This window comes from Vibrio sp. 10N.222.49.C9, assembly GCF_041474985.1.
Classification (GTDB): Bacteria; Pseudomonadota; Gammaproteobacteria; order Enterobacterales; family Vibrionaceae; genus Vibrio; species Vibrio crassostreae_C.
The window spans coordinates 15192-130534 of sequence record NZ_JBFRVD010000030.1 but is presented as its reverse complement, the minus strand read 5'-3'; the positions used below and the strand labels follow the sequence as shown (position 1 = coordinate 130534).

Sequence of the window (115343 nt, the reverse complement as noted above, 5' to 3'; positions counted from 1 at the left end):
CATTGGATGAAGGTGAAAGCTTAACGACACCTTGGTTATATGCCAGTTTCAGTTCGGAAGGCTTAAATGGAATGAGCCATCAGTTCCACTCCCATGTGCGTTGTTCCATCTTGCCGGAGTCTTTCGCACAAAAGCCTCGACCTATCCATCTTAATACTTGGGAAGGCATCTATTTTGACCATGATCCTGATTATATTATGTCGATGGCTAGCCAAGCCGCGGATATGGGAGTAGAGCGTTTTATCATTGACGATGGCTGGTTCAAAGGGCGCTGCGGAGACAAGGCTGCGCTAGGGGATTGGTTCTTAGATGAAGAAAAATACCCAAATGGTTTAGATTCGATAGTTGAGCACGTTAATCAGTTGGGTATGGAGTTTGGATTGTGGTTCGAACCTGAGATGATCAATAAGGATTCTGACTTATACCGAGCCCATCCAGACTGGTTGCTTGCGGTTGACGGCTATGACCAACCAACGGGTCGTAATCAATATGTTATCGATCTTCAGAATCAACAAGCATTCGACTTTTTGTTTGAGCGTCTTGACCACTTCTTAAGTCAGTACAACATTGCTTACATTAAGTGGGATATGAACCGAGAAGTTGTACAACCTGCGCATCTAGGCAGGGCTGCGGCTCATCAACAAACCGCTCGTTATTATGAGTTGGTCGATAAAGTCCGAGAGAAGCACCCAATGGTTGATATTGAATCGTGTGCGGCTGGTGGTGGTCGTATCGATTTTGAGGTTCTTAAGCGTACGCAACGTTTTTGGGCGTCTGATAACAATGACGCGCTGGAAAGACAAACGATTCAGCGTGGGATGAGTTACTTCTTCCCCCCTGAGGTAATGGGAAGCCATATTGGTGCGAGCCACTGCCACAGCACTCGTCGTCGTCATAGTATTGAGTTTCGTGGTCTAACAGCACTGTTTGGTCATATGGGGATTGAATTAGATCCTGTGAAAGAAGTGCAAGAAGAGAAGCAGGGCTTTGAACACTACATCAAGCTACATAAGATGCTGCGCCCGTTACTGCATAGCGGGAGAACTTGGCGAGTTCCAACGGACGATAGTGCCCATCAAATCCATGCGGTCGTCTCCGAAGATGTGTCAGTAGCTGTGGTGATGATTGCACAGCTTGCGATGCCAACCAATTCATTGAGTGGTCATTTGCGTATACCTGGGCTAGATCCACAAAGTTTATACAAGGTATCTGTGATTGATAAACCGTCAAATTACGATGATATTGTGAATTATCAACCGCCATGGACAGAGTCTTGCTGTGAATTATCAGGTGCTTGGTGTGCCGAGGTGGGGCTGACGATGCCAATACTTGACGCAGAAACAGCGATGCTGATTAAGTTTGAACGTATCGAGTAAGTTTTAGCATAGGCTTTATATTTGATGAACCGCGTAGGTGAAATTACGCGGTTTTTTATTGCCTTTAATAAGCCGTCATGAACTATCAAATCAATTTGATGTGCCCGTATAGATTGGAGAACTGTAGGTATTCCCAGCGTGATACTGTACTTATGTAATCGTTCTCATGCGTTACTTCACACAATGAACTGTTTTGAGCACTTTAATTAGCGATATTCTCTATCAATTCGAGGGTTTTATTGTTCGATCTCTCACTTTGGATATTTGACTGAAAACGTTTCCATGGAGTGGTTGTTGATCACAGTATCTGTTCGTTGGAATGGTTACATTAGCGTCGGACTTGATACTTGAGTGTTTTAAGAAGCGACCACAGAGTGGCTCTAAAACAGAACTTGAGTGGATAAATTATTATAAATAAAAGGTAAGCGTTTCAGCGTCTGTTAGGAGATGAAGTTACGCGCCTGAAGGAAATACTATGTCTGATCAAATTACTCTACAAACCAAATTATCGTATGGACTTGGGGCTTTAGGTAAAGACTTTGCCTGTGCTCCAATCTACATCTTTTTAATGTTTTACTTCACTGATGTTGCTGGGCTGTCAGCGGCATTTGTGGGTACTATCTTTTTGGCCGCGCGCATTGTCGACGCGGTGACCGACCCAATGATGGGCGTTATCGTTGATAACACACGCTCTAAGTTTGGTAAATTCCGTCCTTGGATAGTGATTGGAACCCTGTTAAATGCTGTAGTGCTTGTTGGTCTTTTTAGTACGCATATGTTTGAAGGCACTACGTTATACATTTATGCAGCGGCTGCTTATATTCTGTGGGGCCTTACGTACACTATTATGGACATTCCATATTGGTCTTTGATTCCTGCACTATCGAGCTCTCGTCAAGAACGTGAAAAGCTGGTTGTTTGGCCACGATTATTTGCTAGCTTGGCGTGGTTTATTACGGGTACTTACGGGCTACATATTGTCGGTAAACTGGGTGACGGCGACCAAGGACAAGGTTTCTTCAACGTTGCTATGTTGATTGCTGTGCTGTTCGTGATGAGTGCATTCTTGATTGCTCGCAACGTAAAAGAAAAATCGGCACCAGCAAATGCGAAACCAGCTGAGCGTTTCAGCTTTAAAGATGTAATGGTTATCATTGGTAAGAATGACCAACTAAAAGCACTTATTGGTACCGTATTGTCGTTCCAAATAGCAAACTTGTTGGTGGGTGGTTTTGCGATTTACTACTTCTCTTACGCTTTAGGCAACGCTGACTTGTTCCCCGTTTATATGATGGTGGCAGGTATCGCTGAAGTTGCAGGCGTATTCTTGTTCCCTCGTATTGCATCAGTGTTACCACGCAAACACCTATGGGTTATCGCTTGTGGCTTCCCAGTGCTGTCTTGTACCACTCTACTTATCATGGGCTTTATCGCTCCAGGTAACGCGATTCTAATCGGTATCGCAGGTGCTGCTATCAAGTTTGGTGTGGGTATCGCTAACGCACTGCAAACTGTAATGCTTGCCGATGTTGTTGATTACGGTGAACACAAAACGGGTCGTCGCAGTGAGAGTGTTATCTTCTCTGTTCAAACGATGCTTGTTAAGTTTGCAGGCGCGGCTGGTGGTTTTATTGTTGGTATGGGCTTGTCTGTGGTGGGTTATGTACCAAACGTGGAACAGTCTGACAGCACTATCATGGGACTGCAGTTTATGATGGTAGGTTTACCAGCGATTCTAATGACGGTAAGTGCTCTTGTTTATAAGCGCTACTACCACCTGCATGAAGGATTTGATCAAGACCAAGCCGGTAAAGAGACTCAGACTCATGTTGTTACAGCAGAAGCATAACCGCTAAAACGACGTCTCATCTAGAATAACGCTCAGTTTAGTCACTAAGCCCAAACGCCTCCTTGTGAGGCGTTTTTTATGGATGTTAGCTAATCAAAGCTGTGCCTGTAGAGCTTTTGTTTCGACTAAAACGCAAAAAGCCGCATCGAGTGATGCGGCTTCTTTAAATTTGGCCCCCTTGTCGAGACTTGAACGCGGGCGGCTAGGTTTGTGACATTAACTTGGAACAAGTTAGTCGCAGTTATATACGAAAAAAGCCCAATCTTTCGATTGAGCTTTTTTCTGAATTTGGCTCCCCTTGCAAGACTTGAACTTGCGACATACGGATTAACAGTCCGCCGTTCTACCAACTGAACTAAAGGGGAATTGCTTGTTAGCGACGCGAATTCTAATAATTGTCCGGATTTCTGTCAATAAAAAATATCAGAAAAAAGTAAGATAAAAAACTTTACTTTCTTGAACGCCTTATAGGATTTAGCTTTGCTTTAGTTATCCACCAAAATTGTGGATAAGTGTGTGTGTGAAACTTTAACAACAATAATCGGGATAAATCGAAAAATGTAAAAACCTTATCTAACGTAATGTATTTAAAAGATTTATAGCAAAATGTCGCAATTGTATAACTTTTGTAGATTATAAAACGAACAGTAAAACAAGCGGTATTTTTAGGTTTTTTGGGGAAAAGTAGTGGATTAAAATTCGAGTAATTTAGCTGGGGAAACTTTGCAGGGCACGGATAATACCAAGTTCTAAAAATAAAAGCTATAACTGATCTCTGATCTTAAGATGCATTTCTCTAGATAATTGTTGCAACGACACTCCTCCTAGAGTGACAATGACCTGATTAAAAAAACAGTATGGAAATGGCGACCTATGAGTAAACTCTTTGACTTGGTATCGGACTACAGCCCGTCCGGTGATCAGCCGACAGCGATAACCAAATTACTAGACGGATTAGATTCTGGTTTGGCACATCAAACTCTACTAGGGGTAACGGGCTCAGGTAAAACCTTTACCCTTGCCAACGTCATTTCCCAATCTCAAAGACCTGCGATTCTGTTAGCGCCTAACAAGACATTGGCGGCTCAACTTTACGGTGAGATGAAATCTTTCTTTCCAAACAATGCCGTTGAGTATTTCGTTTCTTACTACGATTACTACCAACCTGAAGCCTACGTTCCAACCACGGACACGTTCATCGAGAAAGATGCGTCTGTGAACGCTCATATCGAACAAATGAGGCTTTCGGCAACCAAAGCCTTATTAGAACGAAAAGACGCCATCATTGTGGCTTCTGTGTCGGCTATCTACGGTCTGGGTGATCCTAAGTCTTATTTGAAGATGATGCTTCATTTGAGTCGTGGCGAGGTGATGGATCAGCGAGACATCCTGCGTCGATTGGCTGAGCTGCAATATTCAAGAAACGATGTCGCCTTTGAACGTGGTCAGTTCCGTGTTCGTGGTGAGGTGATTGATATCTTTCCGGCTGAATCTGACCAAGATGCGGTTCGAATTGAGATGTTCGATGACGAAGTGGACTGCATTAGTATTTTTGATCCTCTGACTGGTGCGGTGAAACAAAGAGACTTGCCGCGCTTTACGGTTTATCCAAAAACTCACTATGTAACGCCAAGAGAAAAAATCCTTGAGGCGATTGAGAACATCAAGGACGAACTGCGCGATCGTGCTCAATACTTAAAAGACAACAATAAGCTTTTGGAAGAGCAGCGTATCTCTCAAAGAACTCAGTTTGATATTGAGATGATGACTGAGCTTGGCTTCTGTTCCGGTATCGAAAACTATTCACGATACTTGAGCGGCCGTGCGGAAGGGGAAGCGCCGCCAACGTTATTTGACTACCTGCCTGATGATGGTTTGCTGATCATCGATGAGTCACACGTGACTGTGCCGCAAATTGGTGCGATGTATAAAGGTGACCGTTCTCGTAAAGAAACCTTGGTCGAGTTTGGTTTTAGACTGCCTTCTGCATTGGATAACCGTCCAATGAAGTTTGAAGAATTTGAGTCTATAGCCCCACAAACGATTTTTGTGTCGGCAACACCAGGTAATTACGAGATTGAAAAATCAGATGGCGAGATTGCTGATCAAGTGGTACGTCCTACTGGTCTGTTAGACCCAATCATCGAAGTAAGACCTGTCGCGACGCAGGTGGATGACTTGCTGTCTGAAATCAGAATCCGTTCAGTGAAAGAAGAGCGTGTTTTGGTTACCACGTTGACCAAGAGAATGGCAGAAGACTTAACCGAATACCTAAGTGAGCACGGCGTTAAAGTGCGTTACTTGCACTCGGATATCGATACCGTTGAGCGTGTAGAGATCATCCGAGACCTACGTTTGGGCAAGTTCGATGTGTTAGTGGGCATTAACTTACTTCGTGAAGGTTTGGATATGCCTGAAGTGTCGCTGGTGGCGATTCTTGATGCAGATAAAGAGGGCTTCTTGCGTTCTGAGCGTTCTCTGATTCAAACCATTGGTCGTGCTGCTCGTAACTTGGAAGGTCGAGCAATCCTTTATGGTGATTCGATTACTAAGTCGATGAGAAAAGCGATTGATGAAACCGATCGTCGTCGCGAGAAACAGCAAGCCTACAACGAAGAGCAAGGCATCACTCCGCAAGCGTTGAAACGCAATATCAAAGACATTATGGAACTGGGTGATCTAACCAAGTCGAAGCAGCAGCGCCAATCGAAACAAGTTCCACTATCTAAGGTGGCAGAGCCTTCTGAAAGTTATGCAGTACTTACGCCGCAACAGCTTGATAAAGAGATCAGCAAGCTAGAATCTGCGATGTATCAGCATGCTCAGAATCTGGAATTTGAATTGGCCGCACAGAAGCGTGATGAAATTGATCAGTTAAGAAAGCAGTTTATTACCAACAGCTAATATCACTTTTCGCTCGAGAATTGATCCCCCTCAACACAAGAATTGAGAGTGTTTCAGACAAAAAAACAGCCAGTAGTAAATGTTCTACTGGCTTACGTTTGTGAACAATCGGTCCACTAACAACGTCAGTTGGCTAGGTGACCCGAAGGTCATTTATACCGTTGCATCGTTCGTGCCAGATAGATAAAACATTGATTGTTTGAAGCAAGTAAAAAAACACACTACAAATACTGTGGCTAATTTGCATAATGCAAAGCGGAATGCGACTATAATAAGAAATGCAAATTATAAATGGCTAGGATATGCAATCAAAAACGCTAGATAACAAATCGAAGTATTTGTTGATGGTAGAGGATACCGCTTCGGTAGCAGCTTTATATCGCTCGTATCTTACACCGCTCGAAATTGATATCAACATTGTTGGCACTGGCCGCGATGCAATCGAGAGTTTGAATCATCGAATCCCAGACCTTATTTTATTAGATCTACGTCTACCTGATATGACGGGTATGGACGTGCTATTTGCTGTAAAACAGAAGTACCCTGAAGTTCCGGTTATCTTCATGACGGCTCATGGCTCTATCGATACCGCCGTAGAAGCGATGCGTCATGGTTCTCAAGATTTCCTTATCAAACCGTGTGAAGCCGACCGACTCCGTATTACGGTGAATAATGCGATCCGCAAAGCCACCAAGCTTAAAAATAGCTCGGAACACCCAGGAAACCAAAATTACCAAGGCTTTATCGGCAGTAGCCAAACCATGCAGCAGGTTTACCGAACGATTGATTCTGCTGCATCGAGTAAGGCGAGCATTTTCATTACTGGTGAAAGTGGTACCGGTAAAGAGGTATGTGCAGAAGCCATTCATGCGGCGAGTAAGCGTGGCGATAAGCCTTTCATCGCGATTAACTGTGCCGCTATCCCTAAAGATCTGATTGAAAGTGAATTGTTTGGTCACGTTAAAGGTGCCTTTACCGGTGCGGCGACCGATCGCCAAGGTGCTGCTGAGCTTGCTGATGGTGGAACACTGTTTCTTGATGAACTGTGCGAAATGGACTTAGAGCTGCAAACCAAGCTGCTGCGCTTTATCCAAACCGGTACTTTCCAAAAAGTCGGCTCTTCGAAGATGAAGAGTGTCGACGTTCGTTTTGTGTGTGCGACCAACCGTGACCCTTGGAAAGAAGTACAAGAAGGTCGCTTTAGAGAAGATTTATACTATCGTTTATACGTGATTCCATTGCACTTGCCGCCATTGCGTGAGCGTGGTGAAGATGTCATCGAGATCGCGTATTCTCTGCTAGGCTATATGTCGGTCGAGGAGGGGAAGGCGTTTGTACGTTTTGCTCAGGAAGTACTTGATCGCTTTAATCAATATGAGTGGCCGGGTAACGTTCGTCAGCTACAAAACGTGTTGCGGAACGTGGTGGTTTTGAATAACGGCAAAGAGATTACTCTCAACATGCTTCCACCACCGTTGAACCAACCGATTGAAAACAGTCTGCGATTGAAAGAGAAGCAGAATGAAGACATCACGGTAAAAGATATTTTCCCATTGTGGATCACTGAGAAAACGGCTATCGAGCAGGCCATTAAAGCGTGTGATGGCAACATCCCTCGTGCGGCAGGTTTCTTAGATGTCAGTCCATCGACGATATACCGTAAGTTGCAAACGTGGAATGCGAAGCAGTAATCAACAAACAATAAGAAAATAATAATGACGAAAGTATTAAATCAGCAAAAAGTTGATGAGCTTGCCGGCGAAATAGGCCAAGAGAATGTCCCGGTTTTACTGGAAATCTTTTTAGGTGAGTTGAAAGGCTACTACGAACACCTAGAGATAAATAAAGAGTCGGATACCTCTAAGTACTTGGCTGATATCAGTCATGCGCTTAAGAGCAGCGCAGCAAGCTTTGGTGCGGATTCTTTGTGTAGTTTTGCGATTAGCTTAGACGCAAAAGTGAAGCAAGCGTTGCCTGTAACCGAGATTGATTTTCAAGATATGCAAGACCTCCTGTTATCGACGTACACTGAATATCAGCAGTTGATGACGGACCTTTAAAACAGCGAGTTATTACTGAGATTAAAAAAGGAGCAGCATGCTCCTTTTTTGTTGTTTGTCGCTTGAACCTATGGCTACGCCAACTGGGCTTCAATGGCTTGTTGAAGCTTCACACGGTCGTGTCGCCAATCTCGGTTTGCCGATGCAAGATCTGTGGTCACACAATTCCATTGCACTTCTAGTTCCGGGTGAGGTTCATTGCCTAACACGATGTCTATTTTCCTTGCCTTACAGGTACGTTCACACCACTCCAATTGCTCTTGAAGCGTCATTTTCCCTGCGGGACCGTGCTCTGGTGAAAGGTTTTCAACGAAGATAACTTTTGCCTTGGTGTTCTCAGAGATTGCTTTGCCAATCTCTGGAAGGAGAAGAGGGGGCATCACACTGGTTAAAAAGCTTCCAGGGCCAAGGACAATGCAGTCTGCTTGCTCAACGGCAGCAACGGCTTCTTTGGTTGCTGGCACTTCTGGAGACAAGTCCATCATGCGCAGCTTTTCCGTCATGTCATCAACGTTGGTTTCGCCGGTAACCCAGCGGCCGTCCATTGATAGAGCCGTGAGGTCTGAAGGATGCTCAGTCATCGGCACGATATTGACATCGACCTTGAGCATATTTCGAATCAGGTTAATTGCTTCCAATGGGCGAACGGAAAGGTTGTCTAACGCCGTCAGCATTAGGTTACCCAAGTTATGACCGTCTAGCTCACCTTGACCACGAAAGCGGTATTCGAACATCATCGAACTGATTGAAGGCTCTGTGATTAATTGGTTGATACAGTTGCGTGTATCTCCCCATGCGATGCCACCTTGGCAATCTCTAATACGTCCGGTGGAACCGCCGTTATCTGTCGTTGCAACAATGCCAGTTGCGTTGTTACCAAAGTCTTTTAATGCAGCTAACATGCGACCTAAGCCATGGCCACCGCCGATTGCTACGACTTTCTTTGAAGAGTAAATATTCATTTATTGTTCTTGTTAGGTTATTACCAACTATAATTTAGGTTAAATGCTTCTCGCTATATACTCAACAAGAGTTATTTTGAGCGTTTGATACGTTTTTTTTGCCGATGTGACCCGTTTTTTACCATCAGAGCTAGATTCACGTACAAATATTAAGTATTTTATTACTCAGCTACTGCGCGTGTGAATATAACGCTCAGTTGCCATAACTCCGAGCTCTCGCATGCTAAGTCGCACAGTGGTATTTGCTGTACCGATACGCATCAAGAGCCAGTGACATGTTGTCACAAGGGCTTAATTGGAAATGATTATGCCTCCCGTGTTTGGAAAGGTGTTCCGTGGCGCAACAATTCGAAGATAGATTCCATCGCAAGTTTTATTACTTGCGCTTGTCGGTTACAGACGTCTGTAACTTTAAATGTACTTACTGCTTACCAGATGGTTACAAACCGTCAGGGCAAAAAAACTCGTCTTTTTTAAGTGTTCCCGAGATCAAACGCGTTGTTAAAGCGTTTGCAGATTGTGGTACCTCAAAGATCCGCATTACAGGCGGAGAGCCGAGTCTGCGTAAAGACTTTCCTGAAATCATACATACCGTTGCTTCTACTCCAGGCATCGAAAAAGTAGCCACCACAACGAATGGCTACCGCATGGAGAAACAAGTAGGGCAATGGCGTGATGCTGGTTTAACCCATATAAACGTGAGCGTGGATAGTTTAGATTCGCGCATGTTCCATCAGATCACTGGTGAGAATAAGTTTACTGAGGTTATGCGAGGCATTGATAAAGCGTTTGAGGTTGGCTTTGAACAAGTCAAAGTCAACGTCGTATTAATGAAAGACCTCAATAGTCAGGAATTACCAGCCTTCCTTAATTGGATCAAAGACAAACCTATTCAATTACGTTTTATCGAGCTGATGAAAACCGGCGAGATGGACGAGTTGTTCGATAAACATCATGTGTCTGGCGTTGCGATTCGCAACCAGCTTATTGCTAATGGTTGGCTGTTAAAAGTCAAAGCCGTTAACGATGGCCCGGCGCAAGTGTTTGTCCACCCAGACTACAACGGTGAAATCGGTTTGATCATGCCTTACGAGAAAGACTTTTGTGAGAGTTGTAACCGACTGCGCGTTTCTGCGACCGGTAAACTTCACTTATGTCTGTTTGGCGACCATGGTGTTGAACTGAGAGATCTGATTCAAGAAGATCAACAAGAGCAAGAACTCATTGATCGAATTCAGGCTCAGCTTCAAACCAAGTCCGTTAGCCACTTCTTACACGATGGCAACAGCGGCATGACTCCAAACTTGGCGTCAATCGGCGGTTAACCCGCTACACACTCTAAAGCATTTTATCGCTCAGCTTCTTCAGGCTGGGCGAATCAGTCTAATGAAAAATTTATATAGGTGAACAAATGGGTCACGCAGAAAGCAAATTCCAAGCAGCAAACATCGCAGTACTAACGGTTTCAGATACTCGTACAGAAGAAAACGACACTTCAGGCGGTTACCTAGCAGAGCATGCTAAAGAAGCGGGTCACAACGTGGTTGATAAGCAAATCGTTATTGATGACATGTACAAGATCCGTGCGATCGTATCTAAATGGATCGCTGATGAAAGCGTACAAGCTATCATGATCACGGGTGGTACTGGTTTCACTTCTCGTGACAGCACGCCTGAAGCGCTTAAGCCACTGTTCGACAAAGAAGTAGAAGGCTTTGGTGAGCTATTCCGTCAAGTATCTTACGAAGAGATCGGTACTTCGACAATTCAATCTCGTGCGATTGCGGGTTTTGCTAACCACACGGTTATCTTTGCGATGCCAGGTTCTACAGGCGCTTGCCGCACCGGTTGGACTAAGATCATCAAGCAACAGATGGATGCTAGCCACCGTCCTTGTAACTTCATGCCACACCTTTCTGTATAAGGCGGTTTGAGTATGAGCCAATTTACACACATTAACGCGTCTGGCGAAGCAAACATGGTCGATGTATCGGCTAAAGCGGAAACAGTACGTGAAGCGAGAGCGGAAGCCTTCGTTCAAATGTCGGCAGAAACGCTAGAGCTGATTGTCTCTGGTAGCCACCATAAAGGTGATGTTTTCGCAACGGCACGTATTGCGGGTATTCAAGCGGCGAAGAAGACGTGGGATCTGATTCCCCTGTGTCACCCTCTGCTATTAACTAAAGTAGAAGTGCAGCTTGAAGCTATCGAGTCTGAAAACAAGGTTCGCATCGAATCTGTTTGTAAGCTTGCGGGTAAGACGGGCGTAGAGATGGAAGCGCTAACGGCTGCTTCTGTGGCTGCGTTAACGATTTACGATATGTGTAAAGCTGTTCAGAAAGACATTGTTATCGAAAACGTGCGCCTGCTAGAGAAGACAGGTGGTAAATCTGGTCACTTTAAGGTGGAGTCATGATTACAGTACTTTTCTTTGCTCAAACTCGTGAACTTGTTGGTGTGGACAGCGTTGAAGTTGATGCACAATTTAAGACGATTGAAGCGATTCGTAGTCATCTTGTGACACAAGAAGGCAAATGGGATATCGCATTGGAAGAGGGGAAGCTTCTGGCTGCACTTAACCAATCAATCGTACCTCTGACAGCTGAAGTGAAAGACGGCGACGAAGTGGCTTTCTTCCCACCAGTGACTGGAGGCTAAGCATGGATCCAAGAGTATTAGTGACAGCTGAGGACTTCTCGGTAGGCGACGAATACGACTACTTGGCTCAAGGTACAGCTGCCGGAGCGATTGTGACGTTCGTTGGTAAAGTTCGCGACATGAACCTTGGCGACAATGTGATTGGTTTGTCTCTGGAGCACTATCCGGGTATGACAGAAAAATCACTGAACGAGATCTGTGACCAAGCTGAGGCTCGCTGGCCTATTCAGAAGATGCGTGTTATCCACCGTGTAGGTGACTTAGATATCGGCGACCAGATTGTTTACGTTGGTGTATCCAGTGCACACCGTGGTGCTGCATTTGAAGCCTGTGAATTCGTTATGGACTTCCTGAAAACCAAGGCTCCCTTTTGGAAAAAGGAACGCACGACCGAAACGACGCGTTGGGTTGATTCTCGTGATTCAGACACGAAAGCAGCGGAACGCTGGGAGAAGTAATTTCTCTTAAAGTGATGTTGCTTCAGCATTTACTCATTTGTATATGAGACAGTCAAAAACCGACCACTTAGGTCGGTTTTTTTGTACCTGCTATAAATCTATTTATAGATAATCATTGATTTGACAAATGATAATTCATTGTGGTTGCATATAAATTCAGCGCGTAATTTTGTCTTAATTGGTGCATTGGATAACCCGGTTTGGTGCAGAGCATTATGCTGTCTTGTATAAAGTGATTATCCTCACAAATAGTGTAGACGGTTTAGGTGATATGTGATGTGCAATTAGATTTCATGTGGCATTAATGTTAATTTGCGCTCAGTGTTCTAGCATAAGATGCTAAAAAAAAGTATCAACACAGATACATCAACACTAAAGGCTGTTTTTTAATTAATCCCTCTACGCAAGTCACTACTGATTTGGGGTTTTTTAGATATTTACACTGATACCTTAAGTATTTCGGAGAATTATCCGATTTTTTGCGACTTGTTTGTGGCAAATTACTTCAATGGTTGATAGTGTGTGCCTCAATCTTTGTAAGGTTTTAGATTTTTATGCTTAAATTTTGAGCTAAATAAATCTAAATCACTGCCGTTCAGTGAACCAAGCAAAGAAGTCATGGATGCAATACGGAAAACTTGGAGTTTATTAAATGTACAAGAATAAAATCACTCAGGCCCTTCTTCTAGGTGCTGGTTTGGCAGTGGCTGCCACTTCTACTCTTTCTATCGCTGCTGAAGTTCCAGCAGGCACAGAACTGGCAAAAGTTCAGGAACTTGTTCGCGGTAACGGTACTGAAGTTGCAACTATCGACCCACACAAATCTCAAGGTGTACCAGAATCTCACGTAATTCGTGATCTTCTAGAAGGTCTAGTGAACCAAGACGGCGACGGCAACACTATCCCTGGTGTTGCGGAAAGCTGGGATACGACAGACAACAAAACATTCACTTTCCACCTACGCAAAGACGCAAAATGGTCTAATGGCGATCCTGTAACAGCTCAAGATTTTGTATACAGCTGGCAACGTGCAGTTGATCCTGCAACGGCTTCTCCATACGCTTGGTACATGGAATACACCAAGATGGCGAATGCGAAAGATATCGTAGCGGGTAAGAAAGACAAGAGTGAACTAGGCGTTAAAGCAGTGGATGCAAACACTCTAGTTGTTGAATTAGAAACAGCGGTACCATACTTCGTAATGATGATGGGCCACACAACAATGAAGCCAGTACACAAGGCTACTGTTGAAGAATTCGGTGATCAATGGACTAAGCCTGACCACTTCGTTGGTAACGGTGCATTCTCTGTTGATAAATGGGTTGTTAACGAGCGTTTAGTTCTAAAACGTAACGACCAATACTGGAACAACGATAAGACGGTTCTAAATAAAGTAACCTTCCTACCAATCGAGAACCAAGTCGCGGAAATGAACCGCTTCCTATCTGGCGAAATCGATTTCACAAACGAACTGCCAACTGAGCACTTCAAGCGTCTTCAAAAAGAGTACGCGGAAGATGTATCTGTAGCGGGTAACCTATGTACTTACTACTACATCTTCAACACGAAGAAAGCACCATTTGATGATGTTCGTGTTCGCCAAGCAATCTCTTACGCAATCGACCGTGATATCGTAACAGGTGCTATCCTAGCGCAAGGTCAAAAACCTGCGTACTTCCTAACGCCTGAAATCACAGCTGGCTTCGATCCTGAGCTACCAGCTTACGGTAAGATGTCTCAAAAAGAGCGTAACGCAGAAGCAGAACGTCTTCTTGAAGAAGCAGGTTACGGTAAAGATAACCCACTTAAATTCAACCTACTTTACAACACTTCAGAGAACCACAAGAAGATTGCTGTAGCGCTAGGTTCGATGTGGAAGAAAACACTGGGTCTTTCTGTAACACTTGAGAACCAAGAGTGGAAAACGTACCTATCTTCTAAAGATTCTGGTGACTTCGAAGTAGCACGTGCTGGTTGGTGTGGTGACTACAACGAAGCGTCTTCGTTCCTGACGCTAATGAAGAGTAACAACACTACCGGTGGTGTTCACTACGACAGCGCGGCTTACGATAAGATCATCGATAAAGCACTTAACTCAACTTCAGAAGAAGAGCGCAAAGCACTTTACCTAGAAGCTGAGGCGCTAATGGCAAACGACATGCCAATTGCTCCTATCTACCAATACGTGAAATCTCGTCTACTTAACCCGCATGTTGGTGGTTTCCCAATCAACAACGCGGAAGACAAGATCTTCTCGAAAGACCTATACATCAAAGCTCAATAATAAGCTTCGATTCTAAAAAGTTAATATAACTATAACGATACAGGCACTACATGCGCAGGGCGCGCATGTAGCGTCTTTCTAATTTTAATTGTCACAGACTGAAAGAGTGAGTTTATGCTTAAATTCATTATGAAACGGATATTTGAAGCGATTCCAACCATGTTGGTGTTGATCACTATATCTTTCTTTCTTATGCGTTTCGCACCGGGTAACCCGTTTTCAAGCGAGCGTCCATTACCGCCAGAAGTTATGGCTAACATCGAAGCTAAATACGGCTTGGATAAACCAGTATTTGAACAATACACCACGTATTTGACAAATATCTTACAAGGTGACTTCGGTCCCTCTTTTAAATACCAAGATTACACAGTAAATGAGCTGATCGCGGTTGCACTTCCAGTATCTGCGAAGGTAGGTTTCGTTGCCTTTATCTTCACACTATTGATGGGGGTCACCGTCGGGACGATTGCCGCCTTGAAGCACAATACCTGGGTCGACTACACCATAATGTCGACCGCCATGCTCGGGGTGGTGATGCCATCCTTCGTGTTGGCACCGGCGCTTATTTACCTTTTCTCCCTGCACTGGAACATATTCCCAGCAGGTGGTTGGCATGGCGGTACATTTATGTACATCGTGCTGCCTGTTATCGCGATGTCTCTTCTTTACGTAGCAACCTTTGCTCGTATTACTCGCGGTAGCATGATTGAAACGCTAAACAGTAACTTTATCCGAACTGCGCGTGCAAAAGGTCTAAGCTACCGTTATATCATTCTAAAACATGCACTTAAGCCAGCAATGCTACCTGTTGTTTCTTACATGGGACCTGCGTTCGTAGGTATCATCACAGGTTCAGTTGTTGTTGAAACCATCTTCGGCCTACCAGGTATCGGTAAGCTGTTTGTTAACGCCGCGTTTAACCGTGACTACTCGCTAGTAATGGGTGTAACCATCTTGATTGGTTTCCTATTCATCTTGTTCAACGCAATCGTTGATATTTTGCTAGCGCTTATTGACCCGAAAATTCGCTACTAACAGGGACGCATGGTTATGTTGAAGAAAAAAGAAAATTTAGAAGCGATCGAAAAGTTCTCTGAGAGCTTAGAGATTGAAGGTCGTAGTTTGTGGCAGGACGCGCGCATTCGTTTCATGCGAAACAAAGCTGCGATGGTGAGTCTGTTCATTCTTACGCTTATGGTACTGGCAGTTATCTTCTTACCAATGCTGGCTCAGTACACTTATGATGATACTGACTGGTACGCAATGCACGTTGGTCCGAATGCGGATCACTGGTTTGGTACCGATAGCTTAGGTCGTGATTTGTACGTTCGTACTCTTGTCGGTGGCCGCATCTCATTGATGGTTGGTGTGATGGGTGCCTTCGTAGCGGTACTGATTGGTACGCTTTACGGTGCAGCTTCAGGCTTCATCGGCGGTCGTACTGACCGAGTGATGATGCGTATCCTAGAGATCTTGTACGCAGTGCCATTCATGTTCCTAGTAATCGTACTGGTAACGTTCTTTGGTCGTAACATCGTCCTAATCTTCGTTGCTATTGGTGCGATTGCTTGGCTAGATATGGCGCGTATTGTACGTGGTCAAACGTTGAGCCTACGTAGTAAAGAGTTCATTGAAGCTGCACACGTATGTGGTGTAAGCAAATGGAAGATCATTACACGTCACATCGTACCGAACGTACTGGGTATCGTAGCGGTTTACTCTACGTTGCTTATTCCAAGCATGATCCTTACAGAATCATTCTTATCTTTCCTTGGTCTTGGTGTTCAAGAGCCTATGACAAGCTGGGGCGCATTGCTTCAAGAAGGTTCGCAAACAATGGAAGTTGCAATCTGGCAATTGACATTCCCTGCGGCATTCATGGTAGTTACGCTGTTCTGCTTTAACTACGTAGGTGATGGTCTGCGCGACGCGCTTGATCCAAAAGACAGATAACGAAATAGCAATTAAAAGCTATAAAAGATTAAGGAAGCAATAATGAGCTTATTAGATGTCAAAGATCTGCGCGTCGAATTTACCACACAAGATGGTATCGTAACCGCAGTAAACGACTTGAACTTCTCACTTAACCAAGGCGAAACGCTGGGTATTGTTGGTGAGTCGGGTTCAGGTAAATCACAAACGGTATTTGCACTGATGGGGCTGCTGGCTAAGAACGGCATCATCTCAGGCAGTGCAAAGTTTGAAGGCAATGAAATTCTCAACCTGCCTGAAAAAGCACTGAACAAGGTTCGTGCTGAACAGATCGCGATGATCTTCCAAGATCCAATGACCTCACTGAACCCTTACATGAAAGTAAGTGATCAGCTGATGGAAGTACTTATGCTGCATAAAGGCATGGGTAAAGCAGAAGCGTTTGAAGAATCAGTACGCATGCTTGAAGCGGTGAAAATCCCTGAAGCACGCAAGCGTATCACTATGTACCCGCACGAGTTTTCGGGCGGTATGCGTCAGCGTGTGATGATCGCAATGGCACTGCTGTGTCGTCCTAAATTGCTTATCGCTGATGAACCAACAACGGCACTGGATGTAACCATTCAAGCGCAAATCATGGAATTGCTGAACGAACTAAAAGATGAGTTCAATACAGCAATCATTATGATCACCCATGACTTGGGTGTTGTTGCTGGTTCTTGTGACAAAGTACTTGTGATGTACGCGGGTCGTACAATGGAGTACGGCACGGTTGATGAAATCTTCTACGAGCCAAGCCACCCATATGCGGAAGGCCTGCTTAAAGCGATTCCTCGTTTGGATACCGAAGGTGAAATTCTACCGACGATTCCAGGTAACCCACCTAACTTACTTCGCCTACCAACAGGTTGTCCTTACCAAGACCGTTGTCACCGTGTAATGGACCGTTGTAAGCAAGAAGCACCGATTTTGCAGCCATTTGCTAAAGACCGTCAGCGTGCTTGTTTTTCTGATTGGGAGACTTGGACAAAATGAGTAAAGAATTACTATTAGATATTAAAGACCTGAAAGTTCACTTTAGCATTGCAGCTAAGTCTGCTTGGCCTTGGGCAAAACCATCAAACCTTAAAGCGGTTGATGGTGTTGATGTTCACCTTTACGAAGGCGAAACGCTCGGCGTAGTAGGTGAGTCTGGCTGTGGTAAGTCAACTTTTGCCCGCGCGATTATCGGCTTGGTTGAAGCGACCGAAGGTCAAGTGATGTGGTTAGGTCAAGACCTAACTAAGATGCAGGAAGTGAAGCGTCGTGAGACTCGTAAAGAGATTCAGATGATCTTCCAAGACCCGCTAGCGTCGCTTAACCCCCGTATGTCAGTAGGCGATATCATTGCTGAGCCTCTAGAGACTTTCTTCCCTGAACTTTCTAAACAAGAAGTAAAGGACAGAGTTAAAGAGATGATGGCAAAGGTTGGTCTACTACCAAACGTAATCAACCGTTACCCACATGAATTCTCTGGTGGTCAGTGTCAGCGTATTGGTATTGCACGTGCGCTTATCTTGAAACCTAAGATGATCATCTGTGATGAACCTGTTTCTGCACTGGATGTATCTATCCAAGCTCAAGTAGTTAACCTTCTGAAAGAGCTACAGAAAGAACTTGGTTTGTCTTTGGTATTCATCGCGCACGATTTGTCAGTGGTTAAACACATCTCTGACCGTGTATTGGTGATGTACCTAGGTAACGCGGTAGAGCTTGGTGAATCAGATGCATTGTTCTCTGATCCTAAGCACCCATACACCAAAGCGTTGATGTCTGCAGTTCCAATTCCAGACCCACGCTTAGAGCGCAGCAAAACCATTCAGATGTTGGAAGGTGATCTCCCATCGCCAATCAATCCGCCATCAGGTTGTGTGTTCCGTACTCGTTGCCCACAAGCAACAGAGGCGTGTGCGCAAACTAAGCCAACTATCCAAGGCGATGACGTACACGCAGTATCTTGCTTGCACGTGCAAGTCTAGAGCCTATTTAAACCGGTTCAGCCTGTGACAGGCTTAAGCGCAACTTGTTTATGAGTTGCGCTTTTTTTGTATCTAAAGATCCATATTAAATAAGCTTCATCAAATAATTCGAACAACTAAGCCAACTTCTTCTAGTTTTGAAAAAGTTGGCTTTTTTTATACTAAAGAAAAGCTTGGATGACAGAGGTTTGGATATGGGTAAGTTAGTTGAAGGTGTTTGGCACGATGTGTGGTACGACACCAAAGAAAGCGGTGGTAAGTTCGTTCGTGAAGATGCGGGCTTTCGTCACTGGGTAGAGAATAAACCGGGCGCGCAGTTTGAGCCGGAAAGCGGCCGTTACCATCTATACGTATCGTTAGCTTGCCCTTGGGCGCACAGAACCCTTATCTTCCGCGAGCTGAAAGACCTAACCGATCACATTGACGTGACAGTCGTTTGCCCAGACATGATGAGTGAAGGTTGGCAAATGGGGTTACCTGAACCTCTGTTTGGTCATACCCGAATGCACCAAATCTACACTCAAGCCAAACCGGACTATTCAGGTCGAGTAACGGTGCCTGTGTTGTGGGATAAGAAAACCAACACCATTGTGAGTAACGAGTCGTCTGAAATCATTCGCATGTTTAACTCAGAGTTTAATGAGCTAACGGGTAACACCGATGATTACTACCCGTGGGAGTTGTCCAAGAAGATTGATGAGTGGAATGATTATATCTACCCAAACATCAACAACGGCGTTTATCGTACTGGCTTTGCGACAACACAAGAAGCCTACGAAGAAGCTTATGACGCCTTGTTTGAAGCCCTAGACAAAGTAGACGCTCATCTTAGCGAACATCGCTATTTAGCGGGTAACGAGATTACAGAAGCGGATTGGCGCTTGTTCACTACTCTGGTTCGATTTGACGCGGTTTATGTTGGGCACTTTAAGTGTAATAAGCAGCGAATTGCTGACTACCCACATATTCAAGGTTACTTAAAAGAGTTGTACCAAATAAAGGGTATTAAAGAGACGACCGATTTCTATCATATCAAGCGTCACTACTACTACAGTCACACTGGTATCAATCCGACTCAAGTTGTACCCAAAGGACCAGAGCTAGACTTAGAATCACCACATGGTCGAGGCTAGGCTTACCAAGTAGTTCCTTTACTCCAGACATAAAAAAACCCTAGATAAACATCTAGGGTTTTTGCTTTTTACAAAAGAAAAATTAGTTAATTACTTTTTCTTCAGCTTGTGCAGCTTGGTCTGCTTGGATAGCCGTTAGAGCTACTGTGTAAACGATATCGTCTACTAGAGCGCCACGAGACAAGTCATTTACTGGCTTGCGCATACCTTGAAGCATTGGACCGATAGATACTAGATCTGCTGAACGCTGTACAGCTTTGTAAGTCGTGTTACCCGTGTTTAAGTCTGGGAATACGAATACTGTCGCTTTACCTGCAACTGGAGAGTTAGGCGCTTTAGAAGCGGCTACGTTTTCCATGATTGCTGCATCGTACTGTAGAGGACCGTCGATCACTAGATCAGGACGCTTCTCTTGAGCAAGTTTCGTTGCTTCACGTACTTTATCTACGTCTGCACCCTTACCAGATTCACCAGTAGAGTAAGAGATCATAGCAACGCGTGGGTCGATACCGAATGCCGCAGCAGAATCTGCAGATTGGATAGCGATTTCAGCAAGCTGTTCAGCTGTTGGATCTGGGTTGATCGCACAGTCACCGTATACAAGAACTTGATCAGGCAGAAGCATGAAGAAGATCGAAGATACGATAGAAGCATCAGGAGCAGTCTTGATGATCTGGAACGGAGGAACGATAGTGTTCGCCGTTGTGTGAACAGCACCAGAAACTAGGCCGTCAACTTCGCCAGCTTCAAGCATCATAGTACCTAGGAATACTGAATCTTCTAGCTTCTCACGAGCAACAACTTCAGTCATACCTTTAGCGCCACGAAGTTCTACTAGACGAGCTACGTAGTTTTCGCGAACTGATGCAGAATCGATGATCTCAACGCCAGCGCCAAGCTCAACACCTTGCTGCGCTGCAACGCGACGGATTTCTTCAGGGTTACCTAGAAGTACACACGTTGCGATACCGCGCTCAGCACAGATAGCCGCAGCTTTAACTGTACGTGGCTCATCACCTTCAGGAAGAACGATGCGCTTAGCCGCTTTACGAGCAAATTCAGTTAGCTGGTAACGGAATGCTGGTGGGCTTAGACGACGGATGCCTTGAGTACCTTCAGATAGAGAATCAATCCAAGGGCCATCAATGTGGCTTGCAACGTGATCGTTAACGAACTCGATACGCTCTTTATCGTCTGCAGGAACTTCTAGGTTGAAGCTCTGTAGGTTTAGAGATGTCTGCCAAGTGTTACCTTGAGCCTTGAAGATCGGTAGACCTGAAGCGAATGCTGGTGCACAAAGGTTAGCAATGCTTTCTGGAATGTCGTAACCGCCAGTAAGCAGGATTGCGCCAATCTCAACACCGTTTTTCGCAGCAAGAGCCGCAGCAACGATAACGTCAGGACGGTCTGCAGAAGTTACTAGCAGTGAGCCTGGTTTGAAGTGCTCAATCATGTGCGGTAGAGAACGTGCACAGAAAGTGATGCTCTTAATACGACGAGTTGAGATTTCACCTTCGTTAACGATTTCAGCGTTAAGGTGCTTAGCCATATCAACCGCACGAGTTGCGATTAGATCGATGCTCCATGGCACGCAGCCAAGAACACGGATAGGGCTAGAGTTGAAGATTTGCATTACTTCAAGGTTCGCTTGCTGAGCGCTGTCTGCATCATCAAAGATTTCAGATAGGTCAGGGCGAGTACGGCCAGCCTCATCAACAGGAGCGTTAAGCTTGTTGATGATTACGCCTTTGATGTTTTTGTTCTTAGTACCGCCGAAGTTAGAACATGCTACTTCTATACGCTCTTTAAGCTGCGTAGGGTTGTCAGTACCAGGAGTCGCAACGAATACGATCTCCGCGCCAAGTGTTTTTGCGATTTCCGCGTTCACTTGGTTAGCAAATGGGTGCTTACGAGTAGGTACTAGACCTTCGATTAGCGTAACTTCTGCGTCTTTGTTGATCTTGTTGTATTGCTCAACAACAGACTCAAGAAGCTCGTCCATTTTTTCGCTACCGATCAAAGCTTCAGCTTTAGTCATTGCGATTGGCTCACCAATCTTAATGTCGCTGTTTGCGCTGATGATAGTAGACGTTAGATCTGGTTGGTTACCACCGCTGCGAGGCTGAGCGATTGGCTTGTAGAAAGAAACACTTACGCCCTTACGCTCCATAGCGCGAAGAACACCCATGCTAACACTAGTAAGACCAACACCAGCGCTTGTAGGGATAAGCATAATAGTACGTGACATTGACGAACACCTTTGACTATTGGAAATAAAAAAAGCTCAACTGCTATTCCCACCGATATTTAAATTGGGGTAGGAATAGAAGTTGAGCCCCATTTTCTTGATATGAAAAACTGACTAGCTTCGAATGAAGCTAGTCAGGAAAATCAATTAAAGACCTGCTAGTTTCGCAGTGTCTTCAGCAATTACTAGCTCTTCGTTAGTAGAGATAACCATTGCAGGGATACGGCTGTTAGCTGTAGTGATAGTACCTTCGCCGCCGAAACGAGCTTTAAGGTTAGCTTCACCGTCAACTTCGATACCGAAGATGCCTAGGCGGTTAAGAACCATTTCACGGATTGGGCCTGAGTTCTCGCCGATGCCGCCAGTGAAAGTGATTGCGTCTAGACGACCTTCTAGAGTTGCAGTGTAACCAGCTACGTACTTAGCTAGACGGTGACAGAACACGTCCATTGCACGAGTTGCTTCTTCTTTCTCACCGTAGTTGTCTTCAACGAAACGACAGTCAGAAGTCACTTCAGTTAGACCAGCAAGACCAGACTCTTTAGTTAGCATGTTGTTGATTTCTTCAACAGAGTAACCAAGTGCGTCGTGTAGGTGGAAGATGATTGCAGGGTCTAGGTCACCACAACGAGTACCCATTACAAGACCTTCAAGAGGAGTAAGACCCATAGAAGTGTCTACAGATTTACCGTTCTTGATTGCACATACAGAAGCGCCGTTACCTAGGTGACAGTTGATGATGTTAACTTCTTCAACTGGCTTGTTTAGTAGGCCTGCAACTTCACGAGTGATGAATAGGTGAGAAGTACCGTGCATGCCGTAACGACGGATGCCGTGCTCTTTGTACAGGTTGTACGGTAGAGCGTATAGGTAAGACTCAGAAGGCATTGTTTGGTGGAACGCAGTGTCAAAAACAGCAACGTTTTGTAGACCAGGGAAGTTCTGTTGAGCCGCTTCGATACCGATAAGGTGAGCAGGGTTGTGAAGAGGTGCGAAAGTCGCAGCGTCTTGAATACCCTTAAGAACTTCATCAGTGATAAGTGCAGAAGAAGTGAACTGCTCGCCACCGTGTACGATACGGTGACCGATAGCGCCAAGGTTAGCTTTAAGCTCAGGCTTAGAAGCAAGAATAGTTTCTACCATGAAAGATAGTGCTTCTACGTGAGCTGCGCCCGCGCCTAGTTGTGCTTCATGCTTGCCATCAAGTTTCCACTTCATACGAGCTTCTGGAAGACCTAGACACTCAGCAAGACCAGTTAGGTGCTCTGCACCTGTTTCTGCATCAACAACAGCGAATTTAAGAGAAGAACTACCACAGTTTAAAACTAAAACTAGCTTAGACATTAATGACTACCTGTTTATTTTTCTGATCGAAATCAGTTAAGGATGAAAATTAATCTCAAGAATAGTCGAAGCACATAGGCTTGCGTACTAACCTTGGTCAAAAAAACGTTAATTTCCGTATAAAGTGAAAGCGCTCTTTATCAAAAAGAGGCTTGTGCATTCCTTGCAGAAGTCTTCTCAAAGTTGCTTAAATTGTAAATAAGGGCAACAATGAGATTGAGGTCTGCAAATAATAGCGATATTGTGCAAATATAACAAAAAAATTTGAAAGAATATTATTTCTCGTCAAATTTTTGTGTTTTTAGTTGATGATTTCAACTTTTTTTTAATGGGAGACTCATATGAGCAATAGAGTTGGTTTAGCTAGTAGTTTAAAAGATGGCCAAAAGTACATGGATCTCTGGCCCGTCCGAAAAGAGTTAAACGCGATCTTCCCAGAACAACGCATTATTAAAGCGACCCGTTTTGGCGTGAAAGTGATGCCTGCGATTGCCGCTATCAGTGTTCTTACACAAATGGTCTTTAATAATTACCAAGCGATGCCACAGGCTGTGGTTATGGCTTTGTTTGCGATCAGCTTGCCGCTACAAGGTATGTGGTGGTTGGGCAATCGCTCAAATACACAACTTCCGCCGGCGCTAGTATCGTGGTACCGCGAACTGCATGAAAAGATCACTGAAACGGGTTTTGCGTTAGAGCCTATGAAGCCGCGCCCTCGCTATAAAGAATTGGCAATCATTTTAAATCGTGCCTTTCGTCAGTTAGATAAATCCTCAATGGAGCGTTGGTTCTAAAGAATCCCAGCTCTCCCTCTTGTCTGAGAACAACTATTCATCTTCTATAGCTTGTTCTCAGATTTGCTCCTCTTTTTGTTACCTCGCTTACTTTCCGTTTAGCTTACCTGTCCTTATTCACTTGGTTTCTTACCTTCCTCCGAAGTCAATATAGCCTTTCTCACATAACTCGAGCCTTGTTGTATTTTTGTTAAATATCACTTCAAGTTATCAATGGTTACTGGTAATAATGTCAATAGTGATTTTGATGTTGTTCTCTTTGAGCGAGTAATGACGGGTAGAGCTTGATTCAGGGAGCGATAATGAGTTCTGTAAGAAAGGTATTGGCAGCGGTTTTAAGTTGCTTGATGTTGCTATGGACTGGCAATGCAATGGCAAACGTTGCCAAAGTGTCGGTTTCACAAGTTGTTGACCATCCAGATCTGAATGCGACACGTTTAGGGCTTCTTGAAGGATTGAGAGCCAATGGTTATGAACCCGGTAAGAACTTAGAATTCTCCTATGAAATGGCGAATGGTAACCCGGCTCAGGCAGCCAAGATTGCCAGAGAGCTCGTCAGTGAAAATCCACATGTACTTGTTGGTATCGCGACACCGACTTCACAAGCCTTAGTGTCGGCGACTCGCTCGATTCCTATCGTGTTTACCGCGGTTACGGATCCTATCGGCGCTAGGCTCGTTAAACAATTAGAAAAGCCGGGGCGTAATGTCACGGGGCTTTCTGACTTATCTCCGATCACTCAGCATGTGTCATTAATCAAAGAACTACTCCCTGAAGCTAATTCAATCGGTGTAGTTTACAACCCAGCAGAAGCAAATGCCGTTGCGTTAGTTGGGTTATTGAGAAAGGCAACTCGAGATTTCGGTTATACACTTCACACCGAAAAAGCGCTGACTGTTGACGATGTCGAAGCAAAAGCAGAATCCATTGCTAAGAAGTCCGATGTTATCTATGCCTTGACCGATAATACGGTTGCAAGCGGCATGGAGGGTCTTATCAAAGCGGCTAACCATGCAGATACGCCAGTCGTCGCAGGCGCCACATCTTATGTCGGAAAGGGAGCGATTGCTGGTTTAGGTCTAGATTATTATGATGTTGGGGTTCAGACCGCGGATTATGTCGCAGCCATTCTGGAAGGACAGAAGCCCGGGAAGTTGAGTGTCAAAACTGCGCAGAGCTCTCAGCTGGTGGTCAACCTAGATGCTGCTCGTGAGCTTGGCGTGACAGTGCCTCAATCTGTGATTGAGCGTGCGGTCATTAGCCGGTGAATTGAGTTTGGTGTTAGGTGAGCTAATAGGCCATAAGTCATATTATTAACAGCATTGAAATGGGCTCAGATAACAAACTCACCTGCTCTATATGTTGGCGCTTCTCTATTTTATTCATTTGTAAGCGGTTATTTGACCGTTAGGTGTGTCGTTAATATCAATTTACATTATTTTACGTCGAGCGAATTGCCGATTAATGTAATAATATTAATGGGGAAAATGAAAATAGCTGAACGCTAAGAGCACATTATATGAAAGTAAATAGGCACTTTAGCCTAACCTTTGTTTTCGGGTTTCCCGCTGTGATCGCCGCGATGTTACTTGGCCTAATAGGAAAGAATCATTTTGACGCGGTAGAAAAAGATATCAGTAGTGAGTTTCATCGTATTGAAGATGTGTTCAAAAGAACCACAAAAGTGGCGACAGCCCTAGACTACAGCTTCTCCAACTATTATAAATCAGGAAACCCTCTCTTTCTTGATCACAACAAACATGTTGTGGATGGTCTTTGCCAAATCTGGCCTATTGATGTATTGCTACTTGCCGACGGTAAAACCTCAGACATTCCCTCTGTCGATATCGACTATATGCTAATCGGTCAAGAGTCTCTTTGTTCTGAAAGCAGTGATAGTTATAAGAGCGCGTCAGAAAAAATAGCGTTAGCTCCTATTCTTTCATTTTTATCCCAGCTTGATGAATACCATGCCGGCGTGCACTTTATTGATACGAGCGGCTATGTGATCTCTTCACCTGAAGGTTTTGCCAAAGGGCTGAGCAAAGAGTTACTCTCGACCATAAAGAGTCGTCCTTATTGGCAGAAAACAGCCAACAACCCTGACCAACTCACCCTTTCAGGCCCTGGTTATCGTTTTGATTCCCTTGACCGTATAATCAGTATGACGATCCCTGTATTCCATAAAGGCGTTCACCAAGGGATGCTGTCGGTGGATATTAATGCTGACAAGCTGCTCGCAAACTCGAATGAGCATCTTGCAGGTCGGATCGATATCATTGATACCACTTTAGCGACTCCGGTAGATTCTGCTGCTTTTTATCACGAGATCAAACTGGATGGTGTCTCGTCTCACCATGCGATGTATTACAAATTAGACATCGCGAAAGAGGTTGAGCACTTTTTCGTCTACGAGAAAGACAGCCTTATTGTTGCCATCATTGTGTATCTGTTCTCAGTAACCATCTTCTTCTACGTCAATTCCAATATTGAACGTGGTTACTTCAAAGATCTCGCAGCCAAAGACCCTATGACAGGGTTATTGAATCGTCGTGGCTTAGAAGCGTTCTGGCGCAGTGTAGAGCACGATCAACTGTTTGCATTAACCGTCTTCGATATTGATGATTTTAAGTCAATTAACGACACCTACGGCCACGATAAGGGGGATGATGTGATTCGTTATATGTCGCGTCAGATCAGCAACAGTATTCGAAGCAGTGACGTTGCAGCACGGTTTGGCGGTGAAGAGTTTGTCGTTTATATGAAAGGCGAAGATCGTGAAACTTTGATGAGAACATTAGAGCGAGTGAAGAATGCGATTTGTTCCACTTCAGCCGACATTATTCCAAATGGATTTACGGTGTCTGGCGGTGTCTGCATTGTTGAAACTGAGCAAAGTAAACTTAACTTCGATGAGATATTTAAGTACGCCGATGAAAAGCTGTACGTGGCTAAGACGACGGGTAAAGACCGTCTTGAATTTTAACCACGTTATTGAATCGATGCTTTGTATGAAAATGAAAATGAAAATGAAAATGAAAATGAAAATGAAAATGAAAATGAAAGAGGGAAGAGCGAACGTGTCTACCAAGCAAAGCTTATTTGCACCGGTAAACACGTTTGTAGCGTTGGGTATTTAACCCTAAACATAATCTTAAACAGGTTGGCGGCGTTCTTCTTGATAACGCTGAAGGCGTTCTACAATCGGTGGCGCCTTTTTGAAAGTACGAATTTCTTTAAACAGTTCGTTCGCTTCAGGGTAGCCTTTACTTAGATAAACAAACCACTGCTTCACTCTATTGGGGTAGTACATGCCTTTGTCCCCTTTAATTTGAAACTCTGAATAGCGCAGCAAAAGTTCAATGACTTTATCCCACGGCATTTTCTGGTGGTTGTGCTTAACGACGTTACCAAGGTTTGGAATATTGAAAGCACCACGGCAGACCATTAATGAATCGACGCCTGTTGCTTCTATGCAATCTTGACCATCTTGATAGTTCCAGATCTCCCCATTAGCAATCAACGGCAGAGATGTTTTTTCTCTTATTTGATTGATGAAGTCCCATTTGATTTCGCTGGCTTTATAGCCGCCAACTTTGGTTCTTGCATGCACGGTGAGTTCGTCAGCTTTGGCTTGTTCGATGGCATCGACGATTTCAAAGCACTCTTCCGGATGCTCCCAACCTAATCGAATCTTTGCGGACACAGGAATGTGTGCCGGTACCGCTTCTCGACAGGCGTTCACCACTTGATAGATGAGCTCTGGCTCTTTTAGCAATGAAGCGCCACCATTACTTTTGTTGACCGCTTTTGCTGGGCAACCAAAATTAAGATCGATCCCTTTCGCGCCTAAGCTAGCAGCTTGAAAAGCATTCTCGGCCATCCAATTTGGGTGTTGCCCTAGAAGTTGGAGATGGATTGGCACACCAGCCATGGTCTGAGAGCCTTGATGTAGCTCAGGGCAAATACGGTGGAACACATGCGGGGGAAGAAGTTGATCTACGACGCGCACAAACTCTGTCACACAGAGATCGTAATCATTAATCTCTGTGAGAATTTCACGCATTAGGTGGTCTAGAACGCCCTCCATAGGGCCAAGTATTACGCGCATGTTGCTTTACCAAAACTGAATGAACCGAAAAATTCGAGGCGTGATTGTACGGTGTGCTTACAGAATTGTCACTATGAGTGTGGTGCATGTCTTAATGATGGTTTCGTCTCTTAATAGCGACATCTTTGGGAGGATGGCGTTATAATATCGAAAATGCCCAATATCCAGAGCTTTCATGACATATCAATTATTAAGCCTACCAGAATCAATCACTGACATTACTCCGCAGTTTATGGAAGGTGCAATCCTTGCCTCTAACTTAGCGACCAAACCACTCGATCCAGAAGAGTGGCTGGTTATCGTTGCGCCTGAAGCGGGTAAAGAGCTGGTAACAACGGTGACAGAACAGATTAATCGTCAGCACAACCTGATTCAGCGTAATGAATACCTATTAACAGACGTACTGGCTGAAGGTGACTTTAACGAACAGTTCGCTGATTTTTCTGAAGGCTTCATGATGGTTTGGCCAACAGTGGAAGAGCAGTGGCAGAGCGTGACAGTCGCGGATGGTACTCTGCGCATGTTGCAAGCGCTCTTAACCACCTTGATGCTTGCGATTGATGAAGAGCAAACTCAACAACAAATGATCGCTGCAGGGCTTACTAACCCACCATCGCTTGCCGATTTAGTGGGTCAAGTCGATCTGATGATCTCAGAAGTGGCAATGGCAGCGGATGAAGCTATGTTGGGCAATAAGTCCCAGAGCGTGAACCCGTTTAAAGACATTGGTCGAAACGACCTTTGCCCTTGTGAAAGCGGCAAGAAGTTTAAACAATGCTGCGGTAAAAGCAGCTAATCACGGCTTGTTGAGCAACTTAGTTTGTGTGAATAACAGACTCTCTTAATATGTTCAAAAGCTTAAGTAATAAAAAAGTCGACCTCGTGGTCGACTTTTTTGTTGTCCAAGTGTCAACGGCTTACTGCAAGTCCTTTTTCGACTTCACAAATTGAGAAATAACCACAATACCGAAAGCAACCAAGTTACCTGCAAAGATAATTACTAGCCACTGAGGCATAGAAAGATCGAAGAACTGCCACACAACCTTGCTACAATCGCCGTAAGCCTCAAACATCCACGGAGCCCATTGGTTTAAAGGCGCCCAGCTAGGGAAGGTTACGAATAAGTCGCAGGTTGCGAAAGGGGACGGATTGAACTGGTAATCGACGTGCTCTAAAGCAAGCATCAAACCTTTGTATGCGCCAAATCCCCAGCTAGCAAGGCCTAACCAGCGTGATATTGGGTTATTCGGGGCAATCGCACCAATCATGGCGGCAACACCGATAGCGAGCATAGCAACGCGCTCATAGATACACATCACGCAAGGACCAAGCATCATCACGTGTTGGAAGAAGAGAGCGCACGCTTCAAAAAAGACAATAAAAGCCAGCAGTAAAAGCCAAGATAAACGTCCCTTAGAGAAGTCTTTGATCATTGCTAAAAAGTTCACGAATTGAATCCTGTCTATAAAATAAAAAAGCCCTGATTACTCAGAGCTTTTTATCTTGGATAAGTTTCCTAATCAACTAATATTTTTGATTAGCTAGGGCGTGTTGACCTTTCGCGATTAAATTTTGTTCGAGATAAAAGCGTTTTAATCGCGGCGAGGGGGAAGTAGCCTAGTCATTCTAAGCAAATCCCCCTCAACAAAGAGTAAAACGCTTTTTGCGGGGGCGCCCAGCTCGAACCCTTCGGGCAGTGTTTGCTGGTCATTTCTACTACGTTATCGGCTTCTCATGTAGGCTAGCTACACATCAAAGCCTCTGCCTTGTATAAATACCCAGCAACTCGCTGCAAAAATCAGCTCGAAAGGTCAACACGCCCTCGACACACTTATTGTGGTTTGCGACACAATGTTTAGCTTAATGACCACCAGAGATAACTGGAGCAACGACTTCACCAGTGCGTTGAATGATCCAACCTGCATCATAGAACCATGCTGTTATTGGCTCTACGAAGAACACAATGCCTGCTAGGCCAACCAGTGCCAATACGATGGTGTATGGCAACGCCATGATAACCATGCGACCGTAAGACAATCTAATTAACGGAGCAAGTGCTGATGTTAATAGGAATAGGAATGCAGCCTGGCCGTTTGGCGTTGCAACAGAAGGTAGGTTAGTACCAGTGTTGATAGCAACAGCAAGTAGGTCGAACTGATCACGAGTGATGATGCCTTCAACCAGTGCAGTTTTCACTTCGTTAATGTAAACCGTACCGACGAACACGTTATCTGAAACCATCGATAAAATACCGTTGGCAATATAGAAGAGTGCGAGCTGTGCGCCTTTATCTTCAACGTGAAGTACTGCATCGATGACTGGCTTAAATAGAGCTTGGTCGATGATCACAGCAACAACAGCGAAGAAAACGGCAAGAAGTGCAGTAAATGGCAGCGCTTCTTCAAAGGCTTTACCCATAGAGTGTTCTTCAATAACACCCGTAAATGCTGTAGCTAAGATGATCACAGACAGGCCAATCAAACCTACTTCAGCAACGTGAAGTGCAAGGCCGACGATAAGCCAAACTGCGATTGCACTTTGAACCCATAGTTTTGCTACGTCTTGCTTTGTGCGGTTTGCACGTTCTTTGTTGTCAAACTCAACTAAGATTTGGCGAACATTCATTGGTAGTTGAGCACCGTAACCAAACACTTTGAATTTCTCGACAAGTGCACAAGTTAAAATACCGCAGAAGAAAACAGGTAGTGTTACTGGCAGCATACGGATGATAAATTCACCGAACTCCCAACCTGCTTGCTTAGCAATTACCAAGTTTTGTGGTTCACCTACCATGGTCATTACACCACCCAGTGCTGTACCCACACCAGCGTGCATTAGCAGTGAACGTAGGAAAGCACGGTAGTTTTCTAGGTCATCACGAGTTAGCTCTGAGATCTCTTCATCATGAGTATGATCGTGCGAAGACGTTGTGCCCTTGCCTGATGCAACCTTGTGGTAGATAGAGTAGAAGCCGACCGCAACGCTAATAACTACGGCGATTACTGTTAGTGCATCTAGGAATGCTGATAAGAAAGCGGCAGCAACACAGAAGGCAACGGAGAGTAAAATTTTAGATTGGATGCCAAGCAAGATCTTCGTGAAAATGAACAAAAGCAGTTCTTTCATGAAGTAAATGCCAGCAACCATGAATACGAGCAAGAGTAATACAGGAAGGTTTGCTTGCAGCTCGTGATAAACCATTTCTGGTTTGGTCATGCCAATGGCGACTGCTTGAATAGCTAATAGACCACCCGGTTGAAGTGGGTAGCATTTGAGAGCCATAGCTAGAGTGAAAATAAACTCAACCACCAATAGCCAGCCCGCAACAAATGGGTCAACTAGGAAGAAAACAAACGGGTTGATGATTAAAAAGGAAATGATGGCAAGTTTATACCAATCAGGAGCTTTACCAAGGAAGTTCTTGATAAAAGCGTTTCCGAGAGACATCGGCATGTTAATACTCTTTTATGTTGATTATGAATAGACAAGCAATACAACATTTTGAGAATCGAGCTATAGAAATTGTTAAAAACTATGACTAACAGTGACTTAGAAAAACTACATTCCATGTAATGTTCTGTGGTCTTGCCAAGTCACTCCCTTAGAAACTCAAGCACTGCTTATTTTTGAGCGCAACTTTACTCTTAGATAACATTTAGTCAACAGGAAAAGCCCTGTAGCCCTAAAAATACCTCTTTTTTGTTGAGAAACGCGATCAAAGTAGCGCAAGCATACCACTTAAAATGTGATAAAAACCGACTAGAATCAATATTTCAGCGAAATGATTGAAAACTACAGAATAACGACGGCTTATATATGATTATTACAACTTAATATTGCAAATTAATAGCTTTAAAAATATGACCAATACCATTGATTTTAAAGAAAAATTGTTGTGTTAACGGTTTGTTTAAATGGTGGTTTAGAGTCGCTTGCTTTACAAACCTGAGGTGCAAACGTGTGCTGAACTTTAGAGTTATAACTCTAACGGTGTTTAGGGTGAGTAAAATTTTTGAGGGTGTTTCCGCTAGGTGTGAACTAGTGGTATGATGAGTAAATTAGAACAGAATAATTAAATTGGATTGAAGTGTAGATGGTCATTAAGGCGAAGAGCCCGGCAGGATTTGCAGAGAAGTATATCATTGAAAGTATTTGGAATGGCCGTTTCCCTCCAGGTTCTATCTTGCCCGCAGAGCGTGAGCTTTCTGAGCTGATTGGTGTTACACGTACTACGCTTCGTGAAGTACTACAACGTCTTGCTCGTGATGGTTGGTTGACAATCCAACATGGCAAACCAACTAAAGTTAACCAGTTTATGGAAACCTCAGGTCTTCATATCCTTGATACGCTAATGACGTTGGACGTTGATAACGCAAGCAAAATGGTAGAAGACCTGCTTGCTGCTCGTACTAATATCAGCCCGATCTTTATGCGTTATGCATTCAAAGCAAACAAAGAAGCTTCAGAGCGTACTATCAGTAACGTGATTGAATCTTGTGAAGCGCTACTTGCGGCACCAACTTGGGATGAGTTCCTAGAATCGTCGCCATACGCTGACAAGATCAAACAAGCGGTAAAAGAAGATTCAGAAAAAGATGAAGCGAAACGTCAGACGATCTTAATCGCGAAGACTTTCAACTTCTATGATTACATGCTTTTCCAACGTTTGGCATTCCACTCAGGCAACCAGATTTACGGCCTGATCTTTAACGGTGTGCGTAAACTTTATGACCGTATCGGTAGCTACTACTTCTCTAACCCAGAAGCACGACGTTTAGCGATGGACTTTTATAAAGAGTTGTTCATTATCTGTGAAAGTGGCGAGCGCGAAACTTTGCCATTAGTGATTCGTAACTACGGTATCGCAAGTGCACAAGTTTGGAATGAAATGAAAACGACATTGCCGACGAACTTCACTGAAGACGACAGCTAAGCCATAGGTTTACTATTGTTGTTCCTGTTTAGTCAGTGACGTAAAGAAAACGAAAAAGCGGCGAGATAATTCAATTATCTCGCCGCTTTTTATTTATCTGTCGTTACTAGAAAATTATCAGTGGGTCAGTTACTTACCTATGACGAGTAATTTATCTATGTGTAGCAACTTAAAATTTATCTAGGAGTAGTAACTTAACCCGTAAACTCTTCTGAGTCTGGACGGTTGGTAAATTGCACACCGTTTAGAAAATCGCAAAGTAGTTGGTCTTCACACACTTTGTAGTTTTTGTTTTCTGGCTTGCGGAAGTAAGCGCCGATTTCGTACTTGCTCAAGCTAATGCCAACCACTTCTAGTACGTCCAAAACATCTTCTACTTTCATGTTCAATGCGATACGAAGCTTCATGAAGATCATGTTGTTCGTCAGTGCAACTTCAGGTTTAGGTTGCTCGCCTTCTTTTTTGCCACGCTTAAGGTTGATGAAACCATTTAGGAATACCGCTAACTCTTTATCTTTCATCTTAGAGCATGACTTGTCGTTGTCATCTTTTAGCCAGTTAATCACTTGGTCATGAGCAACAGTCACATCAGCTTGTTCGATAGCTTTGATGATTTGTGCATTTTTAAGGTTTAGTGCGTGTTGAATACGACGCAAGATTTCGTTGTTAGTCACTGGGGATTCCTAAAAAGGGTTTTAGAGTAAAGAGGTGTTGGTTTAGCCTATTTTTGTCGACGAACCAATTTCTACTCTACATAGCATAGTTGACGGCGACTCTAACAGAGAACGCTAATTTTCGGTAGATATAAAAAATCCCCAATGCTGATTAACTCTTTCAAGTCAAAAATGCATTAGGGATTTAGTGATGGGTGCTTGTTATCTGACTGGAGTCAGAATTACATTACACGCATACCAGGTTGAGCACCTTCGTGTGGCTCAAGGATCCATAGGTCGCTGCCGCCAGGGCCCGCTGCTAGGATCATGCCTTCAGACATACCAAACTTCATCTTACGAGGTTTTAGGTTTGCTACCATTACAGTTAGCTTGCCTTCTAGCTCTTCAGGTTTGTATGCTGATTTGATACCAGAGAATACTTGGCGAGTCTCACCACCGATGTCTAGTTGGAACTTCAGTAGTTTGTTCGCTTTTGGTACTTCTTCACAAGAGATGATACGAGCGATACGCATGTCTACTGCTGCAAAGGCATCGAACTCAATCTCGTCTGCGATTGGCTCTTTGTCTAGCTCAGTTTGGCTTGCTTGCTCTTTTTCAGCTTCTGCTTTTTCTTTCGCTGCTGCTTCAGCGGCTGCATCTTCTTTAGAAGACTCAACCATTGCTTCCACTTTCTTAGGGTCAATGCGGTTGAATAGCGCTTTGAACTTAGTGATCTCGTGATCAGTTAGCGGAGTAGCAATCGCTTCCCACGTTAGCTCTTCGTTTAGGAAAGCTTCAGTGCGAGCTGCAAGCTCTGGCATCACTGGTTTCAGGTAAGCCATCAGTACGCGGAATAGGTTAATACCTACAGAAGAAACTTGTTGAAGCTCAGCTTCTTTGCCTTCTTCTTTTGCAAGAACCCAAGGTGCTTTTTCGTCGATGTACTGGTTAGCTTTATCCGCTAGTGCAGTGATTTCACGGATAGCACGGCTGAATTCACGAGTTTCGTATAGCTCACCGATACGCTCAGCAGCAGCAACGAATTCGTTGTATAGCTCAGGCTCTGCAAATTCAGCAGCTAGCTTGCCTTCAAAACGCTTAGTAATGAAGCCAGCGTTACGAGAAGCTAGGTTAACAATCTTGTTTACTACGTCAGCGTTTACACGTTGAGTGAAGTCTTCAAGGTTAAGATCTAAGTCATCGATGCGGCTGTTTAGTTTCGCAGCGTAGTAGTAACGTAGACACTCAGGGTCTAGGTGGTTTAGGTACGTGCTTGCTTTGATGAATGTGCCTTTCGACTTAGACATCTTCGCACCGTTCACTGTTACGTAGCCGTGTACGAATACGTTGTTTGGCTTACGGAAACCTGCGCCGTCTAGCATTGCTGGCCAGAATAGGCTGTGGAAGTAAACAATGTCTTTACCGATGAAGTGGTAAAGCTCAGTTGTGCTGTCTTTCTTCCAGTATTCATCGAAGTTTAGATCGTCACGTTTGTCACATAGGTTCTTGAAAGAAGCCATGTAGCCAACAGGTGCGTCTAGCCATACGTAGAAGAACTTGTCTTTTTCGCCTGGGATTTCAAAGCCGAAGTAAGGTGCATCACGTGAGATATCCCACTGTTGCAGACCAGACTCAAACCATTCCTGCATTTTGTTTGCAGTTTCATTCTGTAGAGAGCCAGAACGAGTCCACTCTTTAAGCATGCTTTCGAACTGAGGTAGGTCGAAGAAGAAGTGCTCAGAGTCTTTCATTACTGGAGTTGCGCCAGAAACCGCTGATTTAGGGTTAATTAGCTCAGTTGGGCTGTATGTCTCACCACAGTTATCACAGTTATCACCATACTGGTCTTCTGACTTACACTTAGGGCAAGTACCTTTTACGAAGCGGTCTGGTAGGAACATCTCTTTCTCAGGATCGAAAAGCTGAGAAATAGTGCGGCTAGAAATGAAGCCGTTCTTTTTAAGTTCTAAGTAGATGTGAGAAGCCAGTTCACGGTTCTCTTCGCTGTGTGTGCTGTGGTAGTTATCAAAGCTGATATCAAAGCCAGCGAAGTCTTTTTGGTGCTCTTCACTAACAGCAGCGATCATCTCTTCTGGCGTGATACCCATCTGTTGAGCTTTAAGCATAATTGGCGTGCCGTGAGCATCGTCAGCACAGATGAAGTTTACAGTGTTGCCACGTAGACGCTGGTATCGAACCCAGATATCAGCTTGGATATGCTCAAGCATATGGCCAAGGTGAATAGAGCCGTTAGCGTACGGAAGCGCACAAGTTACCAAAAGTTGTCTTGGATCAGTTGCCATACTTAATAATTCGCTTTTTTGATAGGTATAAATTTGAGAGGTAATACTACTTTATAACGTGTGATACGCCAAGGTATCAGACTAAGGATTCCCCTAGTTTTTTAGGGGTTCAGTCTTCATCTCGTGGGTGATAGCATAAATAAAAAAAGGAGTCCCAATGCGTAACTTTACTTCTAAGCAAGATTTCTGTTCATGGTTGAATGAGTTCGAGTCACCAATCCTCATCCCAGAGTGGGCGCTACACCAAAATATTGTATCGGTTGATCCGCGTGGATCATTTGTTATCACCTTACCTTTTGCCGCTAATCAGCTTGCGGTTGAATTGGAACAGTGGATTCACTCTCAGATTGAACAACAGCTTGTTAGCGCTTTTCAGTTTGAAGTGAAGGTGAAGCCGTCTGCGTTAGAAACCACGGTTGCGACACCATTGAAGGGGGTGAAGAACATCATCGCCGTGACATCTGCAAAGGGTGGGGTGGGTAAATCGACCACTTCAGTCAACCTTGCTTTGGCTTTATCTAAGTCTGGTTCAAAAGTGGGTTTGTTGGATGCGGATATCTATGGTCCTTCTGTACCTATGATGCTTGGCCAATTAGATGCGAAACCAGAAGTCCAGAATAACAAGTGGATGATGCCAATCGAAGCGCACGGTATTTTCACTCACTCTATCGGTTATCTTGTGTCGAAAGATGACGCTGCGATTTGGCGCGGTCCAATGGCGGCCAAGGCTTTAGGTCAGCTTGTTAACGAAACCGTATGGCCAGAGTTGGATTATCTAGTTATTGATATGCCACCGGGCACGGGCGATATTCAGCTGACGTTATCGCAACAGATCCCAGTGACCGGGGCTGTAGTGGTGACCACTCCTCAAGATTTGGCGCTAGCGGATGCACGTAAAGGCGTAGCGATGTTTGATAAGGTGAGTGTGCCAGTCGCAGGCTTAGTTGAAAACATGAGCTATCATATTTGTAGTCACTGTGGTGAGAAAGAGCATATCTTTGGTGTTGGTGGTGCCGAAGCTATGTCAGAAGAGTTTTACCTCGATATTTTGGCACAGATCCCTCTTCATATTGATGTGCGAGAAGATATCGATGCAGGTTGCCCGACGGTGATTCGTCGTCCAGATAGTGAACATACACGTCACTACTTAGAGCTTGCAGAGAATGTGGCTGCGAAGATGTTCTGGACCGGCAAGGCGAGACCAGAAGCGATTAACTTCTCTATGGTTGAATAACGAATCTATGGTTGAATAGCGCAAGTTAATCACAAAGTCGTTTAAATATAGTTTGGATTAGATAAACAGCGGTGGATTTAAGTCAATATCCATTGGGCTTGTGCAAATAGTTGTAGGCAAGTTATTTGAAAGCAAACGATTGCATTCATTAAATGCATTGATATCATCAATTTGACTGCAATTAGCTAAAATGGCGACTAGAATCTATGTGCTTTAGCCCCTATAATCAGGCGGTTTATCTCTTCCCACCACCAAACCATATCGGGTGCAAAATTAATGTCTGATAATAATCAATGTGTCATCGTAGGTATCGCTGGCGCTTCAGCTTCAGGAAAAAGTCTGATTGCTAGTACAATTTATAATGAATTGCGCGAAAAAGTAGGCGACCATCAAATTGGTGTTATCACGGAAGATTGCTATTACAGCGACCAAAGCCACTTGAGTATGGAAGAGCGTGTTAAAACTAACTACGATCACCCAAATGCACTAGATCATGATCTTTTATGTGAACATCTACAGCAGCTAATGAGTGGCAACGCCGTAGAAGTTCCTGAATACAGCTACACAGAGCACACACGTACTTCTGAAACGACTACACTTACTCCAAAGAAAGTGATCATTTTAGAGGGTATTCTGCTTCTAACAGACCCGCGTCTTCGTAAACTAATGCACGCAAGTGTGTTTATGGATACACCATTAGACATCTGTCTATTACGCCGTGTTAAGCGTGATGTAGAAGAGCGTGGTCGTACAATGGACACTGTACTTAAGCAATACCAAGAAACAGTACGTCCAATGTTCATGCAGTTTATCGAGCCTTCAAAACAACATGCAGACATCATCGTTCCTCGTGGTGGTAAAAACCGTATTGCGATTGATGTGCTAAAAGCGCACATTGCGAAGTTGTTGAAGTCTTAATCGAATAAAATTTTGCCTAAGTGACTCACTTAGCTTTATTTTTTACCGAATCAGTGGCACTTTTATAGTGCCACTTTCTTTTGGAATCTAAGCAAGGAATATGCGGATGAAGAAACTACTCATTTTCATAGCTGTACCAGTGTTTGTTGTCGTTGCAGCAATTCTGGCACTAGTGCTGTTAGTGAATCCCAACCAATTTAAGCCATTAATTGTCGAACAAGCCCAAAAACACACAGGCCTAGAGCTAGTGATCGAGGGTGATATCAGCTGGCAATTCTTCCCATCCATTGGCTTTGAACTTGGTCAAACTGAATTACGCAACCCTGAAGGTTTTACGCAACCTAACCTATTTAAGGTTGATACCGTTGGCGTTGACGTTTCGGTTACTCCGCTATTTAGCAACCAACTAGAGATCGGCAACATTACTCTAGATGGTGCAGAATTCTATTTAGAAACGCTTAAAGATGGTCGCAAGAACATTGATGCACTAACGCAAGCGTCAGCGCCTCAAGAATCTGAGCCTGCAGCAGGCACAAGTTCTGAATCAGCGCCTGCCCCTCAAGAGCAAACTACCACAGACGCATCGGGTTGGACGATCAACCTTGCAGGCGTAACTGTATCAAACGCATTGTTTGAAATGGACGACAAGCAAGCGGGTTCATTCACTAAGCTATACGATGTGTCTTTGAATCTTTCTGAGTTTGCCGTTGATACATGGACAACCGCGACATTTGCGGCTTCTGGTGAGAACAATCAACAGAAGTTCTCTGCACAAGGCAGTGCAGAATTCAAATTAGCTGAAGGCTTTGCAAGTTACGCACTTCGTAATATCGACTTAAACGCTAAGTTCAATGATCCAGCGACGTCGATTGAGTCAGCAAAAATTGGCTTGAATACGTTTGAGTTCGATAAGGTAAACCAACTGACTTACGCTGTAATCGGTAATGCAGCTGGCCTTGACCTTGATCTTAAAGGTGGCGGTGAACTTACTGTTGATAGCGCGATTTCAAAAGTAACGCTGAACAAGTTAACGTTAGACTCAACATTCAAAGGCGACACGCTTCCTCAGTCTCCAATGAAAGTCGACATGCTGTCTGACTTAAGCTTCGATCTTAACAAGAGCCACCTGAGCTTTGTGTTAGAGAAGCTACAAGCTAACGCTATTGCATTAGACGGTAAAGCAGACGTAATCCTATCTGAAATACCAAAGGTTCGTTTCTCTCTTCATAGCCCGAATATTGATTTAGATGAATTCTTAGGCTTAGGCAATACAACAGAAACAGCGAGCACAGCGCCTTCTGGTTCTGCTGGTGGTTCAACGTCAAGTTCTGGTAGTTCAGATCCAGCTAAAGAAGTGGAACCTGATCTGTCGGCTCTGAAAACGTTAGACGTGAAAGGTGACATCACGATTGATAAGTTCAAGGCGAACAACGCGAAGATGCAGAATGTTAAAACCGCATTTTCGGTTAACCGTGGTATCGCAGAGCTAACCTCATTCACCTCGAATCTTTACCAAGGTTCTATTTCTGCTACTGCAAAGTTAGACGCTCGTAAAACACCAGCGACTTACACGGCTAAGAAGAAAATCAAAGGCGTGAAAGTACAACCGTTACTGGTTGATGTTGCAGATAACGATATGCTGGAAGGTACCGGTAATATTGATGTCAACGTGAAAGGTAAGAGTCTAACTCCGACGGGTATCAAGAAAAACCTAGTCGGTACTATCGCGATTAACTTTGAAGATGGTGCAGTTAACGGCATCAACGTAGCTCAACTGATTCGAGAAAACTACGCTAAGATCAAGGGCGAGAAAGTTGAAAGCACAAATGAAGCTCAAAAAACGGACTTCAGTGCAATGAAAGCGACGCTGAAAGTGGATAAAGGTTGGGTTTCAACTAACGACTTATCAGCACAGTCGCCACTGTTACGTGTGACAGGTCAAGGTAAAGCAAACTTCATCAATGAAACGGTCGACTTCCTTGTGCGTACATCAATTGTGGGTTCACTTGAAGGTCAGGGCGGTAAGAGCATCGACGACCTGAAAGATGTGACTATCCCAATTAAGGTAACAGGTCAGTGGGCAGCCCCGAAATTTGCACTTGTTTTTGATGATGTATTGAAACAGAAAGCACAGAAAGAAATTGATCGTGGTTTAGAAAAGTTAGACGAAAAGTACGGTGACAAGATCAAAGATGAGAAAACAAGAGACGCAGTAAACGGTCTACTAAAAGGTTTGTTTAACTAGTCTTCATCTCATTTAAAAATGAACAAAGCGCCACTCCTGTTGTAGGAATGGCGCTTTTTATTTTTGGCTCGATAATACTCAAGAGAGATTCCCTATGACACTCGTCCCTCGCTCTAGGGAATGACGATAGGCCGTCGTCCTTTGTTCAAGAGCGTAACGGCCTAGTGGTCGTCATCCTCGAGAGGGAAGAATGACCGAGTCGGGGATCTCTGGTTGAAGGTGATTACCAGTCAACGCCTTGTAGCGCTTTAACACCAGATTCAAAAGCGTGTTTCACATTGCGAACTTCAGATACTGTATCTGCTATCTCAGTAAGAGTACGGTGCGCGCCACGACCTGTAATGATGACAGACTGCATCTTCGGGCGGTTATTCAACGCCTCAACCACTTCATCGAGTTCGATGTAACCGTAGCTAACCATGTAAGTCAGTTCATCAAACAGAATCACATCGATCGACTCATCAGCCAGCATGCGTTGGCACTCTTTCCATACACGCTGCGCAGCTTCAATATCTTGCGCTTTGTTCTGAGTTTCCCAAGTAAAGCCTGTGCCCATGACTTGGAACTCGACATCAAGCTTTTGCAGAACGTTTTTTTCGCCGTTATCCCAGGTACCTTTAACAAACTGAGCAACGGCGCATTTCTTACCATGACCAACTGCACGTGTAATCGTACCAAAACCGGATGTTGATTTACCTTTACCGTTACCCGTGATGACCAGCAATAGGCCTTTTACTTCTTGTGCTGCAGCGACACGTGCATCGACTTGTTCTTTTACTTTCTGTTGTCTTGCTTTGTGGCGTTGTTCTTTGTTGTCTTCAGTCGACATAACAAATCCTTTTAAGTTGTGATTGCGTCTATCATAGCCTAACTTAACGATAGCAAAAACCATCGGAAGAACAGGTGATTAGGGATGAAAAAGATACTCGTAGTTTGTATGGGGAATATTTGCCGCTCGCCAACAGGTGAAGCGGTGCTAAGGAAGAAAGCGCAACAGCTGGATATTGATGTTGTGGTCGACTCTGCGGGGACGATTGGTTTTCATCAAGGCAACCCGCCAGACTCGCGATCCAAATCTGCAGGAGAGAAGCGAGGCTACAGCTTTAAGGGGATTACTTCTCGTAAAGTGGTTGATAATGACTTCGAAGAATTTGACCTGATACTCGCGGCAGATAGAGCCAATTTAGACGACTTAATGAGCCAGTGTCCAGCTCACTTCCAATACAAGCTTGCGTTATTTTTAAGCTTTGGAGAGTCACAATATCAAGAGATCCCCGATCCGTATTATGGTGAGGGAAATGGTTTTGAATTGGTGTTGGATTTAATCGAAGAGTCTAGCGAAGCGATACTGCGTTCGATGTAGTGTAGGAACAATGTACGTCGTTTTGTTATCAGCGTAAGGGCTGACCGATAGGTATAAAAAAGGCCGACATTGAATGTCGGCCTCTCTAAATCTAACTTAAAGCTACAGCTAAGATTACTTAGACATTACTTTGTAGATTGGGTCTTCTGCAACGTTCGCTTCAACTAAGCTACCTGCTTTGTGCAGCATAGCAACACAGTCTTGGCTTAGGTGGCGAAGGTGAAGTGTTTTACCTAGCGCCGCGTAACGGTCAGCAATCGTGTCGATCGCTTCAATTGCAGAGTGGTCAGTCACGCGTGAGTTTGCGAAATCAACGATTACATCTTGTGGATCGTTGTATGCGTCAAACAACTCTAGGAAGTTAGCCGTTGAACCAAAGAAGATTGGGCCGTTAACTTTGTACTCTTTTGAGCCTTCAGCGTTTACTGATGTATCTGCGTAGATGTGTTTAGCATGTTGCCAAGCAAACATTAGCGCAGAAGCGACAACACCAACACCTACTGCCACAGCAAGATCAGTCAGTACTGTTACTACGGTAACAAGAACGATAACGAAGAAGTCTTGTTTAGGAACGCGACGCGCAAGCTTGAAGGTTGCCCATTCAAATGTGCCGATAACAACCATGAACATTACGCCCACAAGTGCTGCTAGAGGAATCATTTCAATCAGTGCAGAACCGAACAGGATGAACATCAGTAGTGCAACTGCGGCGACGATACCTGAAAGACGACCACGACCACCTGAGTTTACGTTGATCATCGATTGACCGATCATCGCACAACCACCCATCGCACCGAATACAGAACACGTTACGTTAGCCATACCTTGACCAACACATTCACGGTTAGATTGACCACGAGTGTTTGTCATTTCATCTAGTACTGTCAGTGTCAGTAGAGACTCGATCAGGCCGATAGCCGCAAGGATAATTGCGTACGGTAGGATGATCTGTAGTGTCTCAAAAGAAAACGGAACAGCAGGAATAGAGAACGTTGGTAGAGAACCCGCTAGCGTTGCAGCTTCGTCACCAGACATTGTACGAAGGAAGTCGACAACAGTTCGAGTTTCAAGGTCAAGACCGACAACCAAAGCCGTTACTGTAACAATAGCAACCAGTGAAGATGGTACCGCTGTTGTTAGCTTAGGTAGGAAGTGGATGATAGCCATTGTAAGGGCTACTAAACCCAGCATGAGTGTCATTTGACCGCTTGGTAGCCAAGTTAATGCACCTGTTACGTCTGGCGCTTTAAACTGACCAAGCTGAGCTAGGAAGATAACAATGGCCAAACCGTTCACGAAACCAATCATTACTGGGTGTGGAACGATACGGATAAATTTACCTAGTTTAAATACACCTGCTGCAATTTGCAGAAGGCCAGCCAGCATAACGGCTGCGAATAGGTATTGAACACCATGGGTTGCCACTAGGCTCACCATTACAACGGCCATTGCGCCGGTTGCGCCAGAAATCATACCTGGACGGCCGCCAAAGACAGAAGTGATTAAACCTACGATGAATGCTGCATAAAGACCAACCATTGGGTCAACGCCAGCAACAAAGGCGAATGCTACAGCTTCAGGTACCAGAGCCAGGGCTACTGTAAGACCTGAAAGCACGTCATTCTTTACAGAGTGCTTTGAAAATTGTGGGAATTCGAACATGTTTGCTCAGCTATGCTTAAGATGGATTTACCGACACGGGTGTATTGCGTAGCCAAACAGTGATGGAAAAGAGCGGCAATAGCGAAGTGTCGAAAAGATAAGTGCGCGAATGCTACCCAAAAATGTGATTAAGTTCAAGGTTGAACCTAACTTTGAGTAATATATCTGTTAATTTTTATTCGATTAGTAGATATGAAAAAGGCTGCTTTAATAAGCAGCCTTTGATTCTATTTACTCGCGATTACCTATCAGTAATCACTAGTAGTTTGGCTTAGTCATCGCCGCGCCAGCTTTGTTCGACGCTGCCTGACTGCCTGCACCTTTCGATACAAAACGTTCAGTGCGGAACGGAGCTGCAATCACTTCAATCTCTTTGATCTCTTGAGGACCAGGAGCTTTAGTCATTGGTGAACCGGCTTGCTTCTTAGCAACAGCTGCCTTTGGTGCCGCTTTAGGAGCTTCTGCTTTAACAACAGGTGCTTCTTCAACTTTTGCACTTTCAGCTTTAGGCGCTTCAGCTTCAACAACTGGTGTTGCTTCTGCTTGCACAGCTTCTGCTACAACAGGCGCTTCAACTTTCGTCGCTTCTGCAATCACTGGAGCTTCAACTTTCGCGGTTTCAACAACCACTGGTGCTTCTTCAACGACTGCAGGAGCTTCAACTGCAGCAGGAGTCTCAGCTACTTGAGCTTCAACAGCAGCATCTTCACGACGGATGATAACTTTACCCATTGCAAGCTCTGGACATGCGAAGCCGCCAGTCATTGCTACGTTGCTTTGTGGTGCCGTCTCTAGAGCAACATTCTGCTCTTGAACAGATGTTTGAGCTTCAGCTGCTACTTGAACTTCAGCCACTTCAGGCTTTGCCAGCTTGTGGTGAGGTTTTGGAATGAAGCGAGGCATCACTTTACCCATAGCCATCTCTGGAGAAGCTACACCACCTTTACGTAGGCGGAATGGGTTAGGGCGACGATCACGACCGCGACGACGACGTTGACCACTTGCACGTAGGTGACGTGGAGAACGACGGTTACGACGTTGTTTCGGCTCTTCCTGTTCAGTTTGCTCTGCATTCGCTTGAGTTGCTTCTACTTGTTCCGCAACTTTTTGCTCTTGAGCTACTGACTGTTCTTTTGAAACAGATAGTTCTTTAGCAGCAACCTGCTCATTTGAAGCGTTATCTTCAGCTTGAGCTTGTTGGTCTTTAACACGAACTTGCTTGTTCAGTTTACGACGCTGACGACGCTCTTTAATCTTAGCTGCTTTCGCTTCAGGTTTAGCCTTAGGCGCTTCCGGTTTACCAGCTTGTGCTTCTGCTGCTAGCTGTAGACCTTCTTCTGCTAATTTAGATGGTGCTTGCTCTTCGCGTTGCTTCTGCTCATCACGTGGCTTGTTGCGACGGTCTTGCTTAGGCTTGCGAGGCTGACGAGTTTGCTGTGGAGCTGCTTCTTTTTGCTCTTCAGGCTTCTCATCACGAGCTGGCTTACGGCGGCGTTTGTTGTCACGGTTTTCGTTACGATTGTCACCACGTTCACCACGGTCGTTACGCTGTTCGCCACGCTCACCACGTTGGTTACGACGACGGTTATCGTTACGATCACGGCGTTGACGGTTGCCGTTGTTACGATTGTTTTTAGGTTTTTCTTCTTTCTTCTCTTCTTCTTTTTTCTCTTCTTGAGTTGAAGAGCCAAATAAGAAGCTACCGATAGCTTTGAAGAAACGACCAATTAGGCCTGGTTCTTGAGTCGCTGCTGGTTCAGCTTTCTTCTCTTCTACAGCTTTAGGTGCTGGAGCAGGAGTTGGTGCTGATTGAGCAGGAGCTGCGAAGCCTTTCAGAGCAGGTTCTTCGATCTTCTTAGGACGAATAGTCTGTTCAGCAGGCTCTTTGCTTTCCGCTTCTTTTAGAGCTTCTAGCTTGTTAGGCAGCAAGTAAGATAGTAGATCGAACTCTTCACCTTCACGAACACGGATAACCTCAAAATGCGGCGTTTCCATGTCTGAGTTAGGAACAACAGTGATCTTAACTTCTTGGTTCTTCTCGATGTGGTTTACTGAGCGACGTTTTTCGTTCAGAAGGTAAGAAGCGATTGGAACAGGCACAACAGCAAGTACTTGTGCTGTGTTGTCTTTTAGAGCTTCTTCTTCAATCAAACGTAGAACAGAAAGTGCTAGAGATTCGTTATCACGAACAACACCAGTACCTGTACAACGAGGACAAATGTGGTGGCTTGCTTCTGCTAGTGATGGGCTCAAACGTTGACGAGACATCTCTAGAAGACCAAAGCGAGAAATACGACCAATCTGAACACGTGCGCGATCTAAACGAACGGCATCACGTAGACGGCTTTCTACTTCGCGTTGGTGGCGAACCGGGGTCATATCGATAAAGTCGATTACAACAAGACCACCTAGGTCACGTAGACGTAATTGACGTGCAATTTCATCGGCAGCTTCTAGGTTAGTGTTAAGTGCTGTTTCTTCAATATCGCCGCCCTTTGTTGCACGAGCAGAGTTGATATCGATAGAAGTCAGTGCTTCTGTTGGGTCGATTACGATAGAACCACCAGATGGAAGACGAACTTCACGTTGGAAAGCAGATTCGATCTGGCTTTCAATCTGGTAATGGCTGAATAGTGGCACTTCACCATCGTATTTCTTAACGCGATTCATGAAATCTGGGCGTATTAATTGAATGTGCGCTTGTGCACGTTCAAAAATAGTATTGCTGTCGATTAGAATCTCGCCAATATCACGACGTAGGTAGTCACGAATTGCGCGAACAATAACGTTACTCTCTTGGTGAATTAGGAAAGGAGCTGCATTTGAATCAGAAGCTTGCTTGATAGCGCCCCAATGGTTCAATAGAACATTCAGGTCCCACTCTAGCTCTTCTGCGCTTTTGCCAACACCCGCTGTACGCACGATTAAGCCCATACCTTGAGGAAGCTCAAGAGTGCTTAATGCTGCTTTCAGTTGAGTGCGTTCATCACCTTCGATACGACGAGAAATACCGCCAGCACGAGGGTTATTAGGCATAAGAACTAAGTAACTACCAGCCAAAGAGATGAAAGTTGTCAGTGCAGCACCTTTGCTACCACGTTCTTCTTTCTCTACTTGTACGATTACTTCTTGGCCTTCTTTTAGCACTTCTTTAATGCTAGGACGGCCTTGGTATGTATAACCTTCAGGGAAGTATTCGCGGGCAATTTCTTTAAGAGGGAGGAAACCGTGACGTTCTGCGCCGTAATCAACGAATGCCGCTTCTAGGCTTGGTTCAATACGGGTAATACGTCCTTTGTAGATATTCGCTTTCTTTGACTCGTGACCTGGACTTTCGATATCTAGATCGAACAGTCGTTGGCCATCAACCAAAGCGACACGCAACTCTTCTTTTTGAGTTGCGTTAATTAACATTCTTTTCATTTAGGAATTCTCATTGTCTTTTCTTATTTTCATCATTGTTCTTATCGCTTTATTTCGTTTCTCATGGTGCCAGATCCCATGGCTTTATCGGTGCAGCCTCCCGGCTGGAGAGGGATGCTCTGGGGCACGTCAGTCATCATAGGGAGTTAGCCTATGATCCGCGATGTGGCGGTGAATACTCAACATGAGTGTACGTGAGTAGAGCGATAAGGAACTCAGTTGACCGTGTCTTACGCCGATTGCAGCACTGTCTAATCTGAGTTATCTACTCATTTACTTGCTTATGAATGGTTAACTGTTTAAATAATAGTCAAACCACTGATAGCAGCTGTGAACTATAGCAGCGGTCGGTAAACACAGCAATCTGCTTTGTCGGAATGCTGTAAAAAAAACAGTTTTTGTTTGGGTTTTGATAGCTCTAACTCACTGTCTATAAATAATTTATCAATTGATATTTTAATTTGCAGGAATCTTGATGCTTTTTTGTTCGAAGAATCAAAGAAATATAGAACTTCAATGACCATTTTGGGATAGATCGGTAAGGATTAGGGATAAATAAGTTCGGAATAGGGCTAAGAAAATATCAATTATCAAAAGTGACAGTGATACAATAGCGCAATGAGCGAAATTAGAACCCAAGTCCAATTCGTCGACATTGACGAAGATATGGCTGGTCAGCGTATTGATAACTTCTTACGCAACCAATTAAAAAACATCCCGAAAAGCATGATTTACCGAATCGTGCGTAAAGGCGAAGTCCGCGTAAATAAAAAACGCATCAAGGCTGAGTACAAACTAAAAGCTGGCGATTTAGTTCGTATCCCTCCGGTTACTATTGAAGAGAAAACAGAAGAGAACGTGCCGAGCACGAAACTCAACAAGGTTTCAGAATTAGAACAGTGCATCATTTATGAAGATGATCACATGCTAATTCTTAACAAACCGTCTGGCACTGCTGTTCATGGTGGTAGCGGATTAAAATTTGGCGCGATTGAAGCATTACGTGCTCTTCGCCCTGATGCTCGTTTTCTTGAATTAGTGCACCGTATCGATAGAGATACGTCTGGCATTTTGCTTGTTGCTAAGAAGCGCTCGGCGCTAAGACACCTTCAAGCACAGTTCCGTGAAAAAACGGTTCAAAAATACTACTTCGCTTTAGTTATGGGCGAATGGAAGAACAGCTGCAAAGTCGTCAACGCACCTTTGTTGAAAAATGAAGTGAACAGCATTGTTCGAGTTAACCCGAATGGTAAAGCTTCTGAAACCCGTTTTAAGGTTTTAGAAAAATTCCAAGAGGCGACGTTGATTCAAGCAAGCCCAATTACAGGCCGAACACACCAAATTCGTGTGCACGCTCAGTATACTGGTCACCCAATTGCTTGGGATGATCGCTACGGTGATCGTCGTTTTGATGCTTACACGGGTAAGGTTGGTCTTGATCGTCTGTTCCTACATGCAGCAAACATCAAGTTCACACACCCAGGTAGTGAAGAGAAGATGGATATCTCGGCGCCAATGGAAAGAAGGCTAGAGAAAGCCCTAACTGGTTTACGTAAGCTTTAAGAAGATACGAGATACGAAGGTATAGAGTGCCTCTAAATTTGTTCTTCAGTATCCATAAATGAGAAAGGTTGACGAATATCGTCAACCTTTTTTGTTTTCATCTGTTGTAGAAGATCCCCAAGTCGCTCGTTCCTCGCCCTTGAGGATGACGACTTTTTAAAATCACGCTCTATATCATTAGTTGGTTAGATAAAATTGCGTGTTCCGCCATTCCCTAGACTGACGAAGGAAGGAGTAGGGAATCTCTAACAAAGAGAGCGTATCCGTTATAGTACACCCATTCCTTGCGCTTCTAACATATCGACTAGATCGATCAGCGGTAAGCCGATCAAAGTATTTGGATCTTTACCTTCCATCTGTTTAAACAACGCGATGCCTAACCCTTCACACATAAAACTGCCCGCGCAGTAATAAGGTTGTTCTTTCTCGACATAACTCATGATCTGTTGCTTAGTTAAATCGCGGAAATGCACAACAAAGGTGTCGAGACGCGTGTCAGCTTCATTGGTCTCGTTGTTCCAAACCGAAAGCCCAGTATAAAAAGTAATGCTCTTGCCGCTTTGACGAGATAACTGCTCGATCGCTTTTTCTCGAGTGTGAGGCTTACCTATGATCTCTCCATCAATCACACAAACCTGATCAGAACCGATGACTAAGCTAGGTTGCTCCAATGCACAAGACTTAGCTTTTGTCTCAGCAAGGCGCATCACCAGCTGTTGAGGCGTCTCTTCAGGAAGCGGCGTTTCATCGCAGTCTGGCTTGGCTGTAATGAAGCTTAACTGTAGTTTTTTGAGGATCTCTTGCCTAAATGGTGATGTAGAGGCTAAAACTAGTTGGTAATTTCTCATTTTAATTTACAATTCAAGGAAGCATTTATCTCAGGATAACGTAACTTGTCCTGCTATTCATAATGCTCTGAATAGGAAAGGCAGGAAAGTACATTTTTTTTGCCATTTCCTTTGACTAAACACGATTTGGAAGATAAGATTCGCGCCCTATGCAAAAGGAAAAAATACCGCGTACAGTTGATCCGGCAAGAACGGCTCAAAAACGACTCGATATGGATGGTATCATTCAGGTCAGTCTTTTGAAGCGTTTAACTGAAGCAACTGAAGGCGTAAAACGTGACGCGCAAGTCTCAATGTCATTTGGGCTTGATGAACAACGATTAGTCGTTATCTCTGGTAAAGCTAACGTCGAAGTCGATTTAGAGTGTCAACGTTGTAATGAGGTTTTCGCACATGAGTGCGATGTCCAATTTACTTATACTCCTGTTTACAGTGAGAAAAGTGAAGAGGAAGCACCGGAAGAGTACGATTTGGTAGATCTGAACGAGTACGGTGAGTTAGACCTGATTCAATTAGTTGAAGACGAGTTCATCCTTGGATTGCCACAAATAGCAATGCACGACGATGCGAAATGTAGCGTTAACTCAAATAACTTGGTGTTTGGTGAACTTCCTGAAGAAATTGAGGAAGACAAAAAGCCGAATCCATTTGATGTTTTAAAAAGCTTAAAGAAGTAATTGCTTCTTTAAGAATTTACATAGGAGTAGGGTCAATGGCCGTACAAAAGAGCAAGAAATCACGTTCAATGCGTGGCATGCGTCGTTCACACGATGCGCTAACTACAGCTGCACTTTCTGTAGACGCAACTTCAGGTGAAACTCACCTACGTCACAACGTGACTGCCGAAGGTTTCTACCGCGGCAAAAAGGTTATCAACAAGTAAGGTTGACCTTTGCAAAATCTAACCGTTGCGCTTGATGCAATGGGCGGGGACTTCGGTCCTCGTGTAACAGTGCCTGCCGCCGTGCAGGCACTGTCGTATTTCCCAGAGCTAAAAGTCATTCTAATAGGTGATCGAAACGCGATCACATCTCAATTATCTTCATTAGGTCGAATGCCTGATTCTCGTTTGAGTATCCAGCATTGTGATCGAGTCATTTCCAATTCTGAAAAACCTTCACTAGCCTTACGTAATAGTCAGGGTAGCTCTATGCGTGCCGCTATCGATCTGGTTGCCGAATCACAGGCTGATGCTTGTGTGAGTGGTGGTAACACTGGCGCACTGATGGCTTTATCCCGTTTCAGACTCAAGCTTCTTCCCGGTATTGATAGGCCTGCATTGGTTTCAGCTTTGCCTACTGCATCCGGAAATCGCACATGGATGCTTGATTTAGGGGCGAACGTTTCTAGTGACGCAGATTCACTGTTTCAGTTTGCTGTCATGGGCAGTGCATTAGCAGAACAACATTTAGGTCGCGCACCACGTGTCGCTATCTTGAATATCGGTGCAGAAGAAATTAAAGGCAATGACCTTGTAAAACGATGCGCTGAAATGTTGTCTAATACTCAGTCTGTGAACTTCATAGGCTATATTGAAGGTAATCAATTACTTCAAGATGCTGCTGATGTCGTCGTATGTGATGGTTTTGTGGGCAATGTCTGCTTAAAAACGTGCGAAGGTACGGCTCAGCTCTTTATTGATAAGCTAAAAACGCGCATGATGGCTTCAACAATAAAGGGTTGGATAGCCAGAATGCTGTTTTCTGAGCTATTTACTGAATTAAAAACCTTGAACCCCGACCAGTATAACGGCGCAAGTTTGTTAGGATTGCGCGGCATTGTCATTAAAAGTCATGGAAGTGCTGATGTGTCTGCAGTCGTCAACGCGATTGGTGAAGCAGTACACGAGGTCAAACGACAAGTCCCCAGCCGCATTAGCGATCGTTTGGAAGCGGTTTTACTCGAGAGGCATTATTAGTCTTCATGTATAGCAAAATTTTAGGTACTGGCAGCTACTTGCCATCTCAGGTGCGTACTAACGCAGACTTAGAGAAAATGGTAGAGACTAGCGATGAGTGGATCGTTGCTAGAACGGGTATTAAAGAGCGTCGTATTTCAGCGGAAAACGAAACCGTTGCTGATATGGCGTTTTACGCTGCTGAAAATGCCATTGAAATGGCAGGTATCGACAAAGAAGAGATTGATTTAATCATCGTTGCGACAACCAGCAGTAGCCACACATTCCCGTCTTCGGCATGTCAGGTACAAGGCAAGCTTGGTATCAAAGGCTGCCCTGCGTTTGATTTGGCTGCAGCGTGTTCTGGTTTTGTCTACGCACTGTCTGTTGCTGATCAACACATCAAGACTGGCATGTGTAAGAACGTTTTGGTAATTGGTGCTGATGCACTGTCAAAAACCTGTGATCCGACTGACCGCTCTACTATCATCCTATTTGGTGATGCAGCAGGCGCGGTGGTTGTAGGCGCAAGCGAAGAGCCAGGTATTTTGTCTACTCATATTTACTCTGATGGTAAATACGGTGAGCTTCTAAGCCTAGAAGTACCAGAGCGCGGCGGTGATGCAGACAAATGGCTGCACATGGCGGGCAACGAAGTATTTAAAGTGGCGGTAACTCAGCTTTCTAAGCTAGTTAAAGACACCTTAGCGGCGAACAATATGGATAAGTCAGAGCTTGATTGGTTAGTTCCACACCAAGCGAACTACCGTATTATCTCGGCAACCGCTAAAAAGCTGACGATGTCGCTTGATCAAGTAGTGATTACTCTTGATAAGCACGGCAACACGTCAGCAGCTACCGTACCAACGGCCCTAGATGAGGCTGTTCGCGACGGGCGAATTAAACGTGGTCAAACGCTTCTACTTGAAGCATTTGGCGGCGGCTTCACTTGGGGTTCTGCGTTAGTTAAATTCTAACCCTAAGCGATAATCAACAAACAAGGCACATAACTTATGTGCCTTATTCAATTTTTTGCTTTGCTTAAAGGAAAATTACAATGAGCAAATTTGCTATCGTATTCCCAGGCCAAGGCTCTCAAGCTATCGGTATGCTTGCTGACCTAGGCGAACAGTATGATGTTGTTAAAAAGACATTTGCTGAAGCTTCAGAAGCACTTGGTTACGATCTATGGGCATTGGTTCAAGATGGTCCTGTAGAAAATCTAAATGAAACTTTTCGCACTCAACCGGCTCTATTAACAGCGTCTGTTGCAATTTGGCGTGTATGGCAAGAGCTTGGCCTAGAGCAACCTGTAAATCTAGCAGGTCACAGCCTAGGTGAATATTCTGCTCTTGTATGTGCCGGCGTTATCGACTTTAAAGAAGCGATCAAGCTGGTTGAACTACGTGGTCAACTGATGCAAGAAGCGGTTCCTGCAGGTGTTGGTGCAATGTACGCAATCATCGGTCTAGACGATGAAGCGATTGCTAAAGCGTGTGAAGAAGCTGCGCAAGACGAAGTTGTGTCTCCAGTTAACTTTAACTCTCCTGGCCAAGTTGTTATCGCGGGTAACAAAGCTGCAGTAGAGCGTGCTGGTGCACTTTGTAAAGAAGCGGGCGCTAAGCGTGCACTTCCGTTACCTGTTTCTGTGCCGTCTCACTGTGCACTGATGAAGCCAGCAGCAGATAAGCTAGCAGTGGCTCTAGAAGCTCTAGAGTTCAACACGCCAGCATTGCCTGTTATCAATAACGTTGATGTTATTGCTGAAACAGACCCTGCAAAAATTAAAGACGCACTTGTTCGTCAGCTATACAGCCCAGTTCGTTGGACTGAAGGTGTACAAGCGATGAATGAGCAAGGCGTTGAGAAGCTACTTGAATTAGGCCCTGGTAAAGTTCTTACTGGCCTAACAAAACGAATCGTAAAAACTATGACAGCTGCTGCAGTTAACGACACTGCATCACTAGAAGCTGCTAAGTAAATAACCACTTAATAGAGAAGTTATGATGAATTTAGAAGGCAAAGTTGCACTAGTTACAGGCGCAAGCCGTGGTATCGGTCGTGCAATCGCTGAACTTTTAGTTGAGCGTGGTGCTAAAGTTATCGGTACAGCTACTTCTGAAGGCGGCGCAGCTGCAATCAGTGAGTATCTGGGTGAGAATGGTAAAGGTCTTGCTCTTAATGTCACTGATGTTGACTCAATTGCTGCTACACTGAAAACCATCAACGATGAATTTGGTGCGATTGACATTCTAGTTAACAACGCTGGTATCACTCGTGATAACCTACTTATGCGTATGAAAGACGATGAGTGGAACGACATCATTGATACTAACCTAACGCCTATTTTCCGCATGTCTAAAGCTGTATTGCGTGGCATGATGAAGAAGCGTCAAGGCCGTATTGTTAACGTTGGTTCTGTAGTTGGTACTATGGGTAACGCTGGTCAAGCTAACTACGCAGCTGCAAAAGCTGGTGTAATTGGCTTTACTAAATCAATGGCTCGTGAAGTTGCGTCTCGTGGCATTACAGTAAACACTGTAGCGCCTGGTTTTATCGAAACAGACATGACTAAAGCGCTAAATGATGACCAACGTGCAGCAACTTTGGCGAATGTACCAGCAGGTCGACTAGGTGACCCTCGCGAAATCGCTGAAGCTGTGGTATTTTTGGCGTCACCTGCGGCAGCTTATATCACAGGTGAAACACTTCACGTCAATGGCGGTATGTACATGGTGTAAATTATGTGCAACATTTGTGCATGATTTAAGTCAAGATCATACGTAATTTCGGTTAAAATCGTGAAAATTGTGGTTTGACCAGAAAAGTTGACCTTGCAACTTTCAATAGATTGAATAAACTACGGAAAACATCGCATAAAGCGAACTCTGTAAAGGAAAAGAAAAAATGAGCAACCTCGAAGAACGCGTAAAGAAAATCATTGTTGAACAGCTAGGTGTAGACGAAGCTGAAGTTAAAAACGAAGCTTCTTTCGTTGATGACCTAGGTGCAGATTCTCTAGACACAGTTGAGCTAGTAATGGCTCTAGAAGAAGAATTCGACACTGAAATCCCAGATGAAGAAGCTGAGAAAATTACTACTGTTCAAGCAGCTATCGATTACGTAACTAGCGCTCAGTAATAATCTCTCCCAGGCGGTCACCTCGACCGCCTGTGTTTTATCTAACTCATCTATCCTCATCTTAAATCACCTCAATCCCCGGAGTGTAAAATCGTGTCCAAGCGTCGTGTAGTTGTCACTGGCATGGGTATGTTGTCACCGGTAGGCAACACTGTAGAATCTTCTTGGAAAGCCCTGCTAGCTGGTCAAAGTGGTATCGTTAATATCGATCATTTTGATGCAACCAATTTCTCAACTCGTTTTGCAGGTCTAGTTAAAGACTTTAACTGCGAAGAGTATATGACTAAAAAAGATGCTCGTAAGATGGACTTGTTCATCCAGTACGGCGTCGCAGCAGGTATTCAAGCTTTAGATGATTCAGCCCTAACTATTACTGAAGAAAACGCTCCACGTGTGGGTGTTGCTATCGGTTCTGGTATTGGTGGTCTTGGTTTGATCGAAGCCGGTCACCAAGCTCTAACTGAAAAAGGCCCTCGTAAGATCAGCCCGTTCTTCGTACCGTCGACGATCGTGAATATGATTGCTGGTCACATGTCTATCATGCGTGGCCTACGCGGTCCAAACATCGCGATTTCTACTGCATGTACGACTGGCCTACATAACATTGGTCACGCGGCTCGTATGATTGCATACGGCGATGCAGACGCAATGCTAGCGGGTGGTGCTGAAAAAGCATCAACTCCACTAGGTATGGGCGGTTTTGGTGCGGCTAAAGCACTTTCTACTCGTAACGATGAGCCTCAAAAAGCTTCTCGTCCATGGGACAAAGGCCGTGATGGCTTCGTTCTTGGCGACGGTGCAGGCATGATGGTTCTTGAAGAGTACGAACATGCGAAAGCTCGTGGCGCTAAGATTTACTGTGAGCTAGTTGGCTTCGGTATGTCGGGTGACGCTTACCACATGACATCTCCAAGTGAAGATGGCTCTGGTGGCGCACTAGCAATGGAAGCGGCTATGCGTGATGCTGGCATTACTGGTGAACAAATCGGTTATGTAAACGCACACGGTACTTCGACTCCTGCAGGTGACGTAGCGGAAGTTAAGGGCATCAAGCGTGCTCTTGGCGAAGCAGGCAGCAAGCAAGTATTGGTTTCTTCTACGAAATCAATGACAGGCCACCTTCTAGGTGCTGCTGGTTCTGCTGAAGCTATTATCACGGCAATGTCTCTGGTTGACCAAATTGTTCCACCAACAATCAACCTAGATGATCCTGAAGAAGGCTTAGATATTGACTTAGTACCTCACACTGCGCGTGAAGTTAGCAACATGGAATATGCTGCATGTAACTCATTCGGTTTCGGTGGTACAAACGGCTGTTTGATCTTCAAAAAGATTTAATCATCTTATTAAAGACGTAAACACTCGTAGATAGTCACAATTAGACTTGTTTTTAAACGGCTTGATGCTTTAGCATTGAGCCGTTTCTTTTTATGGGGAAAAACATGTTTTGGGTTGATGGAGAAAGCCAGCAAACTATCGATATTTTGGATCGCTCGTTTCAGTACGGAGACGGCTGTTTTACGACAATGCTCGTGAGTGATGGTGAGATACAACATCTTCACGATCATCAGCACCGTGTCGACGAGTGCCTTAAAGCACTACGCATTTCTGCTCTTGATTGGGATGTTGTTAGTCTTTGGCTCGATACTGCGCTTCAACACATCCAACATAACGCTCTTCATGGCACAAAGAGCCTTGATGGTTCAAAGAAGCTCCATAACGCCAACAAGCCTCATAATCAAAAAGCAGGGATCAAGCTGCACGTTAGTCGTGGAGCGGGTGGGCGTGGCTACAGTACCAAGAATATCGCCAAGCCGACAATCACCATCAGTACCTTTGATTACCCAAGCCATTATTCAGCGTGGCAAGACTCCGGTGTTGAACTCGGTATCTGCCATCAAGCGCTAGGTTTGAGCCCACTACTGGCTGGCCATAAGCACAATAATCGCCTTGAGCAGATTTTGATGAAAGATGAAATGGATCAAGCTAATGAAGTGGATGGCGTGGTTCTTGATATATCGGGCAATGTGATTGAAACCACCATGGCCAATCTGTTCTGGCGCAAAGGTCAGTCGATATACACACCTCAACTCACTCAAAGTGGTGTCGCGGGGGTTATGCGTAAGCAAGTGTTAACCGCGCTGAATCAGGCTGAACTTTCCGTTACAATTAGTGACTACTGCTTATCTCAACTCATGCAAGCTGATGAGGTTTTCATGACAAACTCCATTTTAGGGGTTGCCCCAGTTACCCGTATTAGTGATACCCAATTTAACATTGGAACCGTTACTCGTAGCCTTCAAGGACAACTAAACTCGTGATCAAAAAGTTATTTATTTTTATTATCTTGTGCTTAATTGCAGCCGGTGCTGCTGGTTTTTATGTTTACAACCAAGCGCAAGATAACCTGAAACAAGTTATTCAATTAGAAAAACCACAAGTCGTGACTGTTGCTTCAGGTAGCAGCTTTAACCGCGTTCTAGCCCAGTTGATTAACGAGGGGCTGTTTGAGGCTTCTCCTTACGAGAAATTAATCCGTAAGTTACATCCTGAGCTTGTAGACGTAAAAGCGGGTACTTTCCTGCTTGAACCGGGTTTAACCTTAGAGCAAGCGCTACAGGTGCTTGTAGAAGGGAAAGAACACCAGTTTACTATTACCTTTGTTGAAGGCAGTCGTTTTGACGAATGGCTTGTTCAGCTAAAAGACAACGAATTCATTCAACAGACATTGGATGGCGTTTCTGAAAAAGAGATCGCTGAAAAGTTGGGTATTGAAAACGAAAAGCTAGAAGGTCTCTTCTTAGCAGAAACGTATCACTACACCTACGGCACCACTGATTTAGATTTGTTGAAGCGCGCGCATCGAGACCTAATGAGCGTGGTGAATGAAGAGTGGGAAAATCGAGCCGATAAACTGCCTCTTAAATCGCCATATGAAGCGCTAATTCTTGCGTCTATCATTGAGAAAGAGACTGCAGTAGCGTCAGAGCGTGAACGTGTGTCTTCTGTGTTCGTTAATCGCTTGAACAAGCGTATGCGTCTGCAAACTGACCCAACGGTTATCTACGGCATGGGCGACAGTTACAAAGGCAATATACGTAAGAAAGACTTACGTACTCCAACGCCTTACAACACCTATACAATGAGTGGCTTGCCACCGACACCTATCGCTATGGCAGGCAAAGCGTCTATCAACGCGGCGTTGAATCCAGAGAAGAGCAACTACTTGTATTTCGTTGCGAGTGGAACAGGTGGTCACGTATTTTCAAAGAGTTTGACTGAGCATAACCGTGCAGTGCGAGCTTACTTAAAGCAATTAAGAAAAAACAGATAAAGAAATAATTATGAATCAGTCGAAATTTATCGTGGTTGAAGGCCTTGAAGGCGCTGGCAAAAGCACAGCAATCAATGCCATCGTTGAGACATTAAAAGCATCGGGTGTTGAAGATATTGTTAATACTCGCGAGCCGGGTGGTACTGTCTTAGCTGAAAAGATGCGTTCATTGGTTAAAGAAGAGCACGAAGGCGAGAAGCTTCAAGACATGACTGAATTGCTGTTGATGTATGCAGCACGTGTTCAATTAGTCGAGAACGTCATCAAGCCGGCACTCGCCAATGGTCAATGGGTATTGGGTGATCGTCATGATATGTCTTCACAGGCATACCAAGGTGGTGGTCGCCAGATCGCGCGCACGACTATGGAATCACTGAAAGCAACCACGCTAGGCGGCTTTAAACCCGATCTAACGCTATATTTGGACCTAGACCCTAGAGTAGGGCTAGAGCGTGCTAGAGGCCGTGGTGAGCTTGATAGAATTGAAAAGATGGACATCTCATTTTTCGACCGCACGCGTGAGCGCTATCTAGAAATTGCAGAACAAGATGATTCTGTACTTGTGATTAACGCGCAGCAAGAAATTGAGCAAGTAGCCGCTGATATTAAAGTCGCGCTAACTGCTTGGCTTGACAAACAGTAGGTAGTCATGGCTGAAGTGTATTCTTGGCTCACACCGGTATGGAGTGAGTGGAAAAAAAGTCTCGATGCGGAGCGTTTTCCTAACTCTGTGATTGTTAATGCACCGGAAGGGCTCGGCGTTGATGCTTTGATTAGCCAACTTACCGACGCATTGATGTGCACGAACTATGAAAGCGAGTCGTGCGGGTTTTGCCACAGCTGTGAGTTAATGAAGTCGGGCAGTCATCCTGATTTTCATGTGATCTCACCCGAGAAAGAAGGTAAGTCGATCACGGTTGATCAAGTGCGTGCCAGTAACCGCTGGGCTCAAGAGTCTTCTCAGTTAGGTGGTTTGCGCGTTATTTTGCTTAACCCTGCTGAAGCAATGAACGAATCGGCTTCCAACGCACTATTGAAAACTCTGGAAGAGCCATCAAGCAAGTGCATCTTCATTCTGTCTACTCGTAACAGTAATCGCTTAATGCCGACTATTATTAGCCGTTGTCAGCAATTCAATGTGGTTAGTCCGCAGTTAGAGACAGCATCAGCGTGGTTAGATGGTGAAGTGGGCAAAGCGGTACCGCAGTATATTTTAGCACTCAATGACAACGCGCCTTTAAAAGCAAAAGCGATGTTTGAGCAAGGTGGCGTTGAAGCTTCAACAAAAGCGCTCGATGGCTTTGTGAATGTGATAAAAGGCACTCAACCTGACATGCTAAAGTTCTCTACAGAGCTTAGCAAAGACCCTTTGATTCAACTTGGCTGGCTTTGGCATCTATTGTCAGATGTACAGAAGCTGCATTTTGGTTTGGCGAATCAGGCTTTCACTCCGAGTGCGAAAGCACTGTGTGAGGCGATGTCTTATCAAAGTGCTTATGCAGCATCGAATAAACTGCTGACATTGATTGAGCAGTTAAAGCAACACCCTGGGCTCAATACGGAGCTACTCATAATGAATTGGCTGATAGCCACTTGCGAGGAAACATGTTCGTAGATTCCCACTGTCATTTAGACAAACTGGATTACCAAGATTTACACACCAGCGTAGAAGATGTGGTTAACAAGGCGAAGGCTGCTAATGTAGACCAATTGCTTTCTGTCGGCGTGACACTCGATTCGTTTGAAAATATGCTCGAGATGATCTCGCCGTTTGATAACGTTAAAGCCTCTTGTGGCGTTCACCCTCTCGATGTTGAAAGTGATTTCAGCCTAGAGACAATGCGTGAATACGCGAGCAACCCTAAGGTTGTGGCGATTGGAGAGACAGGTTTAGATTATCACTACCAACCAGAGACGGCGGAGCTGCAACAGCTACGATTTAAGCAGCATGTTGAGTTAGCCGTTGAGCTGAATAAACCTTTGATCATTCACACTCGTAACGCACGTGAAGACACATTAGCTATTTTACGTGATGGCGGAGCTGAGAAGTGTGGCGGTGTGATTCACTGCTTTACCGAAGATCAAGCATTCGCAGAAGCAGCAATGGAACTAGGTTTCTATATCTCAATTTCAGGCATTGTGACCTTTAAGCAGGCTACAGAACTTAAAGAAGTTGTTAAGAACCTACCGCTAGACAGGTTGCTGATCGAGACAGATTCTCCATATTTGGCGCCCATTCCATATCGTGGGAAGCAGAATCAGCCTGCATATGTCGTCGAAGTGGCGGCCTACATTGGGCAATTAAAAGGTGTGTCGATGAAAGAGGTTGCCGAACAAACGACCAAAAATTACCAAAAACTTTTTTTGCGATAAAAATCTAAGTAAACAAATAAAAGGGAGCGAAAGCTCCCTTTTTGTGTTTTTGATCACTAAAAATACGTTTTTTTTTAATGTTTACGAATTATGTTGAACTTGAGAGCGCTAATTATAACATTTGTAATTTTGTTACTAAAAATAACATTCGCTCCTATTTTATTTACTCAGTAAAATAATAGGACAATTGAAAAATACTTATATATTTCAATTGATTAAATGCTTGTAAAGGATTGCATTTCTAGATTTGACATGTGATCCAAGACGTGTTTTGAAACTAAATTTCGTAAGTGACTAGAAAGTTAGTTCCCCATCAATATATATTTAGCGGCAGAAAATATAATGCAATACATGGTTACATTTTCGCAGGGTGCTAACATATAGGCTACGGGGGTGTGCCGTTAGAACCCAATATAATTATTTTATCTTTATCAGGAGCATAAACATGTTTAAGAACCTTTTTGCTAGCCTGCAGAAAGTTGGTAAGTCTCTGATGCTTCCAGTATCAGTTTTACCAGTTGCGGGTATTTTGCTAGGTGTCGGTGCAGCAGATCTTCCTTTCATTCCAGAAATCGTTTCAAACTTAATGGAACAAGCTGGTGGTTCAGTATTCGGTCAAATGGCACTACTGTTCGCAGTAGGTGTTGCACTTGGCTTTACTAACAACGATGGTGTAGCGGGTCTAGCTGCTATCGTTGGTTATGGCATCATGACTGCTACACTTGGCGTAATGGCTGGTGTAATGGGCGTTGATAAAATCGATACTGGTGTACTAGGTGGTATCCTAGTCGGTGGTGTTGCTGCTTGGGCATTCAACCGTTTCTTCCGTATTCAACTACCAGAGTACCTTGGCTTCTTCGCTGGTAAGCGTGCTGTGCCAATCATCACAGGTTTCTCTGCGATTGGTCTAGCAATCCTACTATCTGTAGTATGGCCACCAGTTGGCGGCGCTATCTCTGCGTTCTCTGATTGGGCTGCTCACCAAAACCCACAAGTGGCGTTTGGTATCTACGGTATCGTTGAGCGTTCTCTAATTCCATTTGGTCTTCACCACGTTTGGAACGTACCTTTCTTCTTTGAAGCTGGTACTTGTGTAAACGCTGCTGGCGAAACTCAAAACGGTGTTCTTACTTGTTACCTAGTTGCTGATGACGCATCTCGTGCAGCGGGCAATGGCTTCGGTCAGCTAGCTGGTGGTTACATGTTCAAGATGTTCGGTCTACCTGCTGCTGCAATCGCGATTGCACACTCAGCTAAGCCTGAAAACCGCGCTAAAGTAATGGGCATCATGGCTTCTGCTGCGTTGACTTCATTCCTAACGGGTATCACTGAACCAATCGAATTCTCTTTCCTATTCGTTGCTCCAGTACTGTACGCAATCCACGCTCTACTAGCTGGTTCTGCATACGTTCTTGCGAACACTCTAGGTTTTGTACACGGTACATCTTTCTCACACGGTCTAATCGACTTCCTAGTTCTATCTGGCAACGCGTCTAAGATGGGCCTAATGGTTGTATGTGGTATTGCTTACGCTGCAATTTACTACATCGTATTCCGCACTGTGATTAAAGCTCTAGACCTTAAAACTCCAGGCCGTGAAGACGAGACTGAAGAAGAGTCAGTTGCGACTGGTTCTGAACTTGCTGGTGAGCTAGTTGCTGCATTCGGTGGTAAAGCGAACATCACTGGTCTTGACGCTTGTATTACTCGTCTACGTGTTGCAGTAGCTGATACAGCTCTTGTTGACCAAGACAAGCTGAAGAAACTAGGCGCTGCAGGTGTTGTAGTAGTAGCGGGTGGCGTACAAGCTATCTTCGGTACTAAGTCTGACAACCTTAAGACAGACATGGATGAGTGGATCCGTAACAACGGTTAATTCTCTGATTCAATAAATTGAAAGGAGGCCGAAAGGCCTCCTTTTTTGTTTTCTGCTCTATGAAAGATCTATTGTGCTTAATCTCCATTAACTCAGATACTTATCATTCAACTCGATCAGTTGATGGTTGCTCTTAAATTTTTCGTGTCTTTTATCTTTTACCCAGCGATGACACCTTTTGCTGAGATTCCAGTAGACTTCCGTTTTTTAAATACAGTCTGAGAATATTATGAAACATCGTTACTTGATCGGCCTTATGTGCTGCAGCGGAGCCTCGTTTGCTCAAGCTTCTGAAGCTCCAGCTTTGGAAGTGGGACTCGCCATTGACCAAGACCTGAGTGTCGTTGTGGAATTTGATCAGAAATACCGTGCTACGATTGGCAATGACGGCGCTGCCTTTGATTACATTTTGAAGCGTGGTCAGTTCGAGACTGAAGCTCCGTTGAGCTGGTACGTCGGTGCTGGTGCTTGGGCTGAATGGAATGACGACTTTGGCTTACGCTTGCCGTTAGGCGTGAAAGTGAATTTCTACGAAGGTTGGAATGCTTACGCTCAAGTTCACCCTGAACTCGATATGTATAAAGGTGTTGAGTTGCAAGTGGGCGGCGCTTTAGGTGTTACCTATAAGTTCTAACCTGAACTAAAACCGTTTTAATAATGAAAAAACCAGCATTTAGCTGGTTTTTTAGTTTGGGCCGATCTTATATTTTTGCTTCATTGAGCCGCTTAGAAAGTAAAACTCAGTCCGACATTGGCTTGGAATTGGTTCATCCAGTCGGTATCAAAGCGAATGATGCACTCTTGCCCGTTATTTGGGATATTACAAACACCGGAGGTATCGTTGTCGACAACCGTGCCTAACCAACGTACTTGTGTGTTCAACGCTAGTCGGTCACTAAATTTGTACTCTAAGCCACCAAAGATAGAAGTTGAGAATCCATACTTATCTTTTGCCCAGTCTACATCGACGTAAGAAGCACCCAGGCCTAGCCCTAGATAACCCGACAACACAGGCGAAGCAGGGTAGTAGATGCTGCTTTGAAGGTGCAGGTATTGGATGGAGGAGCTTAGGTTAAGCGTTTCTAATTCCGAGCTCTGATTGGAGTAGAAGAAGCCGATGCGTCCTTTTTCAAGTGGCGTTTCAATGGCAAAGGTGTAATTTTCAGAGCCTTTCATGTCATAGGTTTTACCGTCCTGGTCTTCGACACTGCCACCGCCGGTATAACCTACCATAGGTGTAATGATGATCTCCGGCGAAGCATACGCGCTTGAAACGGAGAGAAGCGTAATCAGTGCCATCATATTTGCTTTGTTATTCATGAGTATATCCTTATCCATACACTTACTAATTGTGATGGTTACATCAATATTGTGCGACTAATTTCGACGATTCTTGAAGATACTTCACACACCTGATAGTACTTAAATAGAGACTCGACAAATTAATAATAAGCCAGAGGTGTCTATGGACCATAATCTGAAAAATGCCCTACAAATTACCGTGTTTATCTACATGATCATTCTTTCATTTGGCTTTATTGCGATTGGTAGTTAATACCATCTATTGCGAGGCTGAGTTTTGATACTCAGGGAATAATGAATAGTGGGATTATAACCAATATTGATACAGCAATAGACTTGGATTATTACGCTAAGTTTATTGCTGGAAAAACAGCACTGGTCGCTCAAGGTGGCGGACAGAGAAGTATTTTTACTTCTGGAGTGCTGGATGCCTTTCTTCTCTCAAATTTTGACCCCTTCGACGAATTTTTTGGTACCTCAGCAGGTGCTCTCAACTTATGTGCTTATCTGTGCCGTGATAAAGGCCTTGGACGTTCTTTTGTTCTCGACCTCACAACCTCACCAGAGTTCTTCAATCTCTTTTCCTATATACGACACAGAAAGAACCTAGGATTAGAATGGGCGCTAGAACAAATCATGGCTTACCCATATAAGCTCGATCTGGATTTAGGGCGACAAACGCTAGGCGATCGCCACTTCTATGCGGCTGTAACGGATTCCAAAGACTTACGAGACCACTACTTCCCATTATTGGGCGAAGATTGGTACAAGGTGATGATTGCGACCTGTGCTATTCCTCGCTTGTACAATGACGAAGTCTTTATTGGTGACAGTGCTTATGTGGACGGTGGTGTATCGGCGTGTATCCCAGTTCAGGAAGCCTGGCGAAGACAAGCTCGTTCTATTGTGGTGATTCGTACTGAGCCAGTGGTGGAGGAAGGTAATACCCATTTGGTTGAAGCACCAGTTAAGGGATCTTCAGTCAAAGCGCCTAAACCTATATCTGCAGAAGAACTGGAGTGGTTCCGCGAATCTTTCGACAGTGTTCAAGGCCATTGGCAACAGAAAGTGGAACAGTGGAAAACCGACTGGACCTCTTTCTTCCAACAACAAATTATGCGCTCAAAAGAGCAGAAGCGTGACCGTGGGCATTTAGACCTGCTGAACGGTGGTCGCTGGCTATTTGGTGCAGATGATATTTATCGCTTAAGTCATTTAATCGGAGATAAGTTTGATTCAGGGTTGGCTGACATGCTGATGGTGCATTATCAGACCTACTCATTGACTCAGGATTTTTTGAATTCGCCACCAGACGACGCGTTTGTGGTTCAGATAGCACCTAGTCAAACGCTTAAATCGAGCTCATTAATGAGTCATAAAGATGATTTACTGCATGATTACGAATTGGGTTTAGAAGCCGGTTACCGATTTGTGGAGACCTATACCTCAACGGAAAACGCTCGCAACTCGCATATGCCACAGTTAGCCACCATTGCTGCGGGTAACTAATTCCCGAAGTTGATGAGCTAGCATGCTGTGAGCTCGTTATGCTGTTTAAGCAGATTGTAGTGAGTCGTGTTCTGAAATGAAAAAGGGTTATTGAACTTGGTTCGATAACCCTTTTAAGTTTTTGAGATTAGGCGAATCGTTTCGCCTTAAGGTCAAATATTAGGTGACAGGCAAGATTCTCATACAGTTGGTTGACCCTGCTACATCCATAATGTCTCCTTGGGTGACGATCACTAGGTCGCCAAACTTAAGGTATCCTTCTTCTTTCAGGCAATCTAACGTTGATAGTGCAATATCAAAGCTGTCTTTGGCTTCTGTCTCGAAGTAGATAGGTGTTACACCTCGGTACAAGGTACAGCGATTAAGCGTTCCTTCGTTACGAGACAGCGCGTAAATAGGCATGTCAGCACTTAGGCGAGACATCATCAGTGCAGTGCGGCCCGACTCGGTTAGAGTGACAACGCCTTTAATGCCTTCCATATGGTTTGCAGAGTAGATGGTCGCCATCGAAACGGTTTCTTCGGCAGTAACAAAGGTGCGGTCAATACGGTAATTGGATTGGTTATTAATGCCTGCCATTTTTTCCGCACCAATACAGACTTCAGCCATCGATTTTACGGTCTCGACTGGGTAGTCACCAGCTGCAGTTTCACCAGACAGCATCACAGCATCGGTGCCATCGAGTACGGCGTTGGCAACATCCATAACTTCGGCACGGGTTGGCATTGGCGCAGAAATCATTGATTCCATCATCTGAGTTGCGGTGATGACAGTTCGGTTAAGCGCTCTGGCACGGCGTATAAGCTGTTTTTGTACTCCGACTAACTCAGGGTCGCCAATTTCCACTCCGAGGTCACCACGAGCCACCATGACCACATCTGAGGCCATTATGATGTCATCCATGTTCTCAACTGTAGCTACTGTCTCTGCTCGCTCCACTTTTGCGACGAGGTGAGCTTCTAAGCCGGCTTCTCGTGCAAGCTGACGAGCATAGTGCATGTCTTCACCATTACGAGGGAAAGACACCGCTAGGTAATCCACTTTGATTTGTGCGGCGGTGACGATGTCGCGCTTGTCTTTTTCTGTTAGCGCTTCTGCGGAAAGGCCCCCCCCTTTTTTGTTGATGCCTTTGTTATTTGAGAGTGGGCCGCCAATGATGACTTCGGTATGAACGCGACAGCCTTCCACTTTGGTTACTTTGAGTTGAACACGACCATCGTCAAGCAACAGTATATCGCCGGCGGATACGTCGTTAGGCAGTTCTTTGTAATCAAGGCCAACGGCTTCTTGATTGCCTTCACCTAAACCTAGGCTGCTATCGAGAGTGAACAGGTCGCCTACGGCAAGTTGGATTTTGCCATCTTTGAATGTCGACACACGAATCTTGGGACCTTGTAAGTCTCCGAGAATGGCGATTTGAGTACCGTGTCTTTTTGCTATTGCTCTGACTTTTTCTGCGCGTTGTATATGGTCGTCGCTGGTGCCGTGAGAGAAGTTCATACGAACAATATTGGCACCGGCTTTGATGATCTCTTCAAGCACGTTACCTTTATCAGTAGAAGGGCCTAGCGTTGTGACGATTTTCGTTTTTCTTAATTCGGCTGTCATGAATACTCCTAGAGTGAGGCCAAGTAATCTTTTAAAAGACTGAATTAAGTATATGCATTAATTGATAATTTATTGGGAGCTAGGAGGATATTTCTTGATTTGCCTTTAATTATTGAATTCAGGGCTCAAACGCGATGTTTTATTCTGAAAATTAAGTCGCAAATTATCGATGTGGGTGTTAATTTTCCTCGAACTATTTGACTCGATACACAAAGATTCATGTATATACGTGATACTGGTCACGGCGATATACCAAGTGACTTCACAATTACTTCGCAAAGTAAAAAAATTACCTCGTTGATGATTTCTGGAGCGTAAAATGTACATGGCTCAACCGGGCCATATTGATCATATCAAACAGGTCAATGCTGGTCGTGTATATAAACTAATTGACCTTAAAGGTCCTATTTCTCGTATCGATCTGTCCAAGCAAAGTGAGTTGGCTCCGGCGAGTATTACTAAAATTACCCGTGAACTCATTGAAGCTCACCTTATTCACGAAACGACGGTTCAAGAAGCCACGACTCGTGGGCGTCCTGCTGTCGGTCTGCAAACCAATAACGAAGGTTGGCAATTTTTGTCGATGCGTCTTGGTCGCGGATACTTGACGATCGCGCTCCATGAATTGGGCGGCGACGTGCTTATCGATACCAAGATTGATATCCATGAACGTGATCAAGACGATGTGCTTGCGCGTCTTCTCCATGAAATCGATGAGTTCTTCCAAACCTATGCCGAGCAACTCGACAGGGTGACGAGTATCGCTATCACACTGCCAGGTCTGGTGAATTCAGAGCAAGGTATTGTGTTGCAGATGCCGCACTATAACGTTGAAAACTTAGCGTTGGGGCCGGAGATCTACAAAGAAACCGGTTTGCCAGTTTTTATTGCCAATGATACCCGAGCGTGGGCATTAGCAGAAAAGCTGTTTGGTAACTCACAAGACAACGACAACTCTGTTCTTATCTCGATTCACCACGGTTTAGGTGCCGGGATCATTCTTGATGGTCGCGTTCTGCAAGGACGTCACGGTAACATCGGTGAGTTGGGGCATATCCAGATCGACAAGGAAGGCAAGCTTTGCCACTGTGGTAATCGAGGCTGTTTAGAAACGGTGGCGAGTTCTCAGGCAATCCGTGAGCAAGTCAAAGAGCGATTGGTAAATGGTGAAGAATCAACGCTAACGGTGTTTGAAGACGTCACTATTGAACAGATCTGTGCTGCCGCTGCTAATGGGGATCCGCTGGCTGTCGAAGTGATTGAACAGTTAGGCCGTTATCTAGGTTCTGCGATTGCGATTGTGATTAACCTGTTCAACCCAGAGAAAATCTTGGTGGGTGGTGTTATCAATCAGGCGAAGAGCGTGTTATACCCGGCGATTCAAAAGTGTATCGAAGAGCAGAGTCTATCGGTTTACCATAAAGACTTAGAGCTGGTGGAATCTCGTTTTTATAAGCAGGCAACCATGCCAGGTGCTGCGCTCATCAAGCAGGCCTTATACGATGGCCAACTGTTAATGAAAGTTATTGAAGGTTAACCCCTTTTTCTCGTCTTGTAGCCTTACCTTGAACCTTTCCATGTACTTAAGCTTTGTATAACATCATTTGTTGTACTTAGTTTAAGCATTCTGTGCATTGGCGCTTTGCTTTAACCTATTGAAGTAGGCTATTGTAGCCACAGTTATTATTTGTCACTAAGGTGTTGTATGTCTGGCGTTTTAAATTCGGTTGATCAGAGAACCAAACTGGTCGGTGAAAACCGTCTGGAACTCTTGTTATTCAGCTTAAATAGTCGTCAACTATTTGCGATTAACGTATTTAAAGTGAAAGAAGTCCTCAAAGTGCCAGTACTCACTCGCTTACCGGGCTCTCATCATCATATTACGGGTGTTGCGTCTTTACGTGGTGAATCGGTGCCTGTTATCGATTTACGCAGTGCCATTGGCTTTCCGCCATCTCGTGCGGAGTCTCAAGAGAGCAACCTGATTATTACGGAATACAACCGAACCGTACAAGGTTTCTTGGTTGGGCAAGTTCGTAATATCGTGAACACGACATGGACAGAAATCCAGCCGCCGCCAAAGACAACAGGCCGTGCAAACTACCTAACCGCTATTACGCATATTCAAGAAGAAGAGCAGCACAAGATCGTCGAGATCATCGATGTTGAGAAAGTGTTGGCTGAGATCATTGATTACGATGTCTCGATCTCTGAAGGCGTTTTAGATGAACAATTAGCTCAGGAGATGATAGGACGCAATGTGCTTATCGTTGATGACTCTTCAACAGCGCGTAACCAGATCAAAGGCACCTTGTCGCAGTTGGGTTTGAACATTATTGAGTGTTGTGATGGCTTAGAAGCACTGACCTTACTTAAGGGCTGGTGTGATGAAGGCAAAGACATCAATCAAGAAATATTGTTGATGATCACCGATGCTGAAATGCCTGAAATGGACGGCTACAAGCTGACACACGAAGTACGTACTGACCCAAGAATGCATGACCTATTCATCACGCTAAATACTTCATTAAGTGGAAGTTTTAATGAAGCTATGGTTGAGAAAGTAGGGTGTAACCGCTTTATTTCTAAGTTCCAGCCAGACCTCTTGGTTGAAGTGACTCAAGAGCGAATGCGTCAGATTTTATAATTAATGCTGCTGTACGGTTTGTTTTGAGTGACCTTATAGAAAACGCTTGCTAATATTCACGCAGCATATTTTTCTTAACGAAATATGCTCAACTACTAGCGTAATTTTTCACACACAATCTAAGGTAGTTCCTCTTAATGATATGGTTAACGTCTAAAGTCGTCATGACTTTGAGCTTATTACTGTATAGGGAATTTAAGAAAAGACGTACGGAAGCTGAAGTTGAGTCATAACTCAACAACTGGAATTGAAGGGAAGCGGATGCTTCCCTTTTTCGTTTTTCTTTCTCTCTTTTCTTTAGCCAATGATCGATTGAGAACAGTTGGTACTTCGCTAATGAAAATCCCGAGATTTGGTTTTCAAGCCAACAATTTCATCGGTAATATCGATAAGTTTTCCCGCGATAACATGCACGACTTCACCTTCTTTTTCTAATATCCCTTGTACTTTTAACGCCTTGGCTGTGAGATAAGCTTGCTGTTGAGCGCGTGCGGTTGCTCCCCATACCACGACATTAATATTGCCAGTGCTATCTTCCAGCGTAACAAAGGTGACACCTGCCGCGGTGCCGGGAGATTGTTTACCTGTGACTAATCCGACAACGGTGACCATAGATTTGTGTTTTTGCTGTATTAAATCTTTCATGTGTGTGAATCGACCTAATCGTCCTGCTTCTTCGAGCAAAGTGATGGGGTGCTTGTTCAATGAAATTCCGACACTGGTGAAGTCTTCGAGTAGATCTTGCATCTCGTTGGGCTTGTGCAGTACATGTTCGTCATGCCCTGCCTCAGCATCGTCATAGGCTTGGCTAAACAGAGGTAAATCCGACGCCGAGTCCATGATCGCCCAGCGAGTCTGGAAGCGGTCACCAGAAACGTTATGTAGCGCATTGGCTGATGCCAGTAGCTCGATATCTTTCTTATTCATCGATAACTGTTTGACCTGACTAGGGTGGCGATAACCGGATTGTGGGCGATTGGCGAGCACGCTTTGAATTCCATGCTCGCTGAATCCTTTGATTTGTCGCAGCCCTAAGCGAATCGCTAGACCATTCTGATGAGGGGCAACCGTGTGGTCGTTTTGAGAAGCGTTCACACATACCGGAAGTATCACCACATTGTGTCGTTGTGCGTCTTGTACTAACTGTGAAGGGCTATAAAACCCCATCGGTTGGCTATTCAACAGAGAAGCGTAGAAACATTCAGGGTAGTAGCACTTCAACCAAGCTGAGCAATACGCTAACACCGCAAACGAAGCCGAGTGGCTTTCAGGAAAACCGTACTCGCCAAAGCCGCATATCTGTTTAAAGATCTGCTCAGCAAACTCGGGCTCATAGTCGCGCTTTTGCATTCCCTCGATAAGTTTGTTTTTAAACTTAAAGACGTTGCCATTTTTCTTCCAAGCGGCCATTGCCCGTCTGAGTTGATCTGCTTCTCCGCCTGTGAACCCTGCAGCCACCATAGCGAGTTTAATCACTTGCTCTTGGAAGATAGGTACACCTAAGGTGCGCGACAGTACCGACTCCACATCTTTAGATGGATAACTGATTGGCTCAATGCCATCTCGACGCTTGAGAAATGGATGCACCATATCGCCCTGAATAGGACCTGGACGTACGATAGCGATTTGAATCACCAAGTCGTAATAAGTTTTCGGTTTAAGCCTTGGCAGCATGCTCATTTGCGCGCGAGACTCAATTTGGAATATCCCGACCGTGTCTGCTCGCTGAATCATGCCGTAAACCTGAGGATCGTCCTTAAGGCGAGTGAGCTCAGCAATGGTCAGTGATCGCCCGTGAATACGTTTGATCAGGTCGAAACATTTACGAATCGCAGAGAGCATACCCAACGCGAGCACATCAACTTTCAGCAGCCCCAAGGTTTCTAGATCGTCCTTATCCCATTGGATAATGGTTCGATCGTGCATTGCGGCATTCTCGACGGGAACCAGTTCATACAAAGGCCCTGAAGATATGACAAAGCCACCAACGTGTTGAGATAGGTGACGTGGAAAGCCGATGATCTCATTCACCAAGTGGATAAACTGTTGCCCCTTCAAAGAATCAGGTTGTAGACCCAATTGAGTGAGCTGAGCCTGCCAACCTAGGCTTTTGTCCCTACGGTTGGTGTTCTTGATGAAGTAGTCGAGCTGGGTTTCTTGTAGCCCTAATGCTTTACCGACATCTCTTACCGCACTTTTAAAGCGATAAGAGATGACCGTTGCGGCAAGTGCAGCCCTTTCTCTACCGTATTTTTGATAGATGTATTGAATAACTTCTTCACGGCGTTCGTGTTCAAAATCGACATCAATATCGGGCGGCTCATCGCGCTCTTTACTGATGAAACGTTCAAATAGCACTGAAATCTGCCTTGGGTCGACTGAGGTGATTTCTAAGCAATAACACACCACGGAATTGGCAGCTGAACCTCGACCTTGGTAAAGAATGCCTTGGCTTTTAGCAAACATCACGATGTCGTGAATGGTGAGAAAAAAGAAAGGGTAGTCAAGCTCGTCAATTAATCCCAATTCTTTATCTATGATTTGTTGGATGTCGTCAGGTACACCTTGTGGGAAGCGAGTTCGTTTTCCCTTTTCGACCAACATGCGCAGATAACTCATGGGTGTCTCACTTTGAGGAATCAGTTCACTGGGATATTCGTATCGTAAGCTATCTAAATCAAATTCACACAACTCAGCGATGCGGTTGCTCTCTTCTAGCCACTCCGCTTTGAAGATATGAGAGAGCTTATTGATACTCCGTAAACAACGTTCTGCATTAGCGAGTAAGTGACTGCCCACTTCGGTAATGGGTTTTTGATATTTAATCGCAGTGAGTGAGTGCTGCAAGGGTAAGCGATTCGCATTGTGCATCAACACACCACCACAAGCTGTAATCGGCAGTTGGTGATGTTGTGACAGCTCAACGCAGTAATCTGTGTACTGCTGGTCGGTTTGCTTTAGGTGTCTTTGTAAGCCGATCCACAACCGGCCTGAATGATGCTGGGAGAGCCATTGCCCCCAGTGTGCGTCTTCATTTTTCTGTTGAGGAAGCCAAAGAATAAAGCAGTGCTTAGCCGACATGATATCCCACTCAGAGAGCTGATAATGTCCCTTGCTGCTACGACGTCTCGCGTTGGTAATAATACGGCACAGCTCGGCGTAGGCTTGTCTGTTTGGGCATATCAAGACCACTTGGCACTCTTCATTTAACCAAAACATGCTCCCGACAATTTGCTTGAGTGACAGTTTATGTTGCTTGATTGCAGAGTGAACCTTAACGATGCCCGCGACTGAGCACTCATCAGTAACCGCGAGTGCTTTGTAACGTAAGAAGTCGGCCTGTAAAACAAGCTCTTCCGCATGCGAAGCTCCCTCTAGAAAGGAGTAATTACTTTGACAGAAAAGCTCTGAGTATTGCTGAGACATAACGTAATCTCACTTAACCATTGCGAGTGAACATGATTGAAAAGGGACGCTGAAATTGAATAAGTAGAACGGAGGAGCTAACAAAGTTTCTTGCTGACTTACGTTCTTACCGACTAGCTAAATAAGCCGTGCAAAAACCACTGTTTATCTGGCGTTTTAAATATCCAGAGCCACCGACCGTTTTCGCTGTGAGCAATAAAGTAGTCACGAATGACCTTCTCTCCGTCCCACCAGCCAGACACAATGCGCTCTGGGCCTTGAGATAAGGTGACGCTTTCGTTTAAGGCTTCGGGCTCTGGCAGTAAAATACTGGGCCTGAGCCGCTGTTGAACGACGCTGAGAGCTGTGGTTTGTTGCTCGCTCCTTGAGGGCGCTTGCCTTTTTGTCACAGACTTACTCAGTGTTGGGAGCGAATACTGATTGGCCTTTTCTGGCCTTGGGTCGTGCTGTATTTTTGGTGTTTGAATACAGGCTTGTCCAAGCTTTGCTTGCAGTAGTGAGAGCAAATCTAACGCGGCAAGTGTTCCGGTATTACCATCAAAAAGATCATGGTAGGCCATTTGGGGTTCTCCATGACGAACCAAGCTGAGGGTCAGTCCTTGAACCGGTGCGGTGAGCTTGAGTGACTCTAAGGTGAGATGAGTAAGGTTCGCCCATTTTTCAGCAAGGTAATCACCTTGTGCCGAATAAAAAGAGACAGGGTGATCGTCTTTATCTCTTAGGTGTAAAGTCAGAGTTAACTCGAAAGCCACTCGATCGCGTAGCTTCAAAAAACATTCGAGTTGATTCAGTAATTTCAGCAACGGCTTTTCGATAAATAGGATGTTTTCAATATCAAACAATAGCTCCAAATATTGCTGGAAATTCTCTGGTGGATGATAGAAATCAATCGGGTGCTTGAACTGGCCGTTAAGGCGACCGACATAATTCACCAAGTCGATATCAAAGCGGCGTGCGACCTCTTGCAAAGGCAGCTTTAATAAGTCTTCAACGGTATTGATACCGACACGGTTCAGGCGTTCCACTTGCTTGGTCGGTAGCTCACTGGAAATTAATGCTTGTTGATTGACCCAAGTTTTCATCTGCTCAATATTGTTTGTTGCTTGGTTGATCGCTTGCTTACCCAAAAGGATCGCAGAAAGCGGCGAATAACCCGTAGCGAAGCTGAACTGGATATTGAGCGTTTCTAAGTGGCTTTTGAGCTCATGCCAGTAGTTATCTAGCCCGTCGTAAAGTGACAGCATGTTAGAGGCTTTAATCAACAAACCATTAGGTGGCAATAACGCCATGTCGGAAGTGACCAGATACGCCCATTGAGCGATCTCTTTAAGCTTACTTTTCTCCAGTTCAATACTGTAAGGGTGGACGTGTAAGTTGTGGCACAAAGCTGCTGCAGACCCTAAGCCCATACCAAGCGAAATTCCCGATTGCAGCGCAGCTGGGTTTGCTTGCAGTACATGGTGATCTTTTTCATCCACGATGATAATAGGTTGTTCGCGTGAGTCTTCGCTCGAACCCAATTCATTAGAGTTAAACAAGGTATCCAACTGCAGAGATGGAAAGTGCAGATAAAGCCACAACATACGTTAGCCTTGCTTCGCAATAGGAAAAGCCAGCACAGTGTTACCAGACAAAGCGCGGTCTGAATTGTCTTCATAAACGACTTTCTCTGTGAGTAACGGCCAGTAGTGTGTCATGTCTAGAATAAAGCTGCCATACGACCAGCTGCCTTTTCTCTTAGTCACTTCAACCTTTAATCCCTGCGCGTGAGAAGAGAGTTTCATGCTTAAGGAAACGGGCAGGGATAATTGATTATGGCTGGTGGCTTTAAAGTGAAACTGCAGGCACTTACCGGTTTCACTGGCTGCTTGTAGGCGCTTTGTTTGGTGTATTTCTAGATCGGCTCCCCATAGCAATACAGAGTGACAAGCGCCGCTTTTGAGGCACTGCTCAGCTGCCCACAACGCATCGAGATCGCGTTGAGGCTGGATAACGAGAATGTTTTCTAATTCAATGCCTTGGCTGTTAAAAAACTCAGCACAGATCTTCCCTGGCGGGTTAATGAATATGGCCAGTTTTTGCGAGTTTTGTTGAGATAAATAGGGCGTCAGTAGGCGAAGCTCGCCGATCCCTTGTTGTGATTCAACTTCAATAACGCCGTGCGTCGGGAAGCCGCCATCAAGCTGTTTATCCAGTTGAGGATAGCCTGTTGAAGTGGTGCTTCCTTGCGTTGTTGATTGTAACCCTTTCCAGATTAGCTGGCGGTCTTGTAAGTTTTTTATTAGTTCATGCATAATTAAATACCTGTATATTTATACAGTATATTTAACAATGGAAAAGATGCAAAGCAAAATGACGAAAATTAGGGGAATAATACCAATCACAGTAAGTAAGTGATCATAAATAGCGCAGGAAAAATGCTTGAGAACAAGGCAGAAATTTTCGATAAGTAGTTATTCTACAATCAAAATTTCTAACGCCGTTATCGAGTGTTTTAACAAGCTAGGATGACCAGTTATTTACTACGATTGGTATCAGTGTTAGTTGATTGATTTAGATACAAAAAAAGCCGCTATGGAAGCGACTTTTTACTATTGGTCAATGATATCAAGTTACTTAGGTTGAGCATCGATACATTGGCCATTAATGTCCGTCACACTTGGGTTCATTAAGTGTAGGTACAGCGGTATGATGTCGAGTGGCGTTTTTAGCTTATTCGCATCTTCTCCAGGGTACGCTTTTGCACGCATACGTGTTTGAGTGCCACCTGGGTTGATTGCGTTAACACGGATATTTGTGTCTTCAAGCTCGTCCGCTAGGATTTGCATCATACCTTCGGTAGCAAACTTAGAAATTGCGTAAGTGCCCCAGAATGCACGGCCAGAGTGACCAACCGTTGAAGAGGTAAATACGATACGACCCGCTTCTGCTTTCTTAAGTGCAGGTAGCAGAGCTTGAGTCATCAAGAACTCAGACTTCACATTGATCTGCATAACATCATCAAAGGTTTCTTCATCAATCTGCTCAAACGGGCTCAGAGTGCCAAGAACGCCAGCATTATGAAGTAGGCCGTCTAAACGACCGAACTGTGATTGAATGGTTTCAGCCATATCAACGTAGTTCTGCTTTGTCGCACCTTTTAAATCCAATGGGATAATCGCAGGTTGTGGGTAACCAGCGCTTTCGATTTCATCGTAAATGAATTCAAGGTTTTTAACATTGCGGCCTAACAGAATGACAGTTGCACCATGTTGAGCGAAGCTTAGTGCTGCTTGGCGACCAATGCCAGCACCGGCACCTGTAACCAAAATTACTTTATCTTTGAGGGCATCTGTAGAGATTGGGTAATCCACTGTGCTTATCCTTCTTTCTTTTATTATGTTCGTCATTCCATTGATGTTTAATCACACAGATAACCGCAGGAATGATGAGAAATTCTTGGTAATCGTGACAAGATGGTTACAATACACTAATTCATACAATAGGGGATATGACATTGGAATTTTTGTTGGACTACGGCTTGTTTTTAGCCAAGATTGCGACCGTTGTAATCGCCATCATCGCAATTTTAGTGATTGCTAAATCTGTGGGTGGGAAATCAAGCGCGATTAAAGGTGAGCTGGAAATCACGAACCTATCTGAACATCATAAACAGACGATTGAACAACTAGAGCACCATCTACACGATGATGCTTTCATCAAAGCCCGTGATAAAGCAGAAAAGAAAGCGGAAAAAGAGAAAGTAAAATCACGCGGTAAAGAAGTGAAGAAAGCAGCGAAAGAGGGTGAGCTTGATAGTAAGCGTGAACCACATCTATTCGTTCTTGATTTTAACGGCAGCATTGATGCGAAAGAAGTGGCTTCATTACGTGAAGAGGTAACGGCGGTTCTGGCTGTGGCTCGTGAAGGTGATGAAGTATTGCTGAAACTTGAGTCTGGCGGTGGCATGGTTCACGGCTATGGTTTAGCGTCTTCTCAACTTGATCGTATCAAAGCGGCAGGTTTGCCTCTGACTATCTCGGTAGACAAAGTGGCGGCAAGCGGCGGTTACATGATGGCATGTATCGCAAACAAAATTGTATCTGCACCGTTTGCTATTGTTGGCTCTATTGGTGTTATCGCTCAACTGCCAAACTTCAACAAACTACTTAAAAAGCACGATATTGAGTTCGAGCAGCTAACGGCGGGTGAGTACAAACGCACGCTTACTATGTTTGGTGAGAACAGCGATAAAGCACGTGAGAAGTTTAAAGAAGAGCTAGAAGAGACACATGGCCTATTCAAAGACTTCATCCGTGACCATCGTCCTGCGTTAGATCTTGAAAAAGTAGCAACGGGTGAACACTGGTTTGGTACACAAGCACATGAACTTGGACTGGTGGATGAGATCAGCACTTCTGATGACTTAGTCGTAGCGGCATGTAAGGACAAAACGGTTCTAGCGATCCACTATGTACAGAAGAAAAAGCTTTCAGACAAACTAGCGGGCGTGGCAGGTAAATCTGCAGACAGCGTGCTGATGAAGCTGATTGAACGCGGTCAAAAGCCGATTGTTTAAGCTTATTGAGTTCTAGTTCTAGTTCTAGTTCTAGTTCTAGGCTTGGTGCCTTACGTTCATTTACAGACGTTTGAGCCTTAAAAAGAAAGCGCATAAGTCATCAGACTTATGCGTTTTTTTATTGCTCCACTTCCGAGCGGGTGACCACTATGTTGTAGGGGGAGCGGAGTTTTATACCAAACACTGACTTACTGTGATTGATATTAAATCTTGGCTCCATAATCATTACGTTTTGGACAAGTAGTCAGAATCTCTCTATGACCCGTATCTTTGAGCTCTTCCAAAATCACATCAAAGCCCCACAAGCGATAGAGATGCTTCATCACTTCGTCGTAGCCTTTATCAAGCGGGATGCGGTCGTGAGGCACATATTGCAGTGTCATTGAGCGGTCACCACGAACATCGACATTAAACACCTGAATGTTTGGTTCAAGGTTACTTAGGTTGTATTGCGCCGCAAGCTTCTCACGAATCAGGCGATAGCCCGGATCATCATGAATAGCACTCACCTCAATGGTATTTTTACGGTCGTCGTCGAGTACAGAGAACAGCTTAAAGTCTCGAATGATTTTTGGAGAAAGGTATTGGCTGATGAAACTTTCATCTTTGAAGTTGTGCATCGCAAAGTGCACCGCTTCTAACCAATCACTTCCGGCTAACTCAGGGAACCACTCTCTATCTTCATCGGTTGGCTCTTCACAGATGCGTCGGATGTCTCTAAACATCGCAAAGCCAAGCGCATAAGGGTTTATCCCGCTGAAATAAGGACTGTTGTAGGCAGGTTGTGCGACGACACTGGTATGGCTGTGTAGGAATTCTAAGATGAACTTATCACTCACCAAGCCTTCGTCGTAAAGGTGGTTAAGAATGGTGTAATGCCAGAAGGTTGCCCAGCCTTCGTTCATCACTTGAGTTTGTTTTTGAGGGTAGAAGTATTGGCTCACTTTGCGAACGATGCGAACACACTCTCGTTGCCAAGGTTCAAGCAGTGGTGCGTTCTTCTCGATAAAGTAGAGAATGTTTTCTTGAGGCTCGCTAGGAAAGCGGATCTTGGTCTCTTCTTCCTTACTTTTATTTTGAGGAACGGTTCGCCATAGCTCATTCACTTGAGATTGCAGATAAGCTTCGCGTTCTTCTTGTCTTGCTGTCTCTTCTGCAATGGAAATCTTCTCAGGGCGTTTGTATCGGTCTACGCCGTAATTCATCAGTGCGTGACAAGAATCAAGGAGCTGCTCGACTTCAGCAACACCATATTTCTCTTCACAACCACTGATGTACTTCTTAGCAAACAACAAGTAATCGATGATGGAACTGGCATCGGTCCATGTTTGGAACAGGTAGTTGCCTTTAAAGAAAGAGTTGTGGCCATAACAAGCGTGAGCCATTACCAGCGCCTGCATTGTGACCGTGTTCTCTTCCATCAGGTAAGCGATACAAGGATCGGAGTTGATTACGATTTCGTATGCCAAGCCCATTTGGCCATGCTTGTAGTTTTGCTCGGTTTGAATGAATTTCTTACCAAAAGACCAGTGGTTGTAATTGATAGGCATACCAATGCTCGAGTAGGCATCCATCATCTGTTCTGAAGTAATCACTTCAATCTGGTTTGGGTAAGTATCTAAACGGTAATGCTGCGCAACACGTTTGATTTCTACGTGGTATTTCTCCAAGAGGTTGAACGTCCAATCTGGACCATCAGGCAGCATCTTGTCGTTTTTCTTTTTTGCAGCTTTGTTTTTCTCTGCAACGTTTGATTTCGCTGTCATGGCAAACTCCCTTACGCTGTCTCTTTCTGGAACAGTTCTCTAAACACAGGAAAAATATCATCCACCGTTTTAATGTTTTTCATGGCGAAGTTGTCAAAGCTACTCTCGAGTTTTTCGTATTCGTGCCAAAGTGTTTGATGAGAGCGGCGTGTTATTTCGATGTAAGAGTAATATTGGCAAGTTGGCAGAAGCGTATTGACCAGTAACTCTTTACAGCGAGGAGAGTCATCAGCCCAGTTATCGCCATCAGAGGCTTGTGCTGCATAGATGTTCCACTCATTAGCAGGGTAGCGGTCTGCGACAATTTCCTTCATCAGTTTCAGTGCGCTTGAAACAATGGTGCCACCCGTTTCTTGTGAGTAGAAAAACTCATGTTCGTCGACCTCTTTAGCCTGAGTATGGTGACGAATAAACACAACATCGACGTTTTCGTAGGTGCGATTTAAGAACAGATACAGAAGAACATAAAAGCGCTTCGCAATATCTTTTGTGGCCTGATCCATAGAGCCCGATACATCCATTAGACAGAACATCACGGCTTGGCTAGATGGAATAGGGCGCTTCTCGTAGTTTTTAAAACGTAAATCGAAGGTGTCAATGAACGGCACGCTTTCAATCTTTTTACGTAACTCGGCAATCTCTTCTTTGAGGCGACCTTCCTCAAAAGGTTGTGCCGGCTCCGTCATTTTAACTTGGTCAAGCTGTTCCATCAGTAGGTTAAGCTCGCGCTTTTTACCTGCTGTCATCGCGGTTCTACGAGCCAGAGATTGCTGTAGTGAACGAACGATAGCGATGTTGGATGGAATCCCCGCGCTTTGGTAACCAGAGCGGTGAGTTTTCCATTCGGTGATTTTGTTGACCTGATTTTTCTCTAGATTAGGTAGAGCTAAATCTTCAAAGAGAATATCAAGATACTCATCTCTTGAAATTTGGAAGGTAAATTCATCTTGGCCTTCGCCATCAGGGCTTGCGTCGCCTTGGCCTGAGCCACCACCTTGACCACCACCTTTAGGGCGTTCGATTTTATCGCCAGTGATGAACTGATCATTACCTGGGTGAACGCGCTCTCTTACGCCGCCTTGACCTTGGTGAAAGTTCGGCTCTTTGATGTCTTTATGGGGAATAGTGACGTCTTCACCTGTTTCTGTATTGGTGATTGAGCGTCGGTTAACTGCATCGGCCACAGATTCTTTGATTTGCTCTTTATGGCGTCGTAAGAAACGCTGTCTATTCACAGCACTCTTATTTTTGCCATTGAGCCTCCGATCGATAAATTGTGCCATAAGAACTCCCTCTCAGCTGATGTCGCGATCCTACTTTTTATTCGGGTATAAGAGTTATTGATTTACTAAGGTATAAAAGTTATTGGTTTATACGAGCTGCTCAGTTGAGCAGCTCAATACCGTTTAGTTATGAGGATTTACGAACTCTTAGGTACCACTCAGATAGCAGTCTCACTTGCTTCTCGGTGTAGCCTTTTTCCATCATACGAGCAACGAAGTCGTCATGTTTTTTCTGATCATCCGTTGAGGTCTTAGCATTGAACGAAATAACAGGAAGTAGCTCTTCTGTGTTAGAGAACATTTTCTTCTCAATCACAGTGCGCAGTTTCTCGTAGCTCGTCCACACTGGGTTTTGACCGTTATTGTTGGCTTTGGCACGAAGCACAAAGTTCACAATCTCATTTCGGAAGTCTTTAGGGTTACTGATACCGGCTGTCTTCTCGATTTTCTCTAGTTCACCATTCAGAGAAGCACGGTCAAATAGTTGGCCTGTTTCTGGGTCGCGGTACTCTTGGTCTTGAATCCAGAAATCTGCGTAGGTGACATAGCGGTCGAAGATATTCTGACCGTACTCAGAGTAAGACTCTAGATAAGCGGTTTGAATTTCTTTACCGATGAACTCTACGTAGCGTGGCACTAGGTATCCTTTCAAGAACTCTAGGTACTTCTCGGCGGTCTCTTGAGGGAACTGCTCCCGTTCGATTTGCTGCTCAATAACGTAGAACAGGTGCACTGGGTTCGCGGCCACTTCGGCTTGGTCGAAGTTAAACACACGAGACAGGATCTTAAAGGCGAAACGCGTTGATAGCCCAGACATGCCTTCGTCAACGCCAGCATAATCTCGGTACTCTTGGTAGCTCTTCGCTTTTGGATCGGTGTCTTTTAGAGTCTCACCATCGTAAACACGCATCTTAGAGAATAGAGATGAGTTTTCAGGCTCTTTTAGTCTCGAAAGAATGCTGAATTGCGATAGCAGATCGAGTGTGCTTGGTGAGCAAGGCGCTTGGGATAGCTCACTGTGCTCAAGCAGTTTCTTGTAGATCTTAACTTCTTCAGACACACGCAGACAGTAAGGGACTTTTACAATGTACACACGGTCGAGGAATGCTTCGTTGTTTTTGTTGTTACGGAAGGTCTGCCACTCAGATTCGTTCGAGTGAGCGAGAATCATACCGTCAAATGGCAGTGCAGAAAGCCCTTCGGTACCGTTGAAGTTACCTTCTTGTGTTGCCGTAAGTAGAGGGTGTAATACTTTGATTGGCGCTTTGAACATCTCCACGAATTCCATCACACCTTGGTTGGCTTTACAAAGCGCACCAGAGTAGCTGTAGGCATCAGGATCATCTTGAGAGAAGTGTTCAAGTTTACGAATATCAACTTTACCAACCAGAGATGAGATATCTTGGTTGTTTTCATCACCTGGCTCCGTTTTCGCGATCGCAACTTGATCGAGAATAGAAGGGCGCAGTTTGATGACTTTGAATTTGGAAATATCACCGCCAAAATCGTGCAGACGTTTTGCTGCCCACGGAGACATAATTGAGCGAAGATAGCGTTTCTCAATGCCATATTCATTCTTCAATAAGTCGCCGTCTTCGTTAACGTCGAATAGACAGAATGGGTGATCGTTTACTGGGCTTCGTTCACCGTCAGCAGACAATACATAGATTGGTAGTTTCTGCATCAGGGCTTTGAGTTTTTCAGCGAGAGAAGATTTACCACCGCCCACAGGGCCAAGTAGGTAAAGGATTTGTTTACGTTCTTCTAAACCTTGCGCAGCATGTTTTAAGTAAGAAACAATCTGTTCAATCGCATCTTCCATACCGTAGAAATCTTTAAATTCGCTGTAGCGTGAGATGACACGGTTCGAGAAAATACGACTCAGTTGAGGGTCTTGAGCAGTGTCAATAACCTCTGGTTCGCCAATGGCTAGTAATAAGCGCTCGGCAGCATTAGCGTAAGCACTTTTATCGTCTTTACACAGCCCTAAGAACTCCTGCAATGTCAGCTCTTCTTCCTTGGCTGCTTCATAACGTGATTGATAGTGGTCAAAGATACTCATAGTCACATTCCCCTTGTTAACCAGTCAAAACTGACGAGCGATTGAAAAATAGGCTCTCCCTACATTTTAAGGTTAGACCGCTTCCACAATTTTGCTTAACAATTATGTATTTATTTACAATTTTGCGTGTGAAAAACGTGGCGAGCGCAATAGGCAACTTGAGGCGCGTAGAATCAAATTATTTTACATTCGAGGGGATCTGGCCGTTTGTTTTGAGATTTTAGGTCGCTTAACAATACTCACAATGGATTTATGTGCATTAGATGTATAACTGGGCTCTATTGATTTTTGGAATGGAGTACCATATAATGCGCGAAGTTATCAAAAATTGCTCAATAAATAGGTAGATGTAGTGAAGAATAATGGGTTCAAAATAGTGGCTATCTGCATGTTACGCCAAATGTTCGAGTAACTGGTGGCGTTCGTTATACCAACCTTGAAGGTGATATAGAGAATAGCCCAATACTTGAAAGTGGTATCAACATGGCCGCGAACGTTGGTGTTGCTTACGTTTTCTAGTTGCTTTGGTTTTTCTCTTTGTGTGCGAACATTAAAAAAAGGGTTACTCATGATGAGTAACCCTTTTTCTTGAAACTTTTTAAAAGTTATCGCTGATCTATTAACGAATTAAGCGCTAAAGATTTGAGATAGCTCTGTCGCACATAGGTGGTACTGACGAGGGCAGTTGCGCCATGTTGTTAGCATGCGACGGTACTTCTCTAGCATTGGCATCTGGCTATTGAAGTGGTGATCGGCTTTGTCGAATTGAGGGTAAAGACCTTCAGAATCAACAAGGAAACGCACGTAGTGTACGATCTGCGCTTCAGAAGCGATATCAAAACCTAAGAACTGCAGGCGACGTTGGTCTACTTCAGCACGCTCTTGTTCTGCAAGCATTTTGTTCGACTCTTGCATTGCATGGTACATCTCCATGATGTCGATAATTTCGCGACATTCTGCTTCAGTCAAACAACCAAACTCTTTGTTAAGTTCACGCATTTGGAGTTCGTAACCACGTTCTACAATCGTTTGTAGGCGCTGGTATTTCGCCGAGTTCTCAGGGTTCATTTGAGACATTAGGTAGTATTGATTTGATAGAATTAGACGCTGAGCATTGGTCATTTCCATGGGATGAGCCTCACTAAAAAACTAAATGTTATATTCTTTTGTTGCAGTAAGAGTAACAGCATTCCTACGCGTGGAAACATGATCTCAACACGGATTTAATATGATTTTTTTAATTGATAAACAAAAGTTGTAAAGAAAAGTGAAAGGATAGTTAGCGCTAGAAAAGAAAACGCCCCAATCGAAATTGAGGCGTTTAAAATAGAGGTTGAGCATCGTCTGCAGTATTAGTATTTTACGTTTGAATGATACTGGCTAAGAACAGCAACAATCTCATCCATTTTCTCTTTGCTTGGCGGATTTGTACCTTCAAGAGGGTAGTCAAAACCAAGTGCTTCCCACTTATGTGCACCCAGCTTATGGTATGGAAGCAGCTCTACTTTCTCGATGTTATCCATGTCTTTGATGAATTCACCTAGCAGATGAGCATCTTCAGGCGTGTCCGTGTAGCCAGGGACAATCACATAACGAATCCACGTCTTCTTACCGATTTTGTGTAGGTAGCGCGCAAAATCCAGAGTACGTCTGTTTGATACACCAATGAAATCGTGGTGAATCTCATCTCGCATGTGCTTAAGATCCAACATAACTAGATCAGAGGCTTCTAGGACTTCATCAACCACTTCAGTGTGCTTACGAATGTAGCCATTAGTATCAAGACAAGTGTGGATGCCTTCAGCTTGAGCTGCGCGGAAAAAGTCACGAACAAACTCAGGTTGTAGCATCGCTTCACCACCAGAACAGGTGATACCACCGCCCGATGCTTTCATGAAATGACGGTATGATTTTGCTTCGTTGATGATCTCTTCGACCGTTACTTCCTTTCCGTCATGAAGATCCCATGTATCACGGTTATGACAGTACATACAACGCATTAAGCAGCCTTGAAGAAACACAATAAAGCGGATACCAGGGCCATCGACAGTACCACAAGATTCGAATGAGTGAATGCGACCAGTTGTAGACATGAGCTATTCTCGTAGAGGAATTTATACCGTTTATTTTATTACAAAAACGGTACATAAAATAGGGTCAAATGGTAACGAGACCTTTAAAAATAAAGGCAACCACCTGTGAAGATGATTGCCTTTATTAAACTTGAAAAGTAAAGGACGAAAGCCCTTACTGGTGGCTAGAAGAAAGCAAACATTGTGATACCGCCAGTGGTGTACACTGACTCTTTCGCTTCTTCGTAATCCGGTGTTTTTGCGGTTAGCGCGAAAGAGGCACCAACGTATCGGTTATACCAAGCGACACCCAATACAGCAGTTGCTTGAATGTTCTCTAAAGTCACATCGTAGATCGCTGGATCTTCGTTGTTTTTATTAGCGTACTCATCAACACCTGAGCGATCGCCTTCGATAGTCAGGTCGTTGAATCGGTAGCGACCTTCGAGGCCTGCATAGGTAAACCAACCAGCGTTTGATGCGCCGATCATGCCCGGTTTGAATGGGTTTTCTGTGGTGATGTTAGCTGCACCAAAGTTACCGCCTAAGTCTGTACCCCAACGAAACATGAAGCCCGTTGAAATGTCACTTCTAAAGTTACCGACGTTGATTTCAGAAACGTTAGAGATTTCGTAGTCAGTATTCGCAAGAGCTTGATTACGCATTAGGTTGAAATGGCTTAGGTAACCAACGCTTCCCGCCCATTCATCATCGACTTGGTATTCCCAACCCATCGGCTCATCCGACTTAGTGATTGAGTGAACCAGCTTTTGAGCATCTTCAGACAGTGCACGTTCGCCCGTAGTACCAAACGTGATATTAAAACGCTGGGCTTGCTGTGGGTTTAAGCTGATGTAATTGAATTCAGTGTGAAGGTAACCTGCGTATGGGCGATCATTAGGCGATGGCGTTTCTAACTCAATGTCAGAAGGCGTATACATCTTGTGGCCAATGGTGATTTCCCACTTGTCTAGAGAGCTTGCGCCCCAGTAGGAAAGACTCAATGGTTTTACCCAGTTATATGGCGTAATACTTGATGATGTGTAACCCAGAAATAAGCCGTTGGTATAGTCTTGGTCGACACCAAAAATACCATCATTATCTAAAGCAAAAGTTAACGTAGAACGCTCAGAGGCTAAAGATGAGAAAGAGAGAAGAATCAGGGGTAAACAACGCAGGTATTTCATGGAGCAGTTACTCTTAAATTATGAACCGAGATATTACCGTAATTTGACAGAATTTGTGGAAAAAAAGTGAATGGCAGGGTGCTTTTTTGCTCAACCTAACATTTCGCGGGATAGGTGAGTGTAGTGCGATTTATTTCAGATATAAAAAAGCCCCGCACATTGGCGAGGCTAATATTATTTACTGTCTATTGAGCGTGAGCTTATAGAGATTCAGTAAATGTACGTGCGATTACGTCAGCTTGTTGCTCTGCAGTTAGAGAGTTAAAGCGAACAGCGTAACCAGATACACGGATTGTTAGCTGAGGGTATTTCTCAGGGTGCTTAACTGCGTCTTCAAGAGTTTCGCGGTTAAGAACGTTAACGTTAAGGTGTTGACCACCTTCAATGCCAGCTTCGTGGTGGAAGTAACCATCCATTAGGCCTGCAAGGTTAGCACGTTGGCTGTCTTGTTCTTTACCTAGTGCGTTTGGCACGATAGAGAACGTGTAAGAGATACCATCTTGTGCGTCAGCAAACGGTAGTTTACCTACAGACGTTAGTGAAGCTACAGCGCCTTTCTCATCACGACCGTGCATTGGGTTTGCACCAGGAGCGAAAGGAGCGCCAGCACGACGACCGTCTGGAGTGTTACCTGTTTTCTTACCGTAAACCACGTTAGACGTGATAGTAAGAACTGACTGTGTAGGGATAGAGTTACGGTAAGTCTTAAGCTTACGGATCTTGTTCATGAACGTAGAAACTAGTTCACAAGCAATATCATCTACACGAGAGTCGTTATTACCGTATTTAGGGTAATCGCCTTCAATTTCGAAGTCAGTTGCAATGCCATCTTCGTCGCGGATTGGTTTAACAGTCGCGAACTTGATTGCAGACAGTGAGTCAGCTGCAACAGATAGACCAGCAATACCACAAGCCATTGTACGACGAACGTCACGGTCATGAAGAGCCATTAGAGACGCTTCGTAGCTGTACTTGTCGTGCATGTAGTGAATGCTGTTTAGTGCAGTCACGTATTGCTTAGCTAGCCAGTCCATGAAGTGATCTAGACGGTCCATTACTTTATCGTAATCAAGAACAGCGTCAGTCATTGGAGCTTCTTTAGGACCAACTTGCATCTTAAGTTTTTCGTCCACACCGCCGTTGATTGCGTAAAGCATTGTTTTCGCAAGGTTAGCACGAGCACCGAAGAACTGCATTTGCTTACCAACGATCATTGGAGATACACAACAAGCGATAGCGTAATCATCAGACTCAAGGTCAGGACGCATTAGGTCATCATTTTCGTACTGGATAGAAGAAGTATCGATAGATACCTTCGCACAGAAACGTTTGAAGCCGTCAGGTAGTTGCTCAGACCAAAGAACAGTGATGTTTGGCTCTGGAGAAGGACCCATAGTGTATAGAGAGTTTAGGAAACGGAAGTTCGAACGCGTTACTAGCGTACGACCGTCGATACCCATACCACCCATAGACTCTGTTGCCCAGATTGGGTCGCCAGAGAATAGCTCATCGTACTCAGGAGTACGTAGGAAACGAACCATACGCAGCTTCATTACGAAGTGGTCGATCATTTCTTGTGCTTGGTCTTCTGTGATTTTGCCAGCAGCGATATCACGCTCGATGTAGATGTCTAGGAAAGTCGAAGTACGACCTAGAGACATTGCAGCACCGTTTTGAGATTTAACAGCAGCTAGGTAGCCGAAGTAAGTCCACTGGATAGCTTCTTGAGCAGTTTGAGCTGGCTCAGAGATATCGAAACCGTATTTCTCAGCCATTTGCTTGATTTGACCTAGAGCACGATGTTGCTCAGAAATCTCTTCACGCAGTTGCATTGTTTCTGCTAGGTTTTCACCGTTTTCGAATTGCTCTTGAAGAGAAGCAAACTGAGCTTGCTTGTCTTTCATTAGGAAGTCGATACCGTAAAGTGCAACACGACGGTAGTCACCAATGATACGACCACGGCCGTAAGCATCAGGAAGACCAGTCAGAACACCAGACTTACGACATTTTAGGATATCAGGAGTATAGATATCGAAAACGCCAGCGTTGTGTGTTTTACGGTATTCTGAGTAGATTTTTGAAACCATTGGGTCAAGAGTTTCACCGTATGCTTTACAAGAACCTTCAACCATACGTACACCACCGTTAGGGATGATTGCACGTTTTAGTGGCTTCTCAGTTTGTAGACCAACGATAGTCTCAAGATCTTTCTCGATGTAACCTGCATCGTGAGCAGTAATGGTAGAGATAACAGAAGTATCGAAGTCTACAGGTGCTTTAGTTGCGTTTTCCTGTTTGATACCTTCCATTACCGAAGACCAAAGCTTGTTAGTTGCTTCAGTACCCTCAGAAACTAGGAAAGACTCGTCGCCTTCATACGGCGTGTAGTTCTTTTGAATGAAATCACGAACGTTTACTTCGCTTTGCCACTCACCTGCAGCAAAATCTTCCCAAGCTTTAGCAAATTGCTCTGCCATGACATACCTACCTTTTTAGTAGAAAAAATACGTACATTAACACTGTTGAGCCAGCGCCCCTCGTAAGGGTAGTACACTCTTATTAATAACAATATATATGAGCATATAAGCATCATATGGTTATATATATTGTCACTACCTTTTATATGTTGTCTTTACTCTATGTATTCAAGACTACGCTAAAAAATTTCTGCAAACCTTAAACTAAATCAATAAATGCCAAAAAAAGTTGAAAAAATTTGAGTGGCAGGGGTTGCCACCCAAACTTTTTTTTAATCCTAATACTACTTTTGTGTAGTAAGGACTATTATAGCCAAGCTTTTAGACCATACTGACCTTCTAGCATACCAACTGCAAGCATTGCCACTAGACAGATAACTAAAACGCCAACAGGGATAACAATCTTATCTACAAATGATAGACGCTTTGCACGCTCTTTATCACCAATTAGACCATTATTATCAAGAAGCATAGTTAGTGCCCATGCTAATACTGGGTTAACAACCGCTGAACCAAAGATACAGATACCAGCCGCTTGAGAATCTTTTGAATCCTTAACCATTTGCATACCTGCTTCAAGTAGAGGTAGAGATACACCTACAAGTAGCGCAACACGCATCACTGGTGGCCATACTGCTACGTCCATCGGGAAACCAAGAATCGCAACAATAATACACAGAGAACCAAGCAAGATAGCGCCGCCAGGGATTGGACGTTTCGCGATTGCTGCTGGGATCATGTAAGTACCCCAAGAAGATGTGATGTTACCACCACCTACTGCAGTACCGACCATTTGACGAACAGAACACATCGTCATTGTGTCATCTACGTCCATCAGAACTTTTTCAGAACGTTTAGGGTAGTTCAGCTCTTGGAAGATACGGTGACCTAGGAAGTCTGGTGACCACATTGCTACTGCAAGAATAGCGAACGGTAGCGAAGCGATGAAGTGCTCAACGTTTGGCAAGCCAAGCATCCAACCTTCAGAAGTCGAACCCCACCAGTAAACTGGGTTTAGGTTTGGAATGCCCATTTCAGTTTCGAACACGATATCGAAACCAGCGCCTAATGCTAATGCAATAGCAAGGCCTGTAAACGCACAAACTGGAATAGCTAACCAACGCTTGTTCACTTTTGCTAAGAAAGCGTAGATAGCAATAGTAATAGCAAGAACGATAAGACCCACGTAACCCATGCTACCCGCTTCAACAGTAGAAGATTGAAGACCAACCGCCCATGCTTGAATTGAGTTGATTTGGCTCATGGTACCGGTTAAGCCTAAGAATATGAGCAAGCCACCTGCTGTACCTTCAGAAGTTAGGTTAACAAGTTTAGATCCGCCTTTTAGGAAACTTAGGATGAGACCGAACACACCGATCAGGATGGCCAATGCAAGAGGGTGAGCACCAGCGAGAGCGATGGTACCGATAAGAGGGATCATTGGGCCGTGGTTGCCGGCAAGGTTTGCTTTAGGGTTAAAGAAACCAGAAGCAAGGATACAAAACAGTAGTGCAGGAATAAGCATTTCTACACGAGCGACTTCAATTGCGAAGTCTTTACCTAGGTTTACGTGATCCCAAGCTTGAGTTAGGCCATCAGCCCACGACATCATTACTGCAGAGTACATCGCAATGATACCAATAGTACCAGCAAGTGCAGGAACAAGATCTTCAAGTTCAAAGCGGAAGTCACGACCTGGAAGGTTTAAACCGAAGCGGCGAGGCTTCATGATTTGAAGTTCGTGATCTAGATAATCTGAGCGGCTCTCAAATTCAGAAGCAGGACGGTGTAGCTCTTTATAGCTTTTCTCTTCTACTTCAGAGTTCGCATTATTGACAACGTCTGACATAGATTCCTCATATTTTTTGTTAGTAATTCTAAAATTGAATTCTATAAGTTCGCGTAATTGCGTTATTTCTTAGTTATAACTCATTAACATTATGTTGCACGGTTTTGCTGTGCTTTATGCAGCTAAGTTAAAAGAAATGTTTGGCATTTTTAATGCCTTATTCTTTGCTGAGGAGTCTAACAAGCTTACCCTTTAGGGTGATTGATCTTGATCACTTTATGAGTATATGTGAAAGAAAGCTACAAAACGCAGCGATTCATTAACTTCCCATTGATGAATCGTGTAATTAGTTTTCACAAATTGACGTTTACCTATCTTCTTCGAGCCTTTGTCGTCATGGCTCGAGTTCAATACTCAATTCTTACTGAGTTATTTCACTATTACTTGCTTCCCAACTGTTCCGAGTGAAATGCTTACAATGTAATAACCTTAAAATAATTGTGCCTTACGGTGTGTATGTAGTGTTGAGCGTGCAGATTATATTTTGCAGATCTCGGCGTATCTAAGTTCACAAAACTTGTTTTTCTTGTGAGACATCAAGCTACGTGAATCTCATTTTGATTAACTTTATTTAAACAATGTAAGGGGTGTAATTGCAGCTTATTGATAGAACTCATTCATTAAATTGAGGCGAAAACGCTACCTTTTGCATAATAAGTCAGAGTGAATCGCTATTTATTCCAATTTATCAGGTTAATAATTTGTTGCATGTTGTTTCGTGTGGTGCTAGTTTGTATCGCATGAAAAGGTCGGAGTACCTTGCATTTTCACAAACTTGGGAGAGAAAGCGCATGAAAGATGTACCAGCGCTGGACATAAAGGATCTACACAAAACGTTTGGTCAAAATGAAGTTTTAAAGGGAATTTCACTTTCTGCGCATAAAGGCGATGTTGTATCGATTATCGGATCTTCAGGGTCGGGTAAAAGTACTTTCCTTAGATGTATCAACCTTTTAGAGACACCAACTGCAGGCGAGATTTGGGTTAATGGCGAATTAATTCAAATGAAAAACAACCGCCAAGGCGTATCTGTTCCTGCCAACGAAAAACAAGTACAGCGTATCCGTTCACGCTTAGCGATGGTTTTTCAAGGCTTCAATCTTTGGTCTCACCTGACCGTTCTCGAAAATGTTATCGAAGCACCCGTTCACGTATTAGGTGTACCTAAAGCACAAGCGATTGAAAATGCAGAGCTACTACTTAAAAAAGTAGGCTTGTATGAGCGCAAAGATTACTACCCAGGTCATTTATCCGGTGGACAACAACAACGAGCGGCAATTGCTCGAGCGTTAGCGGTTGATCCGGAAGTGATGCTGTTTGATGAGCCAACATCAGCACTTGACCCTGAGTTAGTAGGGGAAGTACTTGGTGTAATGCGAGATCTAGCAGAAGAAGGAAGAACCATGCTTGTGGTAACACATGAAATGGCTTTTGCTCGTGACGTATCAAACCATGTGATGTTCCTGCACCAAGGTCTAGTGGAAGAACAGGGCGATCCAGCTAAACTGTTTACGGAACCTGAATCTGAACGTTTACAACAATTTATCTCATCGATTTACTAATCAGAATTGAAACGCCGTTGCCAACGGTAAACAGCGACGGTGTGAACAATAAAACACAACAAGTAAGTTAATAAGCAACAACAAACACAATATTAAAACTAGCAAAACATAAAAACCTAAATCACAGGAGTAGGGATATGAAAAAGTGGTTATTAGTCGCGGCACTTGCTGCAACTGCTGCAACGGGCGTAGCTCAAGCAAAAGAATGGAAAACAGTACGCTTTGGTATTGAAGGTGCTTACCCTCCATTTAGCTGGACAGAAGCTGACGGGTCACTGAAAGGCTTCGATGTCGATATGGCTAACGCACTTTGTACTGAAATGCAGGTGCAGTGTAAGATCGTTGCACAAGACTGGGATGGTATCATTCCTTCTCTACTTGCTCGTAAATATGATGCGATCATCGCGGCAATGTCTATCACGGAAGAGCGTAAGAAAAAAATCGACTTCACTGGTAAATACGCACTTATCCCAAACAAGTTCATCGCTAAGAAAGGTGCAGGCCTTAACTTTGATGATCTAAGCGGTCAAAAGATTGCAGTTCAACGTGCAACAACTCACGATAAATACCTAACAGACAACTACGGCGATACAGTAGAGATCGTTCGTTACGGTTCATTCGACGAAGCTTACCTTGATCTAGCAAACGGTCGTGTTGCTGCTGTACTAGGTGATGCATCTGCTCTAGAAGAAGGCGTGCTGAACAAAGCTGGTGGTGAAGACTACGAGTTTGTTGGCCCCTCTCTAACGGAGCCTAAGTGGTTCGGTGAAGGTATGGGTATTGCTGTTCGTAAGCAAGACAAAGATCTGACTAAGCAATTAGATGCGGCAATCCTTTCACTACGTGAAAAAGGCATCTACCAAGATATCGCGGCTAAATACTTCAACTACGACGTATACGGTCAGTAATCTTTAGCGTCAATTCTTAAGGGAGAGGTTCTCCTCTCCCTGTCTTACCAACTTTTTCGCAGTTCTGTTGGAATCCATTATGTTTGATTTACAAGGATATGAAGCGTCGATCCTGAAAGGGGCGGTGCTCACAATCGAAGTTGCCTTGCTGTCGCTAATTTTAGCTATGGTTCTTGGTATGCTAGGTGCCTTAGCAAAACTCGCGCCTTATCGCTGGGCTCGTGCTATTGCAACCCTCTACACAACCGTCATTCGAGGCATTCCAGATCTCGTACTGATGATGCTGATTTTCTTTGGTGGACAAATCCTTTTAAACAACAGTTTGTATTCCATCAACGAGTGGCTCAACGAGTGGTTTGCATCCAGTGATCCTAACCACGAATGGACCGCTTACTTACCTGATTATATTGATGTCAGCCCATTTGTTGCTGGTGTCTTAACCATAGGCTTTATTTTCGGTGCCTATATGGCAGAAACGTTCCGTGGTGCCATCATGGCTGTCGACAGCGGTGAAATGGAAGCGGCAAAAGCTTATGGTATGAGCCCTGTAAAGGCGTTTCACCGCATACTGCTACCGCAGATGATTCGTCACGCATTACCGGGTTTTGGGAATAACTGGCTGGTATTACTTAAAACCACTGCGCTGGTTTCGATTATTGGCCTAGAAGACATGGTACGTGTTAGTGCACTGGCGGCGGGTTCAACCAAAATGCCATTCACTTTCTACATGACTGTGGCGATTATCTTCTTATTCTTCACCAGTGTTTCAACGGGCTTACTTAAGCTGGTTGAACGTAAATTCAGTATCCACGCGAGGTAGTTATGGACTTTTCATTGATAATTGAAAGCCTGCCGATTTACCTTGGTGGTTTATGGACAACGGCTTGGATGGTTTGCGTTGCTTTGATCATTGGCTTATTCGTCGCCATACCACTAGCTATCGCTCGTAACAGTCCAAATATGCTGATTAATGCTCCGGCTTGGTCATTCATCTATTTCTTCCGTGGTACGCCATTACTGGTTCAGCTGTACCTGATTTACTACGGTATGGACCAATTCTTCCCAGTGAAAGACACATTATGGGAAAACGCATGGTTCTGTGCTTTGGTGGCATTCATTCTTAACACGTCAGCTTATACCGCAGAGATCATTCGTGGTGCGATTAACGGCTTACCTAAAGGTGAAGTCGAAGCAGCAAAAGCTTACGGCATGAGTACACCGAAGACTTACCGTCGTATCATTTTACCAAGTGCTCTGCGTCGCGCATTGCCGGCTTACAGTAACGAAGTCATCTTCATGCTTCACGGCTCTGCGGTAGCGGGTATCGTAACCATTATGGACTTAACCGGTGCAGCACGTTTGGTTAACTCACGTTACTATGCCCCATTCGAGTCTTTCCTAACGGCAGGTCTGTTCTACATGGCACTAACGTTCATCATCATCGCGATTTTCAAATTCGCAGAGAAGCGTTTCCTTGCTTATCTAAGACCTCTTAGCTAATTGCACGGTATTCACACAGTTAACAAAACGGCGCTCATTGAGCGCCGTTCTTATTTTCAGACTTTGTTGTTTACTTAAACGTCGACCAAATCGGAGCGTGATCTGACGGTTTTTCAATGCCGCGTAGCTCGTAATCGATGCCAGCTTCAGTACACTTATCAGCAAGCTTTTGAGTCGCTAGGACTACATCAATACGCAGGCCGCGGTTGTCTACGAAGCCTTTTGAGCGGTAATCAAACCACGAGTATTGATCATTCACTTCAGGGTGCAGCAAGCGGAAGCTGTCTACAAAGCCCCAGTCCATCAATGTTTTCAACCATTCGCGCTCTTCTGGTTGGAAAGAACATTTACCAGTTTTTAACCAACGTTTCGCATTAGGTTCACCAATGCCGATGTCTGCGTCGATAGGGCTGATATTAATGTCGCCCATCACAATCACTTGCTCATCTTTGTTGTGATAATCGTTTAAGTAAGTCATTAAGTCTTTATAGAACTGGCGTTTGTACGGGTATTTTGTTTCATGCTTGATGTTATCCCCTTGAGGGAAGTAGCCATTTAGCACGGTAACCTTTTCACCATTTTCATCTTCAAACGTCGCCATGATCATGCGTTTTTGATGGTCTTCATTATCTGTTGGGAAACCCTTCTGCACAGAAATAGGCTCTTGCTTACACAACATTGCCACACCGTAGTGGGCTTTTTGACCGTGGAAGTAAACCTTATAGCCCATTGCTTCAACATCAGCAATTGGGAAGGCTTCATCGTGCACTTTTATCTCTTGCAGACCAATCACGTCGGGTTGGTGTTTGTCGATAATAGCTTGCAGTTGGTGAAGGCGGGCTCTAAGACCGTTGATGTTGAAGCTAATTACTTTCATTTGTTTTTATACCTCTCGTAAACCTTTGTCACTGCTTGTTTTTAAAGGTTTTTGATTTGGTGGATTTCATGGTTCATCGTATTTAACCATGCTTAATAATTTCTGTCGCCACTTTGTAGAGACAAAATGGCGACATTAAATGATGTGAATACTTACAGTTACGTAGAATCTATTGAGTCTTAAGTAAATCCAAAAAGAACGCGTATTCAAGTGCGTCTTCTTTTAATCGTTTAAATCGGCCAGAAGCGCCACCGTGACCGGCTTCCATATCGGTTTTGAACAGCAATACGTTGTTGTCTGTTTTCATTTCACGCAGCTTCGCAACCCATTTCATTGGCTCAAAGTACTGCACCTGTGAGTCATGCAGGCCTGTCGTTACCAACATGTTCGGGTAGTTTTGTACCTTAATGTTGTCGTACGGTGAGTACCCCAGCATGTAATCGTAGTAGGCTTTATCGTTCGGGTTACCCCATTCGTCATACTCATTGGTGGTTAGAGGGATCGATTCATCGAGCATGGTTGTCACAATGTCTACAAACGGAACATGTGCACCAATACCACGGTACAGTTCTGGTGCTTGGTTGATGATTGCTCCTATCAATAGACCGCCAGCAGACCCCCCAACGGCGAACACTTTATCTTTCGCGCCGTAGCCTTCTTCAACAAGCTCTTTGGTTACATCAATAAAGTCGTTGAACGTGTTTTGTTTGGTCAGTTTTTTGCCATCTTCATACCAAGGGCGACCAAGCATTTCTGAACCGCGGACATGTGCGATGGCATAAACAAAACCTCTATCCAGTAGGCTTAGGCGAGTTGAGCTGAAGGTAGGTTCAATCGTAGAGCCGTAAGACCCATAGCCGTATTGGTAGATTGGGTTAGTGCCGTCTTTCTTAAATAAGTCTTTACGATAAACCAAAGAGACAGGAACTTGCTTACCATCGCGAGCCGTAATCATGATTCGCTCTGATTGGTAGTTATCCGCTTCGAAATCACCTAATACGGGTGTTTGCTTCATGAGCTCGGATTCACCTGTACTTAGGTCGAAATCATAGTAAGTACCTGGCGTGGTTAAGCTGCTGTAATAGATACGAACTTTTGCGTTATCTAATTCATAGTTACTCGTTAGGTAAGCGGCAAATGCGGTGTCGTTAAATTCAAGTGGAAACTCGTGGCCTGTTGAGAGTTGGCGAACTTTCACTGTAGACAAGCCATCCGCGCGTTGCTCGTAGACAAGATGGTCATCAAACAACTCGAAATCTACAAGCTGAGTATTATCGTCTGCTGGGATGACATCGACCCATTTTGAGCGATCATGCATCTCTTCAGCTGTGACTTTCATTAAACGGAAATTGACCGCTTGGTAGTTGGTGTAGATGTAATACCAATCACCTAGCTTAGCGATGCTGTACTCTATGCCGGTCTCTTTTGGGTAGAAAGCCTCAGCTGTAGCCTTTGGGTTGTTGGCATCGATGACTGAGACACCGCTGGTTTCTGTGCTCGAATGCCAAATGTAGACCTGTTCACCATCTTTGCTTTTACTCAAAGAGGTGTAGTAAGCACTATCGGTCTCTTCGTAGATTAACTGATCGCTTGCTTGAGCGCTGCCTAAAACGTGGCGGTAAACTTGATAACCTAGCAATGTTTGTGGATCTTTTTTGATGTAGTAGAAGGCTTGGTTGTCGTTTTGCCACGCGATAGCACTTGAAGCGCCTTCAATTTCATCTTTTAGGTATTCACCTGTTGTGAGGTCTTTGATCTTGATGGTGTAAATTCGTCGGCTCAGCGTATCTTCGCCATAGGCCAACAAGTTTTCGTCTGGGCTGATCGTTAAGCCACCAATACTGAAGAATTCATGCTCTTTTGCTAGCTCGTTAACATCTAAGATGACTTGCTTGTCTGTGCCTAAAAAGTTTTTTTCACGCAGGTGAACTGGGTATTCGTTGTCGCCTGTGACCTTATTCGAGTAGTAGTAACTGCCTTTGCGAACCGGTACCGAATTGTCGTCTTTTGCGATTCGGCCTTTGATCTCTTGAAATAATTGTTTTTGTGCTGCTTCTGTATGTTTTAACACTGTATCTGCGTACTGATTCTCTTGCTCAAGCTGTTGCAAAATCTCTAGATCTTGGCGTGCATCATCGCGCATCCAGTAGTAATCATCGATTCGGGAGTCACCATGAATCGTCATTGCGTGAGGGACTTTCTTAGCAACGGGTGCTTGGGTTTGCTGAGCGACGAGCTGTGATTGAGAGTAGTGGTTCATGGTTGATATTCCTTGATTGCTGCATCCGGCGACAAGCGCTATTGATACGACTAATGTGGTTAAAGCGATACGCATCTATATATCCCTAGTGTGCACCTTACTCTTTTTGATGCCAGCATCCTTTGTTGGTTGGGTATCTTCCAGTGATATTATTTATAATTGGATTCTGGATATGCACCTTCATCGTAAGTGTCTGTTATTGTTTTCAAAAAATCAAAGTAATGTTAAATGAAATTACTGATACGTGAGAGTGGAAGGAATAAATGTGCAACAAAAAGGGACACACTTTTCAGTACGTCCCTTTCCTTTGTTTGGGCAGGATTCGAGCTTTACGTTAAATAGCCAATGGCATTTCATTTGAGTGGTCAGGTTTACGATTAACCCAACGTAAACCAAGCATAGCGATGAATGACATTGCAATCATCAAGCAACCGAGTGGCAGTTGGTCTTGAGCTGGGAAGAACGATGCCAATAGTGTTGCGATGCCAGCACCTAGATTTTGCATACCACCTAAAATCGCACCTCCAGTACCAGCGTGGTACGGGAATGGCGAAAGTGCCCCTGTTGTTGCTGCTGGGAATAATATGCCAGCGCCCAAGAAGTAAATTGTGGCACCGCCAATCAAAGTTAATGCTGTTGTTTGACCAAACAGACCCGGTATCAATACCACTGTTGAGCCCACCAATATAGCTACTAGACCAACATTCAGTGCGCGGCGCTCAGAGCGACGTTGTGCGATGTAACTAGATAAGCCTGCACCGACTAAGTAACCTGGAATAGGCAAGACAAACAGCAAGCTTACTGTGGTTGCCGGTAAGCCAAGTACGCCACCAAGCAACACACCTGCAGCTGCTTCAAATACGGCTACACCAGCAAAGGTTGCGACTAATACTAATAAGAAACCTTGGAAACGTTTGTCAGACAGAACAAATTTGTAGCTGTTGGCAACCGATTCATGCTTGCGTCGTTCTTTCGGCAGTGTTTCCATCATGCTCGTCATCATAGTGATCACAACAGCAATGCCGAACAGCGCAAGGAACAAGTAGCTAGAACGCCAGCCGAAAGCTTCGGTTAGGTAACCACCTAATACAGGTGCCATCAATGGTGAGAAAATCACACACATGCTAATCAAGCTGTTTGCACGGTGCAGTTCTGCGCCTTCAAAACAGTCGCGAGTCAATGTACGAGACATCGCACCGCCACAACCGATGCCTAGACCTTGGATAAAGCTACCTGCTAAGAACCATTCATATTCGTGAGCGAACAATGCTACCAAAGTACCGATGATGTAGATGATCAAACCAATCACGATGATCGGTTTACGACCTAGGCGATCAGAAAGTGGGCCGTAGACAAATTGCGACAGACCATAAGGGATCAAGTAACACGCCATCACCGCTTGCAGTGAAGATGCCGAAACTAAGAACTCACCTGCCATATGACCGATAGAAGGCACGTACATCGTTTGAGTCATTTGACCTACGGCAGTGAGAATAGCGATTAAAAAGGTAAGTTTCGCTAATGGAAACGAGGCGGACATTTGCGTATCTCTCCAAAAATTAAGACGTAAAAAGCCTTAGCGCTCCATTAAAGGAGAGCCAAATGAATAAAGTGATCAGGGAATCTAGGCGCGAGATATTAGAGCTTGATTGCGGGCTTAGCAATCAAAAAGTGTGAAGTTGAGCAAGATAAAAATCTATAACTTGGATTATAAAAACTAATCCGAAATCGCTACATTTTAAAGAGGGAGAGGGTGGAGTAGGCTTCCTTTAAATATCGATGTTTTGGCTATGTCCAAAACGCTAAAACCTAAGCAACACAGCTAATGATTATATGAGTACATCATTTTAAATCACAGAAAAAGGAAGAAAACACACTCTATTAACATTTGTATAAACTTTCGTTTTATATGTAAGCAATTTGTGCTGTAATTATCCGCTAAGCTATTCGTCTAACTCATTTACATTGTGTACAGCAATTCGTTGTCGATGTGATAGTTATGGTTATGGAAGTCTTTTGGCTTAAATAAGGATATTAAATGCGCTCTCTATCGGTACAGTGGAAAATAACCCTCTTAGCAGGTTGTTGTTTAATCATTACGTCACTGTCTCTTATTGGTTTCTCGATCTACAACGCAACGAGCAATCAACAAGTCATCAAATCTCAAAGTTCAGAATCAGTTATCAATAAAACTCAGCAGTTGCTGGCGTCTGTTTCTCAGCTAAACGCTCAAGAAACTCAACGTTATGTAGACGAAGCTATTTACCGCGCAGAGATGCTTGCGGCCAGTGCTCAGTTTCTAAAAAACAATGCAGACGAAAACTTTACACCAAGTGAAGAGCTTCGTACCGCCTTGGATGAAATGGTTCGTCGCTCGGTTTTAAACTTCGACTCTATTCAAGGAGCGTATCTAGTTTTCAAGCCTGACTTGCTCGATAGTGAAGATGCGAATTATGTCGATGCTGATTATGTTGGTTCTAACGAAAAAGGTCGTTTTGCTCCTTACTGGAAGGTGGCAGATAACGGTGAAAATGTTCTAGCGAACGTTCTTTCAGAATCTATCTTGAATGATGACAGCAATAGCGAACGTTTTTACTGTCCTTTGTCTTCAGGGCAAACGTGTATTAGTACGCCGAGAGTCGTGAACAGCGGTGGTGTAGCACTACTTACGTCCTCTATTTCAGTCCCTATTTTGGTTGACGACGTTGCTATTGGTTTTCTTGGTATTGATCTAAGACTCGATGGTTTAACCAGTGTGATTACGCAATCTGACCAGAGCTTGTTTAACGGTGCGGGTAAAGCTTACGTGGTTAGTCTAGATGGTTCGGTCATCGCTTCTGATGATTCAAGCATTGCAGTCGGTTCAACTTTCCAAAGTGGCAATACAAACAGTGATTTAATGACCGACTTTATCTTTGGTGGTGAAGTGACAACGCAATGGAGCGAGAACGGTGAGTGGTTACTTGCCTTTGCACCTGTTGTTGCAGCTAACCAAACTTGGGGGGTGTTGTTTGAGATCCCAAGAGACAGTGTCGTCGCTGACGCAAATAAATTGGATTCCATCATTAGCACTAAGCTAAGTGAAGGCATCAAAACAGAAGTGATCGCCGGTACAGTGTTTATTATCTTTGGCTTAGCCATTATCGCGTTTGCCTCGTTGTCTATTGTGAAGCCGATTCGTCAGGTTGTGGAAAGGTTGAATGACATCGCTTCAGGTGAAGGTGATTTGACGCAGCGCTTGGAAGTGAAGTCTCAAGATGAAATCGGTCAGTTGTCAAAAGGATTTAACCTGTTCCTAGATAAGCTGCAACACACAATCAAAGAAGTCATTCACACCACAGAACAAGTGGCAAATACTACCAGCCAAGCGAAAGCATCAGCATCAAGTACTCGTGAAAGCAGCGAGTCTCAATTTAAAGAAGTGGATCTAGTCGCGACAGCGGCCGAAGAGATGACTCAAACTGCGGGCTTAGTGGTACAAAATGCAGAAGTGGCCGTTGATGCAGCGTGCGAAGCGAATCGTTCTGCTCAACAAGGGCAACAAGTCATCGAACTTTCAGCAGGTGAAATGAGAAAGCTGGTGGAGCGTATGTCGAGTGCTGTTCCTATTGTTGAAGAATTGGCAAAAAATAACGGAAACATCACCGAGATCTTAAGTGTGATTGAAGGGATCTCTGAGCAAACTAACTTACTGGCATTGAACGCGGCGATTGAAGCGGCTCGTGCTGGCGAACAAGGTCGAGGTTTTGCTGTTGTTGCGGATGAGGTAAGAAACCTCGCAAGTCGCACCCAGTCATCGGTTGGTGAGATCAGAGCGGTGATCGACAAGGTTCATGCTGGAACTCAAGATGTCGTTGAAGCAATACAAGAAGGCAATATCCTAGCTAACGATACAGCACTACACGTTCAGAAAGCAGTTGAAGATCTGGGGTCGATCTTTACTTCTATTGAGGCGATCAGTGATATGAACAGTCAGATCGTTCGAGCAGCCGAAGAGCAACAATCGGTTTCCGGTGAAGTAAATCAAAGCGTGGTTAATATTCGCGATTTGAGTGCGAAGATCTTGGAGCAAGCCGCGGCTTCTGAGCAAGTCGGCAATGAAATTGACCAACTGTCTCAACAACAACAGAAGTTGGTCAATCAGTTCAAGGTATAAGCATTAAGCCTTAACCAGTTCTTGAATAGAAAAAGGGACAAATGAAGATTTCATTTGTCCCTTTTTTAATTGTTTATTTAGAGGCTATGCAATAACCAGCGGTTGACGCTGCTTACTCTTCGATAAACCAGTAGCCTTTGTTGACCAATTCAGTCACGACAGTTATGCCCGAAGGAGATAGGGCAGTAGCCGAGGTAATCATGGTCTCATCGCAAAGTATGTTGAGTAACGAAGAATCCGCTTCATCAACCTTAACCACTTCGCCATTGATGTAAGCAGTGTTGCTTTCATTTTCGTGGTAGAGCGCCTTTAAGCCTGATACTCGGTGAATCTCACCTTCAGACTCTAAGTGTTGAGCGATCTCTTCTTGAGTCCATAGTGGCTCTGGAGCAACGATATCAAGCTGGTGGCGTGATTGGCTTAGCAGACAACCCATGAATTCACTGATGGTTTCAGGTTGCTCTAGTGCAGATTTCAACATGTCTGTGAGATTGCTTAAATCCGATGAACGAATTTTTCCGTAGCCTTCTTGCATTTTGAATTCTGGATCGTGCAGGTGTACGTCACCCATATCATGAGCAAGCACAAAATCGGCAAAGTTGCTGATCAGTTCTTGTTCTTTAGGCGAGCGGTAGCCAATAGAGTAGCTCATTGACGGCTCTAACGTGCTCCCTTCATGTGGGAAACCTGGTGGGATATAAAGGATATCGCCCGGCTCTAAAGTTTCATCAATGATTGGGTCAAAACCTTCAATTTGACGAAGTGCAGACGCTTGAACAGTCTCTTTGTATTGGCCAACATCTTTAGCGCCAACCTTCCATTGACGTTTGCCTTGACCTTGAATGATGAAGACATCGTATTGATCAATATGTGGGCCTACGCCGCCTTCAGGTGCTGAGTAGCAGATCATGAGATCGTCGAATAACCAGTTTGGTAACGCTTGGAACGCCTCAGTCAGCTGATTTGCGCCTTGGTGCCAGTGGTTCGCTGCTTGAACGATCAGTTGCCAATGAGTTTCGGTTAATTCGCCAAACTTTTCTTCAGAGAATGGGCCGTGTTCTGCAGTCCACTGATTGTCGAGGTTAGAGACAAAGCGAGAATCCACTTCTTCTTCCATCGATAAACCAGCAAGTTCTTCCGGCGAAATTGGGTCGACGAAGTTTTGGAAGCCACCCTTTAAGATGGTTGGTTTTTTATGCCAGTAGTTTTCAAGAAACTCGGGCATAGAAAAGCTGAGTTGGTACATGTGAATCCTGTATATTTTTATGCTAGATGCTAGATGCTAGATGCTAGATGCTAGATGCTAGTTTGGCTTGTAAATCTTGCTGGACAATTTTGATTGCTTCTAACGCGACTTTTGGATCGATTTCGTTGCTTTCGAGCAGATAGATCAGGTCGACAGCTAACTTAACTTCTTCTGGTGCGTTATCCAGTGGTGATGGTGTGTTATCAGTGTTCATTTCGCTTAGGGTTCTCTAAGTTAATCAGTCTCTCAATATTTTTCATTGAGTCTTCACAGCGTTCTAATCGCTCTTTTGCTAACTGCCAAGCCTCTTCCGCTTTTTTCTTACTGTGGCGAGGCGCAGAATCAAACGCTAACTTTCGTACTCGTACTAAATCGACCAATCGCTTTTGCCAGTCTTGGTGCTGGGCGAGTTCGTTGTATAGGTCGTTCAGGGTTTTCCCTGACTTGCTTTTTCGGTCCAAGCGTAAATCGTGGTTGGCTAACTCTCTTTGGATTGCTGCAATCTGATTGGTCAGCTTTTCTGTCAGGTAGTTGGCTCTGGACGCGGTCAGTTGATTTGAGGTTTGTTCACGTACAATGGTGCGGTACGTTGCCTGAGTTTCAAGTGCATAGGGAAGCAAAACAGAGGCGCCGCATTTAAATAAGGCTCGGTCAAACAAGGCTTGATGATAAGCCCCTCGAGATTTGTCAACCTGCGAGCAATGGCCAATCAAGGTATCAATAACACTTTTTAGCTTTGAAAATTGATTCATTTCACTTCCCGTTGGCTACTGCCTATAAGTTCACAAACCAAGCTTCGTATGCCAGTTTAATTGCAAGTACGCTTACAACTGTAACAAACACAGGTCTTATAAATGTAGCACCGAACCGAATAGCAGAGTGAGCGCCAACAAATGCACCGGCCATCAAACAAAGGCCCATGGTTAAACCTAGAACCCAATCAATATGACCAAGAATCGCGAAGGTCACCAAAGAGGTAAAGTTACTGGTAAAGTTCATGGCTTTGGATAGACCAGAGGCAAGTAAGATGTTTAAGCGATAAAGCGCCATAGAGCTTACCGTCCAAAACGCGCCAGTTCCTGGGCCAGCAACCCCATCATAAAAGCCAAGAATGAATCCTTGGTACTTTTGTTTTCTCTTAAGCACAGGGCATGGCTTAGGAGACACATTATGGCTCACATCTGGAGTCTTATGAAAAATGGTATAGACCGCTGCGGCAAGAATGACTAACGGCAATACCTTCTCTAACCACTCGGTGCTAATGGCATCAACAGTGAGTGTGCCGATGGTCGCACCTATTAAAGTAGATATGAATGCATTGACCCAACACTCAGGCTTGAACAGCTTTTTACGGTAGTAAGTGAATGCAGCTGTAGATGAAGCGAAGGTTGCTGCAAGCTTGTTAGTACCCAATGCGATGTGTGGCGGTAAACCAAGTGACAGTAAAGCTGGAACGGTTAACATCCCTCCGCCACCTGCGACAGCATCAATAAAGCCTGCTGCAAATGCAACCAGAGCAAGTATGACCAACATGGTTGGCTCAATCATTTCCATAAATAGCTAGTGTTCTCGTTATCGGCTGATAGGGCAGCCACATGAAAAATCTATGGATTAGTCATGTTGGGTTGTGAATGCAAGGGCCTAGCGATGAAGGCCCATAACTACCTCAAGGGCAGGGGATATTAGTATTTTATTGTTCTTTTAAAAGGCGGTAGTGAATCGAGTAGGGACTTTCCGTATCGCTTCGTTACTATGCGTCTATCAAGGATCGTGACTTTACCAGAATCTCTTTCCTTACGCAGTAGTCTACCCACAGATTGAATAAGCTTTTTACTCGCATCTGGAACAGTAATCTGCATAAAAGGGTTACCACCGCGTGATTCAATATATTCTGAATGTGCTTGCTCTACGGGAGAGGTAGGAACACCAAAAGGAATCTTGGTAATAACGAGGTTTTCAAGAAGCTCACCCGGTAGATCAAGACCTTCAGAAAAGCTGCCAGTTCCAAAAAGAACGCTGGTTTTACCTTGGTCTATTAGCTTTTTATGTTTTTTTAGAATTTCAGTTCGTGAAGTATCGCCTTGAACCTGCAATGCCCACGACTTTTTAACGAAATCTGTTGTTAAAGCCTCTGCAACTTTGTTCATTTGCCAGTAAGAAGAGAATAGAACGAGATTGGCTTTTTTGTCTTCTATTACCTTAGGCAAAATTTCAATAAGATATTCGGTAAACTGAGATGCTTGTGGTTCGTACTTCATTGCCGGAACGATCAGCTCAGCTTGATTCTGGTAATCAAACGGTGATGCCAAAGCCAAAAACTGTACGCCATCTTCTGCTTTTTGGCTGATACCTGCTTGATGACAGAAAAAGCTAAAAGAGTTGAGCGCTCTCATGGTCGCAGATACTAATACCGCACCAACACAACGGCTCCAGATTTGCTGGTCCAGTTGCCAACCCACCTCTAGTGGCGAAACATTCACAACGAAATCGCCTTCGCTTTCTTTATTCAGTTCGAGCCAACGAGCTAAAGGAGCGCCTTTTTCTCTCTTCGGTTCAGCCATTAAGCGCCAAACTTGAGCAAGGTTCTCTGTTCTTTGTATATAGAAGCCAATTTCTGCGAGTGCCGGCTCTGCAAGTTTTGCTGAAAGCTCGCCGTCTTTAACTCGTTCTGCAATTAGGTCTGCAATCTTCGCAACGGCTTGGCTCGCCTTTTGTGTGAGCTGCTTGAGATCTTTAGATTCATTCTCTAGCCACTCAGGTAAGTCGCCATGTTCGAAGCGATACAAGCCGTCTTCAAAGTGGTTAGCGTCAAACTGTTTACTCATTTGAGTCAGGGTAGGGATCAGCTGTTGCACTGAGTCTTGCAGCTCATTTCGAAATCGATGGACACGTTTCTCGTCAGCGAGGCCTGAAAGCTTAGTGATTGATTGATTCAAACGCTCCAACCACGATGCTGCGCCTTTTAAGCTCGCAGCCGCAGAAGAGTGATCTCTGGCTACATGCGGTAAATGGTGAGCTTCATCGAATATATAGATGCTATTTTCTGGTTCAGGCAGTATCACGCCGCCGCCTAAGTCTGCATCAGCCATCACTAAACTGTGATTGGCGATAATCACGTCTGCTTTATCTAGCTCTGAGCGAGCTTTCTGGAAAGGGCAGTCTCTATGCGTAGGCATACTGTTGTTACAACTATGCTTATCGCTGACAATCATCTGCCAAATCATGTTGTCGATGGGTTTTGGCCACGAATCACGGTCACCATCCCATTTACCTTGGGTTAGGCTACGATACATGGTTTGAAGTTGGTCGATATCCTTCTTCTTTGGCTTAGATTCGAACATGGCCATTTGTCCGCCATCAACCCCGCAGGCAGCGGCTAGCTTTTCGGAACAACAATAACGCTGTCTGCCCTTCGCTAATATGAAAGAAAACTCTCGATCAGTCAGTCTTCTATATAGAGGGAGATCTTTATTGACGAGCTGTTCTTGTAGCGCAACCGTCGCCGTTGATATGACTATTTTTCGGTTATTGAGCACAGCGACAGGAATAGTTGCCATTAAATAAGCCAGTGATTTCCCGATCCCGGTTCCCGCTTCTGCAACAATCATGCGATTACTTTTGTGGTATTGACCACAAAGTGTCTTCGCTATTTCTGCAACAAGGTAATTTTGAGCACGTCGAGGTACAAAGTTGTCCAACTTATCTTGGAGGTTTTGATAACTGGTGCGAATAGATTTTTGAATTTTAGTAGTTAGCATACTGTGACCTACGTAACGGAGCGAGGATAGTAGCACATATCACTAGTCGGTACATTTACGGTGAAATAGCTTGCTTTTGAATCAAAGGTAGATCTTGTTCACAAAAAAAAACTGAACCATCAGGAACTTAACTATTTTATTTATGTTGCGAAATATAAATATTAAAAAAGACTTGCTTGTAGGTGTTAAATCCTGAGATGTGGCGTTTTTACAAGTTGTTTGTGGTGTTAAATGCTGTTTTGTTCTTTTTTTGGATTATTATATTTCCTGGTAAAACTAAGGATAAGCTGCTCGTAAAACTATGAAAAAAAATGTAAGTAGTTGATTTTGATTGCTTTGTGTTTTTTTTAGGTTTGTTTTTAGTTTATTTGACACGCAGGATAATCTTTTGCAATCTAGACCTCGAAATTTAGTGACGGTGATTAACCAACAAAGAGTGGTAATGACCAGTCATAAAAATAAAAGGGAACCGGGCAAGGATCTCCCATTCTTAGAAAAGGCAGTGGATTTATTATGAAAAAGACTCTATTAGCGCTAGCTATCGCAGCTACAGCAACTTCTGTAAACGCAGCAGAAATTTACTCTAACGACGATACTAAAGTTGGCCTAAAAGGCGAGGTAGATATCTACCTATCTCAATCTGAAGTAGACAAAAACCTAACTGAAACAACTAAAAACGAAGCTGACGTTTCTACTTGGGCTAAAATTCAACTAGACGCTGAGCAGAAGCTTAACGACCAGTTCACAGCATTCGCATCTTTCGAAATCGAAACTGACGGCAGCAACGCTAAGTTCGATGACGTTCTAGCTGGTTTTAAAACTGACACTTGGGGTATGGCTTTCGGTGAAACTGGCGACCTAGCAGAATCTGCTGACGCTATCCAGAAAGATGATATCACAAACGAAGGTAACTACATGGGCTCTACTGGTGGTCACCACCGCGAGTCTTCTGGCCACGGCGCTGTATTCAAAGGTCAATTCGTTGAAGGTTTCACAATCGTAGCTGACGTTAACACTGATTCTACTGAAGACGTTGACAACACTTACGGTATCTCTGCAGATTACGCATTCAGCAACTTCTCTATCGGTGCTTCTTACATCACTGGTGACGCTGCTAAAGACGTAGATTACTCTCTTGCTGGTGTTTCTGCTTCTGCTGAATTTGGTGGTTTTTACTTAGCGCTTACTTACGCACAGTTTGAAGGCAACCAAGGTTACGGTTACTGGGACCTATCTGACATCGCTGCTGATTCTTACGGCAACGGTGAAACTATGGGTATCGCAGCTGCTTACCAAATCGACGCTGTTCGTCTATACGCTACATACTCTGTAGCAACAACTGACGAAATCGCTACAGCAGCGGGTACTTCTAAGATCTCTGATATCGACTCTACTAACCTAGTTGTTGGTGTTGATTACGCATTCCGTGACAACATCCTATTCCTAGCTGAATACCAAACTGCTGATTTCGAATACGCATCACAAACTCTAGATGCTGACGGCGTTATCGCTGGTGTTTACTACACATTCTAATCTGTAGTTAACTATGCTATACAAAAGCCAGCTATTAGCTGGCTTTTTTACATTTATTGATTAAGGAATCGTACATGAACAAGTGGTATTTGAGTTTTGTCTGTCTATTCTCTGCACCATACGCAACGGCTGCTCTTGATTTGGCTTCTGGTATTTCGCTAAATACTTTGAACGGTGAGGTTGTTGAAAGTGTGGAAGACGCTGTATTCACCTCAGGTGAAAACCAACTCGTTTTAGATTACACAGGGTATTTGAGCGATAAAGGCAAACGCGAGTTTATCAGTACAGTTCCTTACATTATGGTAGTTAATGTTCCCGAAAATGCTGATGTTGATATTGATCTTCTAAGTAGAAAGTACGCTAAAATCGAAAAAAATGTAGACAGAGAACTTCCTATATTCAGTATCTCTGTAAACGGTGATGATGCAGAAGTCGTGCAAGAAGTTTTGCCTCCATCTCAAGGTGCACTGCCTTACAGCGATATCCCTCAGTTGGTTAAAGACTACAACCAAGAAAGAGGCTTAGTTTTTGATTCAGGCAAGATTCGTTCGTTGAAAGAAGAGCTAGCGGCGGTACAAACTGGAGCAACGGTAGCTGGCGACAGTACTGTGCAAGAGTCTGAAAATACGCTTCAACTTAAGCTATGGTATTCAAGAGCAAATGAAGAAGAGCGTAAAGCATTCCAAAAATGGTTAATTGACCAAAAGTAATCAATCTTCACGTACAAAAAAGCGAGACGTAAATCTCGCTTTAATATATTGCTATGAGTTAAATCTCTTTCCACTCACCAGGCTGCAGCTGCCCCACATTCATATTACCCATTGAGTAACGGATAAGACGCAGGGTAGGGAAGCCGATATTGGCTGTCATTCGTCTTACCTGACGGTTACGTCCTTCAATGATTGTAATAGCCAACCATGTTGTCGGTATCGCGGCTCTGAAGCGTACTGGAGGGGTTCTATCCCACACAACAGGTTCAGACATCACCTCAACCTGAGCGGGCAGTGTCATGCCGTCTTTTAGTTCGACACCTTTTCTCAATTTATCTAAATCTTCCTCAGAAGGTGCGCCTTCAACCTGTACCCAGTAAGTCTTTGGGGATTTTGAGTTTGGTTGAGTTAGCTTAGCTTGAAAAATACCATCGTTGGTCAAGACCATTAACCCTTCGCTGTCGCGGTCAAGGCGACCTGCAGCATAAACGTCTTTCACTGGAATAAAGTCCGCTAGCGTTTTTCTCCCTTCGCCATCTGTAAATTGGCTTAGAGTATCGAAAGGCTTGTTGAACAGAATTACTTTGCGATCTTCGAGCGCAACCTTAGGTTTTGCATTGGTAGGCTTGCCTTTATATCGGTGCTTGCTTGAGTGAGATTTGTTGTGCGAATTGCCAGTGTTATTCTTATCACTGCTTCGGCTTTGTCTATTACCGCTTTGTTTTAATGTTGCACCAGAACGAGCCGGTTTGTCTGAACGAGATGCGCTGCGTGAGCGAGTAGACATGTTAACTACCTTGCAAAAATGTAAACGAAGTGTGCTGAAAAGTTTTCACTGAAACGGAATTGAGCTATCATTTGCGCGCCTAAAAGACACAAAATAGAACAAGTTGATGGACTCTTAAGCCTGATTTGTTTAATTATACCTTCGTGTTTTATTATAACAACGCACTCACGGATTTGGTTCATGCTGTCATCAAGATTGTATGAAAAATAAGATAGAGTACGACTATCGAGTAAGCAGTTTTCACTCTTAGAGTGGCTTACTGGTCAATTTATAACACGCTCACTACTTTAAATGAGCTTGTAAGAACTATAGGGAAATTTCATGCCTACTGAAAAACCAACGATCATCTATACCATTACAGACGAAGCTCCGGCGCTAGCAACATACTCTCTGCTGCCTATCATTCAATCTTTTACAGCTTCTTCTGGTATTAACGTTGATACTCGCGACATTTCACTTGCAGGGCGTATTATTGCCAACTTCCCTGACTATTTGAACGAAGAGCAACGTATTGGTGATGCATTAGCAGAACTAGGTGAATTGGCTAAGACACCAGAAGCAAACATTATCAAGCTTCCAAACATCTCTGCATCTGTACCTCAGCTTCAAGCAACAATCAAAGAGCTACAGTCAAAAGGTTACGCACTTCCTAATTACCCAGAAGAAGCAAACACTGACGAAGAGAAAGCAGTAAAAGCGACTTACGACAAAATCAAAGGCAGTGCAGTAAATCCAGTATTGCGTGAAGGTAACTCGGATCGCCGCGCTCCACTTTCTGTTAAAAACTACGCGAAGAAGAACCCACACTCAATGGGTGCTTGGTCTGCAGATTCTAAGTCGCACGTTTCAAGTATGGACGACAAAGACTTCTTCGGTAGCGAAAAGTCAGTAACCATTGAAGGTGCTACAGAAGTTAGCATTGAATTCGTTGGCAAAGATGGTGCGAAGAAAACATTGAAGCCAGCTTTTGCACTGCAAGATAAAGAGATCATTGATGCGTCAGTGATGAATAAGGCCGCTTTGGTTGCATTCTTCGAAAAAGAAATCGCATCGGCTAAAGAGCAAGGTGTACTGCTTTCTCTTCACTTGAAAGCGACGATGATGAAAGTATCTGACCCAGTGATCTTCGGTCACGCGGTTAAGGTTTACTACAAAGACGTATTTGCTAAACACGGTCAGCTGTTTGAAGAGCTAGGCGTTGATGTAAATAACGGCATCGGTGATGTCTACGCGAAGATTGATGCGCTTCCTCAAGAGCAGAAAGAAGCAATCGAAGCTGACCTGCAAGCGGTATACGAGACTCAGCCACCACTAGCGATGGTTGATTCGGACCGTGGCATTACTAACCTACACGTACCAAGCGATATCATTGTGGATGCATCTATGCCTGCAATGCTGCGTTCTTCTGGTCAAATGTGGGATCCAGAAGGTAAGCAAAAAGATACCAAAGCAATGATCCCAGATCGTAGCTACGCGAGCATTTACCAAGCGGTTATTGATTTCTGTAAAGAGAACGGCGCGTTCGATCCAACAACGATGGGTAGCGTACCAAACGTTGGCTTGATGGCTCAAAAAGCGGAAGAGTACGGTTCTCATGATAAGACTTTCATCCTTGAAGCTGCTGGTCAGGTTCAAGTTGTTGACGCTTCAGGCGCTGTGCTTCTTGAGCAAGACGTAGAGGAAGGCGATATCTTCCGTATGTGTCAGGTTAAAGATGCACCAATCCAAGACTGGGTTAAGCTTGCGGTAACGCGTGCTCGTGCATCGGGTGTTCCAGCGGTATTTTGGCTAGATGCGTCACGCGCACATGATGCTCAGCTTATCAAGAAAGTTGAAGCATACCTTCCTGAATACGATACCGATGGTCTTGAAATTAAGATCCTTGCTCCACTTGAAGCGACTCAATACTCACTGGTTCGTATCAAAGAAGGCCTAGATACTATTTCGGTTACTGGTAACGTATTACGTGATTACCTAACTGACTTGTTCCCGATTTTAGAGCTTGGTACATCAGCTAAGATGCTATCGATTGTTCCACTAATGAACGGTGGTGGTCTGTTTGAAACAGGTGCTGGCGGCTCTGCTCCTAAACATGTTCAACAAGTAGAGAAAGAAAACCACCTGCGTTGGGATTCTCTAGGTGAATTCTTGGCACTAGCGGCATCTCTAGAGCACCTGAGCGTAGTAACAGGTAACGCTAAAGCACAAGTTCTAGCTGATGCGCTTGATAAAGCGACGGGTGAGTTCCTTGATAACAACAAGTCTCCTTCACGTCGAGTAGGTGAGCTTGATAACCGTGGTAGCCACTACTATCTAGCGGCATACTGGGCTAAGGCGCTTGCTGAGCAAACGGCTGACGCTGATCTTGCTGCTGAGTTTGCAGGTGTGGCAAGTCAACTGGCTGAAAGTGAAGAAGCGATCGTTGCAGAGCTGAACAACGCTCAAGGTGTGGCTGGCGACTTAGGTGGTTACTACCTACTTGACGATGCATTGGTTTCAACACTAATGCGCCCAAGCTCAACGCTAAACGCGTTTATTGATGCATAGTGATTGGACTCATCGTTAGTCAGTCATGAACGTGATTTGCTAACGAGTTGCTTAGGCTGATAGCTAAGTTATAGATAAAGTCAAAACGAAAGACGCTTTAACGATAATGTTAAAGCGTCTTTTTTCTGTCTAATACTTCTTAAGACCTAGCTTAAGGGGAGTAGCTCTTCGAGCTCATTGTCCAGTGAGCAACTTTAGAGCCCCCAAAACGAAAAAAACCGCTCACGTAATCCTGTGTTACAGGTATTAAATGAGCGGTTTCAATATTCTGTTTACCTGTCAGCCGTTAATGACGACTGATGGAGGTTAACATGAGTTTGCATTCGCCTATTTTGCGGCGCTGCCTTCTACAGGAACAACGGAGCTAGCATGCGAGCCTTTAGGTCCACTTTCTACTTCATAGTCGACCTGCTGACCAGCCTTTAAGGTTCGATAACCTTCCATTTGTATTGTGGAGTAGTGCGCGAAAATATCGCCGTCTTCACCTTCTGGACAAATAAAGCCAAACCCTTTGGCATTGTTAAACCATTTTACTGTACCTGTAGCCATGCTATACATCCCTCATGCATTTTGTTACTAACGTTGTTATATCAATTGTTGTAAGTGCGATTGATATCATTCCTACCAGCTAAAGAATTTCAGCTAATAGCTTGAATCTCGTACATTGCTTACGGAAATTAACGCTACCCTGCGTAATTATTCCTTATTGTTAATTTTTGAAGCGTGTTACTGATTTTAATTCATGTTGCAAAAGTGTATTAAAAAACCTTTTAGCTCCAATGTAGCTAATGATTGAGCACAGTCAATAGTAAATTGGTATAAAATTGATCAATTTTAATAACAAATCACATTCGAGATTAACCGCAAACTATTAACCAAATAGTAACTTAGCGGTAATATTATCGTTAGTATCAATAGTTATGGCGTCTTTTTAATCAACCACATATGTTAATCTTGTTAATCGAGATCTTTTATTTGCAGCGATGGAAATGGTGGATTAGGCTCAGTATAGAGGAATATTTTTTGGTACTGTTTCTAGGTGCAGTTTCTTAGTACACGGTAAAGCGTGAATGTGGTAAATTTGAGTTAGGTAAACACTCACGACTTCCGAAAAATAACCCTTAGCAAAGCGATATGAGCAGAAACTTTGAATGGGCATCTCCAGGCTCAGATTTACTGGAGAAAGAAGCAACAAAAGTAAAGCCACCGGCGATGTATAACGTTGTGTTGAATAACGATGACTACACGCCCATGGACTTTGTAATCGAGATCCTAGAGCGATTCTTCTCACTAGATATCGAAAAAGCAACGGAAGTGATGCTCAAGGTTCATTATGAAGGTAAAGCTATATGCGGCACATACAGTGCTGAAATAGCGGAAACAAAGGTAGCGCAGGTCACGATGTACTCAAAGGAAAATGAGCATCCGCTACTATGTACAATGGAGCAAGTATAAATTGCTCGAACAACACTGTTGTTCCCTTAGGAGGTACTTATGCTAAATAAAGAATTAGAGACGAGTTTAAATGGCGCATTTGCTCGTGCGCGAGACAAGCGACATGAATTCATGACTGTCGAACACCTCCTACTAGCATTATTAGAAAATGATGCGGCCAAGGAAGCGCTCCAAGCTTGTCAGGCTGATCTCGATGCTCTTCGCAATGAGCTCGATATTTTTATCGATCAAACGACCCCACTTATCCCTGAAAGCGACGAAACTCGCGAAACTCAGCCTACGTTGAGCTTCCAACGAGTACTTCAACGCGCAGTTTTTCATGTTCAATCTTCAGGTCGCAGCGAAGTAACAGGTGCTAACGTACTTGTGGCTATTTTTAGTGAGCAAGAATCTCACGCGGCATATCTTCTTAAGAAAAACGACATTAGTCGCTTAGATATTGTTAACTTCATCTCACACGGTATTACCAAAGCGAGCAACGAAGGCGACAGTCCTTCATCATCCGATTCATTTGGTGGTGCAGAAAATGCTGAAGAAGCTAACTCTGAAGACCGTTTAGAAAATTTTGCTACTAACCTTAACGAAGTCGCAAAGCAGGGCAATATTGACCCACTAATCGGTCGTGACAAAGAGCTAGAACGCACTATCCAAGTTCTGTGTCGTCGTCGTAAGAACAACCCTCTGTTAGTGGGTGAAGCGGGGGTAGGTAAAACTGCCATCGCGGAAGGTCTTGCATGGCGCATCGTTGAAGGACAAGTGCCTGAAATCATTCAGAGCAGCGTAATTTATTCTCTAGATATCGGTTCACTGTTAGCCGGAACCAAATATCGTGGTGACTTTGAGAAACGTTTTAAAGCGATTCTTAAGCAACTGGAGAAAGAAGAAGACGCGATTCTGTTCATCGATGAGATCCACACCATTATCGGTGCCGGGGCTGCATCGGGTGGTCAGGTTGATGCGGCAAACTTAATTAAACCACTACTAAGCAGTGGCAAATTACGTTGCATCGGTTCAACAACGTACCAAGAGTACAGCAGTATTTTTGAGAAGGAGCGTGCTTTAGCTCGTCGCTTCCAGAAAATAGATATTATTGAACCATCGCTAGACGATACGACCAAGATCCTGATTGGATTGAAGCCAAAATACGAAGCTCACCACGAAGTGCGCTACACCAACAAAGCGTTGCGTGCCGCTGTGGAACTGTCAGCTAAATACATTAATGAACGCCACCTTCCTGATAAGGCCATTGACGTAATCGATGAAGCGGGCGCTCGTAGTCGTTTGGCACCTGCAAGCCGTCGTAAGAAAACGGTAAGCGTGGCTGATATTGAGTCAATGGTTGCGAAAATGGCGCGTATTCCTGAAAAGTCAGTATCGTCTTCAGACAAAGATACACTCCAGAAACTGGATGAGCGCATGAAAATGTTGGTATTCGGACAAGACCCTGCAATCGATGTATTGAGTGAAGCGATTAAGCTGACCCGTGCTGGATTGGGTGCAGACAATAAACCTGTTGGTTCATTCTTGTTTGCTGGTCCTACTGGTGTCGGTAAAACAGAGGTGACTGTTCAGCTGTCTAAGTTGATGGGTATTGAGCTTCTGCGCTTTGATATGTCTGAGTACGGTGAGCGACACTCAGTGAGCCGCTTGATTGGTGCGCCTCCTGGTTATGTTGGTTACGACCAAGGTGGTTTGCTAACGGATGCCGTAATCAAGAACCCGCACTCTGTTGTGTTACTGGATGAAATCGAGAAAGCTCACCCAGATATCTTTAACTTGCTACTGCAGGTAATGGATAACGGCACGCTAACTGACAACAATGGTCGCAAAGCGGACTTCCGCAATGTGATTCTAGTGATGACGACCAACGCAGGTGTGGCTGAAACCGAGAAGAAATCGATCGGCCTGATCCAACAAGATCATGCGCCAGATGCGATGGGCGAAATCAAGAAGGTATTTACTCCTGAGTTCCGTAACCGTCTTGATAATATCATTTGGTTCAACAGCCTTGACCCAAGTGTGATTAGCCAAGTAGTTGATAAGTTCATTGTCGAGCTTCAGGTTCAACTGGACGCTCGTGGCGTGTCTTTAGAGGTTTCTGAGGATGCTCGTCACTGGTTAGCTGATAAAGGCTATGACAAGACCATGGGTGCTCGTCCAATGGGACGTGTGATTCAAGAGAAGCTTAAGAAACCACTTGCTAACGAGTTACTGTTCGGTAGCTTGGTTGATGGCGGTACGGTTAAAGTATCCCTGAAAAAAGACGAATTGGATTTCATCTATGTTGGTGCTAAAGAAGAGGTCATGCACTAACGAAGTGATTGATAAATCAAAGGCTTAAATATAAAACGCATGACTTAGGTTGTGCGTTTTTTTATGCTTGCGAGATGCGAGATGCGAG

General features: G+C 44.2%; 92 protein-coding genes, 1 tRNA gene, 1 pseudogene and 1 riboswitch (1 of these 95 only partly in view). Of the genes and pseudogenes, 57 read left to right on the top strand and 37 right to left on the bottom strand.

Going from position 1 to position 115343, the window contains the following annotated elements; genetic code table 11:
- Both AB4585_RS13895 and melB read left to right on the top strand, forming a co-directional pair.
- Window positions 1–1376 carry the 3' portion of an alpha-galactosidase gene (locus AB4585_RS13895; RefSeq protein ID WP_372170066.1) on the top strand. Its footprint begins 742 nt before the window's first position, so the window shows 1376 of its 2118 coding nt (coding positions 743–2118); its start codon lies beyond the left edge, outside the window; it ends in the stop codon at window positions 1374–1376.
- Between the two features lie 475 nt (window positions 1377–1851).
- Window positions 1852–3225: a melibiose:sodium transporter MelB gene (gene melB, locus AB4585_RS13890; RefSeq protein ID WP_372154756.1), complete on the top strand. Its 1374-nt coding sequence runs from the start codon at window positions 1852–1854 to the stop codon at window positions 3223–3225.
- A gap of 289 nt (window positions 3226–3514) precedes the next feature.
- On the opposite strand, the gene AB4585_RS13885 is transcribed toward melB, so the two are convergent.
- Window positions 3515–3590, bottom strand: a tRNA-Asn gene (locus AB4585_RS13885).
- Between the two features lie 508 nt (window positions 3591–4098).
- Here AB4585_RS13885 and uvrB point away from each other — a divergent pair.
- The 3 genes from uvrB (at window position 4099) to luxU (ending at window position 8189) form a co-directional block, all read left to right on the top strand.
- On the top strand, window positions 4099–6129 hold the full coding sequence (gene uvrB, locus AB4585_RS13880) for an excinuclease ABC subunit UvrB (protein ID WP_017066592.1): 2031 nt from the start codon (window positions 4099–4101) through the stop codon (window positions 6127–6129).
- Between the two features lie 302 nt (window positions 6130–6431).
- The gene (luxO, locus tag AB4585_RS13875) at window positions 6432–7820 is read left to right on the top strand and encodes a quorum-sensing sigma-54 dependent transcriptional regulator LuxO (RefSeq protein WP_004734031.1); all 1389 of its coding nucleotides are present in this window, start codon (window positions 6432–6434) and stop codon (window positions 7818–7820) included.
- Window positions 7821–7844: 24 nt separating this feature from the next.
- A complete protein-coding gene (gene luxU / locus AB4585_RS13870) occupies window positions 7845–8189 on the top strand; it encodes a quorum-sensing phosphorelay protein LuxU (RefSeq protein WP_017062179.1) in 345 nt (114 codons plus the stop codon).
- Window positions 8190–8263: 74 nt separating this feature from the next.
- Here the strand turns inward: luxU and AB4585_RS13865 are convergent, their stop codons facing one another.
- Window positions 8264–9151, bottom strand: coding sequence for a YvcK family protein (locus tag AB4585_RS13865; protein ID WP_017062178.1), 888 nt, complete (start codon window positions 9149–9151; stop codon window positions 8264–8266).
- A 194-nt stretch (window positions 9152–9345) separates the two neighbouring features.
- A riboswitch (molybdenum cofactor riboswitch) is annotated at window positions 9346–9498 on the top strand.
- On the opposite strand from AB4585_RS13865, the gene moaA reads away from it, so the two are divergent.
- The 11 genes from moaA to AB4585_RS13810 all read left to right on the top strand — a co-directional run bounded on the left by moaA (window position 9487) and on the right by AB4585_RS13810 (window position 19634).
- On the top strand, window positions 9487–10476 hold the full coding sequence (moaA, locus tag AB4585_RS13860) for a GTP 3',8-cyclase MoaA (RefSeq protein WP_372154908.1): 990 nt from the start codon (window positions 9487–9489) through the stop codon (window positions 10474–10476). Its footprint overlaps the riboswitch before it by 12 nt.
- An 86-nt stretch (window positions 10477–10562) precedes the next feature.
- Window positions 10563–11075 (top strand): molybdenum cofactor biosynthesis protein B, encoded by a 513-nt coding sequence (gene moaB, locus AB4585_RS13855; protein ID WP_004734027.1) that lies wholly within the window; start codon window positions 10563–10565, stop codon window positions 11073–11075.
- Between the two features lie 12 nt (window positions 11076–11087).
- Window positions 11088–11567 (top strand): cyclic pyranopterin monophosphate synthase MoaC, encoded by a 480-nt coding sequence (gene moaC / locus AB4585_RS13850; RefSeq protein WP_004734026.1) that lies wholly within the window; start codon window positions 11088–11090, stop codon window positions 11565–11567.
- Window positions 11564–11809 (top strand): molybdopterin synthase sulfur carrier subunit, encoded by a 246-nt coding sequence (gene moaD / locus AB4585_RS13845; protein WP_017063465.1) that lies wholly within the window; start codon window positions 11564–11566, stop codon window positions 11807–11809. Before moaC ends, moaD begins: the two co-directional genes overlap by 4 nt.
- 2 nt (window positions 11810–11811) lie before the next feature.
- Window positions 11812–12267, top strand: a complete 456-nt coding sequence (gene moaE / locus AB4585_RS13840; protein WP_372154909.1) for a molybdopterin synthase catalytic subunit MoaE — start codon at window positions 11812–11814, stop codon at window positions 12265–12267.
- 652 nt (window positions 12268–12919) lie between these two features.
- Window positions 12920–14551 (top strand): ABC transporter substrate-binding protein, encoded by a 1632-nt coding sequence (locus AB4585_RS13835; RefSeq protein WP_372154910.1) that lies wholly within the window; start codon window positions 12920–12922, stop codon window positions 14549–14551.
- 114 nt (window positions 14552–14665) lie between these two features.
- Window positions 14666–15586 carry an oligopeptide ABC transporter permease OppB gene (oppB, locus tag AB4585_RS13830; protein WP_017062174.1) on the top strand — a complete coding sequence of 307 codons (921 nt, stop codon included), beginning with the start codon at window positions 14666–14668 and terminating at the stop codon, window positions 15584–15586.
- Between the two features lie 15 nt (window positions 15587–15601).
- Window positions 15602–16504: an oligopeptide ABC transporter permease OppC gene (gene oppC, locus AB4585_RS13825; protein WP_017062173.1), complete on the top strand. Its 903-nt coding sequence runs from the start codon at window positions 15602–15604 to the stop codon at window positions 16502–16504.
- A 42-nt stretch (window positions 16505–16546) separates the two neighbouring features.
- Window positions 16547–17518 carry an ABC transporter ATP-binding protein gene (locus AB4585_RS13820; protein WP_012603544.1) on the top strand — a complete coding sequence of 324 codons (972 nt, stop codon included), beginning with the start codon at window positions 16547–16549 and terminating at the stop codon, window positions 17516–17518.
- Complete coding sequence (oppF, locus tag AB4585_RS13815; protein WP_017062172.1) at window positions 17515–18501, top strand: murein tripeptide/oligopeptide ABC transporter ATP binding protein OppF; 987 nt, start codon at window positions 17515–17517, stop codon at window positions 18499–18501. Before AB4585_RS13820 ends, oppF begins: the two co-directional genes overlap by 4 nt.
- Before the next feature lie 194 nt (window positions 18502–18695).
- The gene (locus AB4585_RS13810) at window positions 18696–19634 is read left to right on the top strand and encodes a glutathione S-transferase family protein (protein WP_372054655.1); all 939 of its coding nucleotides are present in this window, start codon (window positions 18696–18698) and stop codon (window positions 19632–19634) included.
- An 82-nt stretch (window positions 19635–19716) separates the two neighbouring features.
- Here the strand turns inward: AB4585_RS13810 and pta are convergent, their stop codons facing one another.
- Window positions 19717–21882, bottom strand: a complete 2166-nt coding sequence (pta, locus tag AB4585_RS13805; RefSeq protein ID WP_017069189.1) for a phosphate acetyltransferase — start codon at window positions 21880–21882, stop codon at window positions 19717–19719.
- A 147-nt stretch (window positions 21883–22029) separates the two neighbouring features.
- On the bottom strand, window positions 22030–23226 hold the full coding sequence (locus AB4585_RS13800; protein WP_017062169.1) for an acetate kinase: 1197 nt from the start codon (window positions 23224–23226) through the stop codon (window positions 22030–22032).
- Window positions 23227–23567: 341 nt separating this feature from the next.
- Between AB4585_RS13800 and yfbV the strand changes: the two genes are divergently transcribed.
- The 3 genes from yfbV (at window position 23568) to AB4585_RS13785 (ending at window position 27006) form a co-directional block, all read left to right on the top strand.
- Window positions 23568–24020, top strand: a complete 453-nt coding sequence (gene yfbV, locus AB4585_RS13795) for a terminus macrodomain insulation protein YfbV (protein WP_017062168.1) — start codon at window positions 23568–23570, stop codon at window positions 24018–24020.
- Between the two features lie 302 nt (window positions 24021–24322).
- Window positions 24323–25288 (top strand): ABC transporter substrate-binding protein, encoded by a 966-nt coding sequence (locus AB4585_RS13790; protein ID WP_017062167.1) that lies wholly within the window; start codon window positions 24323–24325, stop codon window positions 25286–25288.
- A 251-nt stretch (window positions 25289–25539) separates the two neighbouring features.
- Window positions 25540–27006, top strand: coding sequence for a sensor domain-containing diguanylate cyclase (locus tag AB4585_RS13785; RefSeq protein WP_229647109.1), 1467 nt, complete (start codon window positions 25540–25542; stop codon window positions 27004–27006).
- A gap of 168 nt (window positions 27007–27174) precedes the next feature.
- Here AB4585_RS13785 and dusC read toward each other — a convergent pair whose 3' ends face one another.
- A complete protein-coding gene (gene dusC, locus AB4585_RS13780; protein WP_017069187.1) occupies window positions 27175–28131 on the bottom strand; it encodes a tRNA dihydrouridine(16) synthase DusC in 957 nt (318 codons plus the stop codon).
- 175 nt (window positions 28132–28306) lie between these two features.
- Between dusC and AB4585_RS13775 the strand changes: the two genes are divergently transcribed.
- Window positions 28307–28927: a YecA family protein gene (locus AB4585_RS13775; protein WP_017062164.1), complete on the top strand. Its 621-nt coding sequence runs from the start codon at window positions 28307–28309 to the stop codon at window positions 28925–28927.
- A gap of 121 nt (window positions 28928–29048) precedes the next feature.
- Here the strand turns inward: AB4585_RS13775 and dsbB are convergent, their stop codons facing one another.
- Window positions 29049–29564 carry a disulfide bond formation protein DsbB gene (gene dsbB / locus AB4585_RS13770; RefSeq protein ID WP_029235613.1) on the bottom strand — a complete coding sequence of 172 codons (516 nt, stop codon included), beginning with the start codon at window positions 29562–29564 and terminating at the stop codon, window positions 29049–29051.
- A 427-nt stretch (window positions 29565–29991) separates the two neighbouring features.
- Window positions 29992–31584: a Na(+)/H(+) antiporter NhaB gene (gene nhaB, locus AB4585_RS13765; protein ID WP_372154912.1), complete on the bottom strand. Its 1593-nt coding sequence runs from the start codon at window positions 31582–31584 to the stop codon at window positions 29992–29994.
- Window positions 31585–32224: 640 nt separating this feature from the next.
- On the opposite strand from nhaB, the gene fadR reads away from it, so the two are divergent.
- Window positions 32225–33064, top strand: a complete 840-nt coding sequence (gene fadR / locus AB4585_RS13760) for a fatty acid metabolism transcriptional regulator FadR (RefSeq protein WP_017062161.1) — start codon at window positions 32225–32227, stop codon at window positions 33062–33064.
- A 194-nt stretch (window positions 33065–33258) separates the two neighbouring features.
- Here the strand turns inward: fadR and AB4585_RS13755 are convergent, their stop codons facing one another.
- Window positions 33259–33738: a DUF1456 family protein gene (locus AB4585_RS13755; protein WP_372170060.1), complete on the bottom strand. Its 480-nt coding sequence runs from the start codon at window positions 33736–33738 to the stop codon at window positions 33259–33261.
- Between the two features lie 221 nt (window positions 33739–33959).
- Window positions 33960–36020 (bottom strand): methionine--tRNA ligase, encoded by a 2061-nt coding sequence (gene metG, locus AB4585_RS13750; RefSeq protein ID WP_017062160.1) that lies wholly within the window; start codon window positions 36018–36020, stop codon window positions 33960–33962.
- A gap of 157 nt (window positions 36021–36177) precedes the next feature.
- Between metG and apbC the strand changes: the two genes are divergently transcribed.
- The 3 genes from apbC to AB4585_RS13735 all read left to right on the top strand — a co-directional run bounded on the left by apbC (window position 36178) and on the right by AB4585_RS13735 (window position 40417).
- Window positions 36178–37254 (top strand): iron-sulfur cluster carrier protein ApbC, encoded by a 1077-nt coding sequence (gene apbC / locus AB4585_RS13745; protein ID WP_017063474.1) that lies wholly within the window; start codon window positions 36178–36180, stop codon window positions 37252–37254.
- Window positions 37255–37530: 276 nt separating this feature from the next.
- Entirely contained in the window at window positions 37531–38172 is a 642-nt protein-coding gene (udk, locus tag AB4585_RS13740) for a uridine kinase (protein WP_004734002.1), read from the top strand.
- A 106-nt stretch (window positions 38173–38278) separates the two neighbouring features.
- Complete coding sequence (locus tag AB4585_RS13735; protein WP_102427874.1) at window positions 38279–40417, top strand: AsmA family protein; 2139 nt, start codon at window positions 38279–38281, stop codon at window positions 40415–40417.
- A 223-nt stretch (window positions 40418–40640) separates the two neighbouring features.
- On the opposite strand, the gene cobO is transcribed toward AB4585_RS13735, so the two are convergent.
- Window positions 40641–41246 (bottom strand): cob(I)yrinic acid a,c-diamide adenosyltransferase, encoded by a 606-nt coding sequence (gene cobO, locus AB4585_RS13730; RefSeq protein ID WP_017062158.1) that lies wholly within the window; start codon window positions 41244–41246, stop codon window positions 40641–40643.
- A gap of 84 nt (window positions 41247–41330) precedes the next feature.
- Here cobO and AB4585_RS13725 point away from each other — a divergent pair, with 84 nt between their 5' ends.
- Window positions 41331–41780 (top strand): low molecular weight protein-tyrosine-phosphatase, encoded by a 450-nt coding sequence (locus tag AB4585_RS13725; RefSeq protein ID WP_029235137.1) that lies wholly within the window; start codon window positions 41331–41333, stop codon window positions 41778–41780.
- Between the two features lie 114 nt (window positions 41781–41894).
- Here AB4585_RS13725 and AB4585_RS13720 read toward each other — a convergent pair whose 3' ends face one another.
- Together AB4585_RS13720 and rne are read right to left on the bottom strand one after the other, a co-directional pair.
- Entirely contained in the window at window positions 41895–43442 is a 1548-nt protein-coding gene (locus tag AB4585_RS13720) for a SulP family inorganic anion transporter (protein ID WP_017063477.1), read from the bottom strand.
- Between the two features lie 258 nt (window positions 43443–43700).
- On the bottom strand, window positions 43701–46865 hold the full coding sequence (rne, locus tag AB4585_RS13715; protein ID WP_372170057.1) for a ribonuclease E: 3165 nt from the start codon (window positions 46863–46865) through the stop codon (window positions 43701–43703).
- 618 nt (window positions 46866–47483) lie between these two features.
- On the opposite strand from rne, the gene rluC reads away from it, so the two are divergent.
- Window positions 47484–48428, top strand: coding sequence for a 23S rRNA pseudouridine(955/2504/2580) synthase RluC (rluC, locus tag AB4585_RS13710; protein ID WP_017054981.1), 945 nt, complete (start codon window positions 47484–47486; stop codon window positions 48426–48428).
- A 266-nt stretch (window positions 48429–48694) separates the two neighbouring features.
- Here rluC and AB4585_RS13705 read toward each other — a convergent pair whose 3' ends face one another.
- Window positions 48695–49276 carry a nucleoside triphosphate pyrophosphatase gene (locus tag AB4585_RS13705; RefSeq protein WP_372170055.1) on the bottom strand — a complete coding sequence of 194 codons (582 nt, stop codon included), beginning with the start codon at window positions 49274–49276 and terminating at the stop codon, window positions 48695–48697.
- Between the two features lie 149 nt (window positions 49277–49425).
- On the opposite strand from AB4585_RS13705, the gene yceD reads away from it, so the two are divergent.
- The 15 genes from yceD to AB4585_RS13630 all read left to right on the top strand — a co-directional run bounded on the left by yceD (window position 49426) and on the right by AB4585_RS13630 (window position 62531).
- Window positions 49426–49953 carry a 23S rRNA accumulation protein YceD gene (gene yceD, locus AB4585_RS13700; RefSeq protein ID WP_017062153.1) on the top strand — a complete coding sequence of 176 codons (528 nt, stop codon included), beginning with the start codon at window positions 49426–49428 and terminating at the stop codon, window positions 49951–49953.
- 35 nt (window positions 49954–49988) lie between these two features.
- The gene (gene rpmF, locus AB4585_RS13695) at window positions 49989–50159 is read left to right on the top strand and encodes a 50S ribosomal protein L32 (protein WP_004737376.1); all 171 of its coding nucleotides are present in this window, start codon (window positions 49989–49991) and stop codon (window positions 50157–50159) included.
- A 9-nt stretch (window positions 50160–50168) separates the two neighbouring features.
- Window positions 50169–51194, top strand: coding sequence for a phosphate acyltransferase PlsX (gene plsX / locus AB4585_RS13690; protein ID WP_017062152.1), 1026 nt, complete (start codon window positions 50169–50171; stop codon window positions 51192–51194).
- A 5-nt stretch (window positions 51195–51199) separates the two neighbouring features.
- Window positions 51200–52150 carry a beta-ketoacyl-ACP synthase III gene (locus tag AB4585_RS13685; protein WP_017054985.1) on the top strand — a complete coding sequence of 317 codons (951 nt, stop codon included), beginning with the start codon at window positions 51200–51202 and terminating at the stop codon, window positions 52148–52150.
- Window positions 52151–52230: 80 nt separating this feature from the next.
- Window positions 52231–53154 (top strand): ACP S-malonyltransferase, encoded by a 924-nt coding sequence (gene fabD / locus AB4585_RS13680; protein ID WP_017063479.1) that lies wholly within the window; start codon window positions 52231–52233, stop codon window positions 53152–53154.
- A gap of 25 nt (window positions 53155–53179) precedes the next feature.
- Entirely contained in the window at window positions 53180–53914 is a 735-nt protein-coding gene (gene fabG / locus AB4585_RS13675; RefSeq protein ID WP_010437280.1) for a 3-oxoacyl-ACP reductase FabG, read from the top strand.
- Between the two features lie 166 nt (window positions 53915–54080).
- Window positions 54081–54314 carry an acyl carrier protein gene (gene acpP, locus AB4585_RS13670; RefSeq protein ID WP_004737381.1) on the top strand — a complete coding sequence of 78 codons (234 nt, stop codon included), beginning with the start codon at window positions 54081–54083 and terminating at the stop codon, window positions 54312–54314.
- 93 nt (window positions 54315–54407) lie between these two features.
- Complete coding sequence (gene fabF / locus AB4585_RS13665) at window positions 54408–55652, top strand: beta-ketoacyl-ACP synthase II (protein WP_010437291.1); 1245 nt, start codon at window positions 54408–54410, stop codon at window positions 55650–55652.
- A 104-nt stretch (window positions 55653–55756) separates the two neighbouring features.
- Window positions 55757–56635 (top strand): aminodeoxychorismate lyase, encoded by an 879-nt coding sequence (gene pabC / locus AB4585_RS13660; RefSeq protein ID WP_065583975.1) that lies wholly within the window; start codon window positions 55757–55759, stop codon window positions 56633–56635.
- Window positions 56632–57648 carry an endolytic transglycosylase MltG gene (mltG, locus tag AB4585_RS13655; RefSeq protein ID WP_372170052.1) on the top strand — a complete coding sequence of 339 codons (1017 nt, stop codon included), beginning with the start codon at window positions 56632–56634 and terminating at the stop codon, window positions 57646–57648. The genes pabC and mltG overlap by 4 nt, the downstream gene beginning before the upstream one ends.
- A 10-nt stretch (window positions 57649–57658) precedes the next feature.
- Window positions 57659–58291: a dTMP kinase gene (gene tmk, locus AB4585_RS13650; protein WP_017062148.1), complete on the top strand. Its 633-nt coding sequence runs from the start codon at window positions 57659–57661 to the stop codon at window positions 58289–58291.
- A 6-nt stretch (window positions 58292–58297) separates the two neighbouring features.
- Window positions 58298–59263, top strand: a complete 966-nt coding sequence (locus AB4585_RS13645; protein ID WP_017062147.1) for a DNA polymerase III subunit delta' — start codon at window positions 58298–58300, stop codon at window positions 59261–59263.
- Window positions 59254–60021, top strand: coding sequence for a TatD family hydrolase (locus AB4585_RS13640; protein ID WP_017067206.1), 768 nt, complete (start codon window positions 59254–59256; stop codon window positions 60019–60021). The genes AB4585_RS13645 and AB4585_RS13640 overlap by 10 nt, the downstream gene beginning before the upstream one ends.
- A gap of 445 nt (window positions 60022–60466) precedes the next feature.
- Window positions 60467–61897, top strand: a complete 1431-nt coding sequence (gene ptsG / locus AB4585_RS13635) for a PTS glucose transporter subunit IIBC (protein ID WP_017062145.1) — start codon at window positions 60467–60469, stop codon at window positions 61895–61897.
- 229 nt (window positions 61898–62126) lie between these two features.
- Window positions 62127–62531, top strand: coding sequence for a hypothetical protein (locus tag AB4585_RS13630; RefSeq protein ID WP_017062144.1), 405 nt, complete (start codon window positions 62127–62129; stop codon window positions 62529–62531).
- 92 nt (window positions 62532–62623) lie between these two features.
- On the opposite strand, the gene AB4585_RS13625 is transcribed toward AB4585_RS13630, so the two are convergent.
- Window positions 62624–63217, bottom strand: coding sequence for an outer membrane beta-barrel protein (locus AB4585_RS13625; protein ID WP_017067207.1), 594 nt, complete (start codon window positions 63215–63217; stop codon window positions 62624–62626).
- Window positions 63218–63362: 145 nt separating this feature from the next.
- Here AB4585_RS13625 and AB4585_RS13620 point away from each other — a divergent pair, with 145 nt between their 5' ends.
- Together AB4585_RS13620 and AB4585_RS13615 are read left to right on the top strand one after the other, a co-directional pair.
- The gene (locus tag AB4585_RS13620; protein ID WP_100214626.1) at window positions 63363–63452 is read left to right on the top strand and encodes a YnhF family membrane protein; all 90 of its coding nucleotides are present in this window, start codon (window positions 63363–63365) and stop codon (window positions 63450–63452) included.
- 41 nt (window positions 63453–63493) lie between these two features.
- Complete coding sequence (locus AB4585_RS13615; RefSeq protein WP_017063485.1) at window positions 63494–64708, top strand: patatin family protein; 1215 nt, start codon at window positions 63494–63496, stop codon at window positions 64706–64708.
- Window positions 64709–64867: 159 nt separating this feature from the next.
- On the opposite strand, the gene pyk is transcribed toward AB4585_RS13615, so the two are convergent.
- Window positions 64868–66316: a pyruvate kinase gene (gene pyk, locus AB4585_RS13610; protein ID WP_102321122.1), complete on the bottom strand. Its 1449-nt coding sequence runs from the start codon at window positions 66314–66316 to the stop codon at window positions 64868–64870.
- A gap of 319 nt (window positions 66317–66635) precedes the next feature.
- Between pyk and AB4585_RS13605 the strand changes: the two genes are divergently transcribed.
- The gene (locus AB4585_RS13605) at window positions 66636–67853 is read left to right on the top strand and encodes an ROK family protein (RefSeq protein WP_017062140.1); all 1218 of its coding nucleotides are present in this window, start codon (window positions 66636–66638) and stop codon (window positions 67851–67853) included.
- Between the two features lie 168 nt (window positions 67854–68021).
- The gene (locus tag AB4585_RS13600) at window positions 68022–68963 is read left to right on the top strand and encodes a chemotaxis protein CheV (RefSeq protein WP_017062139.1); all 942 of its coding nucleotides are present in this window, start codon (window positions 68022–68024) and stop codon (window positions 68961–68963) included.
- Between the two features lie 333 nt (window positions 68964–69296).
- Here the strand turns inward: AB4585_RS13600 and AB4585_RS13595 are convergent, their stop codons facing one another.
- The 4 genes from AB4585_RS13595 to AB4585_RS13580 all read right to left on the bottom strand — a co-directional run bounded on the left by AB4585_RS13595 (window position 69297) and on the right by AB4585_RS13580 (window position 75742).
- A complete protein-coding gene (locus AB4585_RS13595) occupies window positions 69297–72389 on the bottom strand; it encodes an error-prone DNA polymerase (protein ID WP_372170051.1) in 3093 nt (1030 codons plus the stop codon).
- A gap of 113 nt (window positions 72390–72502) precedes the next feature.
- Window positions 72503–73972, bottom strand: coding sequence for a DNA polymerase Y family protein (locus tag AB4585_RS13590; RefSeq protein ID WP_372170049.1), 1470 nt, complete (start codon window positions 73970–73972; stop codon window positions 72503–72505).
- Between the two features lie 3 nt (window positions 73973–73975).
- On the bottom strand, window positions 73976–74683 hold the full coding sequence (gene imuA, locus AB4585_RS13585; RefSeq protein WP_017063488.1) for a translesion DNA synthesis-associated protein ImuA: 708 nt from the start codon (window positions 74681–74683) through the stop codon (window positions 73976–73978).
- Window positions 74684–75001: 318 nt separating this feature from the next.
- A complete protein-coding gene (locus AB4585_RS13580; RefSeq protein WP_017062135.1) occupies window positions 75002–75742 on the bottom strand; it encodes a YciK family oxidoreductase in 741 nt (246 codons plus the stop codon).
- Between the two features lie 137 nt (window positions 75743–75879).
- Here AB4585_RS13580 and sohB point away from each other — a divergent pair, with 137 nt between their 5' ends.
- Window positions 75880–76947 (top strand): protease SohB, encoded by a 1068-nt coding sequence (sohB, locus tag AB4585_RS13575; protein WP_372154919.1) that lies wholly within the window; start codon window positions 75880–75882, stop codon window positions 76945–76947.
- Between the two features lie 203 nt (window positions 76948–77150).
- Here sohB and AB4585_RS13570 read toward each other — a convergent pair whose 3' ends face one another.
- The 3 genes from AB4585_RS13570 to AB4585_RS13560 all read right to left on the bottom strand — a co-directional run bounded on the left by AB4585_RS13570 (window position 77151) and on the right by AB4585_RS13560 (window position 82058).
- Window positions 77151–78713 carry a SpoVR family protein gene (locus AB4585_RS13570; RefSeq protein ID WP_017062134.1) on the bottom strand — a complete coding sequence of 521 codons (1563 nt, stop codon included), beginning with the start codon at window positions 78711–78713 and terminating at the stop codon, window positions 77151–77153.
- Window positions 78714–78724: 11 nt separating this feature from the next.
- Complete coding sequence (locus tag AB4585_RS13565; RefSeq protein WP_372170047.1) at window positions 78725–79996, bottom strand: YeaH/YhbH family protein; 1272 nt, start codon at window positions 79994–79996, stop codon at window positions 78725–78727.
- 127 nt (window positions 79997–80123) lie between these two features.
- A complete protein-coding gene (locus tag AB4585_RS13560; RefSeq protein WP_017062132.1) occupies window positions 80124–82058 on the bottom strand; it encodes a PrkA family serine protein kinase in 1935 nt (644 codons plus the stop codon).
- Window positions 82059–82436: 378 nt separating this feature from the next.
- Here AB4585_RS13560 and AB4585_RS13555 point away from each other — a divergent pair.
- A pseudogene (locus AB4585_RS13555) lies at window positions 82437–82577 on the top strand (MipA/OmpV family protein); the annotation flags it as partial.
- Between the two features lie 108 nt (window positions 82578–82685).
- On the opposite strand, the gene AB4585_RS13550 reads toward AB4585_RS13555, so the two are convergent.
- From AB4585_RS13550 to AB4585_RS13530, 5 genes are all read right to left on the bottom strand, one after another.
- The gene (locus AB4585_RS13550) at window positions 82686–83186 is read right to left on the bottom strand and encodes a YfbU family protein (protein ID WP_017070032.1); all 501 of its coding nucleotides are present in this window, start codon (window positions 83184–83186) and stop codon (window positions 82686–82688) included.
- 224 nt (window positions 83187–83410) lie between these two features.
- Window positions 83411–84151 carry a pyruvate formate lyase 1-activating protein gene (pflA, locus tag AB4585_RS13545; protein ID WP_010437353.1) on the bottom strand — a complete coding sequence of 247 codons (741 nt, stop codon included), beginning with the start codon at window positions 84149–84151 and terminating at the stop codon, window positions 83411–83413.
- Window positions 84152–84315: 164 nt separating this feature from the next.
- Complete coding sequence (locus tag AB4585_RS13540; RefSeq protein WP_017062129.1) at window positions 84316–85317, bottom strand: lipid A deacylase LpxR family protein; 1002 nt, start codon at window positions 85315–85317, stop codon at window positions 84316–84318.
- A gap of 200 nt (window positions 85318–85517) precedes the next feature.
- Entirely contained in the window at window positions 85518–87794 is a 2277-nt protein-coding gene (gene pflB / locus AB4585_RS13535; protein ID WP_017062127.1) for a formate C-acetyltransferase, read from the bottom strand.
- Window positions 87795–88101: 307 nt separating this feature from the next.
- Window positions 88102–89643 carry a DUF3360 family protein gene (locus tag AB4585_RS13530; RefSeq protein ID WP_017062126.1) on the bottom strand — a complete coding sequence of 514 codons (1542 nt, stop codon included), beginning with the start codon at window positions 89641–89643 and terminating at the stop codon, window positions 88102–88104.
- A 791-nt stretch (window positions 89644–90434) separates the two neighbouring features.
- Here AB4585_RS13530 and AB4585_RS13525 point away from each other — a divergent pair.
- From AB4585_RS13525 to AB4585_RS13510, 4 genes are all read left to right on the top strand, one after another.
- Entirely contained in the window at window positions 90435–91205 is a 771-nt protein-coding gene (locus AB4585_RS13525; RefSeq protein ID WP_004736532.1) for an ABC transporter ATP-binding protein, read from the top strand.
- A gap of 137 nt (window positions 91206–91342) precedes the next feature.
- Window positions 91343–92113, top strand: a complete 771-nt coding sequence (locus AB4585_RS13520; RefSeq protein ID WP_372170043.1) for an ABC transporter substrate-binding protein — start codon at window positions 91343–91345, stop codon at window positions 92111–92113.
- A gap of 79 nt (window positions 92114–92192) precedes the next feature.
- Window positions 92193–92933 carry an ABC transporter permease gene (locus AB4585_RS13515; protein WP_017062124.1) on the top strand — a complete coding sequence of 247 codons (741 nt, stop codon included), beginning with the start codon at window positions 92193–92195 and terminating at the stop codon, window positions 92931–92933.
- Between the two features lie 2 nt (window positions 92934–92935).
- Window positions 92936–93613 (top strand): ABC transporter permease, encoded by a 678-nt coding sequence (locus tag AB4585_RS13510; protein ID WP_017062123.1) that lies wholly within the window; start codon window positions 92936–92938, stop codon window positions 93611–93613.
- 70 nt (window positions 93614–93683) lie between these two features.
- Here AB4585_RS13510 and xthA read toward each other — a convergent pair whose 3' ends face one another.
- From xthA to emrD, 3 genes are all read right to left on the bottom strand, one after another.
- Entirely contained in the window at window positions 93684–94490 is an 807-nt protein-coding gene (gene xthA / locus AB4585_RS13505; RefSeq protein ID WP_010437369.1) for an exodeoxyribonuclease III, read from the bottom strand.
- Window positions 94491–94659: 169 nt separating this feature from the next.
- Complete coding sequence (locus AB4585_RS13500; RefSeq protein WP_372170077.1) at window positions 94660–96750, bottom strand: S9 family peptidase; 2091 nt, start codon at window positions 96748–96750, stop codon at window positions 94660–94662.
- 334 nt (window positions 96751–97084) lie between these two features.
- Complete coding sequence (gene emrD / locus AB4585_RS13495; protein ID WP_017072247.1) at window positions 97085–98290, bottom strand: multidrug efflux MFS transporter EmrD; 1206 nt, start codon at window positions 98288–98290, stop codon at window positions 97085–97087.
- Between the two features lie 498 nt (window positions 98291–98788).
- Between emrD and AB4585_RS13490 the strand changes: the two genes are divergently transcribed.
- A complete protein-coding gene (locus AB4585_RS13490) occupies window positions 98789–100906 on the top strand; it encodes a methyl-accepting chemotaxis protein (RefSeq protein ID WP_017070026.1) in 2118 nt (705 codons plus the stop codon).
- A gap of 112 nt (window positions 100907–101018) precedes the next feature.
- Here AB4585_RS13490 and AB4585_RS13485 read toward each other — a convergent pair whose 3' ends face one another.
- The 5 genes from AB4585_RS13485 to dinG form a co-directional block, all read right to left on the bottom strand.
- On the bottom strand, window positions 101019–102152 hold the full coding sequence (locus AB4585_RS13485; protein ID WP_017070025.1) for a cupin domain-containing protein: 1134 nt from the start codon (window positions 102150–102152) through the stop codon (window positions 101019–101021).
- Window positions 102153–102195: 43 nt separating this feature from the next.
- Window positions 102196–102366, bottom strand: a complete 171-nt coding sequence (gene rsmS / locus AB4585_RS13480) for a pleiotropic regulatory protein RsmS (protein ID WP_017055021.1) — start codon at window positions 102364–102366, stop codon at window positions 102196–102198.
- Window positions 102356–102904, bottom strand: coding sequence for a primosomal replication protein (locus AB4585_RS13475; protein ID WP_017070024.1), 549 nt, complete (start codon window positions 102902–102904; stop codon window positions 102356–102358). The genes rsmS and AB4585_RS13475 overlap by 11 nt, the downstream gene beginning before the upstream one ends.
- A gap of 22 nt (window positions 102905–102926) precedes the next feature.
- Window positions 102927–103706, bottom strand: a complete 780-nt coding sequence (locus tag AB4585_RS13470; protein ID WP_017062114.1) for a TSUP family transporter — start codon at window positions 103704–103706, stop codon at window positions 102927–102929.
- 128 nt (window positions 103707–103834) lie between these two features.
- Window positions 103835–105910 carry an ATP-dependent DNA helicase DinG gene (gene dinG, locus AB4585_RS13465; protein WP_372170041.1) on the bottom strand — a complete coding sequence of 692 codons (2076 nt, stop codon included), beginning with the start codon at window positions 105908–105910 and terminating at the stop codon, window positions 103835–103837.
- Between the two features lie 513 nt (window positions 105911–106423).
- Here dinG and AB4585_RS13460 point away from each other — a divergent pair.
- Window positions 106424–107443, top strand: a complete 1020-nt coding sequence (locus AB4585_RS13460) for a porin (protein WP_104216125.1) — start codon at window positions 106424–106426, stop codon at window positions 107441–107443.
- Between the two features lie 74 nt (window positions 107444–107517).
- Window positions 107518–108153: a DUF2057 family protein gene (locus AB4585_RS13455; protein WP_372170039.1), complete on the top strand. Its 636-nt coding sequence runs from the start codon at window positions 107518–107520 to the stop codon at window positions 108151–108153.
- Between the two features lie 58 nt (window positions 108154–108211).
- Here AB4585_RS13455 and AB4585_RS13450 read toward each other — a convergent pair whose 3' ends face one another.
- The gene (locus tag AB4585_RS13450; RefSeq protein WP_017062110.1) at window positions 108212–108940 is read right to left on the bottom strand and encodes a pseudouridine synthase; all 729 of its coding nucleotides are present in this window, start codon (window positions 108938–108940) and stop codon (window positions 108212–108214) included.
- A 321-nt stretch (window positions 108941–109261) separates the two neighbouring features.
- Between AB4585_RS13450 and AB4585_RS13445 the strand changes: the two genes are divergently transcribed.
- Entirely contained in the window at window positions 109262–111487 is a 2226-nt protein-coding gene (locus tag AB4585_RS13445) for an NADP-dependent isocitrate dehydrogenase (RefSeq protein ID WP_017067848.1), read from the top strand.
- A 327-nt stretch (window positions 111488–111814) separates the two neighbouring features.
- On the opposite strand, the gene cspD is transcribed toward AB4585_RS13445, so the two are convergent.
- The gene (gene cspD, locus AB4585_RS13440; RefSeq protein ID WP_004736548.1) at window positions 111815–112036 is read right to left on the bottom strand and encodes a cold shock domain-containing protein CspD; all 222 of its coding nucleotides are present in this window, start codon (window positions 112034–112036) and stop codon (window positions 111815–111817) included.
- 585 nt (window positions 112037–112621) lie between these two features.
- Here cspD and clpS point away from each other — a divergent pair.
- Window positions 112622–112942, top strand: coding sequence for an ATP-dependent Clp protease adapter ClpS (clpS, locus tag AB4585_RS13435; RefSeq protein WP_004737430.1), 321 nt, complete (start codon window positions 112622–112624; stop codon window positions 112940–112942).
- A gap of 39 nt (window positions 112943–112981) precedes the next feature.
- Window positions 112982–115255, top strand: coding sequence for an ATP-dependent Clp protease ATP-binding subunit ClpA (gene clpA / locus AB4585_RS13430; protein WP_017062108.1), 2274 nt, complete (start codon window positions 112982–112984; stop codon window positions 115253–115255).
- The last annotated feature ends 88 nt before the right edge of the window (window positions 115256–115343 follow it).

Coding starts and splice junctions, on each gene's coding strand:
- luxO (WP_004734031.1), top strand. CDS start 6,432: ATGCAATCAAAAACGCTAGATAACAAATCGAAGTATTTGTTGATGGTA.
- oppF (WP_017062172.1), top strand. CDS start 17,515: ATGAGTAAAGAATTACTATTAGATATTAAAGACCTGAAAGTTCACTTT.
- AB4585_RS13835 (WP_372154910.1), top strand. CDS start 12,920: ATGTACAAGAATAAAATCACTCAGGCCCTTCTTCTAGGTGCTGGTTTG.
- melB (WP_372154756.1), top strand. CDS start 1,852: ATGTCTGATCAAATTACTCTACAAACCAAATTATCGTATGGACTTGGG.
- emrD (WP_017072247.1), bottom strand. CDS start 98,290: ATGTCCGCCTCGTTTCCATTAGCGAAACTTACCTTTTTAATCGCTATT.
- AB4585_RS13775 (WP_017062164.1), top strand. CDS start 28,307: ATGACATATCAATTATTAAGCCTACCAGAATCAATCACTGACATTACT.
- AB4585_RS13490 (WP_017070026.1), top strand. CDS start 98,789: ATGCGCTCTCTATCGGTACAGTGGAAAATAACCCTCTTAGCAGGTTGT.
- AB4585_RS13550 (WP_017070032.1), bottom strand. CDS start 83,186: ATGGAAATGACCAATGCTCAGCGTCTAATTCTATCAAATCAATACTAC.
- AB4585_RS13565 (WP_372170047.1), bottom strand. CDS start 79,996: ATGGCACAATTTATCGATCGGAGGCTCAATGGCAAAAATAAGAGTGCT.
- pflA (WP_010437353.1), bottom strand. CDS start 84,151: ATGTCTACAACTGGTCGCATTCACTCATTCGAATCTTGTGGTACTGTC.
- luxU (WP_017062179.1), top strand. CDS start 7,845: ATGACGAAAGTATTAAATCAGCAAAAAGTTGATGAGCTTGCCGGCGAA.
- oppB (WP_017062174.1), top strand. CDS start 14,666: ATGCTTAAATTCATTATGAAACGGATATTTGAAGCGATTCCAACCATG.
- uvrB (WP_017066592.1), top strand. CDS start 4,099: ATGAGTAAACTCTTTGACTTGGTATCGGACTACAGCCCGTCCGGTGAT.
- AB4585_RS13530 (WP_017062126.1), bottom strand. CDS start 89,643: ATGTCAGACGTTGTCAATAATGCGAACTCTGAAGTAGAAGAGAAAAGC.
- yceD (WP_017062153.1), top strand. CDS start 49,426: ATGCAAAAGGAAAAAATACCGCGTACAGTTGATCCGGCAAGAACGGCT.
- tmk (WP_017062148.1), top strand. CDS start 57,659: ATGAATCAGTCGAAATTTATCGTGGTTGAAGGCCTTGAAGGCGCTGGC.
- AB4585_RS13445 (WP_017067848.1), top strand. CDS start 109,262: ATGCCTACTGAAAAACCAACGATCATCTATACCATTACAGACGAAGCT.
- fabG (WP_010437280.1), top strand. CDS start 53,180: ATGAATTTAGAAGGCAAAGTTGCACTAGTTACAGGCGCAAGCCGTGGT.
- AB4585_RS13685 (WP_017054985.1), top strand. CDS start 51,200: ATGTATAGCAAAATTTTAGGTACTGGCAGCTACTTGCCATCTCAGGTG.
- AB4585_RS13625 (WP_017067207.1), bottom strand. CDS start 63,217: ATGAATAACAAAGCAAATATGATGGCACTGATTACGCTTCTCTCCGTT.
- AB4585_RS13475 (WP_017070024.1), bottom strand. CDS start 102,904: ATGAATCAATTTTCAAAGCTAAAAAGTGTTATTGATACCTTGATTGGC.
- rluC (WP_017054981.1), top strand. CDS start 47,484: ATGAGCGAAATTAGAACCCAAGTCCAATTCGTCGACATTGACGAAGAT.
- AB4585_RS13485 (WP_017070025.1), bottom strand. CDS start 102,152: ATGTACCAACTCAGCTTTTCTATGCCCGAGTTTCTTGAAAACTACTGG.
- AB4585_RS13605 (WP_017062140.1), top strand. CDS start 66,636: ATGTACATGGCTCAACCGGGCCATATTGATCATATCAAACAGGTCAAT.
- AB4585_RS13520 (WP_372170043.1), top strand. CDS start 91,343: ATGAAAAAGTGGTTATTAGTCGCGGCACTTGCTGCAACTGCTGCAACG.
- rsmS (WP_017055021.1), bottom strand. CDS start 102,366: ATGAACACTGATAACACACCATCACCACTGGATAACGCACCAGAAGAA.
- pta (WP_017069189.1), bottom strand. CDS start 21,882: ATGTCACGTACTATTATGCTTATCCCTACAAGCGCTGGTGTTGGTCTT.
- moaB (WP_004734027.1), top strand. CDS start 10,563: ATGGGTCACGCAGAAAGCAAATTCCAAGCAGCAAACATCGCAGTACTA.
- AB4585_RS13515 (WP_017062124.1), top strand. CDS start 92,193: ATGTTTGATTTACAAGGATATGAAGCGTCGATCCTGAAAGGGGCGGTG.
- AB4585_RS13630 (WP_017062144.1), top strand. CDS start 62,127: ATGAAACATCGTTACTTGATCGGCCTTATGTGCTGCAGCGGAGCCTCG.
- AB4585_RS13620 (WP_100214626.1), top strand. CDS start 63,363: ATGGACCATAATCTGAAAAATGCCCTACAAATTACCGTGTTTATCTAC.
- pflB (WP_017062127.1), bottom strand. CDS start 87,794: ATGGCAGAGCAATTTGCTAAAGCTTGGGAAGATTTTGCTGCAGGTGAG.
- dusC (WP_017069187.1), bottom strand. CDS start 28,131: ATGCGCGTAATACTTGGCCCTATGGAGGGCGTTCTAGACCACCTAATG.
- clpA (WP_017062108.1), top strand. CDS start 112,982: ATGCTAAATAAAGAATTAGAGACGAGTTTAAATGGCGCATTTGCTCGT.
- AB4585_RS13510 (WP_017062123.1), top strand. CDS start 92,936: ATGGACTTTTCATTGATAATTGAAAGCCTGCCGATTTACCTTGGTGGT.
- rpmF (WP_004737376.1), top strand. CDS start 49,989: ATGGCCGTACAAAAGAGCAAGAAATCACGTTCAATGCGTGGCATGCGT.
- moaE (WP_372154909.1), top strand. CDS start 11,812: ATGGATCCAAGAGTATTAGTGACAGCTGAGGACTTCTCGGTAGGCGAC.
- nhaB (WP_372154912.1), bottom strand. CDS start 31,584: ATGCCGATGTCTCTCGGAAACGCTTTTATCAAGAACTTCCTTGGTAAA.
- AB4585_RS13785 (WP_229647109.1), top strand. CDS start 25,540: ATGAAAGTAAATAGGCACTTTAGCCTAACCTTTGTTTTCGGGTTTCCC.
- dsbB (WP_029235613.1), bottom strand. CDS start 29,564: ATGATCAAAGACTTCTCTAAGGGACGTTTATCTTGGCTTTTACTGCTG.
- AB4585_RS13645 (WP_017062147.1), top strand. CDS start 58,298: ATGGCTGAAGTGTATTCTTGGCTCACACCGGTATGGAGTGAGTGGAAA.
- xthA (WP_010437369.1), bottom strand. CDS start 94,490: ATGAAAGTAATTAGCTTCAACATCAACGGTCTTAGAGCCCGCCTTCAC.
- moaC (WP_004734026.1), top strand. CDS start 11,088: ATGAGCCAATTTACACACATTAACGCGTCTGGCGAAGCAAACATGGTC.
- AB4585_RS13735 (WP_102427874.1), top strand. CDS start 38,279: ATGAAGAAACTACTCATTTTCATAGCTGTACCAGTGTTTGTTGTCGTT.
- AB4585_RS13500 (WP_372170077.1), bottom strand. CDS start 96,750: ATGAACCACTACTCTCAATCACAGCTCGTCGCTCAGCAAACCCAAGCA.
- moaD (WP_017063465.1), top strand. CDS start 11,564: ATGATTACAGTACTTTTCTTTGCTCAAACTCGTGAACTTGTTGGTGTG.
- fadR (WP_017062161.1), top strand. CDS start 32,225: ATGGTCATTAAGGCGAAGAGCCCGGCAGGATTTGCAGAGAAGTATATC.
- AB4585_RS13450 (WP_017062110.1), bottom strand. CDS start 108,940: ATGTCTACTCGCTCACGCAGCGCATCTCGTTCAGACAAACCGGCTCGT.
- ptsG (WP_017062145.1), top strand. CDS start 60,467: ATGTTTAAGAACCTTTTTGCTAGCCTGCAGAAAGTTGGTAAGTCTCTG.
- AB4585_RS13570 (WP_017062134.1), bottom strand. CDS start 78,713: ATGACAGCGAAATCAAACGTTGCAGAGAAAAACAAAGCTGCAAAAAAG.
- AB4585_RS13790 (WP_017062167.1), top strand. CDS start 24,323: ATGAGTTCTGTAAGAAAGGTATTGGCAGCGGTTTTAAGTTGCTTGATG.
- fabD (WP_017063479.1), top strand. CDS start 52,231: ATGAGCAAATTTGCTATCGTATTCCCAGGCCAAGGCTCTCAAGCTATC.
- rne (WP_372170057.1), bottom strand. CDS start 46,865: ATGAAAAGAATGTTAATTAACGCAACTCAAAAAGAAGAGTTGCGTGTC.
- metG (WP_017062160.1), bottom strand. CDS start 36,020: ATGGCAACTGATCCAAGACAACTTTTGGTAACTTGTGCGCTTCCGTAC.
- AB4585_RS13560 (WP_017062132.1), bottom strand. CDS start 82,058: ATGAGTATCTTTGACCACTATCAATCACGTTATGAAGCAGCCAAGGAA.
- pabC (WP_065583975.1), top strand. CDS start 55,757: ATGTTTTGGGTTGATGGAGAAAGCCAGCAAACTATCGATATTTTGGAT.
- AB4585_RS13600 (WP_017062139.1), top strand. CDS start 68,022: ATGTCTGGCGTTTTAAATTCGGTTGATCAGAGAACCAAACTGGTCGGT.
- AB4585_RS13470 (WP_017062114.1), bottom strand. CDS start 103,706: ATGGAAATGATTGAGCCAACCATGTTGGTCATACTTGCTCTGGTTGCA.
- apbC (WP_017063474.1), top strand. CDS start 36,178: ATGCGTAACTTTACTTCTAAGCAAGATTTCTGTTCATGGTTGAATGAG.
- dinG (WP_372170041.1), bottom strand. CDS start 105,910: ATGCTAACTACTAAAATTCAAAAATCTATTCGCACCAGTTATCAAAAC.
- AB4585_RS13590 (WP_372170049.1), bottom strand. CDS start 73,972: ATGTTGTGGCTTTATCTGCACTTTCCATCTCTGCAGTTGGATACCTTG.
- sohB (WP_372154919.1), top strand. CDS start 75,880: ATGACATTGGAATTTTTGTTGGACTACGGCTTGTTTTTAGCCAAGATT.
- AB4585_RS13455 (WP_372170039.1), top strand. CDS start 107,518: ATGAACAAGTGGTATTTGAGTTTTGTCTGTCTATTCTCTGCACCATAC.
- yfbV (WP_017062168.1), top strand. CDS start 23,568: ATGAGCAATAGAGTTGGTTTAGCTAGTAGTTTAAAAGATGGCCAAAAG.
- AB4585_RS13595 (WP_372170051.1), bottom strand. CDS start 72,389: ATGTCTCAGCAATACTCAGAGCTTTTCTGTCAAAGTAATTACTCCTTT.
- AB4585_RS13615 (WP_017063485.1), top strand. CDS start 63,494: ATGAATAGTGGGATTATAACCAATATTGATACAGCAATAGACTTGGAT.
- AB4585_RS13640 (WP_017067206.1), top strand. CDS start 59,254: ATGTTCGTAGATTCCCACTGTCATTTAGACAAACTGGATTACCAAGAT.
- imuA (WP_017063488.1), bottom strand. CDS start 74,683: ATGCATGAACTAATAAAAAACTTACAAGACCGCCAGCTAATCTGGAAA.
- AB4585_RS13525 (WP_004736532.1), top strand. CDS start 90,435: ATGAAAGATGTACCAGCGCTGGACATAAAGGATCTACACAAAACGTTT.
- AB4585_RS13705 (WP_372170055.1), bottom strand. CDS start 49,276: ATGAGAAATTACCAACTAGTTTTAGCCTCTACATCACCATTTAGGCAA.
- AB4585_RS13800 (WP_017062169.1), bottom strand. CDS start 23,226: ATGTCTAAGCTAGTTTTAGTTTTAAACTGTGGTAGTTCTTCTCTTAAA.
- acpP (WP_004737381.1), top strand. CDS start 54,081: ATGAGCAACCTCGAAGAACGCGTAAAGAAAATCATTGTTGAACAGCTA.
- AB4585_RS13460 (WP_104216125.1), top strand. CDS start 106,424: ATGAAAAAGACTCTATTAGCGCTAGCTATCGCAGCTACAGCAACTTCT.
- AB4585_RS13720 (WP_017063477.1), bottom strand. CDS start 43,442: ATGTTCGAATTCCCACAATTTTCAAAGCACTCTGTAAAGAATGACGTG.
- AB4585_RS13820 (WP_012603544.1), top strand. CDS start 16,547: ATGAGCTTATTAGATGTCAAAGATCTGCGCGTCGAATTTACCACACAA.
- udk (WP_004734002.1), top strand. CDS start 37,531: ATGTCTGATAATAATCAATGTGTCATCGTAGGTATCGCTGGCGCTTCA.
- AB4585_RS13725 (WP_029235137.1), top strand. CDS start 41,331: ATGAAAAAGATACTCGTAGTTTGTATGGGGAATATTTGCCGCTCGCCA.
- AB4585_RS13540 (WP_017062129.1), bottom strand. CDS start 85,317: ATGAAATACCTGCGTTGTTTACCCCTGATTCTTCTCTCTTTCTCATCT.
- AB4585_RS13865 (WP_017062178.1), bottom strand. CDS start 9,151: ATGAATATTTACTCTTCAAAGAAAGTCGTAGCAATCGGCGGTGGCCAT.
- AB4585_RS13810 (WP_372054655.1), top strand. CDS start 18,696: ATGGGTAAGTTAGTTGAAGGTGTTTGGCACGATGTGTGGTACGACACC.
- clpS (WP_004737430.1), top strand. CDS start 112,622: ATGAGCAGAAACTTTGAATGGGCATCTCCAGGCTCAGATTTACTGGAG.
- oppC (WP_017062173.1), top strand. CDS start 15,602: ATGTTGAAGAAAAAAGAAAATTTAGAAGCGATCGAAAAGTTCTCTGAG.
- cspD (WP_004736548.1), bottom strand. CDS start 112,036: ATGGCTACAGGTACAGTAAAATGGTTTAACAATGCCAAAGGGTTTGGC.
- cobO (WP_017062158.1), bottom strand. CDS start 41,246: ATGTCGACTGAAGACAACAAAGAACAACGCCACAAAGCAAGACAACAG.
- pyk (WP_102321122.1), bottom strand. CDS start 66,316: ATGACAGCCGAATTAAGAAAAACGAAAATCGTCACAACGCTAGGCCCT.